This window comes from Aquipuribacter aurantiacus, assembly GCF_051216895.1.
Taxonomy (GTDB): domain Bacteria; phylum Actinomycetota; class Actinomycetes; order Actinomycetales; family JBBAYJ01; genus Aquipuribacter.
The window spans coordinates 1-112,714 of the sequence record NZ_JBPKAO010000001.1 but is presented as its reverse complement, the minus strand read 5'-3'; the positions used below and the strand labels follow the sequence as shown (position 1 = coordinate 112,714).

Annotated in this window: 113 protein-coding genes and 3 tRNA genes (1 of these 116 cut by a window edge); 49 read left to right on the top strand and 67 right to left on the bottom strand. The window is 73.8% G+C overall.

Annotation, left to right across the window (positions count from 1 at the left end; translation table 11 throughout):
* On the top strand, positions 1-1,460 hold the 3' portion of the coding sequence (locus ACR80Q_RS00580) for a DNA glycosylase AlkZ-like family protein (protein ID WP_435375588.1). The gene continues 181 nt to the left of window position 1, outside the view; 1,460 of the gene's 1,641 nt are visible here — the last part of the coding sequence; the start codon falls outside the window, past its left edge; it ends in the stop codon at positions 1,458-1,460.
* Between the two features lie 24 nt (positions 1,461-1,484).
* On the opposite strand, the gene ACR80Q_RS00575 is transcribed toward ACR80Q_RS00580, so the two are convergent.
* Both ACR80Q_RS00575 and ligD read right to left on the bottom strand, forming a co-directional pair.
* Entirely contained in the window at positions 1,485-1,709 is a 225-nt protein-coding gene (locus tag ACR80Q_RS00575; RefSeq protein ID WP_435375587.1) for a hypothetical protein, read from the bottom strand.
* Between the two features lie 91 nt (positions 1,710-1,800).
* Positions 1,801-2,781 carry a non-homologous end-joining DNA ligase gene (gene ligD / locus ACR80Q_RS00570; protein ID WP_435375586.1) on the bottom strand — a complete coding sequence of 327 codons (981 nt, stop codon included), beginning with the start codon at positions 2,779-2,781 and terminating at the stop codon, positions 1,801-1,803.
* A gap of 80 nt (positions 2,782-2,861) precedes the next feature.
* On the opposite strand from ligD, the gene ACR80Q_RS00565 reads away from it, so the two are divergent.
* Entirely contained in the window at positions 2,862-3,326 is a 465-nt protein-coding gene (locus ACR80Q_RS00565) for an SRPBCC family protein (protein WP_435375585.1), read from the top strand.
* 1 nt (position 3,327) lies between these two features.
* Here the strand turns inward: ACR80Q_RS00565 and ACR80Q_RS00560 are convergent, their stop codons facing one another.
* A complete protein-coding gene (locus tag ACR80Q_RS00560; protein ID WP_435375584.1) occupies positions 3,328-4,521 on the bottom strand; it encodes a GGDEF domain-containing protein in 1,194 nt (397 codons plus the stop codon).
* A 96-nt stretch (positions 4,522-4,617) separates the two neighbouring features.
* Positions 4,618-4,701, bottom strand: a tRNA-Leu gene (locus ACR80Q_RS00555).
* 156 nt (positions 4,702-4,857) lie between these two features.
* Between ACR80Q_RS00555 and ACR80Q_RS00550 the strand changes: the two genes are divergently transcribed.
* From ACR80Q_RS00550 to pknB, 7 genes are read left to right on the top strand one after another with little or no spacing between them, the layout of a single operon-like run.
* Positions 4,858-5,556: an FHA domain-containing protein gene (locus ACR80Q_RS00550; RefSeq protein WP_435375583.1), complete on the top strand. Its 699-nt coding sequence runs from the start codon at positions 4,858-4,860 to the stop codon at positions 5,554-5,556.
* A complete protein-coding gene (locus tag ACR80Q_RS00545) occupies positions 5,553-6,080 on the top strand; it encodes an FHA domain-containing protein FhaB/FipA (RefSeq protein WP_435375582.1) in 528 nt (175 codons plus the stop codon). The genes ACR80Q_RS00550 and ACR80Q_RS00545 overlap by 4 nt, the downstream gene beginning before the upstream one ends.
* Positions 6,080-7,297, top strand: a complete 1,218-nt coding sequence (locus tag ACR80Q_RS00540; protein WP_435375581.1) for a PP2C family protein-serine/threonine phosphatase — start codon at positions 6,080-6,082, stop codon at positions 7,295-7,297. The genes ACR80Q_RS00545 and ACR80Q_RS00540 overlap by 1 nt, the downstream gene beginning before the upstream one ends.
* Positions 7,298-7,301: 4 nt before the next feature.
* A complete protein-coding gene (locus ACR80Q_RS00535) occupies positions 7,302-8,699 on the top strand; it encodes an FtsW/RodA/SpoVE family cell cycle protein (protein ID WP_435375580.1) in 1,398 nt (465 codons plus the stop codon).
* Positions 8,696-10,150, top strand: coding sequence for a peptidoglycan D,D-transpeptidase FtsI family protein (locus ACR80Q_RS00530; RefSeq protein WP_435375579.1), 1,455 nt, complete (start codon positions 8,696-8,698; stop codon positions 10,148-10,150). The genes ACR80Q_RS00535 and ACR80Q_RS00530 overlap by 4 nt, the downstream gene beginning before the upstream one ends.
* Positions 10,147-11,418: a protein kinase domain-containing protein gene (locus ACR80Q_RS00525; RefSeq protein WP_435375578.1), complete on the top strand. Its 1,272-nt coding sequence runs from the start codon at positions 10,147-10,149 to the stop codon at positions 11,416-11,418. The genes ACR80Q_RS00530 and ACR80Q_RS00525 overlap by 4 nt, the downstream gene beginning before the upstream one ends.
* The gene (gene pknB, locus ACR80Q_RS00520; RefSeq protein ID WP_435375577.1) at positions 11,415-13,265 is read left to right on the top strand and encodes a Stk1 family PASTA domain-containing Ser/Thr kinase; all 1,851 of its coding nucleotides are present in this window, start codon (positions 11,415-11,417) and stop codon (positions 13,263-13,265) included. The genes ACR80Q_RS00525 and pknB overlap by 4 nt, the downstream gene beginning before the upstream one ends.
* Before the next feature lie 34 nt (positions 13,266-13,299).
* Here the strand turns inward: pknB and ACR80Q_RS00515 are convergent, their stop codons facing one another.
* Genes ACR80Q_RS00515 through ACR80Q_RS00500 form a run of 4 tightly spaced genes read right to left on the bottom strand, consistent with a single transcriptional unit; the run spans position 13,300 to position 15,767 of the window.
* A complete protein-coding gene (locus ACR80Q_RS00515) occupies positions 13,300-13,971 on the bottom strand; it encodes an aminodeoxychorismate/anthranilate synthase component II (RefSeq protein WP_435376032.1) in 672 nt (223 codons plus the stop codon).
* 8 nt (positions 13,972-13,979) lie between these two features.
* Positions 13,980-14,147, bottom strand: coding sequence for a hypothetical protein (locus ACR80Q_RS00510; RefSeq protein ID WP_435375576.1), 168 nt, complete (start codon positions 14,145-14,147; stop codon positions 13,980-13,982).
* Positions 14,147-14,839, bottom strand: a complete 693-nt coding sequence (locus ACR80Q_RS00505) for a class E sortase (protein ID WP_435375575.1) — start codon at positions 14,837-14,839, stop codon at positions 14,147-14,149. Before ACR80Q_RS00505 ends, ACR80Q_RS00510 begins: the two co-directional genes overlap by 1 nt.
* Positions 14,840-14,852: 13 nt before the next feature.
* Positions 14,853-15,767, bottom strand: coding sequence for a DUF881 domain-containing protein (locus ACR80Q_RS00500; protein WP_435375574.1), 915 nt, complete (start codon positions 15,765-15,767; stop codon positions 14,853-14,855).
* Between the two features lie 115 nt (positions 15,768-15,882).
* Between ACR80Q_RS00500 and ACR80Q_RS00495 the strand changes: the two genes are divergently transcribed.
* Positions 15,883-16,137, top strand: a complete 255-nt coding sequence (locus ACR80Q_RS00495; protein WP_435375573.1) for a cell division protein CrgA — start codon at positions 15,883-15,885, stop codon at positions 16,135-16,137.
* Between the two features lie 71 nt (positions 16,138-16,208).
* Here ACR80Q_RS00495 and ACR80Q_RS00490 read toward each other — a convergent pair whose 3' ends face one another.
* Positions 16,209-17,006 (bottom strand): rhomboid family intramembrane serine protease, encoded by a 798-nt coding sequence (locus tag ACR80Q_RS00490; protein WP_435375572.1) that lies wholly within the window; start codon positions 17,004-17,006, stop codon positions 16,209-16,211.
* 88 nt (positions 17,007-17,094) lie between these two features.
* On the bottom strand, positions 17,095-17,625 hold the full coding sequence (locus ACR80Q_RS00485) for a peptidylprolyl isomerase (RefSeq protein ID WP_435375571.1): 531 nt from the start codon (positions 17,623-17,625) through the stop codon (positions 17,095-17,097).
* 108 nt (positions 17,626-17,733) lie between these two features.
* On the opposite strand from ACR80Q_RS00485, the gene ACR80Q_RS00480 reads away from it, so the two are divergent.
* Positions 17,734-18,549 carry a hypothetical protein gene (locus ACR80Q_RS00480; protein WP_435375570.1) on the top strand — a complete coding sequence of 272 codons (816 nt, stop codon included), beginning with the start codon at positions 17,734-17,736 and terminating at the stop codon, positions 18,547-18,549.
* A 92-nt stretch (positions 18,550-18,641) separates the two neighbouring features.
* Here the strand turns inward: ACR80Q_RS00480 and ACR80Q_RS00475 are convergent, their stop codons facing one another.
* From ACR80Q_RS00475 to dnaA, 13 genes are all read right to left on the bottom strand, one after another.
* Complete coding sequence (locus ACR80Q_RS00475) at positions 18,642-19,175, bottom strand: hypothetical protein (RefSeq protein ID WP_435375569.1); 534 nt, start codon at positions 19,173-19,175, stop codon at positions 18,642-18,644.
* Positions 19,176-19,369: 194 nt separating this feature from the next.
* Positions 19,370-19,442, bottom strand: a tRNA-Ala gene (locus ACR80Q_RS00470).
* Positions 19,443-19,472: 30 nt separating this feature from the next.
* Positions 19,473-19,589, bottom strand: a complete 117-nt coding sequence (locus ACR80Q_RS00465; RefSeq protein ID WP_435375568.1) for a DLW-39 family protein — start codon at positions 19,587-19,589, stop codon at positions 19,473-19,475.
* A 101-nt stretch (positions 19,590-19,690) separates the two neighbouring features.
* A complete protein-coding gene (locus ACR80Q_RS00460; protein ID WP_435375567.1) occupies positions 19,691-20,683 on the bottom strand; it encodes a M15 family metallopeptidase in 993 nt (330 codons plus the stop codon).
* 129 nt (positions 20,684-20,812) lie between these two features.
* Positions 20,813-20,886: transfer RNA gene (locus tag ACR80Q_RS00455), tRNA-Ile, on the bottom strand.
* 59 nt (positions 20,887-20,945) lie between these two features.
* Positions 20,946-21,332 carry a DUF3566 domain-containing protein gene (locus ACR80Q_RS00450; protein WP_435375565.1) on the bottom strand — a complete coding sequence of 129 codons (387 nt, stop codon included), beginning with the start codon at positions 21,330-21,332 and terminating at the stop codon, positions 20,946-20,948.
* Positions 21,333-21,754: 422 nt separating this feature from the next.
* Positions 21,755-24,394 (bottom strand): DNA gyrase subunit A, encoded by a 2,640-nt coding sequence (gyrA, locus tag ACR80Q_RS00445; protein WP_435375564.1) that lies wholly within the window; start codon positions 24,392-24,394, stop codon positions 21,755-21,757.
* A 70-nt stretch (positions 24,395-24,464) separates the two neighbouring features.
* Positions 24,465-26,582 carry a DNA topoisomerase (ATP-hydrolyzing) subunit B gene (gene gyrB / locus ACR80Q_RS00440; RefSeq protein ID WP_435375563.1) on the bottom strand — a complete coding sequence of 706 codons (2,118 nt, stop codon included), beginning with the start codon at positions 26,580-26,582 and terminating at the stop codon, positions 24,465-24,467.
* 666 nt (positions 26,583-27,248) lie between these two features.
* Complete coding sequence (locus tag ACR80Q_RS00435; RefSeq protein WP_435375562.1) at positions 27,249-27,824, bottom strand: DciA family protein; 576 nt, start codon at positions 27,822-27,824, stop codon at positions 27,249-27,251.
* The gene (recF, locus tag ACR80Q_RS00430) at positions 27,821-29,173 is read right to left on the bottom strand and encodes a DNA replication/repair protein RecF (protein ID WP_435375561.1); all 1,353 of its coding nucleotides are present in this window, start codon (positions 29,171-29,173) and stop codon (positions 27,821-27,823) included. The genes ACR80Q_RS00435 and recF overlap by 4 nt, the downstream gene beginning before the upstream one ends.
* A gap of 4 nt (positions 29,174-29,177) precedes the next feature.
* Positions 29,178-30,086 (bottom strand): phosphogluconate dehydrogenase (NAD(+)-dependent, decarboxylating), encoded by a 909-nt coding sequence (gnd, locus tag ACR80Q_RS00425; protein ID WP_435375560.1) that lies wholly within the window; start codon positions 30,084-30,086, stop codon positions 29,178-29,180.
* 78 nt (positions 30,087-30,164) lie between these two features.
* Complete coding sequence (dnaN, locus tag ACR80Q_RS00420) at positions 30,165-31,301, bottom strand: DNA polymerase III subunit beta (protein WP_435375559.1); 1,137 nt, start codon at positions 31,299-31,301, stop codon at positions 30,165-30,167.
* A gap of 587 nt (positions 31,302-31,888) precedes the next feature.
* Positions 31,889-33,313, bottom strand: coding sequence for a chromosomal replication initiator protein DnaA (dnaA, locus tag ACR80Q_RS00415; RefSeq protein ID WP_435375558.1), 1,425 nt, complete (start codon positions 33,311-33,313; stop codon positions 31,889-31,891).
* A 463-nt stretch (positions 33,314-33,776) separates the two neighbouring features.
* Between dnaA and rpmH the strand changes: the two genes are divergently transcribed.
* From rpmH to ACR80Q_RS00375, 8 genes are all read left to right on the top strand, one after another.
* On the top strand, positions 33,777-33,914 hold the full coding sequence (rpmH, locus tag ACR80Q_RS00410; RefSeq protein ID WP_380164248.1) for a 50S ribosomal protein L34: 138 nt from the start codon (positions 33,777-33,779) through the stop codon (positions 33,912-33,914).
* A 96-nt stretch (positions 33,915-34,010) separates the two neighbouring features.
* Positions 34,011-34,418, top strand: coding sequence for a ribonuclease P protein component (locus ACR80Q_RS00405; protein ID WP_435375557.1), 408 nt, complete (start codon positions 34,011-34,013; stop codon positions 34,416-34,418).
* A complete protein-coding gene (yidD, locus tag ACR80Q_RS00400; protein WP_435375556.1) occupies positions 34,405-34,740 on the top strand; it encodes a membrane protein insertion efficiency factor YidD in 336 nt (111 codons plus the stop codon). Before ACR80Q_RS00405 ends, yidD begins: the two co-directional genes overlap by 14 nt.
* A 16-nt stretch (positions 34,741-34,756) precedes the next feature.
* On the top strand, positions 34,757-35,734 hold the full coding sequence (gene yidC, locus ACR80Q_RS00395) for a membrane protein insertase YidC (RefSeq protein WP_435375555.1): 978 nt from the start codon (positions 34,757-34,759) through the stop codon (positions 35,732-35,734).
* A 124-nt stretch (positions 35,735-35,858) separates the two neighbouring features.
* Positions 35,859-36,455, top strand: a complete 597-nt coding sequence (locus ACR80Q_RS00390) for a Jag family protein (RefSeq protein WP_435375554.1) — start codon at positions 35,859-35,861, stop codon at positions 36,453-36,455.
* A gap of 2 nt (positions 36,456-36,457) precedes the next feature.
* Entirely contained in the window at positions 36,458-37,081 is a 624-nt protein-coding gene (gene rsmG, locus ACR80Q_RS00385) for a 16S rRNA (guanine(527)-N(7))-methyltransferase RsmG (RefSeq protein WP_435375553.1), read from the top strand.
* A gap of 427 nt (positions 37,082-37,508) precedes the next feature.
* Positions 37,509-38,489, top strand: coding sequence for a ParA family protein (locus tag ACR80Q_RS00380; protein ID WP_435375552.1), 981 nt, complete (start codon positions 37,509-37,511; stop codon positions 38,487-38,489).
* A complete protein-coding gene (locus tag ACR80Q_RS00375; protein WP_435375551.1) occupies positions 38,482-39,762 on the top strand; it encodes a ParB/RepB/Spo0J family partition protein in 1,281 nt (426 codons plus the stop codon). Before ACR80Q_RS00380 ends, ACR80Q_RS00375 begins: the two co-directional genes overlap by 8 nt.
* A gap of 303 nt (positions 39,763-40,065) precedes the next feature.
* Here ACR80Q_RS00375 and ACR80Q_RS00370 read toward each other — a convergent pair whose 3' ends face one another.
* The 11 genes from ACR80Q_RS00370 to ACR80Q_RS00320 all read right to left on the bottom strand — a co-directional run bounded on the left by ACR80Q_RS00370 (position 40,066) and on the right by ACR80Q_RS00320 (position 52,247).
* Complete coding sequence (locus ACR80Q_RS00370; RefSeq protein ID WP_435375550.1) at positions 40,066-41,094, bottom strand: D-alanine--D-alanine ligase family protein; 1,029 nt, start codon at positions 41,092-41,094, stop codon at positions 40,066-40,068.
* Complete coding sequence (locus ACR80Q_RS00365; protein ID WP_435376031.1) at positions 41,091-42,332, bottom strand: aminotransferase-like domain-containing protein; 1,242 nt, start codon at positions 42,330-42,332, stop codon at positions 41,091-41,093. The genes ACR80Q_RS00370 and ACR80Q_RS00365 overlap by 4 nt, the downstream gene beginning before the upstream one ends.
* 183 nt (positions 42,333-42,515) lie before the next feature.
* Positions 42,516-42,839 carry a thioredoxin gene (gene trxA, locus ACR80Q_RS00360; protein ID WP_435375549.1) on the bottom strand — a complete coding sequence of 108 codons (324 nt, stop codon included), beginning with the start codon at positions 42,837-42,839 and terminating at the stop codon, positions 42,516-42,518.
* A gap of 107 nt (positions 42,840-42,946) precedes the next feature.
* Entirely contained in the window at positions 42,947-43,984 is a 1,038-nt protein-coding gene (trxB, locus tag ACR80Q_RS00355) for a thioredoxin-disulfide reductase (protein WP_435375548.1), read from the bottom strand.
* A 96-nt stretch (positions 43,985-44,080) separates the two neighbouring features.
* The gene (locus ACR80Q_RS00350; protein WP_435375547.1) at positions 44,081-45,337 is read right to left on the bottom strand and encodes an RsmA family anti-sigma factor; all 1,257 of its coding nucleotides are present in this window, start codon (positions 45,335-45,337) and stop codon (positions 44,081-44,083) included.
* Entirely contained in the window at positions 45,334-45,963 is a 630-nt protein-coding gene (gene sigM / locus ACR80Q_RS00345; RefSeq protein WP_435375546.1) for an RNA polymerase sigma factor SigM, read from the bottom strand. Before sigM ends, ACR80Q_RS00350 begins: the two co-directional genes overlap by 4 nt.
* Positions 45,960-48,251, bottom strand: a complete 2,292-nt coding sequence (locus ACR80Q_RS00340; protein WP_435375545.1) for a protein kinase family protein — start codon at positions 48,249-48,251, stop codon at positions 45,960-45,962. Before ACR80Q_RS00340 ends, sigM begins: the two co-directional genes overlap by 4 nt.
* Before the next feature lie 117 nt (positions 48,252-48,368).
* Positions 48,369-49,601 carry a C40 family peptidase gene (locus ACR80Q_RS00335; protein ID WP_435375544.1) on the bottom strand — a complete coding sequence of 411 codons (1,233 nt, stop codon included), beginning with the start codon at positions 49,599-49,601 and terminating at the stop codon, positions 48,369-48,371.
* A gap of 41 nt (positions 49,602-49,642) precedes the next feature.
* A complete protein-coding gene (locus ACR80Q_RS00330; protein WP_435375543.1) occupies positions 49,643-50,068 on the bottom strand; it encodes a hypothetical protein in 426 nt (141 codons plus the stop codon).
* Positions 50,069-50,088: 20 nt separating this feature from the next.
* On the bottom strand, positions 50,089-51,774 hold the full coding sequence (gene murJ, locus ACR80Q_RS00325; protein WP_435375542.1) for a murein biosynthesis integral membrane protein MurJ: 1,686 nt from the start codon (positions 51,772-51,774) through the stop codon (positions 50,089-50,091).
* The gene (locus ACR80Q_RS00320) at positions 51,771-52,247 is read right to left on the bottom strand and encodes an NUDIX hydrolase (RefSeq protein ID WP_435375541.1); all 477 of its coding nucleotides are present in this window, start codon (positions 52,245-52,247) and stop codon (positions 51,771-51,773) included. The genes murJ and ACR80Q_RS00320 overlap by 4 nt, the downstream gene beginning before the upstream one ends.
* 50 nt (positions 52,248-52,297) lie before the next feature.
* Here ACR80Q_RS00320 and ACR80Q_RS00315 point away from each other — a divergent pair, with 50 nt between their 5' ends.
* Positions 52,298-53,761, top strand: coding sequence for a CCA tRNA nucleotidyltransferase (locus tag ACR80Q_RS00315; protein ID WP_435375540.1), 1,464 nt, complete (start codon positions 52,298-52,300; stop codon positions 53,759-53,761).
* Between the two features lie 40 nt (positions 53,762-53,801).
* Here the strand turns inward: ACR80Q_RS00315 and ACR80Q_RS00310 are convergent, their stop codons facing one another.
* The 4 genes from ACR80Q_RS00310 to ACR80Q_RS00295 all read right to left on the bottom strand — a co-directional run bounded on the left by ACR80Q_RS00310 (position 53,802) and on the right by ACR80Q_RS00295 (position 57,394).
* Positions 53,802-55,175: an MFS transporter gene (locus ACR80Q_RS00310; protein WP_435375538.1), complete on the bottom strand. Its 1,374-nt coding sequence runs from the start codon at positions 55,173-55,175 to the stop codon at positions 53,802-53,804.
* Entirely contained in the window at positions 55,172-55,675 is a 504-nt protein-coding gene (locus tag ACR80Q_RS00305) for a GtrA family protein (RefSeq protein WP_435375537.1), read from the bottom strand. The genes ACR80Q_RS00310 and ACR80Q_RS00305 overlap by 4 nt, the downstream gene beginning before the upstream one ends.
* Entirely contained in the window at positions 55,672-56,742 is a 1,071-nt protein-coding gene (locus ACR80Q_RS00300; protein ID WP_435375536.1) for an inositol-3-phosphate synthase, read from the bottom strand. The genes ACR80Q_RS00305 and ACR80Q_RS00300 overlap by 4 nt, the downstream gene beginning before the upstream one ends.
* 94 nt (positions 56,743-56,836) lie before the next feature.
* Positions 56,837-57,394, bottom strand: a complete 558-nt coding sequence (locus ACR80Q_RS00295; protein ID WP_435375535.1) for a PadR family transcriptional regulator — start codon at positions 57,392-57,394, stop codon at positions 56,837-56,839.
* A gap of 150 nt (positions 57,395-57,544) precedes the next feature.
* On the opposite strand from ACR80Q_RS00295, the gene ACR80Q_RS00290 reads away from it, so the two are divergent.
* The 7 genes from ACR80Q_RS00290 to rplI all read left to right on the top strand — a co-directional run bounded on the left by ACR80Q_RS00290 (position 57,545) and on the right by rplI (position 63,923).
* Entirely contained in the window at positions 57,545-60,472 is a 2,928-nt protein-coding gene (locus ACR80Q_RS00290; RefSeq protein ID WP_435375534.1) for a transglycosylase domain-containing protein, read from the top strand.
* On the top strand, positions 60,469-60,699 hold the full coding sequence (locus ACR80Q_RS00285; protein WP_435375533.1) for a hypothetical protein: 231 nt from the start codon (positions 60,469-60,471) through the stop codon (positions 60,697-60,699). Before ACR80Q_RS00290 ends, ACR80Q_RS00285 begins: the two co-directional genes overlap by 4 nt.
* On the top strand, positions 60,696-62,129 hold the full coding sequence (locus ACR80Q_RS00280; RefSeq protein WP_435375532.1) for a glycosyltransferase family protein: 1,434 nt from the start codon (positions 60,696-60,698) through the stop codon (positions 62,127-62,129). Before ACR80Q_RS00285 ends, ACR80Q_RS00280 begins: the two co-directional genes overlap by 4 nt.
* A 123-nt stretch (positions 62,130-62,252) precedes the next feature.
* Positions 62,253-62,543: a 30S ribosomal protein S6 gene (rpsF, locus tag ACR80Q_RS00275; RefSeq protein WP_380164193.1), complete on the top strand. Its 291-nt coding sequence runs from the start codon at positions 62,253-62,255 to the stop codon at positions 62,541-62,543.
* A gap of 14 nt (positions 62,544-62,557) precedes the next feature.
* Positions 62,558-63,133: a single-stranded DNA-binding protein gene (locus tag ACR80Q_RS00270; protein WP_435375531.1), complete on the top strand. Its 576-nt coding sequence runs from the start codon at positions 62,558-62,560 to the stop codon at positions 63,131-63,133.
* Positions 63,134-63,216: 83 nt separating this feature from the next.
* The gene (gene rpsR, locus ACR80Q_RS00265) at positions 63,217-63,462 is read left to right on the top strand and encodes a 30S ribosomal protein S18 (protein ID WP_340293148.1); all 246 of its coding nucleotides are present in this window, start codon (positions 63,217-63,219) and stop codon (positions 63,460-63,462) included.
* Between the two features lie 14 nt (positions 63,463-63,476).
* Positions 63,477-63,923, top strand: coding sequence for a 50S ribosomal protein L9 (gene rplI / locus ACR80Q_RS00260; protein ID WP_435375530.1), 447 nt, complete (start codon positions 63,477-63,479; stop codon positions 63,921-63,923).
* A 108-nt stretch (positions 63,924-64,031) separates the two neighbouring features.
* Here rplI and ACR80Q_RS00255 read toward each other — a convergent pair whose 3' ends face one another.
* On the bottom strand, positions 64,032-65,369 hold the full coding sequence (locus ACR80Q_RS00255; protein ID WP_435375529.1) for an MATE family efflux transporter: 1,338 nt from the start codon (positions 65,367-65,369) through the stop codon (positions 64,032-64,034).
* Between the two features lie 560 nt (positions 65,370-65,929).
* Here ACR80Q_RS00255 and dnaB point away from each other — a divergent pair.
* A complete protein-coding gene (gene dnaB / locus ACR80Q_RS00250; protein WP_435376030.1) occupies positions 65,930-68,200 on the top strand; it encodes a replicative DNA helicase in 2,271 nt (756 codons plus the stop codon).
* Positions 68,201-68,344: 144 nt separating this feature from the next.
* Here the strand turns inward: dnaB and ACR80Q_RS00245 are convergent, their stop codons facing one another.
* The 6 genes from ACR80Q_RS00245 to sqr all read right to left on the bottom strand — a co-directional run bounded on the left by ACR80Q_RS00245 (position 68,345) and on the right by sqr (position 73,503).
* Entirely contained in the window at positions 68,345-68,614 is a 270-nt protein-coding gene (locus ACR80Q_RS00245) for a GlsB/YeaQ/YmgE family stress response membrane protein (RefSeq protein ID WP_435375528.1), read from the bottom strand.
* A 136-nt stretch (positions 68,615-68,750) separates the two neighbouring features.
* Positions 68,751-69,983, bottom strand: coding sequence for a DUF418 domain-containing protein (locus ACR80Q_RS00240; protein ID WP_435375527.1), 1,233 nt, complete (start codon positions 69,981-69,983; stop codon positions 68,751-68,753).
* A 24-nt stretch (positions 69,984-70,007) separates the two neighbouring features.
* Positions 70,008-71,315, bottom strand: a complete 1,308-nt coding sequence (locus ACR80Q_RS00235; protein WP_435375526.1) for a cytochrome P450 — start codon at positions 71,313-71,315, stop codon at positions 70,008-70,010.
* Between the two features lie 75 nt (positions 71,316-71,390).
* Positions 71,391-71,903, bottom strand: coding sequence for a DsrE/DsrF/DrsH-like family protein (locus ACR80Q_RS00230; protein ID WP_435375525.1), 513 nt, complete (start codon positions 71,901-71,903; stop codon positions 71,391-71,393).
* Positions 71,904-71,942: 39 nt separating this feature from the next.
* A complete protein-coding gene (locus tag ACR80Q_RS00225; RefSeq protein ID WP_435375524.1) occupies positions 71,943-72,257 on the bottom strand; it encodes a TusE/DsrC/DsvC family sulfur relay protein in 315 nt (104 codons plus the stop codon).
* Position 72,258: 1 nt separating this feature from the next.
* Positions 72,259-73,503, bottom strand: a complete 1,245-nt coding sequence (sqr, locus tag ACR80Q_RS00220) for a type III sulfide quinone reductase, selenoprotein subtype (protein ID WP_435375523.1) — start codon at positions 73,501-73,503, stop codon at positions 72,259-72,261.
* 248 nt (positions 73,504-73,751) lie between these two features.
* On the opposite strand from sqr, the gene ACR80Q_RS00215 reads away from it, so the two are divergent.
* From ACR80Q_RS00215 to ACR80Q_RS00205, 3 genes are all read left to right on the top strand, one after another.
* Positions 73,752-75,275: a CehA/McbA family metallohydrolase domain-containing protein gene (locus tag ACR80Q_RS00215; protein ID WP_435375522.1), complete on the top strand. Its 1,524-nt coding sequence runs from the start codon at positions 73,752-73,754 to the stop codon at positions 75,273-75,275.
* 86 nt (positions 75,276-75,361) lie between these two features.
* On the top strand, positions 75,362-76,339 hold the full coding sequence (locus ACR80Q_RS00210; protein ID WP_435375521.1) for a YihY/virulence factor BrkB family protein: 978 nt from the start codon (positions 75,362-75,364) through the stop codon (positions 76,337-76,339).
* A 152-nt stretch (positions 76,340-76,491) separates the two neighbouring features.
* Entirely contained in the window at positions 76,492-77,133 is a 642-nt protein-coding gene (locus ACR80Q_RS00205) for an ATP-dependent Clp protease proteolytic subunit (RefSeq protein ID WP_435375520.1), read from the top strand.
* Between the two features lie 42 nt (positions 77,134-77,175).
* Here ACR80Q_RS00205 and ACR80Q_RS00200 read toward each other — a convergent pair whose 3' ends face one another.
* Complete coding sequence (locus ACR80Q_RS00200) at positions 77,176-77,541, bottom strand: helix-turn-helix domain-containing protein (protein WP_435375519.1); 366 nt, start codon at positions 77,539-77,541, stop codon at positions 77,176-77,178.
* 9 nt (positions 77,542-77,550) lie between these two features.
* Entirely contained in the window at positions 77,551-78,156 is a 606-nt protein-coding gene (locus ACR80Q_RS00195) for a hypothetical protein (protein ID WP_435375518.1), read from the bottom strand.
* A 115-nt stretch (positions 78,157-78,271) separates the two neighbouring features.
* Between ACR80Q_RS00195 and ACR80Q_RS00190 the strand changes: the two genes are divergently transcribed.
* Positions 78,272-79,909 (top strand): multicopper oxidase family protein, encoded by a 1,638-nt coding sequence (locus ACR80Q_RS00190; RefSeq protein WP_435375517.1) that lies wholly within the window; start codon positions 78,272-78,274, stop codon positions 79,907-79,909.
* Between the two features lie 55 nt (positions 79,910-79,964).
* Complete coding sequence (locus ACR80Q_RS00185; RefSeq protein ID WP_435375516.1) at positions 79,965-80,654, top strand: Pr6Pr family membrane protein; 690 nt, start codon at positions 79,965-79,967, stop codon at positions 80,652-80,654.
* Positions 80,655-80,665: 11 nt separating this feature from the next.
* Here ACR80Q_RS00185 and ACR80Q_RS00180 read toward each other — a convergent pair whose 3' ends face one another.
* The 4 genes from ACR80Q_RS00180 to ACR80Q_RS00165 all read right to left on the bottom strand — a co-directional run bounded on the left by ACR80Q_RS00180 (position 80,666) and on the right by ACR80Q_RS00165 (position 83,479).
* Complete coding sequence (locus ACR80Q_RS00180) at positions 80,666-81,025, bottom strand: GntR family transcriptional regulator (RefSeq protein WP_435375515.1); 360 nt, start codon at positions 81,023-81,025, stop codon at positions 80,666-80,668.
* 8 nt (positions 81,026-81,033) lie between these two features.
* On the bottom strand, positions 81,034-81,945 hold the full coding sequence (locus ACR80Q_RS00175) for a hypothetical protein (RefSeq protein WP_435375514.1): 912 nt from the start codon (positions 81,943-81,945) through the stop codon (positions 81,034-81,036).
* Positions 81,946-82,094: 149 nt separating this feature from the next.
* A complete protein-coding gene (locus ACR80Q_RS00170) occupies positions 82,095-83,177 on the bottom strand; it encodes an alkene reductase (protein ID WP_435375513.1) in 1,083 nt (360 codons plus the stop codon).
* Between the two features lie 74 nt (positions 83,178-83,251).
* A complete protein-coding gene (locus tag ACR80Q_RS00165; protein WP_435375512.1) occupies positions 83,252-83,479 on the bottom strand; it encodes a PLDc N-terminal domain-containing protein in 228 nt (75 codons plus the stop codon).
* A 197-nt stretch (positions 83,480-83,676) separates the two neighbouring features.
* Here ACR80Q_RS00165 and ACR80Q_RS00160 point away from each other — a divergent pair, with 197 nt between their 5' ends.
* A complete protein-coding gene (locus ACR80Q_RS00160; protein WP_435375511.1) occupies positions 83,677-84,963 on the top strand; it encodes a S8 family peptidase in 1,287 nt (428 codons plus the stop codon).
* Positions 84,964-85,077: 114 nt separating this feature from the next.
* Here the strand turns inward: ACR80Q_RS00160 and ACR80Q_RS00155 are convergent, their stop codons facing one another.
* Genes ACR80Q_RS00155 through ACR80Q_RS00145 form a run of 3 tightly spaced genes read right to left on the bottom strand, consistent with a single transcriptional unit; the run spans position 85,078 to position 87,667 of the window.
* Complete coding sequence (locus ACR80Q_RS00155) at positions 85,078-85,626, bottom strand: DUF1697 domain-containing protein (RefSeq protein ID WP_435375510.1); 549 nt, start codon at positions 85,624-85,626, stop codon at positions 85,078-85,080.
* Entirely contained in the window at positions 85,623-86,354 is a 732-nt protein-coding gene (locus tag ACR80Q_RS00150; protein WP_435375509.1) for a response regulator, read from the bottom strand. The genes ACR80Q_RS00155 and ACR80Q_RS00150 overlap by 4 nt, the downstream gene beginning before the upstream one ends.
* Positions 86,336-87,667: a sensor histidine kinase gene (locus ACR80Q_RS00145; protein ID WP_435375508.1), complete on the bottom strand. Its 1,332-nt coding sequence runs from the start codon at positions 87,665-87,667 to the stop codon at positions 86,336-86,338. Before ACR80Q_RS00145 ends, ACR80Q_RS00150 begins: the two co-directional genes overlap by 19 nt.
* 138 nt (positions 87,668-87,805) lie before the next feature.
* Here ACR80Q_RS00145 and ACR80Q_RS00140 point away from each other — a divergent pair, with 138 nt between their 5' ends.
* Both ACR80Q_RS00140 and ACR80Q_RS00135 read left to right on the top strand, forming a co-directional pair.
* Entirely contained in the window at positions 87,806-88,552 is a 747-nt protein-coding gene (locus ACR80Q_RS00140; RefSeq protein WP_435375507.1) for an ABC transporter ATP-binding protein, read from the top strand.
* Positions 88,549-89,340 carry a hypothetical protein gene (locus ACR80Q_RS00135; RefSeq protein WP_435375506.1) on the top strand — a complete coding sequence of 264 codons (792 nt, stop codon included), beginning with the start codon at positions 88,549-88,551 and terminating at the stop codon, positions 89,338-89,340. The genes ACR80Q_RS00140 and ACR80Q_RS00135 overlap by 4 nt, the downstream gene beginning before the upstream one ends.
* 69 nt (positions 89,341-89,409) lie before the next feature.
* On the opposite strand, the gene ddaH is transcribed toward ACR80Q_RS00135, so the two are convergent.
* A complete protein-coding gene (gene ddaH, locus ACR80Q_RS00130) occupies positions 89,410-90,267 on the bottom strand; it encodes a dimethylargininase (protein ID WP_435375505.1) in 858 nt (285 codons plus the stop codon).
* 104 nt (positions 90,268-90,371) lie between these two features.
* Between ddaH and ACR80Q_RS00125 the strand changes: the two genes are divergently transcribed.
* Together ACR80Q_RS00125 and ACR80Q_RS00120 are read left to right on the top strand one after the other, a co-directional pair.
* Entirely contained in the window at positions 90,372-90,809 is a 438-nt protein-coding gene (locus tag ACR80Q_RS00125) for an Lrp/AsnC family transcriptional regulator (protein ID WP_435375504.1), read from the top strand.
* A 69-nt stretch (positions 90,810-90,878) separates the two neighbouring features.
* Positions 90,879-91,199, top strand: a complete 321-nt coding sequence (locus tag ACR80Q_RS00120) for a tetratricopeptide repeat protein (RefSeq protein ID WP_435375503.1) — start codon at positions 90,879-90,881, stop codon at positions 91,197-91,199.
* 138 nt (positions 91,200-91,337) lie between these two features.
* Here the strand turns inward: ACR80Q_RS00120 and ACR80Q_RS00115 are convergent, their stop codons facing one another.
* From ACR80Q_RS00115 to ACR80Q_RS00100, 4 genes are all read right to left on the bottom strand, one after another.
* Positions 91,338-91,985: a GNAT family N-acetyltransferase gene (locus ACR80Q_RS00115; RefSeq protein ID WP_435375502.1), complete on the bottom strand. Its 648-nt coding sequence runs from the start codon at positions 91,983-91,985 to the stop codon at positions 91,338-91,340.
* Positions 91,982-92,212, bottom strand: coding sequence for a hypothetical protein (locus ACR80Q_RS00110; protein ID WP_435375501.1), 231 nt, complete (start codon positions 92,210-92,212; stop codon positions 91,982-91,984). Before ACR80Q_RS00110 ends, ACR80Q_RS00115 begins: the two co-directional genes overlap by 4 nt.
* A 110-nt stretch (positions 92,213-92,322) precedes the next feature.
* Entirely contained in the window at positions 92,323-93,702 is a 1,380-nt protein-coding gene (locus tag ACR80Q_RS00105; protein WP_435375500.1) for an NAD(P)/FAD-dependent oxidoreductase, read from the bottom strand.
* 163 nt (positions 93,703-93,865) lie between these two features.
* Positions 93,866-94,741, bottom strand: coding sequence for an LLM class flavin-dependent oxidoreductase (locus ACR80Q_RS00100; RefSeq protein ID WP_435375499.1), 876 nt, complete (start codon positions 94,739-94,741; stop codon positions 93,866-93,868).
* A 94-nt stretch (positions 94,742-94,835) separates the two neighbouring features.
* Between ACR80Q_RS00100 and ACR80Q_RS00095 the strand changes: the two genes are divergently transcribed.
* Positions 94,836-95,462 carry a hypothetical protein gene (locus ACR80Q_RS00095; protein WP_435375498.1) on the top strand — a complete coding sequence of 209 codons (627 nt, stop codon included), beginning with the start codon at positions 94,836-94,838 and terminating at the stop codon, positions 95,460-95,462.
* A 10-nt stretch (positions 95,463-95,472) separates the two neighbouring features.
* Here ACR80Q_RS00095 and ACR80Q_RS00090 read toward each other — a convergent pair whose 3' ends face one another.
* Entirely contained in the window at positions 95,473-96,639 is a 1,167-nt protein-coding gene (locus tag ACR80Q_RS00090) for a winged helix DNA-binding domain-containing protein (RefSeq protein WP_435375497.1), read from the bottom strand.
* 89 nt (positions 96,640-96,728) lie between these two features.
* On the opposite strand from ACR80Q_RS00090, the gene ACR80Q_RS00085 reads away from it, so the two are divergent.
* Positions 96,729-97,679, top strand: a complete 951-nt coding sequence (locus tag ACR80Q_RS00085) for a nucleoside hydrolase (protein WP_435375496.1) — start codon at positions 96,729-96,731, stop codon at positions 97,677-97,679.
* Between the two features lie 28 nt (positions 97,680-97,707).
* Here the strand turns inward: ACR80Q_RS00085 and ACR80Q_RS00080 are convergent, their stop codons facing one another.
* From ACR80Q_RS00080 to ACR80Q_RS00070, 3 genes are all read right to left on the bottom strand, one after another.
* Complete coding sequence (locus tag ACR80Q_RS00080; protein ID WP_435375495.1) at positions 97,708-98,583, bottom strand: Gfo/Idh/MocA family protein; 876 nt, start codon at positions 98,581-98,583, stop codon at positions 97,708-97,710.
* Positions 98,584-98,680: 97 nt separating this feature from the next.
* On the bottom strand, positions 98,681-99,085 hold the full coding sequence (locus tag ACR80Q_RS00075; protein ID WP_435375494.1) for a hypothetical protein: 405 nt from the start codon (positions 99,083-99,085) through the stop codon (positions 98,681-98,683).
* Entirely contained in the window at positions 99,082-100,386 is a 1,305-nt protein-coding gene (locus ACR80Q_RS00070; protein ID WP_435375493.1) for a PspC domain-containing protein, read from the bottom strand. The genes ACR80Q_RS00075 and ACR80Q_RS00070 overlap by 4 nt, the downstream gene beginning before the upstream one ends.
* A gap of 141 nt (positions 100,387-100,527) precedes the next feature.
* On the opposite strand from ACR80Q_RS00070, the gene ACR80Q_RS00065 reads away from it, so the two are divergent.
* Genes ACR80Q_RS00065 through ACR80Q_RS00055 form a run of 3 tightly spaced genes read left to right on the top strand, consistent with a single transcriptional unit; the run spans position 100,528 to position 103,327 of the window.
* Positions 100,528-101,796, top strand: a complete 1,269-nt coding sequence (locus ACR80Q_RS00065) for an ATP-binding protein (protein ID WP_435375492.1) — start codon at positions 100,528-100,530, stop codon at positions 101,794-101,796.
* Positions 101,793-102,461: a response regulator gene (locus tag ACR80Q_RS00060; protein ID WP_435375491.1), complete on the top strand. Its 669-nt coding sequence runs from the start codon at positions 101,793-101,795 to the stop codon at positions 102,459-102,461. Before ACR80Q_RS00065 ends, ACR80Q_RS00060 begins: the two co-directional genes overlap by 4 nt.
* Positions 102,462-102,499: 38 nt before the next feature.
* Positions 102,500-103,327 carry a class I SAM-dependent methyltransferase gene (locus tag ACR80Q_RS00055; protein WP_435375490.1) on the top strand — a complete coding sequence of 276 codons (828 nt, stop codon included), beginning with the start codon at positions 102,500-102,502 and terminating at the stop codon, positions 103,325-103,327.
* A gap of 47 nt (positions 103,328-103,374) precedes the next feature.
* Here ACR80Q_RS00055 and ACR80Q_RS00050 read toward each other — a convergent pair whose 3' ends face one another.
* Both ACR80Q_RS00050 and ACR80Q_RS00045 read right to left on the bottom strand, forming a co-directional pair.
* Positions 103,375-104,262, bottom strand: a complete 888-nt coding sequence (locus ACR80Q_RS00050; RefSeq protein ID WP_435375489.1) for an aldo/keto reductase — start codon at positions 104,260-104,262, stop codon at positions 103,375-103,377.
* A 13-nt stretch (positions 104,263-104,275) separates the two neighbouring features.
* Positions 104,276-105,088 carry a DsbA family oxidoreductase gene (locus ACR80Q_RS00045; RefSeq protein ID WP_435375488.1) on the bottom strand — a complete coding sequence of 271 codons (813 nt, stop codon included), beginning with the start codon at positions 105,086-105,088 and terminating at the stop codon, positions 104,276-104,278.
* Between the two features lie 59 nt (positions 105,089-105,147).
* Between ACR80Q_RS00045 and ACR80Q_RS00040 the strand changes: the two genes are divergently transcribed.
* Entirely contained in the window at positions 105,148-105,657 is a 510-nt protein-coding gene (locus tag ACR80Q_RS00040) for a hemerythrin domain-containing protein (protein ID WP_435375487.1), read from the top strand.
* 23 nt (positions 105,658-105,680) lie between these two features.
* Here the strand turns inward: ACR80Q_RS00040 and ACR80Q_RS00035 are convergent, their stop codons facing one another.
* Complete coding sequence (locus ACR80Q_RS00035; protein WP_435375486.1) at positions 105,681-107,057, bottom strand: alpha-amylase family glycosyl hydrolase; 1,377 nt, start codon at positions 107,055-107,057, stop codon at positions 105,681-105,683.
* Between the two features lie 157 nt (positions 107,058-107,214).
* On the opposite strand from ACR80Q_RS00035, the gene ACR80Q_RS00030 reads away from it, so the two are divergent.
* On the top strand, positions 107,215-108,300 hold the full coding sequence (locus ACR80Q_RS00030; RefSeq protein WP_435375485.1) for an S-(hydroxymethyl)mycothiol dehydrogenase: 1,086 nt from the start codon (positions 107,215-107,217) through the stop codon (positions 108,298-108,300).
* Positions 108,300-108,908: an MBL fold metallo-hydrolase gene (locus ACR80Q_RS00025; protein WP_435375484.1), complete on the top strand. Its 609-nt coding sequence runs from the start codon at positions 108,300-108,302 to the stop codon at positions 108,906-108,908. Before ACR80Q_RS00030 ends, ACR80Q_RS00025 begins: the two co-directional genes overlap by 1 nt.
* A 19-nt stretch (positions 108,909-108,927) precedes the next feature.
* On the opposite strand, the gene ACR80Q_RS00020 is transcribed toward ACR80Q_RS00025, so the two are convergent.
* Positions 108,928-110,469, bottom strand: a complete 1,542-nt coding sequence (locus tag ACR80Q_RS00020; protein ID WP_435375483.1) for a GGDEF domain-containing protein — start codon at positions 110,467-110,469, stop codon at positions 108,928-108,930.
* Positions 110,470-110,707: 238 nt separating this feature from the next.
* Between ACR80Q_RS00020 and ACR80Q_RS00015 the strand changes: the two genes are divergently transcribed.
* The 3 genes from ACR80Q_RS00015 to ACR80Q_RS00005 all read left to right on the top strand — a co-directional run bounded on the left by ACR80Q_RS00015 (position 110,708) and on the right by ACR80Q_RS00005 (position 112,604).
* On the top strand, positions 110,708-111,337 hold the full coding sequence (locus ACR80Q_RS00015) for a hypothetical protein (RefSeq protein ID WP_435375482.1): 630 nt from the start codon (positions 110,708-110,710) through the stop codon (positions 111,335-111,337).
* Positions 111,220-111,780, top strand: a complete 561-nt coding sequence (locus ACR80Q_RS00010; protein ID WP_435375481.1) for a phosphatase domain-containing protein — start codon at positions 111,220-111,222, stop codon at positions 111,778-111,780. Before ACR80Q_RS00015 ends, ACR80Q_RS00010 begins: the two co-directional genes overlap by 118 nt.
* A 137-nt stretch (positions 111,781-111,917) precedes the next feature.
* Positions 111,918-112,604 (top strand): hypothetical protein, encoded by a 687-nt coding sequence (locus ACR80Q_RS00005; RefSeq protein ID WP_435375480.1) that lies wholly within the window; start codon positions 111,918-111,920, stop codon positions 112,602-112,604.
* Positions 112,605-112,714: the final 110 nt, after the last annotated feature.

Sequence of the window (112,714 nt, the reverse complement as noted above, 5' to 3'; positions counted from 1 at the left end):
AGACGCTTCCGCACCGGGTGGCCGCTCTGATCCAGAACTCCACCGAGCCGTCCCTGGCCGTCAGCGTCCGCATCGACGTGGTCCAAGGGCTCGACGTCCTGAGGGTGGACATCCCGGCCGCTGACCCTGCGCCGGTCGCGACCAAGGACGGGGTGTTCACCAAGCGCGTCCTCGACCCCCACGGCCTGCCTCAGTGCGTACCCATGACTCCCCACGAGATCGTGAGCATGGGGATGGTCACGCGTGGCATGGACTACGCCGCGTCGGTGGCCCGCGAGGCGACCGACGCCCATCTGGACCCTCGGGAGTTCGACCGCTTCCGCCGGCTCTGCCGCAGCAGTGGTGACCAGAGCATGGCCTCGTTGTCGGACGGTGACATCCTCAGGGCGCTCGGCCTTCGGCCAGCTCCTCAACAAGTCAGCCTCGGCGCCGTACTGCTCTTCGGCACCGAGAACGCCGTCGCTCGATGGATTCCTGCGGCGGAGGTCCTGTTCCAGGACCTCCGCGAAGACCATCTCCTGGACCTTCGCCTGACGGGGCCCCTCCTGAAGGTCGCCGAAGAGGTGCGCCGCATCCTCGACGCGCGTGACTCCGTAACCGAACTCAGCGCCGGGCTCTTGCGCGTCGAGGTACCTCTCATCCCCTCGGTGACCAGGCGGGAGACCGTCGCCAATGCTCTCGTCCACCGGGACTACTCCGAGCTCGGCCCCATCCGGATACAGATCTCCCGTCACGAGTTCACCGTCGCAAGTGCTGGCGGGTTCCCACCAGGGGTCACTGTGGCGAACCTGCTGGACCAGTCCCGGCCGCGGAGCCCCATCATCGCCGACGCCTTCAAGCGCGCAGGTCTCGTCGACCGGCGCGGCAAAGGTGTGAACGACATGTTCGAACAGCAACTGCGAGCCGGCCGCGATGAGCCCGACTACTCCCGGACAACCTCCGACTCCGTGGTGGTGGGCGTGGCGCTCGGCACTGCCGACCTCGACCTGGTCCGTTTCCTGCTCACCTTCGAGAACGAGACCCAGCGCACGCTCGGCCTCGACGAAATCCGACTTCTGCATGAGGTCAAGGCCTCTGGGTCAGCTACCGGGACCGAGCTAGCGGAAGCGACCAACATGCTGCCGGCGACGACGCGGGTGATCACGACGCGATTGGTCGAGGCTGGCTTGCTGGAGGCCCGCGGCAGTGGCAGGAGCCGGCGGTTCCATCTGACGGCACGCTTCTACGACCTGGCTCAGGACCGCAACGCCTACGTGCGGGTCAAGGGTGCCGACCCGCTGCAGCAGCAGCGGATGGTCCTCGACTACGTGAGCGCGTACGGCTCTGTCACGCGAGGGCAGGCTGCCCAACTGTGTCAGACGTCCCCTGCGCAGGCCCGGGTGATCCTCAAGAGACTCGTGGAGGGCGGACAGCTTCGGCTAGTGGGTGAGCGGCGTGGCTCGCACTACGTCCTGCCGTAACCATCCCTCGGGGGCAGACCGACCTCAGCCTTCGGGGAACCCCAGGTTCTCCTCGGGCACCGCGTCGGTGACCGGGGTGTCGTCGAACGCCTCCGGCGGCGGGGTCGGGGTCGACGACGCCTCGTCCTCGGTCCCGCGCCGACCCTCCTCCGTGCCCGCCTCGCCCAGCGCGGCCGACCCCGGGTCGTCGTCGCCCTCGGCCGTGCTGGACATCGGGTCCTGGCCCGTCATGTCCCGGTCTCCGCCCATGGTGTGCGCTCCTCGGCTTGCGGTCCGCTGGTGCTGTCGTGGCCGGACTACCCGGCCCCCCGCGCCCGAAACCCGCCCGGTGGCGGGCGCCTCAGTCCGCCGCGTCGGCGGGCTCGGCCGGCGGCTCGGCGCCGGCCGCCTCGTCCCGCTCGGCCCACACCAGCAGCGGGGCGAGGTCGAACACGTGCTCGTCGATGTCGGCGTGCAGGTCACCGAGCCGGGCGAACCGCTCGGGCACCGTCGCGATGGTGAGGTCGCCCGGTTCGGCGTCGTCCACCTCGTCCCAGCGGATCGGCGTGGACACCGTGGCCTCGGGGTTGCCCCGCACCGAGTAGGCCGCCGCGATCGTGTGGTCACGGGCGTTCTGGTTGTAGTCGACGAACAGGGCGTGCGGGTCGCGGTCCTTGCGCCACCAGGTCGTGGTCACGTCGTCGGGGGCCCGGCGCTCGACCTCGCGCGCGAACGCGAGCGCCGCCCGACGGACGTCGGTGAAGGAGTGCGTGGGCGGGACCCGGACGTAGACGTGCATCCCCGAGCCGCCGGAGGTCTTGGGGAACCCGACCGCACCGAGCTCGTCGAGCACCTCGTGGACGACGTGGGCCACGCGACGGACCTGGGCGTAGTCCGACAGCGGTCCGGGGTCCAGGTCGATGCGCCACTCGTCCGGGGACTCCGTGTCGGCGCGGCGGCTGTTCCAGGGGTGGAACTCCACCGTGGACATCTGCACCGCCCACGCCACCTGCGCCAGGTGGGTGACGCACAGCTCGTCAGCGGTCCGGTTCCAGCGGGGGAAGTGCAGCCGTACGGTCTCCACCCACGGCGGTGCCCCGGCGGGGACCCGCTTCTGGTGGACCTTGTCGCCGGCCACGCCCTTGGGGAAGCGGTGCAGCATGCACGGGCGCTCGCGCAGGGCGTTGACGATCCCGTCGCCCACGCTCAGGTAGTAGCGCAACAGGTCCAGCTTGGTCTCACCGCGGGCCGGGAAGTAGACCCGGTCGGGACTCGACAGGCGCACGGGCAGCCCGTCGACGTCGATCTCGAGCGCCGGTGCCTTGGACGACGCGCTGGCCACGAAACCACGGTAGCCGCGACCGGGTCGGCGGGCCCCACGGCTCTGCGACCCTGGGCCGTCCCCTTCCCCGGAGGTTCACCGTGCAGACCTTCCGCGCCACCCGTCACGCCGCGGCCCCCGCCGCCCGCGTCTGGGCCGTCGCCACCGACCTGGCGAACGCCCCCGACGTCATCACCGACATCGACGCCGTCGAGGTGCTCACCCCCGGCCCGTTCGGCGTGGGCACCCGCTGGCGCGAGACCCGCACGATGTTCGGCAGGAGCGCCAGCGAGGAGATGGCCGTCACGGCCGTCGACCCCGGGCGTTCGTACACCGCCGAGGCGGACAGCCGCCGCACCCACTACGTGTCGACGTTCACGTTCGTGCCCGTGGCGGGCGGCACGGACGTCACCATGACCTTCGCCGGTGAGCCCTCCGGGACCCTGGCCCGGGCGCTCACCAGGGTCACGGCGCCCCTGACCCGACGAGCCGTGGAGAGGACGCTGCGCGCGGACCTGGACGACATCGCCGCCGCGGCCGAGCAGGACCGGCCCGCAGGACCCTGACCTAGGACGCCTCGGACAGGGCCGGCTGCAGGCCGACCTGGTCGCGGCCGGCCCGTTTGGCGCGGTACAGGGCGTGGTCGGCGGCGGCGTACAGCGCCCGGACGTCCGTCGCGTGGTCGGGGGCGTGCGCCACCCCCGCGCTGACGGTGAGGTGCACCTGCGTGCCCTCCACGGTGTCGACCGGTCGGGACCGCACCCGCTCCACCACGGCGACGGCCCGCGCCACCGCCCGGTCGTAGGGGCAGGCGGGCAGCAGCAGGGCCAGCTCGTCACCCCCCATCCGGGCCACGACGTCACCGGGGCGCGACACCTCGCGGAGCAACCGACCCAGCAGCTCCAGCGCGTCGTCGCCGACCGGGTGGCCGTAGGCGTCGTTGACGTCCTTGACCCGGTCGACGTCCACGATGATCCGCGAGGTCCCCTCCGTGGCCACGACGTCACCGGGGCGCGACACCTCGCGGAGCAGCCGACCCAGCAGCTCCAGCGCGTCGTCGCCGACCGGGTGGCCGTAGGTGTCGTTGACGTCCTTGAACCGGTCGACGTCCACGATGATCAGCGAGGTCCCCTCCGTGGCGGCGGCGCTGCTGAGGGCCACGCCCAGGGCGTCGTCCAGGACGCGCCGGGTGACCAGACCGGTGAGCGGGTCGATCGCCGCCTGCCGCTGCAGCCGCACCACCAGGGCACGCTGCCGCTCCCCGGCCCGCACCAGGAGCACGGTGGTCGTCACCAGCACCACGCCCAGGTAGACGAAGTCGGCGACGGCCTCCCCGGGCGGCAGCAGCGACCCGACCACGGTCCCGTGGCCCAGGACGGCGGCCCCCAGGACCGTCACCGCGCCCGCGCGCCGCAGCTGGGACGCCCCGAACAGCACGGGGAGGAAGAAGAACACGACGGCGGCCAGCGAGGTGTCTCGGGTCAGCAGGTCCAGGGCGGTGATCCCCGCGACCCCGACCAGCGGGATCAGCAGGCACAGGGCCGCCGCGACCCGCGCCGGCGCCAGCAGGACACCCGCGGCGAGCCCCGTCATGAGCAGGACGACGGTGAACGAGACCTCCGGCAGCGACGAGGACTCCGGCACCAGCACGGTGAACCCCAGCAGCACCGCCGCCGACACCACCGACAGCGCAGCCACCGTCCGGCGGGCCGTGGCCAGGTCGTGGGGGCCGAGGTCGGCCGGCGTCCGGTGCTCGTCCACCTCATCGGGATCGGCAGCGGTGGCCCCGGCCTGAAGCGGTCCGGGGCAGCAGAAGAGCCCCCGACCTGCTGGTCGGGGGCTCTTCGTCGTGCTGCGTGCGCGAGGGGGGAGTTGAACCCCCACGTCCTTTCGGACACACGGACCTGAACCGTGCGCGTCTGCCTATTCCGCCACTCGCGCGCAGCGGGAAGCGTACTACGACTGCAGCGGCCTCCCGAACCGCGCGTTCCACGATCCACCTCCCCCGCCGGTACATTGCGAGCAGGCCGGGCACGTCTCGGGGTGCGGTCGTGCCCTCGCGTGCCCTCCGGGAGTCGGAGAGGAGGTGGTCCTGCCATGGGGCTGTTCGACAAGTTCGAGAAGGGCGTCGAGCGCACGATCAACGGTGTGTTCGCCCGCACGTTCAAGTCCCGCGTCCAGCCGGTGGAGATCGCCTCCGCCCTGCGCCGTGAGCTGGACGACCGCGCCGCCGTGCTCGGCCGCAGCCGCACCCTGGTGCCGAACCACTTCACGGTGACCCTGAGCCCGGACGACCACGACCGCCTGGCCGAGTGGGAGGACGCGCTGGCCGACGAGCTCGCCGCGTCCGCCATGGAGCACGCCGACAAGCAGCGCTACGCCTTCGTCGGGCCCGTCACCGTCACCCTCGACCGGGACGAGGACCTCGAGGTCGGGATGTTCGACGTGGCCAGCCAGACGGTCAAGGGCGCCGTCGCGCCGGCCACCAGCCGGACGGCGACCGCCGGACGTCCGGTCATCGAGGTCGACGGACGCGCCTACGTCCTGACGGGCCCCGTCACCACGCTGGGGCGCGGCTCCGACGCCGACATCGTGCTCGACGACAACGGCGTCTCCCGCCGTCACGCCGAGCTGCGGGTGGACGGCTCGTCCGGGCGGACCGTGCTGTCCGTGCTGGACCTGGGCTCGACCAACGGCACCTTCGTCGGGGAGCGGCAGATCGACCACCAGGCGCTGCAGGCCGGTGACGTCGTGTCGCTCGGGCACACGCGCATCGTGGTGCGGGACGCCGGATGAGCGAGCTGACCCTCACCGTCCTGCAGCTGGGGCTGCTCGTGCTGCTGTGGCTGTTCGTGCTCGGCGTCGTCGGGGTGCTGCGCGGCGACCTGTACGGCACCAGGGTCGCCGTCCGGCAGGCGCCGAAGGCGCCCAAGGCCGCACCGACGCCCAAGCAGCCGACGCCCAAGCCCCAGCCGGCCCCACGACGGGACGCGGGGGCACGGCAGCCGCCGGAGCCCCGCCCGCCGGCCCTGCCCCGGCAGCTCGTCGTCACCGAGGGCTCGCTGCAGGGCACCACGATCACCCTCGGCACCTCGGCCATCACGATCGGCCGGGCCGCGGACTGCACCCTCGTCATCGACGACGAGTTCGCCTCCGGGCGGCACGCGCGCATCTCGCGCCAGGAAGGCCAGTGGGTGCTGGAGGACCTGGGCTCGACCAACGGCACCTACCTGCGCAAGGAGCAGGTCCAGGGACCGGTCGCGCTGCAGGTCAAGGTCCCGATCCGGATCGGGCGCACCGTGCTGGAGCTGAGGGCCTAGTGTCCATCGCCCTGCGCTACGCCGCCCGCAGCGACGTGGGCCTGGTCCGGACCAAGAACGAGGACTCCGGCTACGCCGGGCCCCACCTGCTCGTCGTGGCCGACGGCATGGGCGGGCACGCCGGCGGCGACGTCGCGAGCTCGCTGGCCGTGGGGGAGCTGGCGAGCCTGGACGGGGAGGCGCTCGGCAGCACCGAGGCCCAGACCCGCCTCGGGGAGCGGATCCGCCGGACCAACACGACGCTGCAGGACCGGGTCAAGGCCCAGCCGGAGCTCGCAGGCATGGGGACCACCGTCACGGCCCTGATGCGGGCCGGGTCGCGGCTGATCCTCGCCCACATCGGCGACTCCCGCGCCTACCTGCTGCGTGGCGGCGAGCTGGTCAAGGTCACGACCGACCACACCTACGTGCAGAGCCTGGTCGAGGCCGGGCGGATCACGGAGGAGGAGGCCGAGAACCACCCGCAGCGCAACGTCGTCATGCGGGTGCTGACCGGCGAGCACGGGGACGAGGCCGACCTGTCCGTGCGCGAGGGCCGCGCCGGCGACCGCTGGCTGCTGTGCTCCGACGGCCTGTCGGGCTTCGTCAGCCACGACACCCTGCACGACACCCTCGCCGCCGGGGACGACCCGGGCACTACCGCCGAGAACCTCGTCCGCCTCGCGCTGCGCTCCGGCGCCCCGGACAACGTCACGGTCATCGTGGCCGACGTCGTCGACCTGGACTCCCCGCCCTCCACGGCCCCGCAGGTCGTGGGGGCGGCGGCCGCCCGCACCAAGAAGGGCACCAGCCCGGCCCCCCCGAAGGACGACAGCCCGGCCGCCCGCGCGGCGTCGCTGGGCCGCGAGGACCGACCGGAGGAGGACCACGACGACGACTCCCCGGGCGACCGCCGCTGGGTGGCCTGGCTCGTGGTGCTCGCGGTGCTGGCCGGGCTGGGCGGCTCGGTGTGGCTGGCGTGGAGCTGGTCGCAGGACCAGTACTTCGTCGGGGCGGCCGAGAGCGGCTCCGGCCAGGAGATGGTGGCGGTGTACCGCGGCCTGAGCCAGGACATCGGGCCGATCCGGTTGTCCACGGTCGACGAGCTCACCGACGTCGCGGTCGAGGACCTGCCGTCCTTCCAGCAGGGCATCGTCGCGGAGGGCATCCAGGCGGACGACCGGACGGAGGCCAGCCGCATCGTGTCCGACCTGCGCGACCAGCTGGGCGCCGGGTGAGGCGATGACCACCGTCGTCACGGCCCTCGCCCCGGGGACCCGTCGCGGGTTCGAGCTGCTGCTGATCCTGGTGTCGGTCGGCATCTCCACCGTCGCCTACGCCCTGGTCGGCCTCACCGTCGAGGGTGTGCTGCCCGTGCGGCTGCTCGCCGTGGGCGCGGGCCTGCTCGGGCTCGGACTGGCCCTGCACGTCGTCGTCCGGGTGGTCGCGCCGTACGCGGACCCCGTCCTCATCCCCATCGCGCTGCTGATCAACGGCATCGGGCTGGTGATGACCCACCGCCTGGACCTGGCCGAGGACACCTCCCTGGCCGTGCGGCAGCTGGGGGCGACCGCCATCTCCGTGGTCGCCGCGGCCGTGGTGCTCGTGGTCCTGCGCGACCACCGCCGGCTGCGGGCGCGCACCTACACGGCCATGGTGGTCGGGCTGGGCCTGCTGCTGCTGCCGCTGGTGCCCGGCATCGGGAGCACCGTCAACGGCGCCACGATCTGGATCGACCTGGGGATCACGACGTTCCAGCCGGCCGAGCTCGGCAAGATCGCGATCATCATCTTCTTCGCCGGCTACCTGGTCGTCGCGCGGGACACCCTGTCGCTGGTCGGGCCCAAGATCCTGTGGCTGCGCCTGCCCCGCCCCCGCGACCTGGGCCCCATCCTCGTGGCCTGGCTCGCGTCGGTCGGCATCCTGGTGTTCGAGCGGGACCTGGGCACCTCGCTGCTGTTCTTCGGCATCTTCGTGGCGATGCTCTACGTCGCGACCGAGCGGGTCAGCTGGATCGTCATCGGCATGGCCCTGTTCGCCGGCGGCTGCGTCCTGGCCTGGCAGCTGTTCGGCCACGTCCAGAACCGGGTGGCCGTCTGGCTGGACCCGTTCGACCCCCGCCTGATCGAGGCGACCGGCGGGTCGTACCAGGTGGTCCAGGGCCTGTACGGGATGGCCGACGGCGGGCTGCTCGGGACCGGGCTGGGTCGCGGCCGGCCCCAGATCGTGCCGTTCGCCGAGAGCGACTTCATCGTGGCGTCGCTGGGCGAGGAGCTGGGCCTGGCCGGGCTGTTCGCGATCCTCGTCCTGTACGGGATCCTCGTGCAGCGGGGCATCCGCACCGCCATCGGCGTCCGTGACGGCTTCGGCAAGCTGCTGGCCTGCGGTCTGGCGTTCTCCATCGCGCTGCAGGTGTTCGTCGTGGCCGGCGGTGTCACCCGGGTGATCCCGCTCACGGGGCTGACGATGCCGTTCCTGGCCTACGGCGGGTCCTCCCTGCTGGGCAGCTGGATCATCATCGCGCTGCTGCTGCGGGTCTCCGACCTGGCCCGCCGCCCCGACCTGCCCGAGCCGCCCCGCGGCCAGACGCCGGCCACCCCGGCCGACGACGCCCGCACCCAGGTGGTGAGGCTGCCGTGAACACCCCGCTGCGCCGCCTGGCCGTCGTGGTCACGCTGCTGTTCGCCAGCCTGCTGCTGTCGACGTCGTGGATCCAGTTCGTCGGCGCGTCGTCGGTGGCCGCCGGGCAGGGCAACGTCCGCGAGGTCTACCGCGAGTTCGGCCGCGAGCGCGGGCCGATCGTGGTGGCCGGCGACCCGGTGGCCACCAGCACCGAGGTGGGCGGGGACTACCAGTACCTGCGCGAGTACCCCGGCGGGGAGCTGTACGCCCACTCCACCGGCTTCTTCTCCATCGTCTACGGCACCACGGCCACCGAGGACGCCGAGAACGACGTGCTGGCCGGCACGGCCGACTCGTTGTTCTACAGCCGGATCGGCCAGGTCCTCACCGGCCAGGACCCGACGGGCGGCTCGGTCGAGCTGACGCTGGACCCGGCGGCGCAGCAGGCTGCGTGGGACGCCCTGGGCGACCAGCGCGGGGCCGTGGTCGCCGTCGAGCCCAGCACGGGCCGCATCCTGGCCATGGTGAGCAAGCCGTCCTACGACCCCGCGTCGCTGGCCTCCCACGACCTGGCCGCCGTGCGGGAGGCGTGGGACAGCCTCAACGCCGACCCGGACCGCCCGCTGGAGAACCGGGCCATCGCCAGCCAGACCTACCCGCCGGGGTCGGTGTTCAAGATCGTGACGGCGGCCGCCGCCCTGGAGAGCGGCAGCTACACCGCGCAGTCGCAGCTGCCCGGCCCGGCCGCGCTGGACCTGCCCGGCACCACGGCGGTGCTGCCCAACTACGACGACCGCCCGTGCGGCCCCGGTGACCTGACGACGCTGGCCGAGGCCATGCGGATCAGCTGCAACAGCGCGTTCGGTCAGCTCGGGATCGACCTGGGTGGGGACGCGCTGCGCGAGCAGGCCGAGCGCTTCGGCTACGAGGACGACCTGGCCATCCCGCTGACCGTCACGCCGTCGCGGGTCCCGGAGGGGCTCAACGCCCCCCAGAGCGCGCAGGCGGCCGTCGGGCAGTTCGACGTCAGGGTCACCCCGCTGCAGGTGGCCATGACCAGCGCCGCGGTCGCCAACGACGGGGTCCTGATGCGACCGCAGCTGGTCAGGACCGTGCGCGGCCCGGACCTGCAGGTCGTCGAGCAGGTCGAGCCGGAGGTGATGGCCGACCCGGTCGAGCCGGCCACCGCTGATGCCATCACCGCCATGATGGTCGACGTCGTCGAGAACGGGACCGGCACGGCGGCGCAGATCTCCGGGGTCCAGGTCGCCGGCAAGACCGGGACCGCGCAGACCGGGAACGACCAGGCCCCGCACGCCTGGTTCACGTCCTTCGCCCCCGCCGACGACCCCCAGGTCGCCGTGGCCGTGGTCGTGGAGAACGGCGGCAGCGCCGGCAGCGAGACCAGCGGCGGCCGGGTCGCGGCACCGATCGCGCGCGCCGTGATGGAAGCGGTGCTGGCGCGATGACGCAGGCGGGAGCGGGGCTCGTGCTCGCCGGTCGCTACCGGCTGCTGGACCAGGTCGCGGTCGGGGCGATGGGCGAGGTGTGGCGCGCGCACGACGACCGGCTGGACCGGGACGTCGCCGTCAAGGTGCTGCGCCCGGAGCTCGCCGACGACGACGGGTTCCTCGACCGGTTCCGGACCGAGGCGCGTCACGCGGCGTCGGTGCGCCACCCGCACGTCGCCGCGGTGCACGACTACGGCGAGGACCCCGCGGTCCTCACCGGCGGGACCGCGACCGCGTACCTGGTGATGGACCTGCTGCAGGGTCGCCCGCTCAACGCGGTGCTGGCCGAGAGCGGCCCGCTGCCGGCCCAGGAGGTCGCCGGCCTGCTCGCACAGGTGGCCGACGCGCTCGCCGCCGCGCACCGGATCGGCCTGGTCCACCGCGACGTCAAGCCCGCCAACCTCGTGGTGTCGCGACACCCCAGCCAGGAGCAGACAGGCCCCGGGCAGCCGGGCGCCGGGGCCACGGAGGCCGGGCGCCGCCCCGACGACGTCACCGTCACCGACTTCGGCATCGCCCGGGCCGCGGACGCCGTCCCGGTCACGCGCACCGGGCTCGTGATGGGCACGGCGGAGTACCTGTCTCCGGAGCAGGCCCGGGGCGAGCGGGCGACCACCGCGTCCGACGTCTACTCCCTGGGGGTCGTGGCCTACGAGCTGCTGACCGGGCAGCCGCCGTTCACCGGGGACAACCCGGCCGAGGTGGCCCGCGCCCACGTCCAGGACCCGCTCCCGCCCCTGCCGGGCACGGTGCCCGACGCGATGCGCACCACCGTGTCCCGCTGCCTGGCCAAGTCGCCCGGCGCCCGGCCGGACGTCGAGACCCTCGCCACCCGGCTGCGGGCGATCGCCGAGGGCGTCGAGCCCGCGGCCGACCTGCCCGCCCCCGAGGCGGAGGCCGCCGGCGTCGCCGCGCCCACGGGCGGCGGACCGAGGCCGTCGGCCCCGGCCGTGCCCCGGACGAGGGAGATCCCCGTCGTCGGCCACCCGACGGCCCAGGACGCACGACCGAGGGCACGACCTGCGGCGACGCGGGTCACCCCCTCCCGGCGACGACGGCCGCTGCGTGCGCCGCTCGTCGCCCTGCTCGCGCTGGTGGCCCTGCTGCTGCTGGCGACCCTGCTCCAGGCGTTCGGCCTGGTGGGCGGCGGGGACGACACGTCCGCGGCGGGTCTGGAGCATGTGCCAGGCTCCCCGTGGACCACGATCGACAAGGACGGACGATGACGGATCAGACGACAGGCGAGCCTCGGCTCGTGGGCGGCCGCTACCAGCTGACCGAGGAGATCGGGCGCGGGGGGATGGCCGAGGTCTGGTCGGCGCACGACCGACGGCTCGGTCGGTCCGTCGCCGTCAAGCTGCTGCGCACGGACCTGGCGCGCGACCCGTCGTTCCAGGCCCGGTTCAAGCGGGAGGCGCAGTCGTCGGCCTCGCTGAACCACCCCGCCATCGTGTCGGTGTACGACACCGGCGAGGACACCGCGCTCGACCCCTACGGCTCGCCCGCGCCGCAGCCCTACATCGTCATGGAGCAGGTCCACGGTCGGACCATCAAGCAGATCCTGCAGGAGTCGTCGCCGCTGGACCTCGACGACGCCCTGCGCATCACCGCCGGGGTCCTGGACGCCCTGCAGTACAGCCACCGCGCGGGGATCATCCACCGCGACATCAAGCCCGGCAACGTCATGGTCAACGACGCGGGCGAGGTCAAGGTCATGGACTTCGGCATCGCCCGGGCGATGGCGGACACCTCGGCCACGATGACCGGCACCAACGCCGTCATGGGCACCGCGCAGTACCTGTCGCCGGAGCAGGCCCGCGGGGAGTCCGTGGACGCCCGGTCCGACCTGTACTCCGCCGGCTGCCTGCTCTACGAGCTGCTCACCGGTCGGCCGCCGTTCGTCGGGGAGAACGCCCTGGCGCTGGCCTACCAGCACGTCGGCGAGACGCCCGCCGCCCCCAGCACCCTCAACCCCGACGTCCCGGTCGACCTGGACAACGTCGTGCTGCACTCCCTGGCCAAGGCCCGGGAGGACCGGTACCAGGACGCCGAGGCGTTCCTCGCGGACCTGGACCGGGTGGCCACGGGGCTGCCCGTGCTCGCCCCGGCCGCGGCCTTCGCCGACACCGGCGCCATGACCCAGCGCATGCCCGCCGCCGTCCCGCCCCCGGTGTGGGCCGAGGACGAGGTCGACGAGCTGCCCGGGGAGGACGAGGAGGACGAGCAGCCCAGGCGACGCGTCTGGCTGTACGCCCTGCTGGTCCTGCTCGCGCTGGCGCTCATCGGGGGCGTGGTGTGGTTCCTGGCCTCCGGCGGCGAGGAGCCCGTGGACGAGGTGCGGATGCCGGAGCTGGTCGGCCTGCAGCAGGCCGACGCGGAGGCGCAGCTGACCGAGCTGGGCTTCACCGACGTCACGGTCGAGCAGGACGAGGAGGCCGACGCCGAGGCCGGAGTGGTCACCGAGCAGGACCCGCTGCCCTCGGACACCCTCACCCTGTACCCGCTGGACACCGCCGTCACGCTGACGGTCGCCGTCGGCCCCGGAGAGGTGGCCGTCCCGCAGCTGGAGGGCCTCACGCAGGCGGAGGCCCGTGACGCGCTGCTGGCGGCCGGGTTGGAGTTCGGCGGCACGAGCGAGGCCGACGACCCCGACGTCGAGGCCGGGCTGGTGCTGTCCAGCGAGCCCGCCACCGGCGAGACGGTCGAGGAGGGGACCGCGGTCACGCTGGTCCTGGCCAGCGGGCAGAACACCGTCCCGTCGGTCATCGGCCTGCAGCAGACCGAGGCCATCCAGCGCCTGCAGGCTGCCGGGTTCGGCGTGACGACGGAGAACCAGGAGACGGCCGAGGAGGAGCCGGGCACCGTCCTGGCCCAGGACGGCACCGAGGACCGTCGCCTGGACATCGGGGAGCAGGTCGCGCTGACCATCGCCGTGGCCCCGCCGCCGGAGCCGTCCGTCGTCACGGTCACGCCGACGCCGCCCCCGGCGCCCGAGCCCGAGCCGGAGCCCGAGCCGGAGCCCGAGCCCGAGCCGAGCGGCGAGCCCACCGCCGAGCCCACCGCCGAGCCCTGAGGCCTCGGCCCCCTCGGCCCTGCGGCCGAGGGGGTCAGCGGGTGACGAGGGGGCTGAGGCCCGCGGCGCGGGCGGGGGCGCCGGTGTCGCCCAGCACCGCGAGCCAGTTGGCCAGCAGCAGGTGCCCGCCCTCGGTGAGGACGGACTCGGGGTGGAACTGCACCCCGAACAGCGGCAGCGACTCGTGCTGCAGCGCCATCACGACGCCGCCCTGCGTGCGCCCGGTGACCTGGAGCTCGCCCGGGATGGTCTCGTCGACGACGGCGAGCGAGTGGTACCGGGTGGCGGTGAAGGGCGACGACAGCCCGGCCAGCACCCCGTCGCCGCCGTGCAGCACGGGGCTGGTCTTGCCGTGCAGCAGCTCGGGGGCGTGGGTCACGGTGGCGCCGAACGCCTCCGCGAGGGCCTGGTGGCCCAGGCACACCCCGAGCAGCGGCTGACCCCGCTCGGCGGCACGACGCACGGTGGCCACGCAGATGCCGGCCTCCCCGGGTGTCCCGGGGCCCGGCGACAGCAGGACGCCGTCGTAGTCGTCCGCGTGCTCCGGGGTGACCTCGTCGTTTCGGACGACGTCGACCTCCGCGCCCAGCTGGCGCAGGTAGCCGACCAGGGTGAAGACGAACGAGTCGTAGTTGTCGACGACGAGCACCCGCACCGGCGGGCCGGCGGACGGTGCCGTCCCGGACGGGTCGTCGACCTGGTCCATGGGGTCGTTCACGGCGTGGGCTCCTCGACGGTCTGCTGGTTGAAGGGCACGTACGGCTCGAGCACCGGGAACAGCCACAGGAAGCACACGGCCACCGCGGCGGCCAGCAGCAGGACCACCAGGACCAGCCGGACCGCGAGCGGTCCGGGCAGCACCCGCCAGATCGCGCCGTACATCAACCCACCTCCGCGGCCTGCAGCGCCGCCGGCGGCCCGTCGCCGCGAGGCGTGGAGGACTCCAGCAGCGCGTGGACGACGTAGCGCTCCCGGGCGCTGAACATCGGGTGGCACGACGTCATCGTCAGCCAGGCCTCGCTCGGCGTCTCGCCCGGCTGCGACGGGACGGGCGCGATGACCCGGACGTCGGTGGGGAGCACGATCTCCGTGACCTCCACCCGGTAGACGTGGAACGTGTCCGGCGTCTCGACGACCACCGCGTCCCCGGTGACCAGGTCCGCGATGGGGTTGAACGGTGCCCCCCAGGTGGTGCGGTGCCCCGCGACCGCGAAGTTGCCGACCTCGCCGGGCAGGGCGGCGCCGTCGTAGTGACCGACCCCGTCCTGCAGGACGAGGTCGTCCGTGCCCGCCAGCACCGGGGCGACGTAGTCCTCGCCGAACCGGGGCACGCGCAGCATCGCCACCACGTCCGACGGCAGGTCGGCCAGCACCGGGTCGACGGCGGGAGCGGCGGCCCCCTCGACCGGTGCGGCGGCGGTGTCCCACTGCTGCTCCAGGGCGGCGGCGGTCTGCTGCTGGGCGCGGTCGCCGACCACGTCGGTCCACCACAGCTGGTAGGCCAGGAACAGCAGGACCAGGGCGCCCCCGGTCACCATCAGCTCACCGAACGCCCGGACGAGGGCGCGGATCACGCGAGCACCCGGGTCATGCGTCGCGGACCTGCGCGAACCGCAGCTCCAGCGGCCCGCTGTACGCGGGCAGCTCCGTCTCGCCGATGTCCTCCGCCTCGTACCCCAGGCCGAAGGCCTCGACGTAGCGGCGGTACTCGTCCACGTTCTCCGAGTCCTCCAGCGCGGCCAGCAGCGCCTCGACGTAGCGGCGGTACTCGTCCACGTTCTCCGCGTCCTCCCGCGCGGCCAGCAGCGCCTCGACGTAGCGGCGGTACGCGTCCACGTTCTCCGAGTCCGCCAGCGCGGCCAGCAGCGCCTCGGGATCGCCGACGGCGGTGATGACGTACGGCGGGGAGTAGGGCTGGCCCTGCAGGCTCAGCGTGTTCCCCACGCAGCGCACGGCGCTGGTGGAGATGACGCGCTGGTCCATCAGCATCATCGCCTCGGCCCCACCGAGCCACAGCGCGTTCACCACGGCCTGGACGTCCTGCTGGTGCACGACCAGGTCGTCGGGGGACCCCGCCTGGGCGGCGCGACGGCTGGTGAAGTCGGCGTCGTCGAGCACCACACGCACCGCGGGGCCGGTGACGGCCTGCATGCCGGCCGCCTCGCCCATGGCGGCGAGGGCACCGTCGAGCTCGGGGTCGGCGCCGGCCGTGCGGCCCTCGAGCTCGGCCACCTCGGCCCGCAGCGACTCCACGAGCGTGGTCGTGCCCTCGGCCGCGTCACGCTCCTGGCCGACCAGCGAGGCCAGGTCCACGGAGTCGTCCCGCAGGTCCGTGCCCTGCGCCGTGCTGCCGGAGGCGGCGAACAGCAGACCGGCGGCGCCCAGCACCACGGCCACACCGGCGCCGGGGCCCTGCCGCAGCGCACGCAGCAGCCCCTCGCGCCCGCGCCGACGGGGACCGTCGCCGGGGCCCGGGACCCGGGGCTCGCTGTCGATGTCCATCGGTCCCATTGTGACCTGCCGAGGAGGCTGCCCGTCGCCGTACCCTGTGCGGAGCACCCGATGGCCTCGAGCCACGGGACCACGACCTCACCACCGACCCCTCCGAGGAGCAGACGTGCCCGAGTCCAGCCGACGCAAGAAGCCGGCGTCCCCCGCACCCGTCACGACGGGGCCGCCCGCGCCCCCCAAGCCCAACCCCCGCTGGTGGGTCCCGGTGATGGTCGGGCTCATGGTCCTCGGCCTGGTCTGGATCGTCGTCTTCTACATCACGCAGCAGGCCTACCCGATCCCGGGCATCGGCCTGTGGAACCTGGGTGTCGGCTTCGGGCTGGCCATGGCGGGGTTCCTGATGACCACCAGGTGGCGCTGACCTGCGGAACTACACCGGTGTGAGTTGTCCCCAGCGGTTGTCCACAGTGTGCATAACCTGCTCCGGGGACCTCACGCCAGCACCCCCGGACCCACCACGAGCCACCGGACGACGGTGAGCACCACGAGCAGGACGATGACGGCGACGAGGCCGCCGACCTGCCACCGGGTGCGGTTGGTCCGGGGGGCCAGCACCAGCACGCCGCCCACGAGCAGGCCCCCGATCAGACCGCCGACGTGGCCCTGCCAGGAGATGCTGGGCAGCAGCAGGCCGGCGGCGGCCAGCACCAGCAGCACCAGCACCTGGCGCACGACGGGCTCGCCCCGGCGGCCGTTGAGGGCCACGGCCGCCCCGAGCAGCCCGAACACGGCCCCCGACGCGCCGACGGTCAGGCCGAACCAGCCGTCGGAGGTGGTCGGGGTCAGCCAGAGGACGCCCACGGCCGAGGCGATCGTCGACAGCACCAGCAGCGTCAGGTAGCGCCACCGGCCGAGCTGGACCTCGATCTCACGCCCGATCACCCACAGCGCGAAGCCGTTGAGGAGCAGGTGCAGCGGCAGCCCGGGGGAGTGCACGAGCCCGAGGGTGAGGAACCGCCAGGGCTCGGCCATCGACAGCACCGGGGCGAACGCCAGCGCGCGCGTGACCCCCGGCAGCACGGCCTGGGCCAGCCAGACCACGACGAGGACGCCGATCAGGGTCTGGGTGACGACCGGTCGGCCGTCGCCCAGGGGGGCCCCGGCCACGGTGCGGGCGGTGACGGCCGGCTGGGCCCGGACGCAGTCCACGCAGTGGACACCGACGGCGGCCGGGCGCTGGCAGTCCGGGCAGGCCGGACGCTCGCAGCGCTGGCATCGCACGTAGGCCACCCGGTCGAGGTGGCGCGGGCAGACCGGCTGCGCCGACGGCTGCCCGTCGGGCCGGCCGGGACCCTCGGTCCCGGCCGGCCCAGGGTGGTCAGGAGAGCTCGACACCGCTGATGGAGATGTCCTCGCGGGGACGGTCACGGTTGTCGGTGGGCGCCGCGGCGATGGCGTCGACGACGGCCTGGGACTCGGCGTCGGCGACCTTGCCGAAGATGGTGTGCTTGCCCTGCAGGTGGGGGGTCGGCACGACCGTGACGAAGAACTGCGAGCCGTTGGTGCCCTGGCCACCGCGCTTGCCGGCGTTGGCCATGGCCAGCAGGTACGGCTCGCCGAAGGACAGCTCGGGGTGGATCTCGTCGTCGAAGGTGTAGCCGGGACCGCCGGTGCCGGTGCCCAGCGGGCAGCCGCCCTGCACCATGAAGCCGGAGATCACGCGGTGGAACGCGAGCCCGTCGAAGAACGGGTCCTTGCGGGTGGCGCCCGTGGTCGGGTCGGTCCACTCCTTCTCGCCCGTGGCGAGGCCGGTGAAGTTGGCCACCGTCTTGGGCGCGTGGTTGCCGTACAGCTCCACTCGGATGTCGCCCTTGGTGGTCTTGATGGTCGCGGTCTGGGTCGCAAGCATGTCCTCAGTGTCTCAGGCGTGACGCGCCCGTGCGTCCGCGGCCTGATCACGGCAGGATGGCCCTCGGGGCACGGTGTCCCGTGAACCACAACGACCTCGGGAGGAACCATGTCGAGGACGACGACGAAGGCGCGCAAGGCCGAGAAGAAGGCCAACCGCGCCGCCGAGCGTGCGGTCGCCAGCGCCGGCGAGGCCGTCGCGGCCGAGAAGGCCGCCGCCAAGCTGCGGATCGACTCGGCCCGCGAGTGGGCGGAGCCCAAGGTCAAGAACGCGCGCGACTGGGCCGAGCCCAGGGTGAAGACCGCCAACGACTGGGCCGAGCCCCGGGTGAAGCACGCCGCTGACTGGGCCGAGCCCCGGCTGCGCCACGCCAAGGACGCGACCGTGCAGTACGCGGCCCCCAAGGTCGAGGCGGCAGCCGGGAAGATCGCGCCGGCGGTGGACTCCGCCCGCGACACGATCGTGGACGGCTGGCTGCCCAAGGTCGTCGACACGGCGACGGCGGCGGCCGCCGCCGCGGCCGCGGCGGGTGCGACGGCCAACGAGCGGGGCTCGGGCGCGGTGCACGTCCTCAAGGGCGACGCCGTCGCCACCACCAAGAAGACGAAGGGCCGCAAGGGCCGCAAGCTCCTGCTCGTCCTGGGCGTCTTCGCGGCGATCGGCGGGGCCGTCGCGTTCCTGCTGCGCAAGCAGGACGACGCGACCGACCCGTGGGCTCAGCCCTACCCGACCTACCCGCCGGCCCCGGTCCAGCCGACGTCCGCGCCGGTCACGCCCGCGACCGAGGGCGGGTCGGACGACGAGACGGAGAAGTCGGACGGGGACGAGGACGAGGACGAGCAGCGTCCCGAGACCGACATCGCCGACATCGCCCCCGGGGCGCACTCGGTGACCGACGACGGCAAGGACGAGAACAGGTCCTGACGTCGCGCACCTGCACCTGACGAGGGCGCTCCCGCTGCAGCGGGGGCGCCCTCCGCTGCGTCAGGGGGGCGTGTGCGCCCCGGGGAGCCGGCTCAGTCGCCGGTGTTGCCCTCGCCGTAGCGCACCACCTTGGAGTCGGTGATGGCGAGCAGCTCCTCGTCACGGTCGCCGGAGGTGTAGACCACGCGGGCGCTGACCCCGATCTCGCGCACCCGGGACTGCACGACGGCCCGCCCCTCGTCGAAGGTCAGCTCCGGGTTGGGCGTGGAGTTGACGGCGGTGATCTCCGACGGCAGGTCCCGGGACCCGAAGTCCACGGTGTAGTCCGGCGGGATCACCATGGTCGACGTCCCCACCGGTGAGGAGTTGTCGCTGAACCCCCGGTACCAGCTGACCGTGACGGTGGTCGGGAAGTCCGACTGGTTCGTGACGCTCACCAGCGTGGCCGAGCGCACCCGCCCGCCGGTCTGGGAGTTCATGTAGGTGACGAGGTAGCGGGGCCGGCTCGGGAACGCCAGCCCCCCGATCTCGTCGAGCGTCCCGGCCTCGAGGTGGCGGCGCAGCGTCGTCGCCGCCCGCTCCTCGACCGGGACGTTCGGGGCCTTCTCGTTGACTCTGATCGGCATGACTGGTCCTCCTGTCGTGACGGGACGCTGGGCGCGTCCCGTGCGCCTCGATGGCGCAGACAGAGGAGGTGGAGTCGGTTTGGGGTGATACGCCGGAGTTGTCCCGGCTGAGGGGCTCGACGTGGCTGCACGTCGCTGCGATCAGAACAGACCGGAGACCCTTCGCGGCGAGACGAGAGGGCCTCCGGCCTGAGTGGAGGCGAGGGGACTCGAACCCCTAACCCCCTGCTTGCAAAGCAGGTGCGCTACCAATTGCGCCACGCCCCCGGAGCCGTCCGGGTCGAGCAGGTGCTGCGGTCAGACCGGGTCGGTCGCCTCGGCCCAGAGCTGGGCCTCGTGCCGACGGTCCGTCCACCTGCGCCACGCGGCGAACGCCGCGAGGCCTGCGAACGCCAGGACGAGGACTCGCTTCACGGGCTTCTCCTCGATCGCGGGCGGACGACGTGCGTGCCAACTGTAGAGCAGCCGGGCAGACGGGGCGACGCGCCTGTCCTCGGCCCACCACCGCCGGGGTCTCAGCCGCCGCTCGCCGAGAAGTGCTGCCAGTCCGCGAGCGTGCGGTAGTCACCGCCCCAGGTCCAGCCCTCGTCCCGGAAGGCCCGCACCACGGCCGAGTCGTCCAGCAGCATCCCCGGCAGCCGGCGGTCCCGGTCGGTGTATGCGGTCGCCAGCTCGGGGATGACGACCCGGTCCTCGCCGGTCCCCCGGTCGTACGGGTTGTGGAACGGGTTGACGTCCAGCGCCCGGCCGTGGGCGTGCTCGGACCAGCCGCCGCCCCCGGTCGTCGGTCGGCACACGAACGCCGACGTCACGTTGCCGTCGCCGGTCGGGGCCAGGTCCAGCTCCTCGCGGGCCACCACCCGCACCTCCTCCAGGGGGAACCGGTCGGCGTGCATCGCGGCGAACGCCGCCACCACGGCGTCCGCGGCGTCACGGTGCAGCAGCACCTCACCGGTGTGGGGCCGGCCGTCGAACCCCCAGAACGCGACCAGGACGTAGCGCAGGTCGTCGGCGGCGACCGGGCACGCGGGTTCCCAGGTGGAGCGCGCCAGCACGTCGTCGGGGACGCTGCCGACCGACGAGGTGAACTGCCCGTCGACCGGCGGCTGCAGCACGTCCACGGTGAGGATGCGACGGTCCAGCAGCTCCGGAGGGGTGGTCTGCGGGGGGACGGGCCCGCTCCCGGCCGGGCCCAGGGCGCGGGTCCCCACCCACTCCGGGGCCGGTGTCGCCCGCGGGTCGGGGGTGCCGCCGAGCACCGGCCTGGACGGCTCCGCCGTGACCGTCGGACTCGTCGGCGTCGTGACCGCCGACGGACCGTGCGAGGCCGGGCTCGGGGGACCCACGTCGGCGCCGGACGTGGGCGGCCCGAGCACCGGGCCGGTGCGGACACCGGCGGCCCCGCTCGCCGCCGCCGTCGCGGCGCTCGCCGACGTCGAGGTACCGCCGTCGGCCGGTGCTCCCGCGGGGGCGCAGCCGCTCAGGACGGCCACCAGCAGGACGGCCACGACCAGGCGCGCACGGCTGACCGTCGAGGCGCCGTCCCGGGTACACCCTGACCGCCTGGGACGCGAGACGCCGGCCACCGGTGCCTGGCGGGCAGGCGCCGGGACCGGCGTGGGGCTCGTACGGGTGGGTGGGCCTAGGTGGACTTGAACCACCGACCTCTTCCTTATCAGGGAAGCGCTCTGACCGACTGAGCTATAGGCCCGTGCGCTCGCGCGCCTGCCGAGGGTACCCGAGGTGGGCACCCTCGCTGAAATCAGCGGCTCACTCGTCGGTGAGCGTGACGTGCAGACCGCCGACGAGCCCGGAGCTGATGTTGTAGACGAACGCGAACAGGGTGGCCAGCGCAGTCAGGATGACGACGTTGGCGACCGAGACGACGACGGACAGGGACAGCATCCGCTCGAAGCCGACGTAGGCGTAGATGTCGAACAGCGCGTCGCCCTGCACCTGGCCCACGATCTCGTTGATGTCGGTGAAGACACCCATGCCGTCGATGACGTTCCACACCACGGCGGTCACGACGACGCCGATGATGCCGAGGGCCACGGACAGCAGGAACGACAGCTTGAGGACCGACCACGGGTCGAGCCGGGCCAGCGACAGACGGGCCTTGCGGGGGCCACGACGAACCGCAGCCGCCGGCCGCACCCCGGGGCGGGGCTGACCGGGACGCGGCTGACCCGGGCGGGGCTGACCCGCACGGGGCTGACCGCCGCTCGGCTGGCCCGGACGCGCCTGGCCCGGACCGGGCTGACCGGGACGGGGCTGACCCGGTCGCGGCTGGCCCCCCCGGACCGGCTGACCCGGCTGGGTGGGCTGACCCGGACGCTCACCCGTGCGCAGGGGCTGGCCCTGCCGGGGCTGGGTGCCGGTCGCCCGACGCTGCGGCCCGCCCGGACGGGTCTGCCCGGGCTGCGGCGGCGCCGTCGTGGTGCGGACCGGTGCCGTCCCCCGCGGGCCGTCGACCGGGCGAGGACGCTCGGACTGCGGACGTGCGCCCGACGGTGCCTCAGCACCGCCCGGACGGGACCCCACCGCGGTGGGCGAGTTGGGACCGGACTCGGTCGTGCTCACCCGTCACCTCCCGTTACCTCGCGGGTCGAGCCGTCAGGCTCGTCATCGGACGACGGTACCTCGTCAGCCACGGTCACGGGCACTTCACCCGGGTTCGTGACCCCGTCGTCACCCACGACCGGATCCCCGGCCGTGCCCTCGGTCGGCACCGCCTCCGCCTCGTCGTCGATCCTGACCTCGCTGTTCAGCGCGGCCCCGATCACGGCGTCGTCCTTGCCGGGCTTGGTGAGGATGACCCCGTAGGTGTCCCGCCCGCTGGAACGGATGTCGGCCACGCGGCTGCGCATCACCCGGCCCGAGGACATGATCACCATCATCTCGTCGCCGTCGCCGGCGATCAGGGACGCGACCAGGTCGCCGCGCTCGTCGCTGGCCTTGGCCACCTTGATGCCGTAGCCGTTGCGGCCCTGCACCCGGTAGTCGCTGACCGGGGTCCGCTTGGTGTAGCCGTTCTCGGTCACCACCAGGACGTCACCGGTCGAGCCGGCCGGCACCACGGACGCGTTGAGCAGGTCGTCGTCGGCCCGGAACCGCATCCCGGTCACGCCGGAGGTGTCGCGGCCCATCGGGCGCAGCTGCTCGTCGTCGGCGGTGAACCGGATGCTCATGCCCTTGCGGGACACCAGCAGCAGGTCGTCGCCGGAGTCCACCAGCCGGGCCGCGACCAGCTCGTCGCCGTCGCGGAGCTTGACCGCGATCAGCCCGCCGGAGCGCGGGGAGTCGTAGTCGGTCAGCCGCGACTTCTTGACCAGGCCCTGCCGGGTGGCCAGGACCAGGTACGGCATCTCGTCGTAACCGGACAGGTCGACGACCTGGGCGATCCGCTCGTCGGGCTGGAACGCCAGCAGGTTGGCGACGTGCTGGCCCTTCGCGTCACGCGCGCCCTCGGGCAGCTCGTAGGCCTTGGCCCGGTACACCCGACCCAGGTTGGTAAAGAACAGCAGCCAGTGGTGGGTGCTCGTGGTGAAGAAGTGCTCCACCACGTCGTCCCCGCGCAGCGCCGCCCCGCGGATCCCCCGACCGCCGCGCCGCTGGGCGCGGTAGGAGTCGGCCCGGGTGCGCTTGGCGTAGCCGCCCCGGGTGATGGTGACGACGACCTCCTCCTCGGGGATCAGGTCCTCCATCGACACCTCGCCGGCGGAGGGGACGATCTTCGAGCGGCGGTCGTCGCCGTACTTGTCGACGATGGTCTGCAGCTCGGTCGACACGATCTGCCGCTGCCGGGTCGGCGTGGCCAGGATGTCCTCGTAGTCGGTGATCTGCGCCGTGAGCTCGGCGTACTCGTCGGCGATCTTCTGCCGCTCCAGCGACGCCAGCTGGCGCAGCTGCATGGCGAGGATGGCGCGCGCCTGGACCTCGTCGATCTCGAGCAGCTCCATCAGCCCGTTGCGAGCGTCCTCGACCGTGGCCGAGCGACGGATCAGCGCGATGACGTCGTCGAGGTTCTCCAGCGCCTTGAGGTAGCCGATGAGCAGGTGCTGGCGCTCCTTGGCCTGCCGCAACCGGTACGCGGTGCGGCGCTGGATGACCTCGAGCTGGTGGGCGATCCAGTGGGTGATGAACCCGTCCAGGCTGAGCGTGCGGGGCACGCCGTCGACCAGGGCCAGCATGTTCGCGCTGAAGTTGTACTGCAGCTGGGTGTGCTTGTAGAGGTTGTTGAGGACGACCTTGGCCACGGCGTCGCGGCGCAGCACGATGACCAGGCGCTGGCCGGTCCGCCCGGACGTCTCGTCGCGGATGTCGGCGATGCCGGACAGCTTGCCGTCCTTGACCATCTCGGCGATCTTCTCGGCGAGGTTGTCGGGGTTGACCTGGTACGGCAGCTCGGACACGACCAGGCAGGTGCGGCCCTGGATCTCCTCGACCTCGACGACGGCCCGCATGGTGATGGAGCCGCGGCCGGTCCGGTAGGTGTCCTCGATGCCCTGCTTGCCCATGATGACGCCGTGGGTGGGGAAGTCCGGGCCCTGGACCCGCTCCATCAGCGCGTCCAGCAGCTCCGGGCCGCTCGCGTCGGGGTGGTCCAGCGCGTACTGCACCGCGGCCGAGACCTCGCGCAGGTTGTGCGGCGGGATGTTGGTCGCCATCCCGACGGCGATGCCGGCGGACCCGTTGACCAGCAGGTTCGGGAACCGCGAGGGCAGGACCAGCGGCTCCTGGGTCCGCCCGTCGTAGTTCTCGCCGAAGTCGACGGTCTCCTCGCCGATGTCACGGACCATCTCCATGGCGATGGTCTGCAGCCGGCACTCGGTGTACCGGGGAGCGGCCGCGCCCTGGTTGCCGCGGGAGCCGAAGTTGCCCTGCCCGTCGATCAGCGGGTAGCGCATCACCCAGTGCTGGACCAGGCGGACGAGGGTGTCGTAGATCGCCGTGTCCGAGTGCGGGTGGTACTGCCCCATGACGTCACCGACGATGCGGGTGCACTTGGAGTGCTGCCGGTCGGGTCGGTACCCACCGTCGTACATCGCGTAGAGCACGCGCCGGTGGACGCGCTTGAGCCCGTCGCGGAAGTCCGGCCGCGCGCGGCTGACGATGACGCTCATCGCGTAGTCCAGGTAGGAGCGTTGCATCTCCAGCTGGATGTCGATCGGTTCGATCCGGTCCCCGGTGGGGAAGTCGGTGGTCTGGTCGGTCACGCTGCGGTGCCTCCGTCAGGGGTGTGGCTGTCGGCCTCGGGCGTGGGGCCGTGGCCCCGGGTGGCGCTCCTCAGATGTCGAGGAAGCGGACGTCCTTGGCGTTGCGCTGGATGAAGGAGCGGCGGGACTCGACGTCGTCGCCCATGAGCACGCTGAACATGGCGTCGGCGGCCGCCGCGTCGTCGAGGGTGACGCGCAGGAGGGTGCGGGTGGCGGGGTTCATCGTCGTCTCCCACAGCTCCTCGTAGTTCATCTCGCCGAGGTCCTTGTAGCACCGGATCGCCTGGTCCTTGTAGCGCTGGATCGCCTGGTCCTTGGGCAGCCGCTTGCCCGAGGACAGGCCCGCCTCGGTCAGCACCTCGCGCTCGCGGTCGGTGAAGACGTACTCGTGCTCCGCGTTGGTCCACTTGATCCGGTACAGCGGGGGCTGGGCCAGGAACACGTGACCGGCCTCGACCAGGCCGCGCATGTAGCGGAACAGCAGCGTCAGCAGCAGGGTCCGGATGTGCTGGCCGTCGACGTCGGCGTCGGCCATCAGGACGATCTTGTGGTAGCGGAGCTTGTCGACGTCGAAGTCCTCACCGATGCCGCTGCCCAGCGCCGTGATGAGCGCCTGGATGGCCTCGCTGCCCAGGGCCCGGTCCAGCCGGGCCTTCTCGACGTTCAGGATCTTGCCCCGCAGCGGAAGGATCGCCTGGGTCTCCGGGTCGCGACCGTCGATCGCCGAGCCGCCGGCCGAGTCGCCCTCGACGATGTAGATCTCGCAGCGCGCCGGGTCGTTGGACTGGCAGTCCTTGAGCTTGCCGGGCATCGAGTTCGACTCCAGCAGGCCCTTGCGGCGGGTCGCCTCGCGGGCGCGACGGGCGGCGACGCGCGCGGCCGCCGCCTGCTGGGCCTTGCGGATGATGTCGCGGGCCTCGCGCGGGTGGGCCGCGAACCAGTTGCCGAGCTCGTCGCCGAGTACCTTCTGCACGTAGCTCTTGGCCTCGGTGTTGCCCAGCTTGGTCTTGGTCTGGCCCTCGAACTGCGGCTCGGCCAGCTTGACGCTGATGACGGCGGTCAGGCCCTCACGGATGTCGTCGCCCGTGATCTGCTCGTCCTTCTTGAGCATGTTGTTGTCACGCGCGTACCGGCCCACCAGCGAGGTCAGCGCGGCCCGGAAGCCCTCCTCGTGCGTGCCGCCCTCGTGGGTGTTGATGGTGTTGGCGTAGGTGTGGACCGACTCGCTGTAGGCCAGGGTCCACTGCATCGCGATCTCGACGCTGATGTGCTTGTCCTCGGCCTCGGCCTCGAAGCTGAGGATCTCGTCGTGCACCGGGTCGCTCTTCTTCGAGGAGTTGAGGTGCTTGACGTAGTCGACGAGCCCGCCGTCGTACTTGTACGTCGTGCGCATCTCGCGCGTGGCGTCGCTGCGGTCCCCGCCGTCGACGACGTCCTCGCCGTCGGTCACGTGCGCGGTGCGCTCGTCGACGATCGTCAGCTGCAGCCCCTTGTTGAGGAAGGCCATCTGCTGGAACCGGCTGCGCAGGGTCTCCGCGTCGTACTCGACCGTCTCGAAGGTCTCCTCGCTGGCCCAGAACGTCACCGACGTGCCGGTGGTGTCCGTCGGCTCGCCCCGCTCCAGCGGCCCGGTCGGCACACCGTCCACGAACGACATGCGCCAGTGGTACCCCTGCCGGCGGACCTCGACGTCGAGCCGCTTGGACAGGGCGTTGACGACGCTGACGCCGACGCCGTGCAGGCCGCCGGACACCGCGTACCCGCCGCCGCCGAACTTGCCGCCCGCGTGCAGGACGGTCAGCACGACCTCCAGCGCCGGCTTCTTCTCCACCGGGTGCATGTCGACCGGGATGCCGCGGCCGTCGTCGACGACGCGGACGCCGCCGTTGTCCAGCAGCGTGATCTCGATGGCGTCGCAGTGCCCGGCCAGGGCCTCGTCCACGGAGTTGTCGACCACCTCGTAGACCAGGTGGTGCAGGCCCCGGGGACCGGTGGACCCGATGTACATGCCGGGACGCTTGCGCACGGCCTCGAGCCCCTCGAGGACCGAGATGTTGCTCGCGTCGTAACCGGAGGCCGAACCCACGGCGGCCTGGTCGGGTGCAGCGGCGACGGTCTTCTCGCCATCGGGTGCGCTGCTGTCGGGAGTGCTGGGGGAGGACTCGGAAGTCGGGTTCCCGTCGGTCACGCGGCAAGGCTCCTCAGATGGCGGACAACCCTCCTAGTCTACCTCGGGAGAGGTGCTCGACCCGACCGTCCACACCGGTGATCCGCGTTCTGCGGCCCTGCACGGGCTCTCTCGGCCGCGAGACCCCCGTTCGCGTGGGGACCCCCACGGGGCGCCCGACGGGTGCGACGGCGCCAGGATCGCGGCGGGCGCACCGCGGTGCACGGCGCGGGCCGGCGGGGGCGGCGGGGGGCTGGGGGCTGGGCGGCGGGTCGGGCGGGCCGGGCGGCGGGACCGGCGGCGGGGCGGGTGGGCCGGGCGGCCGGCCGGGCGGCGGGGCCGGCGGCGGGGCGGGCGGGCCGGGCGGCGGGTCGGGCGGGCCGGGCAGCAGGACCGGCGGCGGGGCGGGCGGGCCGGGCGGCGGGTCGGGCGGGCCGGGCAGCAGGACCGGCGGCGGGGCGGGCGGGCCGGGCGGCGGGTCGGGCGGGCCGGGCAGCAGGACCGGCGGCGGGGCGGGCGGGCCGGGCGGCGGGTCGGGCGGGCCGGGCAGCAGGACCGGCGGCGGGGCGGCGTACCGACCAGCGACACCGGACCCGTCGCGGGGTCGAGCTGACCGTCCAGCACGCGTGTCGTGTCGCTGGTCGGTACGGCGGCCTCGATATCCGACGGGGCTCCCGCGCCCGCCGGTCAGCCGTAGGTGTCGCGCGCGCCGCGGCCGCGGACGCTGAGCCGGCCCCGCTTCCACGACGGTGCGTCGGGCGCCAGCACCTCGATGTGGGTGACCACGCCCTCGCCGACGACCTGGTCCAGTCGCCGGCGGACGTCCGGGACGAGCAGGCGGAGCTGGGTGGCCCAGGCCGTGGTGGCGGCCCGCACCGTGAGCGTGCCGTCACGGAAGCCGGTCGGGACGCAGTGCTCGGAGACGTCCGGCCCGACGACCTCGGGCCAACGGCCCATGACGCCGCCCACGGCGACGGCGTCGGTCCAGCCCGCCGCGGCGACCAGGCTGCCGGTCACGTCCCCGATACCGGCCGGGTCGCGGCCGTCCTTGCCCGGTCCGGACAGCGTGACCTCCTGACCGGCCCGCCAGCGTCCGGCCGTGCGCGCCCGGCCGCCGAGCGCACCACCCGGCATGCCCGGGCGCAGCCCCCGGGCCCGCGCGGCGGCCAGCGCGCGCTGCCAGGCCAGGCTCACGGCGTCGGGCTCCGCGCCCTCCGGCGTGTCGCCGGCCGAGCCGTCGGTGGTGCCGCCCGGCGTGGTCACCCGGGCTCCGCCACGTGCGGTTCCGGATGCGGTCCCGTCGGGTCGACGGGCAGCTCCGCCCGGTCCGGTGCGTCCGGCTCCGGGAGCCGCTCCGGGAGTCGCTCCGGCACGTCGCCGAGCGGACCGACCGCAGCAACCGGACCGACCGAGCCGTCCGCCGCCCCGCCGCCCCGTACCTCGATCGTGCTGATCCCCGTCTGCTGGTCACGACGGACCTCGAGCACCCGACCAACCAGCTCCGCGGGGACGTCCTCGGCGACGGCGGCGGTGACGACGACCTGCTCCGCCTCCAGCGCCCGCGCGGCGAGGTGGCGACGGCGACGGGCGTCCAGCTCCGCGAACACGTCGTCCAGGACCAGCACCGGCTCGCCGTCGTCACCGCCGGTGTCGCGCAGCAGGTCGAACGACCCCACCCGCAGCGCGAGCGCGGTCGACCAGGACTCGCCGTGACTGGCGTACCCGCGGGCCGGGAGCCCGTTGACGACGAGGTCGACGTCGTCGCGGTGCGGCCCGACCAGGGTGGTGCCGCGGTCCAGCTCGACGGTCCGGGCCTGCTGCACCGCGACCAGGAGCATGTCGCGTAGCTGTTCGCGGTCGGTCGGCGGCAACGGCAGGGACGCGGTGTCGGTCGACCGGACCCCCGGGTGCAGTCCGCGGGCGCGGTAGGCGGTCGTCAGCGCGCCGGGGACGCCGGACACGTCGGCGTAGGCCTGCTCGGCGTAGGGCGACAGCTGCTCCAGCGTCCGGAGCCGGGCGTGCAGCAGGTCCGCCCCCGTCTGCGCCAGGTGGCTGTCCCACACCTCGAGCGTCGCGAGCAGGCCGTCGCGGGCCTCCCCGCGCAGGCCACGGCCGTTCTTGAGCAGCGTGCTGCGCTGGCGGACGATGCGCTCGTAGTCCGACCGGATGCCGGCGAACCGGGGGCTGAGCGCCACCAGCAGGTCGTCGACGAACCGTCGTCGCTGGTCAGGCTCGCCCTTGACGACAGCCAGGTCCTCCGGCGCGAACACCACGGTCCGCAGCAGCCCGAGGACCTCCCGGGGGCGGGTGGGTGACTTGTTGACCCGGGCCCGGTTGGCCTTGCCCGGGGTGATCTCGAGCTCCAGCAGCGCCGCCCGACCGCCGCGGCGCAGCCGGCCCCGCACGACCGCCCGCTCGGCCCCGGAACGAACGAGCGCCGCGTCGGTCGCGACGCGGTGGCTGCCCAGGGTGGCCAGGTAGGCCAGGGCCTCGACCACGTTGGTCTTGCCCTGCCCGTTGTCTCCGACGAGCGTGGTGACCCCGGGGCCGAGGGCGACCTCGGCCTCCGGGTAGGACCGGAAGTCGGTCAGCGACAGGTGCTCGACGTGCACGGGTTCACGCCGGGCCCGTGGGCTCGTCGGCCGTGGCCGTCCGGACGGCGTGGCCGCCGAACTGGTTGCGCAGCGCCGCGATCGCCTTCATGGCGGGGCTGTCCTCCTGCCGGGAGACGAACCGGGCGTACAGCGCGGCCGCGATGGTGGGGGTCGGCACCGCGTTCTCGATGCCCTCCATCACGGTCCAGCGTCCCTCGCCGGAGTCCTCGGCGTACCCGCTGACCTTGTCGAGCTTGGGGTCGTCCTCCAGCGCGGCGACCATGAGGTCCAGCAGCCAGGAGCGGACGACGGTGCCGCGCCGCCAGCCCTCGAAGATGGCCGGGACGTCGTCGACGGCGTCGCTGGCCTCGAGCAGCTCGTACCCCTCGGCGAAGGCTTGCATGATCGCGTACTCGACACCGTTGTGGACCATCTTGGCGTAGTGCCCGGCGCCCACCGGCCCGGCGTGGGAGAAGCCCTCCTGGCGCGGACCTTCCGGCCGGAGGGCGTCGAAGACCGGCATGGCGCGCTCGACGTCGGCGGGGTCGCCGCCGACCATCAGCCCGTAGCCCTCGGTGACGCCCCAGATCCCACCGGAGACCCCGACGTCCAGGTAGCTGATGCCCTTGTCGGCCAGCTCGTGGGCGTGGACCCGGTCGTCGACGAAGCGGGAGTTGCCCCCCTCGATGACCATGTCGCCGTCCTCGAGCAGCTCACGCAGCTCGTCGACGGTCCCGCGGGTGATGTCCCCGCTCGGCACCATGACCCACACGATCCGCGGCGCGGGGACCGCCGCCACCAGGTCGGCCAGGCTGGCCACGTCGGTCGTCGACGGGTCGGGGGCGTAGCCCGTCACCTCGATGCCCGCGGCCCGCAGCCGCGTCCGCATGTTGCCGCCCATCTTGCCGAGACCCACCAGGCCGATGTGCACGATTGAGCTCCTGTCGTTCGTCGGGTCCGTCGGTCCGGGGCGAGGGGCGCCCGGGCCGTCACCCCAGGCTGGCGCGGGTCAGCCGTCGGCGCGACCGGCCACCCGGGTCGGCATGAGCAGGTAGGTGTAGCCGCGGGAGTCCGAGGCGTCCGGTGTGTCGTGCCCGGACAGCAGCACCGGCTTGGAGGGCTGGGTGAACGCCAGGCGGACGTACTTGGCGCCGGTGGCGCCCAGCCCGTCGATGAGGTAGCCGGTGTTGAAGCCGATCGACAGGCCGGGACCGTCGACCGCCTCGACCGCGAGGGCGTCGCTGGCCTGGGCGTCCTCGCCCGTGCCGGCGTCCAGCACGATCTCGTTCTCGGTCACCGTCAGCCGGACCGGGGCCCGGTCGCCGATCAGGGCCATCCGGCGCACGCCGTCGACCAGCAGCGCCGTCTCCACCACGACCGTGGTGTCGGAGGACTCCGGGAACAGCCGCCGCACGGGCGGGTACGCACCGTCCATCAGCGGCACGGTGGTGCGGCGACCACCGGCGGAGACGCCCAGCAGCTCGCCCGGGCCGGTGGACAGGCCGATCTCGACGTCGGTCCCGCTGCCGAGGCTCTTGGCGATCTCGTTGAGGGTGCGGGCGCGGACCAGGAACGCCCGCTCCCCGCTGGTGTCGTCGGTGTGCCACTCGACCTCGCGCAGCGCGAGCCGGTACCGGTCGGTGGCGACCAGGCTCAACGAGCTGCCTTCGATCTCGACGCGCACCGCCGTCAGCACCGGCGGGGTCTCGTCCCGGGCGGCGGCGATGGCCACCTGGTTGACGGCGGCCGCGAACACCTCGCCCTTGACGGTGCCGACACGCTCCGGGGGGGGCGGTAGCTGCGGGTACTCGTCGACCGGCATCAGCGGCAGGGCGAACCGGCTGCTTCCGGCCTCGACCCGCAGCTTGGACCCGTCGAGGAACAGGGTCACCGGCTTGCTGGGCAGGGTGCGGGCGATGTCGGCCAGCAGCCGGCCCTGGACCAGGACCCGGCCCTCCTCCTGAACCTGCGCCGTCGCCGTCATCCTCGCCGACACCTCGTAGTCGAAGGCCGACAGCTGCAGGCCGTCGGGGACGGCGACCAGGAGGACACCCGTCAGCACCGGGACCGGAGGACGGGCGGGGAGGACGCGTGTCGTCCAGGCGACGGCCTCCGCGAGCACGTCACGGTCGATCTGCAGTCGCACGGAGCCTCCAGGGGCGCGTCGGATGTGCAGCGCTGCACGAGTCAGAGCTGGGACAGGTCTGGGTCAGAACTGCCGGGACCTCGGTCAAGGATGTGGTGCGGAATGCCGAGACTAGTCGGAAGCGCCGACCTCGGTGCAGCACCTCTCGGCCGTCCACAGTGGTGTGCGTCGGGGCGTCGTCTCCATGAAGAGTGTCGTAGTCATCGTCATAGGCCCTGTGGATCCTGTGGACGAGCCACTTCTGCCGACGCGCCACGCCGCCTCCACCTGCAGAGGTCACGCGGCGGACGACGCCGGGCGTCGGTGGACGGGCTGGGGACGGACGGTGCCGCGACGACCTCGAGCTGTGGACGGGGTCGGGCGGAGCGGAGGACCTGTGGTTCACGGTCGACGCCGAAGGGGTCCGAGCCCACAGGGAACGGACGTCGTGCACATGTTGTCCACAGGAGCTGTGGACAACACGGTGGAAGGGGTCGTCCGCCCCGTCGACGGCCCCACCGACGGTGCGTCGAGGGTCACCTCGTGTGCGCACAGCCTGTGGACGATGCTGTGGACAGAGCTCTCCCCCGGGACGACGGGGAGGCGGGTCAGCGGTTGCCGGACTGGCGCTTGAGCCGGCTGGTGAGCTCGGTGACCTGGTTGTACACGGCCATCCGTTCGCTCATCAGGCCGCGGATCTTGCGCTCCGCGTGCATGACCGTCGTGTGGTCCCGCCCACCGAAGGCCTGACCGATCTTGGGCAGGGAGAGCTCGGTGAGCTCCCGGCACAGGTACATGGCGATCTGGCGGGCGTTGACGAGCACCCGGGACCGGGAGCTGCCGTGCAGGTCCTCGACCGTGACCCCGAAGAACGTGGCCGTCTCGGCCATGATCTGCGGCGCCGTGATGGCCGGCTGGTCCGCCATGGGGATGAGGTCCTTGAGCACGACGTCGGCCAGCTGGGTCGTCAGCGGCTGCCGGTGCAGGCTGGCGAAGGCCGTGACGCGGATCAGCGCGCCCTCGAGCTCGCGGATGTTCGTGGAGATCCGGCTGGCGATGTACTCCATGATCTCGTCGGGCACGTTGAGGGAGTCGACGATCGCCTTCTTGCGCAGGATCGCGATGCGGGTCTCGAGGTCGGGCGGCTGGACGTCGGTCAGCAGCCCCCACTCGAAGCGGCTGCGCATCCGGTCCTCGAAGCCCTGCAGCTGCTTGGGCGGCACGTCGCTGGTGATGACGACCTGCTTGTTGGCGTTGTGCAGCGCGTTGAAGGTGTGGAAGAACTCCTCCTGCGTCTGCACCTTGTTCTGCAGGAACTGGATGTCGTCGATCAGCAGCACGTCGACCTCGCGGTAGCGGCTGTGGAACGCAGCGGCCCGGTCGTCGCGGATGGAGTTGATGAAGTCGTTGGTGAACTCCTCGGAGTTCACGTACCGCACGCGCATCCCGCCGTACAGGCTCTGCACGTAGTGCCCGATGGCGTGCAGCAGGTGGGTCTTGCCCAGCCCCGAGTCGCCGTAGACGAACAGCGGGTTGTAGGCCTTGGCCGGCGCCTCGGCCACGGCCACCGCCGCGGCGTGCGCGAACCGGTTGGACGCCCCGATGACGAACGTCTCGAACACGTAGCGGGGGTTGAGGCGGGCCTCGGCCTCCTCCGCGAGGGTGCGGCGTCGGGTCGGTACGCCCCGCAGGCCGTTGCGACGGTCGGCGTGCCTGCCGCGCATGGCGTCCAGGTCCGGGTCGTCGTGGTCCATGTCGTCGTCGCGGCCGGTGAGGTCGACGACGTGCTGGTCGACGTGCAGCACGTGCTCCCCGTCCAGGGCCCCCAGGCGGGGGTCGACCACGACAGCCAGGCGCCAGGACGAGCCGGTGGTGGCGCTCAATGCGTCGACCACGGTGTCGAGGAGCTTCGTCTCGATGAGCTGCCGGTCGAAGGACGAGGCCACGGCCACCTGAGCGGTGTCACCGTCCAGGGCGATCAGCCGGGCCGAGCGGAGCTGGCCCCGGTGCAACGGGGACAGGTCGGACGGCATCGCCTGGATGCTTGCGGCCCACGTGGCGGCGAGCGTCTCCGACGGCGATGCCGGCCCTGCATCCGTCACTGGCTTCCTCCGGCTCGTCGGTCGTCCACACCTCTGTCCACAGGTGTGGATCACGACGGTAGAAGCGCACGGAACGTAACGGCCTGGGCGCTCGGCTCGCAAGTCACCTGGTCGACATCGGGCTGATCTCCAACCGGCCCTCACCGCGCGCCTCACCCCTTCGTCGCCGGCGCTCTGCGACTGTAGACGGTTGGTCGCGGCCGCGCAGCCATCCTCCGGACCTGATCTGCCAGGGGTGGCCGGCCGCAGCGCGCCTCGTGGCCGAGCCGCTACCCTACGTTCCGACCGACCTGCGGGTTTGACCCCGTCGTCGCAGGTCACGTACCTTTGTGCGGTTGTCTGCCCCGGTCTCCGCGGGTGGAGCGCAGTCCCCGAGGATCGGTGAGAGGTTCCAGTGAGCAAGCGTACTTTCCAGCCCAGCAACCGGCGGCGTGCCCGCACCCATGGCTTCCGGGCCCGCATGTCGACCCGTGCTGGCCGCGCGATCCTCGCTGCCCGCCGCGCCAAGGGTCGCAGCGAGCTCTCGGCCTGAACGGTCGGCGATCGCGTCGACCCGACCACGACCCCAGCACCCCTGCTCGGATGCGCCCCACGGCGACATCGGCGCAGGGGTGCTCTCGTCGGTGCCGTGGCCCTGCCGGCTGAGCGTCGGCTGCGACGCGGGGTGGACATCACCGCCGCGGTCCGTCGGGGTCGGCGCGCGCGCAGCGGTGGTCTGGTCGTCCACGGCCGTGCGCGCGAGCAGGACGGCGAGCAGGGTCTCGGGGGCGTGAACGGTCCTCCCGTGCGGCCGACCGGGCCCCGGATCGCGTTCGTCGCCCCCCGCACCGTGGGCAACGCCGTGGTCCGCAACCGGACCCGGCGCCGGCTCCAGGCGCACCTCACCGACCTGGTCCGCTGCGGGGCGTTGACCGACGACGTGGACCTGGTGTTGCGGCTGCTGCCCGCGAGCGCCGCCGCGGACCAGCCGGAGCTGGGCCGGCAGCTGCGCAGCGCGCTGCGTCGTCTGGGGGTGCTCGCCGATGAGCGGTCCTGAGCCCGGGCACCGTAGGTCGAGCTCGTGGACCGCGGCCAGGGTCGGTCGGCTGGTGTGGCACCTGCCCCGCGAGGCGGTCGTCCTGCTGCTGCGCGTCTACCAGCTGACGCTGTCCCCGCTGCTGGGTCCCGTCTGTCGGTTCGCGCCCTCCTGCTCGTCGTACGCTGTGACGGCGGTCCGCCGGTACGGGGTGCTGCACGGCAGCTGGCTCACGACACGCCGGTTGCTGCGGTGCCACCCCTGGAACGACGGGGGCTGGGACCCGGTACCCGAACGTCCCGACAGGAACCACGCCACGCACGAACGCACGACGACGTCCTGAGGAGGACCCGGACCGCATGGGCGATTTCTTCGCGAGCCTCCTGTTCCCGCTGGAGTGGGTGGTCGCCTGGATCATGGTGACGGCCCACGACCTGCTGACGGCCCTGGGCCTGCCCTCGGACGGCGGCCTCACGTGGGTGCTGTCGATCGTCGCGCTCGTGCTGGTCATCCGGACCGCCCTGATCCCGCTGTTCGTGCGCCAGATCAAGGCGTCGCGGCAGATGCAGATCATCCAGCCGGAGCTCAAGAAGGTCCAGGACAAGTACAAGGGCAAGACGGACCAGGCCTCCCGCGAGGCGATGACCAAGGAGACGATGGAGCTCTACAAGAGCTCCAAGACGAACCCGTTCGCGTCGTGCCTGCCGATCCTGCTCCAGATGCCGATCTTCTTCGCGCTCTTCCGGGTCCTCAACGGCATCCGGTCGGGGCGGAGCATCGGACCCTTCGGGCCGACCGAGGTGGAAGAGGCCCAGGCCGCCCGCATCTTCGGCTCCGAGCTGTCGGCCACGTTCCTCGACCCCACCGGGGCCGGCACCTACGTGTTGGCGGCCCTGCTCGTCATCGTCATGTCGGCCTCGCAGTTCTACGTCCAGCGGATGCTGATGACCAAGAACATGAGCCAGGCCGCGCTGGACAGCCCGTTCTTCAAGCAGCAGAAGATGCTGCTCTACATCCTCCCCGTCGTGTTCGCGGTGTCCGGTGTCGCGTTCCCCATCGGTGTCCTCATCTACTGGTGCGTGACCAACCTGTACTCCGCGGTGCAGCAGTCCATCGTCATCCGCTCCCTCCCGGCCCCCGGATCACCGGCCGAGAAGGAGCTGGAGGAACGCCGCCTCAAGAAGGCCGAGCGGAAGTCCGCTCGCACCGGCAAGCCCGTCCACGAGATCCTCGGCCAGCCCGAGCCGCAGGTGGTCACCCCGCCGCCGCCCGTCGTCCGGCAGCAGCCCAAGCGCAAGCCGAAGAGCAAGCGCACGACCCGTACCGGCCCCGCCTGAGACCCACGGCCGCCCGGGGCACCCGTCCCCCGGCCGGCCGCGCACCTCGTCGAGACGGGCACCGACAACGCCGATCGATCCCGACGGCCAGGCACCGCCCACCAGGGCGTTCGTAGGAGGCACCGTGGACACCACGGCCGACAGCACCGCAGGCGCCGCTGCTCCCGAGGCGGTCCTCCCCGAGGACGAGACGACGGAGGCCCCCGCGACGACGCGGGAGCGGTCCGACAGCCCCGAGCCGTCCAACAAGCAGAAGCTCCTCGACCAGGAGGGGGACGCCGCCGCCGACTACCTCGAGGAGCTGCTGGACATCGCCGACCTCGACGGCGACATCGACATCTTCGTGGAGAACGGGCGTGCGAGCGTCGCGGTGCTGGCTGACAAGGACGACGCCGACGGGCTGGCCGTGCTGGTCGGCCCGGAGGGCGAGGTCCTGGACGCGCTGCAGGAGCTGACTCGGCTCGCCGCCCAGGCTCGCACCGGTGAGCGCAGCCGCCTGCTCCTCGACATCGCGGGCTGGCGCGAGGGACGACGGACGACCGCGGCCGCCATCGCCAAGGAGGCCATCGACCGGGTGCGCAGCCAGGGCGAGAGCATCGAGCTGGAGCCCATGCCCGCGTACCAGCGCAAGGCTGTCCACGACGCCGTGGCCGACGCCGGTCTCCGCAGTGACTCCGACGGGGTAGAGCCCCGACGCTTCGTCGTCATCCACCCGGCCTGAGCGTGAGGGCCGCTCCCGCGGCGGCGGCCGAGGTGTTCGGCGAGCGTCTTCCGCTTGCCGAACGGTACGTGTCGCTCCTGGCGGGGTCGGGGACCGAGCGGGGTCTCATCGGGCCTCGTGAGGGCGACCGGCTGTGGGAGCGGCACCTTCTCAACTCCGCCGTGATCCAGGAGCTCGTCCCGCCCGGCGCGTCGGTCGTCGACGTGGGCAGCGGGGCCGGGTTGCCCGGTATCCCCCTGGCCCTGGCCCGTCCCGACGTGACCGTCGAGCTGGTGGAGCCGTTGCTGCGGCGCACCACCTGGTTGGAGGAGGTACTCACCGAGCTCGGACTCGCGCCCCAGGTCAGGGTGACGCGAGGCAAGGTGGCCGTCATCGGCCCCCGGCAGGTCGATGTCGTCACGGCCCGTGCGGTGGCGCCGTTGGAGCGTCTGCTGCCGATGTGCGTCCCGCTCGTCCGGCCGGGAGGACTCGTGCTGGCCCTGAAGGGCGAGCAGGCTGTGGCCGAGGTCGCGGCCGTCCACGACCAGGCCTCGAGGTGGAAGGTCGTCGCTCTCGACGTGGCACGATGCGGGAGTGGGGTTTCTGCAGAAGAGACGACGGTCGTCGTTGCGCGGCGCGCTGGCTGAGGCCCTGCCGGTCGGTCGGCTGGAGGACGTCTCCATCGCTGTTTCACGTGAAACAGGCGGCACCAGTGTCCCTGCGCTCCGCGGCAGTCCGCGGCGTACCACCGACGACCTCGGACGTCCGCTCGCGAGCAACGTTTCACGTGAAACAGGCGGCACCAGTGGCCCTGCGCTCCGCGGGAGTCCGCGGCGTACCACCGGCGACCTCGGACGTCCGCGCGCGAGCAACGTTTCACATGAAGCGCTGCTCGCCGACGACGCGGCGGGCGTGGACCCGGCGACACGTGCCGGCGGGGCGTCCGCTGCAGACAGCGAGCTCCATGACGGTGGTACGAGCGCCGCTGCGGCTACCCAGGTGTCGTCGTCACTGCCGTCCGCGCCCGCGCCAGTTCTGCCGACCGACGACGTCGATCCTTCTGAGGTGCATGAGATGACCGCTCCCGTTTCACGTGAAACGGAGCACCAGCCCGCGGCCCCGGAGCGAGACGGCGACGAGTGGCGGGATGCGGTTGCCTCAGCGCTGCCCAGCACCGACGACGAGACGCCGCTGGCCCAGGAACTGGCCTCGGACGCCCGTCGTCGTCTCCGTCTGCACGGTCGGGTGTTCGACCGGCCGGAGACGACCCGGATCCTGACGGTGGCCAACCAGAAGGGCGGCGTGGGCAAGACCACCACTGCGGTCAACATCGCCGCCGCCCTGGCCCAGGGCGGCCTCCGGGTGCTTGTGGTCGACGCCGACCCGCAGGGCAACGCCAGCACCGCGCTGGGCGTGGAGCACCACGGTGACGTGGCCGGCATCTACGACGTCCTGATGGACGAGATGGACCTCGCGGACGTGATCCAGGAGTGCGCGGAGGTACCGGGGGTGACCTGTGCTCCGGCCACGCTGGACCTGTCGGGAGCCGAAATCGAGCTGGTGCCCGTGGTCGCCCGGGAGTACCGGCTGCGTCGCGCGATCGACCGGTTCGTGGCCGGCGCGGCCGAACCGCCGCACTACGTCATCATCGACAGTCCCCCCAGCCTGGGGCTGCTCACCCTCAACACGCTTGTGGCAGCCCGCGAGGTGTTCATCCCCATCCAGTGCGAGTACTACGCGTTGGAGGGGGTGACGCAGCTGATGCGGACCGTGGAGCTCGTCAAGCAGAACCTGAACCCCGACCTGGACGTGAGCACCGTGCTGCTCACGATGTTCGACGGGCGCACCCGACTGGCGGCCGACGTCGCCGCCCAGGTGCGAGAGGTGTTCGGGGCCAAGGTGCTGAGCGCCAGCATCCCGCGCTCGGTCCGCGTGAGCGAGGCCCCTAGCCACCTGCAGACCGTGATGACGTACGACCCGACGTCCAGCGGCGCCCTCTCCTACCTCGAGGCCGCCCAGGAGATCGCCAACCGAGGAGTGCCCGGACATGAGTGAGAAGCGACGCGGACTCGGCCGCGGGATCGGCGCCCTCATCCCGCCGGCCACCCAGGCGCCACCACCGGACGGCCCCTGGGGTCGCCAGCGACCGGTCGACGTCTTCTTCCCGCAGGGCCCGGGTGGTCGCCCCGTTCCTGTTTCACGTGAAACGGTCGACGAGAACGGGAACGCGCTGCCAGCCGACAACATGCCGGGCGACACGGCAGCCGACGCGGACACGGCCCCGACGCTGAACGCTCAGGCGTCGAACGAGCTGCCGTCGGACCACGAGACTGCAGGCGACGGGACGGTCGATATCGCGCACGACACGGGCACCGAGCTGGTCGACGTGCCCGGCGCCCAGTTCGCCGAGATACCGGTGACGCAGATCCGTGCCAACAGCCGGCAGCCCCGCCAGGTGTTCGAGCAGGACGCCATGAGCGAGCTGGTGCACAGCGTCCGCGAGATCGGCGTGCTCCAGCCGGTCGTCGTGCGCCCGCTCCTCGAGCCGGACGCCGACGGCGCGCGGTACGAGCTCATCATGGGAGAGCGTCGGTGGAGGGCCAGCACCCAGGCCGGCCTGACGACCGTGCCGGCCATCATCCGCGCGACGGACGACGACGTCATGCTGCGCGACGCGTTGCTGGAGAACCTCCACCGCGCCGAGCTCAACCCGCTGGAAGAGGCGGCGGCCTACCAACAGCTGCTCGAGGACTTCGGGTGCACGCAGGACGAGCTGTCGCGACGCATCGGTCGGTCCCGTCCCCAGATCTCCAACACGATCCGGCTCCTCAAGCTCCCCCCGGCCGTGCAACGACGGGTGGCGGCCGGAGTCCTGTCCGCCGGACACGCGCGGGCGCTGCTGGCGCTGGAGGACCCGTCCGAGGCGGAGAAGCTCGCCCACCGGGTCGTCACCGAGGGCCTGTCAGTCCGGGCCGTCGAAGAGATCGTGGCCTCTCGTGGACCTCGACCGACCCGGCAACCGGCTCCCAGGGCCGGACGACACCTCCCCTTGCTCGACGACGTCGCCTCGCGCCTGTCGGACCGCCTCGACACCCGGGTCAAGGTGGCGCTGGGCAAGACGCGCGGTCGACTGACTGTCGAGTTCGCCTCGGTCGACGACCTGGACCGCATCCTCGCGGTCATGGATCCGGGCGGTCCCGGGGTGACACGGGCCGGCCCAAGCGAGGGGCCGACCGGGCTTCCTACCGCGTCCGAGCGGTCCGAGCCGTCCGACCCGGCGTGGGCCGTGCAGCCCGCGACACCGGTGGTTCTCGACCGGGACGTCTGACGACCTCAATGAGGACGGCTGCCGCGGCCTGAGACCGTCGGCAGCGGGTCCGCACCTGGTCGAGGCGGTCGCAGGCGCCCGGCTATTCGTCGGTCGCTTCCTCACGTGGGCTGGTCTGCCCGTGTGCCCGGGCGATCCCGCGCGGGCGTAGCAGGCCCTGACCAGACGGCTGCGGAGTTTCACGTGAAACGGTGCTGCTCAGAGTGAAGACGCTCCGCCCCGACGCGCCTGGAGGGTGAGTACTTGGGGGCGTGCCGTTTCACGTGAAACCGTGGGGCCGGGCGCACCAGCCCGGGACGGGGCTCAGTCGGCGTAGACCGCCGCCGCGGCGGCCGCCAGCGCCCGGTACAGCTCGGGCAGGGACTCCCCGGCCGCCACCACGGCCTGGGGCAGCAGGCTCGTCCCCGTCATCCCCGGAGACGTGTTGACCTCGAGGAACCACGGCTCGCCCTCCGCGTCCACGATCCAGTCACTGCGGCTGAGCCGGGACAGACCCAGCTCGCGGTGCACCGCGACCGAGTCCTGCTGCACCCGAGCCAGGACGTCACCCGGCAGCCGCGCCGGGCAGTGGAACTCCGTGGCCCCCGGGGTGTAGCGCGCCTCGTAGTCGTAGGAGCCGGAGTCGGGGGCGATCTCCACCGGCGGCAGCGCCCGCGGACCGCTCCCGTCGTCGACCACGGCGACCGCGACCTCCACCCCGCTGACGAGCTGTTCCACCCGGCAGGAGGTGTCGTGCCCGAGAGCCGCCATCATGGCGCGGGCGAGCTCGGCCTCCTCCCGGACCACCCCCACCCCCAGGGCGGACCCACCGTGGACCGGCTTGACCACCACGGGCAGCGGCAGCAGCCGGCTGATGTGCGGCAGGATCCCGGCCGCCCCCAGGTCTCGCAGCACCGTGTGGGTCAGGGTCACCGAACGGGGGACGCGGATACCGGTCCGACCCACCACGGTGGCGGCGGTGGTCTTGTCCCAGGCGGTCCGAGAGGGGCCGGGAGCAGAGCCCACCACCGGCAACCCGACGAGCTCCAGCACCTGGGCGAGGGAGCCGTCCTCACCACCGGCTCCGTGCAGCACCGGCCAGATGACGTCCGGTCGCCGTCGCTGCAGCACGTCGAGGAGGTCGGCACCTACGTCCACGGCCTCGGAGTGGACGCCGGCCTCGTGCAGCGCCGCCACGACACGTCGACCCGAGGCGAGGGACACCTCACGCTCAGCCGACAGCCCGCCGGCGAGCACCAGGACGTCCAGGTCGGTCGCGGCGCGGGTGCCCGCGGGCTCGGCGCCGCGGGCGGTCGCGGCGCGGTCGGTGCCGGTGGTGACCGGGGCGCTCATGCGGTGTCCGAGGCGGGCCGGGCGTAGTCGCCCTGGGCCGGGGTCGAGGCGGCGCCGAGCGAGGGGCCGAAGGTGCGGTGCAGCTCCTGCTCCGCGCGGACGACGCCGGCCAGGCGGCGTACCCCCTCGACGATCCGTTCGGGGGTCGGGAAGCAGAACGACAGCCGGACGTGCTGCCCTCCCCGGCCGTCCGCGTGGAACGCCGTGCCCGGGACGTAGGCGACCCGGGCGGCCACGGCCCGAGGCAGCATCGCGCTGGCGTCCAGGTCCCCCGGCAGCCGGACCCACGTGAAGAAGCCACCGTCCGGTCGGGTGAAGGTGGCGTCCGGCAGCTGCGTCTCCAGCGCTCCCAGCAACGCGTCGCGGCGCTCCCGGTAGACACCCCGCAGCATCTTGACGTGCGCCCGCCAGTCGCTGCCGGCGAGGTAGGTGGCGACGACCCGCTGGGAGAACATCGACGGGCAGAGCACGGACGCCTCGGCGGCCAGCACCAGCTTGGCCTTGATGGCCGGCGGGGCGACCGCCCAGCCGACGCGCAGCCCGGGGGCGAACGTCTTGGAGAAGGAACCCAGGTAGACGACGCCCTCAGGGTCCAGCGACCGCATCGAGGGAAGGGGTTCGGCGTCGAAGCCGAGAAGGGCGTACGGGTCGTCCTCGATGACGAGCACCCCGTCACGGCGGCACTGCTCGACCAGGGCCCGGCGTCGCTCCGGGCTCGTCGTGGCACCGCTCGGGTTGTGGTGGTGCGGGACCAGGTACACCGCCTTCACGGCACGCCCCTCGGCCCGGGCCAGGCGGATGTGGTCGGCCACCGACTCCGGGACGGCACCCTCCGCGTCGGTCTCGACGTGGCGGATGTCGGCCTCGTAGCTGCGCAGCACCCCGAGCGCCCCGACGTAGCTGGGGGACTCGACCAGCACGACGTCACCGGGGTCCACGAGGATGCGGACCAGCAGGTCGAGGGCGTGCTGAGAGCCCGTGGTGACGACGACGTCGTCCGGGTCGCACACCGTCCCGACCGTGGTCATGACGTCGACGATCTGCTCCCGCGCAAGTACGTCGCCTTGCCCGGAGCCGTACTGGAGGGCCACGGCGGTCTGCTCGACCGCACACCGGCGTACGATCTCCGAGATCTCCGGCAGCGGCAGCGCGTCCAGCGTGGGCATGCCGCCCGCCAGGCTGACGACCTCCGGCCGGCTGGCGACGGCGAAGAGGGCGCGGATCTCCGAAGCGGTCATGCCCGCGGCCCGCCGGCTGTACGACGAGTGCCAGCGGTCCAGCCTGGTTCCTGTCACGGCACACACCCTCCCGACGGCCGCTCGGCCGGTCCTGAGTCTGTCACGCGACCGGCACGAAGCAGCCGCCCCACCCGGAGGGCGGGACGGCTGGGTCGTCGGGGCTGGTGCGTGCGGTCGGCTCGCTCAGCCGATGTAGTCCTCGAGCTCCTTCACCAGGCGGGGCTTGGGGTGCGCGCCCACGAGGCTCTTGACCAGCTCGCCGTTCTTGTACACGTTGAGGGTCGGGATGCTGACGACGCCGTACGCGGCGGCGGTACGGGGGTTCTCGTCGGTGTTGACCTTGACGACCGTGATCTTGTCCGCGTACTGCTCGGACAGCTCCTCCAGGATGGGTCCGACCTGGCGGCACGGGCCGCACCAGGGGGCCCAGAAGTCGACGAGGACCGGCTTGTCGGACTGCAGGACGTCCTTGTCGAAGTCGGCGTCGGTCGTGGCGGTGGTGGCCATGCGGAGGTCTCCCGTTTCTGTGTTCGGTCAGGGTCGGTCAGGTCTGTGGTCGGTGGGGTCCGTGCTGGTGCGGTCGGTACGTCAGGCGCGGCCGGGGGTCGGCGCGGTCAGTCGACGGTGGCCAGGCTGGGCGTGGGGTGCTCCTCGGTGGCCTCGGGGAACGCCTCGGCGGCGGCCTCCATGGTGTCGTGGGTGTCCGACAGCGCCGCGAGGAAGCGCTCGGCGTCCAGGGCCGCCGCGCACCCGGACCCGGCCGCGGTGATCGCCTGCATGTACTCGTGGTCCAGCACGTCGCCGGCGGCGAACACCCCGGGCAGCGAGGTCCGGCCCGAGCGGCCGTCGACCTTGATGAAGCCGTTCTCGTCCAGCGCGACCTGGCCCTTGACCAGGTCGGTCCGGGGGTCGTGCCCGATGGCGACGAACAGCCCGCTGGTCTCCAGCTCGGACTCCTCGCCGGTCACGGTGTCGCGCAGCCGCACACCCGTCACGGCGTTCTCGCCCAGGACATCGACGACCTCGCTGTTCCAGCGGAACCGCATCTTGGGGTCGTCGAAGGCGCGTCGCTGCATGATCTTGCTGGCGCGCAGCTCGTCACGGCGGTGGACCAGGGTCACGGTGCGGGCGAAGCGGGTGAGGAAGGTGGCCTCCTCGAGCGCGGAGTCGCCGCCGCCGACCACGACGATGTCCTTCTCCTTGAAGAAGAAGCCGTCGCAGGTGGCGCACCAGCTGACGCCGCGCCCGGACAGGCGGTCCTCGTTGGGGGCGCCGATCTTCCGGTAGGCGCTGCCGGTGGCCAGGATGACGGTCAGCGCGCGCACCGTCTCGCCGGAGCCCGTCACGAGCTCCTTGACGTCGGAGTCCAGACGCATCTCGACGATGTCGTCGGTGACCAGCTCCGCGCCGAAGCGCTCGGCCTGCGCCCTCAGCTGGTCCATCAGGTCCGGGCCCATGACGCCGGTGGGGAAGCCGGGGTAGTTCTCGACGTCGGTCGTGTTCATCAGGGCCCCGCCGGCCTCGACGGACGACTCGTAGACCAGTGGCGACAGCTCGGCGCGCGCGGCGTAGATGGCAGCGGTGTACCCGGCAGGTCCGGAGCCGACGATGACGACCTGACGGACGGCGTCGGGCGTGGGGGTGGAGCTCATGAACATGTCCTCCTCGTGTGGTCCGCTCCCGTCAACGGGGTTGCGGCCTACGTTGTTCCGGTCGGCGTCCCGTCCAGGACGCCGACCCGGTGCCGGTCACGGTGCGACGGTGAAGAACTGGAACTGGCTGTCCAGCCCGGTGCAGTCAGGACCCACGACGTAGACGAACAGGTTCGCGCCGGCGGGGTCGGGGACCACGACCAGGGTGGACTCGACCCCGTCCACCAGCGCGAGGTCGACGGCCGCGGCGTCCTCGTCGGTGCCGTCGGTCACGGTCTCCACGCACTCCCGCAGCGCGGCGGCGTCGGCCAGCGGGTTGGCGGCGGCCGAGGCGCGGGCCGCGGACGGGTCCACCCGGGCGGGCGAGGACAGGGCCTCCGCGCTCGGCTCGGCCGGCGCCGCCGCACCGGCCCCCGCCGAGGAGTCCTCCTCGACCGGTGCCCCCGTGCCCTCGGTGCCGGTGGCGGTCAGCGCCACCAGGTCGCGCACCTGCTGCTCGAAGGCAGGGGCGTCGGCGGTCGTGTACTCGGTACCCGTCGCCACCAGCGACCGCGGGGCGACCGAGTCGGCCACGTCGGCGGCCGCGACCTCCTCCGCCGTGTCCGCCGTGGTGTCGCTGTCGCCCCCGAGGACGTTGACCGCGGCCGCGCCGGCGGCCCCGAGCACCAGCACCCCGGCCGCCACCGGCACCCAGCGGGTGAGGAGTCGCCGGCGGCGCTCACCCTGGTCGTCGGCCCGCTGCTCGCGGCGGGGGGTGCCGAAGGTGCGGCCCTCGCGGGTGCGGGACAGCGCCGCAGCCTCGTCCGGCCCGCTGCCAGGCGTGCGGCCGGCGTCGCCGTCGGTCCCGGCACGCAGCGGGGCGGCCCCGGCCCCTGCGCCTGCCGCGGGCGGCACGACCGCAGGGGCGGGGACGCTGCCCGAGGCCGGCCTGTCGGCCGGGGACGCCGAGGACGGTCCGGGCGACGACTCGCCGGGGGGCGATCCGGTGGGTGACGAGCCGGTGGGTGACGCGCCACCGGCCGCCTCGGTGGCCGACGGTGCGGTGGCCGACGGTGCGGTGGCCGACGGTGCGGTGGGCGGCTCCGTGGGTGCGGTGCCCGGCTGCTCGGCCGCCACGCCGGTCGAGGCCGTGGTGACCGGCACCCCGTCCTCGACGACCCCACCCGTGGTCGGCCCGGCGGCGGTCGGTGCGTCGCCTGCGCTGGTCGGCTCGTCGGCCGGGGCCGCCGTGGGCCCGGGCCCGGCGTCGGCCAGGTGACGGCGCAGGCCCTGCTCCAGCCGCTCCGCCACGTCCTCCGGCATCGTCGGCCGCTCGGCCTCCGCGAGCAGGCGTGCCACCCAGTCGTCGCTCACGCGGGCTCACCCGCCCTTCTGCTCGTCGTGGTGCCCGGTCCGCTCGTACCCGTGTCTTCGACGTGCGGCGGGTCCCCGGGGTTCCCGGGACCGAGCAGCTGCGCCAGCTGCGCCCGCCCCCGGGAGCAGCGCGACTTGACCGTGCCCTCGGGCAGGTCCAGGACCTCGGCCGCCTCGGCGACGGACATGCCCTCGACGTGGACGAGCACCACGGCCGCCCGCTGTCCCGGGCTGAGCTGCTGCAGCGCGGACAGCACGTCCAGGCGGTCGGCGACCCGGGCTGCGTCGTCCACGGGGTGGGCGGGGTCGTGACCCTCCAGCGAGGTGCTGGGGCGGGCGGCGTTGCGGCGCAGCCGGTCCAGGGACGCGTTCACCACGATCCGGTACAGCCACGTCCTCACCGCGGACCGACGCTCGAACCGCTCGACCGAGCGCAGCGCGGAGATCAGGGCCTCCTGCAGCGCGTCCTCGGCGTCCGAGGGGTTGCCGGTGGTCCGCAGCGCCACGGCCCACAGGACGTCCCGGTGCCGGCGCACCAGCTCTCCGAAGGCGTCCGGGTCGCCGGCCAGGTGCGCGTCGAGCAGACCCGCGTCGCTCGCACCCGTGCCGCCAGGACCCGCGGTCACTGGACCTCCACCTGCAGCTCGTTGACGACACCCCGCCAGTCGCCGTCCACGTCCGGCAGCGACGTGAACCACACCAGGAGGAACTGGGTGGTGACGGGCGCCTCGGGGACGATCTCGGCCGTGCCGTCACCGGTCTCGCCCGTGGCCACGACGGTCGAGCCGTCGAAACCCGGTCCGTTCGCCGTGCGGATCTCGTAGGTGCCGTCGTCACCGGGCGCGTCCAGGAGCACCCGGGTGACGACCCGGGGCTCGCCCAGGTCGAAGACCAGACCGAGGCCGTCCTTGAGCCCGCCGAAGTCCTGGCTGTTGTAGCGCTGGGTGTTCCAGCCCGACCCGGGGTCGCCGTCGATCGCCCGCGGGGCGTCCTGGTCGTTCTCCTCCCCGTCGCCCTGGGGGTCGAGGGCCTGGACCCCGGCCGGGCTGAGCACCTCGACCACGCCGGCGGTGGGTTCGGGCTCGACGGACGGCTCGGGCGCGACGGACGGCTCGGGCGAGGGGGCCACGGTCTCCGTCACGACGGGGACGGGCGCGGCGACGTCGTCGGCGTCCTGGAACCGCTCCAGCGCCCAGACCAGACCCCCGACGACGAAGGCCCCCATGAGCAGCACCACGACCACGCCCGTACCCGCGCCGGCGGGTCGTCGTCGTCCGGTCCCACGGCCTGCGGGAACCACCGGGACGGTGCTCTCACGGGCGGAGGCGGGGCCGGGCCAGGCGGTGTCGGGGTCGTACGGCTCGGCGTCCCAGGGCTGGGGCTCGCCCCAGACGGCGTCGTCGTCGCCCGCGTAGTCCTCGTCGTACCGGGTGTCCCACTGCTGGTCCCACTCGTCCTCGACCGGGAGCAGGTCCCAGCCGTCGTCCTCCTGAGCGGGTGGGGCCACGGGGCCCGGACGTGCCGAGGTGGGGGCAGCGGCGGCCCGCACCTCGCCCGCCGGGGCGCCGGGCGCGGGGCGCGGGGCGGAGGGGGCCGGAGGCGAGGACGCGGCCCGGGCGCCGCTGCGGGCCGCGGCCCGGCCCGGCCCGGCCGCGGTTCCCGCGCCGGCCGCTGCGCCGCCCGCCGCACCTGCGGCTGCACCTGCGGCGGTCGAACCGGCTGCCGACGGCGCTACGGCGGACGGGCCGGCCGCCGCGACCCCGGCCGCTGCCGCCGCGACCCCACCGGCGGCGGCGCCGGCGGCTGCACCGGCGACCGCACCCGCGCCTGACGCCGCGACCCCACCGGGGGCGGCACCGTCACTCGCGCCGGGTGCGCCCCCACCGGCGGCACCGGCCGGACCGGTGGCCGAGACCGCACCGTGGGCCGCGGGGGCAGGGGCGGGCGTGGAGGCAGGTGCGGGCGCAGGGTCGGGCACCGGCGTCGGGGTGGACGTCGGTGCCGCCCCCGAGGCGGTGGCGGGGACCGGTGCGAGGACGTCGGTGTCGTCACCGCTGGGCGCGGTGCTCCCGCCTCGCCCACCGGCGGGCCCGGCGCCGGCCACCCCGGCCCCGGCGGCCAGGCCGGCCACCCCGGCCGCGGCTGCAGCTGCGCCCGGCGCTGCCTGGATCGCGGCGCGGGTGCCGTGCAGCTGGTCGACCAGGGCGGTCAGGGTCTCCGCCCCGCTACCGGCGAGGGTGTCCTCCAGCAGCCGGCCCAGCGGTGCGCTGACGTCGTCCCGCAGCTGGCCGACGGGGACCGGGCGTCCCTTCTCGGTCGGCGCGGCCTCGAGCCCGCCGACGCTCCCGAACGGCCAACGACCGGACACCAGGGCGTACAGCACCGCGCCCAGGTCACGGACGTCGCGCGCCTCGGGCCGGGCGGCGGCCGCCGGGGTGGCCTGCCCCGCGGCGGCCACGTCGATCGCGGTGCCCAGGACTCGCACGGACCCGTCGGAGGCCCGCACCACGTGGCGGGGGGCCAGGCGGCCGTGGTGCAGCGAGCGGGTGGCGGCCGTGCGCAACGCCTCGGCGGCCTCGGTGACGACCCGGACGGCCTCCTGCTCGGACACCGTGCCGGCGAGCGCGGCCACGTCCTGCCCGGTCACCCACTCCAGCACGACGTAGCCGCTGCTGCCCTCCAGGCCCACGCCGAGCACCCGCTGCAGCCGTCGGTCGTCGACCAGGGCGGCACGGCGTGCGGCGTCCAGGGTGCTCTGCACGCGCGCGTGCTCGGCGGCCAGCACCGTGACGGCCACCGGCCGCTCCAGCGTCACGTCCTCGGCGCGCCAGGCGGACCCGGACCCGTCGTCGTGCGTGCGTTCGGCCAGGCGGTAACGGCCAGCCAGCAGCGTCCCCGGTCCGATCCGGTCCACCAGCCGCCTCCATCACAGGTCCGTCGCGCGCACGAGTGGCAGCACCGCGACCGTCGAGACGACGCCGGCACCGCCGTCGGACCACTGTAGGGCGAAGCGAGCGGTGCCGAGGCTCGGTCAGTCCGTCGGGCGGACGGCACCGTAGATCGGCTTGCGCCACACGGCGCTGATCTTGACCACGTCGCCCTTGCGGGGCGCCTGGATCATCAGCCCGTCGCCCAGGTACATCGCGACGTGGTGGATGGAGGAGGGTGCGGCACCGCTGGCGTAGAACACCAGGTCGCCGGGGAGGAGCTCGTCCACGCCGACCGTGGGCAGCCCCGCGTACTGCTGCCGCGAGGTCCGGGGGATCGCGAGCCCCGCCTGGCGGTAGGACCACATGGTCAGACCGGAGCAGTCGAAGGTCCCCGGCCCGGTGGCACCCCAGACGTACGGCATCCCCAACCTGGTCGCCGCCGCCCGGATGGCGGCCGCGGCGGTGGCGTTGGGGGCGGCCTCGGCCGCGGCCTCGACGACTGCGCCCTGGTCGACGTCACCGCCGACGAACCCCGCCGGGACCGTGCCACCGGAAGGACCGGCGACGGCGCCGGAGGACGTGGTGGACGCGTCCTCCTCGGTCGTGGACCTGGCCGTCTCGCGCGCCCGGGCCTCCGCCTGGGCCAGCGCGTAGGCGACGGCCTCACGCTCCACCTCCTGCCGCTCGCGCTCGACCGCCTCGACCAGGTCCTCGTCGGTGCCGGCGAGCAGCGCCTCGTGGGCGGCCAGGGCGGTCTCGGTGTCCTGTCGGAGCTGCTCGGCCTCCGCCTCCAGGGCCATCCGGTCGCGGCGCAGCCGTTGCACCTCGGTCGAGGACGCCACGGCGGCGTCGACGTCGCGACCCGCACGCTCGACGGCGACGGCGTCGGAGTCCAGCACCACGCGAGCGGTCCGGTAGGTCGTCGCCGCGTCGGCGAACCCGGCGCCGTGCAGCGCGGTCCAGGCCAGCTCCATGGTGCCGCCGCTGCGGTACAGCGCGCGGATCCGCCGGGTGGCCGCCCCCTGGTCGGCGTCCAACGTCCGGCCGGCGTCGTCGAGGCTGACCTGGGCGTCGACCTCCTGCTGCAGCAGGGCGTCGAGCTCGGCGCGGGCAGTGTTCCAGTCCTCGGCGGCGACCTCGACGGCCACCTCCAGGGTCTCGACCTGGGCGGTCAGCTCGGCCACCTGCGCGCGCAGGTCGTCGGCACCGGGCGGCGGGTCGGTCGGGGCGGCCTGGGCCGGCAGCCCGGTCAGCAGGACGAGCACGGTCGTCAGCAGGGTCGTCAGGGCGGCCAGGAGCGGTGCCGGCCAGGACCGGGGCGGTCGACGGCTCACGGGCGGCCCAGGGCGAGCCGGGCGGCCGGTCACGGGGCTGCTCATCCTGCGGTGTGGCGGGCGGTGGCCTCGGCCACCAACCAGCCGTCGGTGCCGGGGATGTGGTGCAGCACCATGGTCGGGGCGGTTCGGCGCACCAGGAGGCTCACGCTCTTGTCCGCGGCGACCACGAACTCCTCGACCGGGACCTCGTTGAGGCCGTCGTCCTGCGAGGCCGCCGACTGCGCAGCCACGTAGGCCTGCTGGGCGGTGGCGCCGGACCCGAGCTCGAGCCCGGCGGCCCGGGCCGCGGCGACGGCGGTGTCGGTGACCGCGAGCTCGGCGGCGCCGACCGACACCCCGTCGAAGGCGAGGACGCCCACGACCGAGAACACCGCGACGAGCCTGACCAGCCAGCCGACCACGACGTCGCCGGCGTCGCCGGCGTCGCCGGTACCGCGGGGGCGGATCGCCCGGGGGTTCTGCATGTCCGGGACGTCGGCGGGGTTCAGGGCGTGCTTGAGGTCCTGCCACCCGCTCGGCCGAACCGCGCGGTCAGGGTGCGGAGCAGCTCGGTGGTCTCGCCCACCTGCAGCAGGCGGGTACCCAGCAGGTAGCCGACGATCAGGACGGACCCGCCGACGACCACGCTGAGCAGCGCCTCGAGCTGTGTCCCGGTCCCGCCGACCGCGTCCGCGGCCAGCACCGCGAGCGGTCCGACGACGGCCAGCACGAGCGCCAGCCGGAGCAGGACCCAGAGGAACCCCTTGACCCCGAGGCCGCCGATCCGGCGGTGCAGCAGCCAGACGGCCACCACCAGCCCGGCGACCTCGCCCAGGCTCATCGACGCCGCCACCCCGGCCACCCACAGGGAGGGCGGCAGGAGCAGGGGGGAGGCGATCGTGCCGGCCGCCCACACGCCGGCCGTCGCGAGCGTGACCACGAACGGCGTGCGCCCGTCCTCGTAGGCGTAGAAGACCCGCCGCACCAGGTAGAGGACGCTGAAGAACGGCAGCCCGAGCGCCATGGCCATGATGACGGTGCCCACCACGTACGCCTGGTCGTCCAGCTGCTGGAACAGCAGGGCCGTGATCTCCGGGCCCAGCAGGACGAGCCCGGCGGCCGGCAGGGTCATGCCCACGAGCAGCACCCGCATCATCGTCCGCGTGGTGGTGGCCACCCCCTCGGTGTCCCCGGCCTGCGCCGCGCCGCTGACCCGGGTGAACACGGCGGTGACCAGGCTGACCGCGAGCAGGCCGTGCGGCAGCATGTAGAGCAGGAACGCGAACGTCCACGCGGCGTTCGAGGCCGTCACCGCGGCCTCGGCGGTGCCCCGGGTCTCGGCGAGCGCGCCGGCACCCACCCGCGACACCAGGACGAACACCAGCTGGCTGACGACGATCCCGGCGAAGGTCCAGGCCGCCACGACCCCGGCGCTGCGGAAGCCGACCCCCCGCAGCCCCCAGCGAGGCCGCCACGAGAACCCGATCCGGCGCAGCGGCCAGACGAGGATCGCGGCCTGCGCGGCGACGCCCAGGGTCGCCGACCCCGCGAGCAGGGCGATCATCCCCGGCGTCCACGACCGCGGGTCGCTGGTGTCCTGCGGGCCGAACAGGCCCCAGAAGACGAGCAGCCCGGTGATGGCGACGACGTTGTTGACCACCGGGGCCCACATGTACGGACCGAACGACCCGCGGGCGTTGAGCAGCTGGCCGAACAGCGTGTAGACGCCGTAGAAGAACAGCTGCGGCAGGCACCAGAGCGCGAACAGCACGGCCAGGTCGAACTCCGGCGCGGCCCAGCCGCCCCCGGTGTAGAGGCTGACCAGCGGGGCGGCGAGCAGCGTGAGCAGGACCGTGAGCAGCAGCAGGCCCGCCGTGGCCATGGTGAACAGCCGGTCCAGGAACTCCCGGCCCCGCGGCCCGTCCCGGTCGGCCCGCACGATCTGCGGGACCAGGACCGCGTTGAGGGCACCGCCGGCGACCAGGGCGTAGATCAGGTTGGGCAGCTTGTTGGCCACGTCGAAGGAGTTGGCGGCCAGGTTGATGGCGGCCGTGCCGAGCAGCGCCGCCAGCAGCGCCTTGCTGACGAGCCCCAGCAGGCGGGACACCAACGTCCCCGCCGCCATGACGGCGGTCGCGCGGGCGAGCCCCTGGCGAGGACCCGTGGCGGCGTCCTGACCCGTGGCGGTCACCCGCTGCCGTCCGCGCGACGGGCGTCGGAGCGGTCGAGCAGCGCGAGCGCGGCCCGGACGGCCTTGCGCTCGTTGGGGAACGCCAGCCGCTCCTCGAGCACGTCCAGACCGACCCAGGCGGCGTCGATCGCCTCCTGGTCCGGGTCGTTGTCCACCGTGATCCGACCGCCGGTGGCCTGGAGCAGGAACAGGTGGACGGTCTTGTGGATGCGGTGGCCGTCGGCGAAGAACCAGTAGTCGATGGCCCCCAACGAGTCCAGGACGCGGCCGTCGATGCCGGTCTCCTCGGCGATCTCGCGGACCGCGGCCTCCTCGGGGGTCTCCACGCCCTCGAGGTGGCCCTTCGGCAGGCACCACTCCAGGCGGCCCGACCGGTTGCGGCGGCAGATCACGGCGACGCGCATCGGGTCGGACGCCATGTCGACCACCAGCCCACCGGAGGACACCTCGGTCCTGGTGGGGGGCGGGGTCATCGCACCAGGGTACGGCGAGCACCTCCGTGGCCGTGGCACCCTTGACCGTCGTGCCCGAAGACCGTTCCGCCGCCCTGCGCCGCGCCACCAAGGCGCTGTCGGGTCTCGCCCCGCTGACCGACGAGCTCGGTCGCCGCTTCGTCGACGCCGGCCACGAGCTGGCGCTGGTGGGGGGCCCCGTCCGCGACGCGTTCCTCGGCCGGGTCTCACCGGACCTGGACTTCACCACCGACGCCCGCCCCGAGCAGATCGAGGCGGCGCTCGCCGGCTGGGCCGACGCGACCTGGGACATGGGCCGTGACTTCGGCACGATCGGCGCCCGCAAGGGCGAGCAGGTCGTCGAGATCACGACGTACCGCACCGACGCCTACGACGGGGAGACCCGCAAGCCCGTCGTGGTGTTCGGGCGGTCCCTGGTCGACGACCTGGAGCGTCGGGACTTCACCGTCAACGCCATGGCCGTCCGGCTGCCGGAGCTGCATTTCGTCGACCCGTTCGGCGGCACCGACGACCTGGTGGCCCGACGGCTGCGCACCCCCGGCACCAGCGCCCGCAGCTTCGGCGACGACCCGCTGCGGATGATGCGGGCCGCCCGGTTCGCCTCGCAGCTGGGGATGTCGCCGGACGAGGCCGCCCTGGCCGCGATGCGCGACATGGCCGCCAGCATCTCGATCGTGTCCGCCGAGCGGGTGCGGGACGAGCTGGTGAAGCTGCTGCTCGGCCGTGACCCCCGCGCCGGCCTGCGGCTGCTGGTGGACACCGGTCTGGCCGACCACGTCCTGCCCGAGCTGCCGGCGCTGCGCCTGGAGGTCGACGAGCACCACCGGCACAAGGACGTCTACGAGCACACGCTGACCGTCCTGGAGCAGGCGATCGCCCTGGAGGACGACCACCGCGACCCGGACGCCGCCGTTCCCGGCCCGGACCTGGTGCTGCGGCTGGCCGCCCTGATGCACGACGTGGGCAAGCCGGCCACGCGGCGTTTCGAGCCCGGCGGCGGCGTGAGCTTCCACCACCACGAGGTGGTGGGGGCCAAGCTGACCTCCAAGCGGCTCAAGGCCCTGCGCTTCGACCGGCAGACCGTCAAGGACGTGGCGCGGCTCGTGGAGCTGCACCTGCGCTTCCACGGCTACGGCGAGGGCGCGTGGACGGACTCCGCGGTGCGCCGCTACGTCACCGACGCCGGTCCGCTGCTGTCGCGGCTGCACCGGCTGACGCGGTCGGACTCCACGACCCGCAACGCCCGCAAGGCGCAACGGCTGCGGTTGGCCTACGACGACCTGGAGCGGCGGATCGACGTCATCCAGGAGCAGGAGCAGCTCCAGGCGGTGCGGCCGGACCTGGACGGGACGGCGATCATGGCGCTGCTCGGCCTGGCGCCGGGACCGGTCGTCGGGCGCGCCTACCGGCACATGCTGGCGGTCCGGCTGGACACCGGTCCGCTGGACGCCGACGCCGCCGAGGCGGAGCTGCGGCGCTGGTGGGCCGAGCAGCCGGAGTCGTCGACCGGGTGAACCGGGCCCTGCCGGGTCAGCCCTGCCGGGTCAGCCCGGGTCAGCCCTGCCGGGCGACGCGCCGGGGCGCCCCGTCGGGGTCCGGGGCAGCGCGGCGGGACGAGCGGACGTAGGCCAGGCCGGTGGCCAGGTAGAGCACGGCGATGAACGCGTAGAGGGGTCTGGAGTACCCGTCGTCGGGGATGACGAGGGCCCCGAGCGCCGCCGCCAGGATGAACGCGGCGTTGAAGACCACGTCGTAGAACGCGAACGCGCGCCCGCGGACGGACTCCAGGACCGCGGTCTGGACGTGGGTGTCCGCCGCGATCTTGACGACCTGCCCGCACAGGCCGAGGACCAGCGCGCCGGCGGTCAGCGACCAGACGGCCACCCCCAGCGTGAAGAGGGCCTCGACCGCGAACGCGACGAGCAGGGCCAGCGCGACCCACGCGTCCAGCCCGCGCAGGCCCAGGCGGTGCGGGTCGGGCAGCGCAGCCAGCCGGGCCGCCACGGTCGGCGTGATCGCGGCGGCGAGCAGCGCACCGACCGCGGCTGCCCCGCCGGCGAGGCCGAGGATGCCCAGACCCACGTCGACGTCGTCGGACAGGTAGCCGCGAGCCAGCAGGAACGTCGCGATCGTCGACAGCCCGAACGCGAACCGGTGGGCACCGATGACCCCGATCGCGTTACGGGCGGCCGGCTGCCGCCACACGTGCACCGCGCCCTCGCGCAGCCCGTGCAGGACGGCGACCACGGCCTGGGCGGTGCTCGCGGCCGTGCGCTCGTCCGGGCCCAGGGCGCGGTGGGCGATCCGCAGCGTCAGCAGGGCCGCGGTCAGGAACAGGCCCCCGGCCAGCAGCAGGATCGCCGCGTCGGTGCCGGCCCCCGGCCCCGCCAGCAGGCGCAGCAGCAGGCCGAGGCCGAACCCGGTGCCGAACGCGCCCGTGCCCAGGGTCGGGGTGATGGCGTTGGCCGGCACCAGCAACCGGGCCTCGACGGTCTTGGGCAGCGACGCGCCCAGCCCCGCCAGCAGGAACCGGTTGACCGTGAGGGTCGCCAGGACCAGCACGTACAGGGCGACCAGGACCCCCCCGTCCAGCCGGCCGCCGCCGACCAGGACGACCGCGGCGACCAGCGCGACCAGGACCACCCGGACCAGGTTGCTGACCAGCAGCACCCGTTGGCGCGACCACCGGTCCAGCAGCACGCCCGCGAACGGGCCGACGACCGTGAAGGGCAGCACGGCCACCGACAACGCCCCGGCCACCAGCGGCGCGGTGGGGGCGTCGGTCGGGTTGAACAGGACGAAGCTGGCCAGACCGGCCTGGAACGCGCCGTCGCCGAGCTGGCTGGCCAGCCGCACGGACAGCAGCCGTCGGTAGCGCGCGGAGCGCAGGACCTCGGTGAAGCCACCCGTACGGGCCGGTCGGCTCACGCCGAGGACGTCCGCTGCTGGTCGTGCTCGTGCTCGTCGTGGTGGCCGCGGCCGGGCACCCCGCCGCCCGCCCCGCCGTCGCGGAAGGTCCACCAGCGGTAGGCGCAGTAGTTGAGGACGGCGTTGGTGAACGCCGACAGCACCCGTGCCGGCAGCAGCGGCACCCCGAGCTCGACGAGCAGCGTGACGCCGAACACGACCAGGAGGTAGTCGGCGGTGACCTGCGGCAGGAACCGCCCCAGCTGCCCGGCGACCCGACCGTGGGCGGCGTCGAAGGCGAACCAGCGGTTGAGCACGAAGTTGAGCGCGTACGTCAGGACGAAGGCGATGGTCACGCTGGCCTGGTACGGCAGCGACGTGAACCGGTCGAGCAGCAGGAGCACGGTCAGGTCGAAGGTCAGACCGACCGCGCTGAAGGCCAGGAACCGGGTCAGCGAGTGCTCGTAGACCCGGGACAGCCGGGAGCCCGTGCGGGGCTCCCGGCCGACCGGAGGTGTCACTCGCCGCGGATGAACGCCTCGAGCATGGTGCGCCCGATGTCGTCGGGGTTCTGCTCGGGCGGGGACTTCATGAAGTACGTGCTGGCCGCGATGACGGGCCCGCCCTGGCCGCGGTCGGCGGCGATCTTGGCCGCACGGACGGCGTCGATGATCACGCCCGCCGAGTTCGGCGAGTCCCAGACCTCGAGCTTGTACTCCAGGTTCAGGGGCACGTCGCCGAAGGCGCGGCCCTCGAGCCGGACGTAGGCCCACTTGCGGTCGTCGAGCCACTGCACGTAGTCGCTCGGCCCGATGTGGACGTTGCGCGCACCCAGGTCGTGGTCGACGTTGCTGGTGACGGCCTGCGTCTTGGAGACCTTCTTGGAGTACAGCCGGTCCCGCTCGAGCATGTTCTTGAAGTCCATGTTGCCGCCCACGTTGAGCTGGTAGGTGCGGTCCAGCACCACGCCGCGCTCCTGGAACAGCCGCGCCAGGACCCGGTGGGTGATGGTGGCGCCCACCTGGCTCTTGATGTCGTCGCCCACGACCGGGACGCCGGCCTCGGTGAACTTCGCGGCCCAGACCGGGTCGGAGGCGATGAACACCGGCAGCGCGTTGACGAAGGCCACGCCGGCGTCGATGGCGCACTGGGCGTAGAACTTCGCGGCGTCCTCGGACCCGACGGGCAGGTAGCAGACCAGGACGTCGGCCTTGGCCGCGCGCAGGGCGGCGACCACGTCGACCGGCTCGGCGTCGGACTCCTCGATGGTCTCCCGGTAGTACTTGCCGAGGCCGTCCAGGGTCGGGCCGCGCTGCACGGCGACGCCGAGCGGCGGCACGTCGCAGATGGTGATGGTGTTGTTCTCACTGGCCTTGATGGCCTCGGACAGGTCGAAGCCGACCTTCTTGGCGTCGACGTCGAAGGCGGCGACGAACTCGATGTCGCGCACGTGGTACTGGCCGAACTCGACGTGCATCAGGCCGGGGACCTCGGTGTCCGGCGTGGCGTCCGCGTAGTAGTGGACGCCCTGGACGAGCGAGGCGGCGCAGTTGCCGACGCCGACGACGGCGAGACGGATGGAACCCATGCGTTGTCTCCTGTTCGTGACCGGACGGCCCGGTCGTGGGGATGGTGCGCGTGCTGGTGCGGTTCGGGTGGTGCGGTTGCGGTGGTGCTGGCTGCTACCCCGTGGAGGGGCTGTCCACGCCCGACCGCTCGGCGGCCAGGCGGGCGTCGGTCCAGTGCAGCTCGGCCTCGACCGAGGCCACGCCCCGCTGCGCCCAGGCGCGGCGGTAGGGGTCACGGGACTCCGCGGGGTCCGCGCAGTCCCGCCCCTGGGCGTGGTCGAGCCGATCGAGCAGCCGGGCGCGGCGCTGCTCGAGCACCCGCACCCGGTCCGCCGGGGCCAGCCGCGCGAAGAACGCGAACCGGACGCCGAACGCGTCGTCGTCGGACAGGGCCGCCCCCGGGTGGGCCAGCAGCTCCCGGAACCGGGCCCGGCCGTCCTCGGTCACCTGGTAGACGACCTTGGTCGTCGAGGCCACCGGAGCGCCCTCGGCGCGGACGAAGCCACCCGACTGCAACCGACGCAACGTCGGGTAGAGCGTGCCGAAGCTCAAGGCGGCGCGCCACGGCCCCAGCAGGGCCGTCACGTGCTTGCGCAGGTGGTAGCCGTGCATCGGGGCGTCCTCGAGGACGCCGAGGACGGCGAGCTCGATGACGTCGGTACGTCGGGGCACCGGTCTCCGTCCTCGGGCTGTGGTGTTCCTGCGGCCGTCCCTGCGTCGAGCGGGGTGGCGTCACGATGTATCGGCTCGATACGTCGTTCCGCTGCACAGTAGGTGCTCGTCGTCACGACCGCCAACTCCACGAGGTCATACTGGTCGGCGATGTCTGGACCCGATCGCCCCGTCTTCCCCGACCCCTCCCAGCCCGGTGCCGGGCGGCGGGCTCGTCCTGCCGCCCGACCGGTGGGCTCCGGCGGGGCGGGGTCGGCGGCCCGTGGCGAGGCCTCGCCCTTCCCCTCTGCCGGCTCCGGGGCCGGCGGCAAGGGCCCGAACGGCAAGGGCCCGAACGGCAAGGGCCCGAACGGCAAGGGTGGGCCCGCGAAGCCCCGGCGCCGCTGGCTGAGGCGGACGTTCCTGGTGCTGGGGGTGACCGCCCTGGTGCTCGTGCTGGCCGGGGTCGCGGTCGCGGCCTTCGCCTCCGTCCGCACCGAGATCCGCGACCCCAACGACGCAGCGTTCGCCCCGACGTCCACCATCTCCTACTCCGACGGCGAGCCCGAGCTGGGCCGGTTCGTGGCCCAGGGCCGGGCCATCGTCGAGTCGGCGGACGTCAACGACACCATCCGTGGCGCCGGCGTCGCGGCCGAGGACCGGACCATCGTCGAGTCGGCGGACATCAACGACACCATCCGTGACGCCGTCGTCGCGGCCGAGGACCGGACGTTCTACGAGAACCCGGGTATCAGCCCGACCGGTATCGCCCGGGCGGCCTGGGGCATCGTGATCGGCGAGCCGGCCGGCGGCGGGTCGACCATCACCCAGCAGTACGTCAAGAACTACTTCCTGACCGCGGACCAGACGGTCGAGCGCAAGGTGACCGAGATCCTCATCTCGCTCAAGGTCGAGCGCCGCCTCGACAAGGACCAGATCCTCACCGACTACCTCAACACGGTGTTCTTCGGCCGCGGCTCCTACGGCATCCAGGCCGCGTCCCAGAACTACTTCGGGGTCGACGCCGCCGACCTCACGACCGAGCAGGCCGCCATGCTGGCGGGGCTGCTCCCGGCGCCGAACCGCTACGACCCGGCCGTGGACCCCGAGGCCGCCCAGGAGCGCTTCGACTACGTGCTGGACGGGCTCGTGGTCACCGAGGCCGCGACCCAGGCCGAGGTCGACGCCATGCAGCTGCCCGAGACGGTCGAGGCCGAGGTGGGCGACCTGTACGCCGGGCCCCGGGGCTACCTGCTGCAGGCCGCCCGCCAGGAGCTCGTCGAGCTCGGGTACGACGACGTCGACATCGACACCGGCGGGCTGCAGGTCGTCACCACCTACGACGTGGCGGTGCAGGACGCCGTCGAGGCCGGGGTCGCGGAGGAGATGCCCGACGAGGAGGACACCGGCGGCGAGGCCCTGTCCCCGGGGCTGCGCGTGGGCGCGGTGACGATCGACCCGACGACCGGGGCGGTCCGTGGCATGTACGGCGGGGAGGACCTCACCGAGCAGCAGAACTCGGTCACGGCCGGGATCGCCGAGGCCGGGTCCACGTTCAAGCCGTACACGCTGGTCGCGGCGCTGGAGGCGGGGATCCCGCTGACGGAGACGTTCAACGGCAACAGCGGTCGCCGGTTCGACGGCTACGGCGACACCCCGGTCCGCAACTTCGGCGGCACGGACTACGGGACGGTCGACCTGGTGGAGGCCACGGCCAACTCGGTCAATACCGCGTACGTCGAGCTGAACGAGGAGGTGGGTGCGGAGGCCACGCGCGACGTCGCCGTCCGCGCCGGGTTGCCCGACAACACCGTGGGCCTGGAGGACTTCGTGTCCAACGTGCTCGGGTCGGCGTCCCCGCGCGTCATCGACCAGGCGCAGGCGTTCTCCACCTTCGCGGCGCAGGGGGTGCGTCGGGAGTGGCACGTCGTGGCCTCCGTCACCGCTCCCAACGGCTCGGTGCTCTTCGAGCCCGACACCACGGGGGCCGAGGTGTTCGACGCCGACGTCATGGCCAACGCCACCTACGCGATGACCCAGGTCGTCGAGCAGGGCTCCGGCCGCGAGGCCCGGGCCCTGGACCGGCCCGTCGCGGGCAAGACCGGGACCAGCAGCAACGCGCGCTCCGCCTGGTTCATCGGCTACACCCCGCAGCTGGTGTCCGCCGTCGCGCTGTACCAGACCGGTGAGGACGGCGAGGCGGAGACGATCGAGATCCCCGGCACCCGGACCGTCACCGGGGGGTCCTACCCGGCCCGGATCTGGACCGCCATCATGGCGGGCGCCCTCGACGGCCAGGAGGTGCTCGAGTTCCCCGACCAGGTGGACATGGAGCCCCGTGAGCGGTCCCCGGAGCCGGTGCCCCAGCAGACGGAGCAGGAGGCGGAGCCGGAGCCCGAGCCTCCTGTGGTCACCGTGGCCGCGGAGCCCGAGCCGGCCCTGACCCCGATGCCGACCCCGGCGGAGCCGGAGCCTGAGCCTCCTGTGGTCACCGTGGCCGCGGAGCCCGAGCCGGCCCTGACCCCGATGCCGACCCCGGCGGAGCCGGAGCCCGAGCCTCCTGTGGTCACCGTGACCGCGGAGCCCGAGCCGGCCCCGACCCCGACGCCGACCCCGGCGGAGCCGGAGCCCGAGCCTCCTGTGGTCACCGGGACCGCGGAGCCCGAGCCGGCGCCGACCCCGACGCCGACCCCGGCGGAGCCGGAGCCCGAGCCTCCTGTGGTCACCGGGACCGCGGAGCCCGAGCCGGCGCCGACCCCGACGCCGACCCCGGCGGAGCCGGAGCCCGAGCCTCCTGTGGTCACCGGGACCGCGGAGCCCGAGCCGGCGCCGACCCCGACGCCGACCCCGGAGGGGCCGGAGCCCGAGCCGGAGCCGACGGTGGCACCGGAGCCCGACNCGGCACCCGGACCGTCACCGGGGGGTCCTACCCGGCCCGGATCTGGACCGCCATCATGGCGGGCGCCCTCGACGGCCAGGAGGTGCTCGAGTTCCCCGACCAGGTGGACATGGAGCCCCGTGAGCGGTCCCCGGAGCCGGTGCCCCAGCAGACGGAGCAGGAGGCGGAGCCGGAGCCCGAGCCTCCTGTGGTCACCGTGACCGCGGAGCCCGAGCCGGCCCCGACCCCGACGCCGACCCCGACGCCGACCCCGGAGGAGCCGGAGCCCGAGCCGGAGCCGACGGTGGCACCGGAGCCCGACCCGGAGCCCGAGCCGGAGCCCGAACCCGAGCCGGAGCCCGAGCCGGAGCCCGAGCCGACGCAGGACGTCGGCGGAGCCGGGGGTGACGCCCGACCGGCGCCGCGCCCCAGCCTCACCGTGCCGTGACCCCTCCCGGGGTGGTCGCCCCCACCCGGCAGGACCGCTTCGCCCGCTGGGCCAGCCCGCTGCTGGGGGGCCCGGCGGGGCGGCGGGTCGCCGTGCCCGGGCACCCGTGGTGGAGCCCGGCGCGGGTGCTCGTCGTCGTCGCCCTGGCGACGACCCTGCTGGCCGTGCTCCGTTCCCAGCACTGCCGCGCGCAGGGCTGGACCACGCCGGGGCAGTTCGTCCACACCTGCTACTCCGACGTCGCGGTGCTGTTCGGCACGCTGGGTGGCACGCCCGGGTCCCTGCTGGGCCTGGACGCCGCCGCCCCGGACGGCCTGGCCCAGCCGGCGCTGACCGCGTACGTGGCCGCGCTGCTCGCCGTGCTGGTGGGCCCGCTGCAGGGGGTGTCGGAGCTGCTCGTCTCCGGCGGCGGCGACGTGGTCGTCGACGCCGGTCCCCGGGTCTACTTCGACCTGTTCGCGGTGGTCGCGGCCGGCTCCCTGGTGGTGGCCGTGCTCGCCGTGGTGTCGTTGTCGGGCCGCCGGCCGTGGGACGCCACCCTCCTGGCCCTCAGCCCGGTGGTGGTGCTGTCCGGCCTGGTGTCCTTCGACCTGCTCGGCGTGGCCCTGGGGGTCCTGGCCGTCGCCGTCTGGGCCCGCGGACGCCCGTTGCTGGCGGGCGTCGTGCTGGGCCTGGCGGTGTCGGCGCGGTTCCACGTCGTGCTGGTCGTGCTGGCGCTGGTGCTGCTGGCCGTGCGTGGTGGTCGCGCCCGCGAGGTCGCGGTGGCCGGGTCGGCCGCGGCCTTCACCTGGGCGGCGGTCAACCTGCCGCTGGCCCTGCTGTCGCCCCAGGCCTGGACGGCACCGGCCCGCACCTGGTGGGCGGCCGAGCCCGGCTACGGCTCGTGGCTGCTGGTCCCCCGGTTGCTGGCCGACGAGCAGGTCAGCGGCGTCCGGGCCCTGACGGGGCCGGAGTCGTCGGTCGCCTCGCTCGTGCTGACGCTGCTGGTGCTGGTGGGGGTCTCGGTGTGGGCGCTGTCCACCCCGCGGGCCCCGCGGCTGCCGGTGCTGGTGCTGCTGCTGCTGGTCGCGACGTTCGTGGTGTCGAAGACCGTGCCGGTGCAGGCGTCCCTGTGGCTGCTGCCGTGGGCGGCGCTGGCCCTGCCGCGCTGGCGCGAGCACCTGTGGTGGTGGGCGGCCGAGGCGTTGTACGTCGTGGCGGTCTGGCAGTACCTCGTGGGCCTGAGCGAGGCCAACCGGGCACTGCCCGCCGGGTTCTACGCCGTGCTGATGGTCGGGCGGCTGGCGGCGATGGCCTGGCTCGGTTGGCAGGCCTTCCAGCTGGGCCGGCACCCCGAGACCGACGAGGTGAGGCTGGACGGGGACGGCCAGGACCCGGCCGCCGGTCCGTTGTGGGGCGCGGAGGACCGCGTCGTCGTCCGGTTCGGCTGAGTCGCGGTACCCTCGACGACTGTGCCTGCCCGGCCCCCGATGGGCCACCAGCCGGTACCGACGTACAACCCTCCTGCCACGGACCGACCGTGGCCGACAGACCACAGGAGGTGGGTTAGCACGATGCGTCAGTACGAACTCATGATCATCCTGGACTCGGACCTCGAGGAGCGCACCGTCGCCCCGAGCCTCGAGCGCTACCTGACCGTCATCAAGGACAACGGCGGCACGGTGGACAACATCGACATCTGGGGCCGTCGCCGCATGGCGTACCCGATCAACAAGAAGAACGAGGGCATCTACGCGGTGGTCACCATGTCCACCGAGCCCGCCCCGGCTCTCGAGCTGGACCGTCAGCTCAACCTCAACGAGTCGGTCGTGCGGACCAAGCTGATCCGCCCCGACTCGCGCTGAGCTGAGGAGCTGACATGGCCGGAGAGACCATCATCACGCTGGTCGGCAACCTGACCGGTGACCCGGAGCTGCGGTTCACGCCGTCCGGTTCGGCGGTCGCCAACTTCACCGTCGCCAGCACCCCTCGCACGCTGGACCGCCAGTCCAACGAGTGGAAGGACGGCGAGACGCTGTTCATGCGCTGCTCGATCTGGCGCGAGGCGGCCGAGAACGTCGCGGAGTCCCTCACCAAGGGCACCAGGGTCGTGGTCACCGGGCGCATGAAGTCGCGCTCGTTCCAGACCAAGGAGGGCGAGAACCGTACCGTCATCGAGCTGGAGGCCGACGAGGTCGGCCCGTCGTTGCGGTACGCGACCGCCAAGGTCAACCGCACGCAGCGTTCCGGCGGTCCTGGTGGCCCCGGTGGTGGCGGCGGTTTCGGCGGCGGTCAGCCCGCCCAGCAGCAGGGTGGTCAGGGTGGTGGCGGTGGCTGGTCCAACGCCCCCGCGGCCGCACCTGCCGGTGGGAACCAGGGCGGCTACGCCGACCCGTGGGCGACCGGTCCGGCGGCTGGTGGCTACTCCGGCGGCGACGACGAGCCGCCCTTCTGAGGTCGAGAACCTCGTTCTTCATGTTCGTGACACCCGTCCGTCCGGCCAGCTGGCCGTACGGCACCTGACGTAGAGGAGACACCGTGGCTGCCGCCAAGAAGCCGGTGCTGCGCAAGCCCAAGAAGAAGCTCAACCCCCTCAAGACCGCCGGGGTCGAGTACATCGACTACAAGGACACCGCCCTGCTGCGGAAGTTCATCTCCGACCGGGGCAAGATCCGCGCCCGCCGGGTCACCGGGGTGACCGTCCAGCAGCAGCGTCAGATCGCCCAGGCGATCAAGAACGCCCGCGAGATGGCCCTGCTGCCCTACTCCAGCGCCGGCCGCTGAGGAGAGGAACACACATGAAGCTGATCCTCACCCAGGAGGTCACCGGGCTCGGCGAGCCCGGCGACGTGATCGACGTCAAGGACGGCTACGGCCGCAACTTCCTGCTGCCCCGTCGCCTGGCCACCCCGTGGACCAAGGGCGTCGAGGCGCAGGTCACGTCGATCCGCACGGCCCGCAAGGCCCGTGAGATCGCGACGATCGAGGAGGCGCAGCAGGTCCGCGCCACCCTCCAGCAGCGCCCCGTCACGCTCACCGCTCGCGCGGGTGACTCGGGTCGTCTGTTCGGCGCCATCACCCCGGGCGACATCGCCGAGGCGCTCGTCGCCTCCGGCGGTCCGTCCATCGACCGCCGCAAGGTGATCATCCCCCAGCCGATCAAGTCGCTGGGGACCTACACGGTCACCGTCAAGCTCCACACGGACGTCACCGCCTCGATCGACGTGGACGTCGTCGCGGCCTGACCGTCTCCTGCACCACCTGAACGCCCCGACGGGCGGTCCCGGAGCGATCCGGGACCGCCCGTTCGGCTGTTGGTGGGAGCGGCCCGAGACGTCAACCCCGTGGCACGCTCAGCTCGACCCGAGCACGAGCCAGCGGCCCGAGCGCTCCCGCAGCCCGAGGGTCAGGGCGCGGGCGGCCATGAAGCCGCCCGCGAACGCGACCCACAGGACCACCAGGCCCGTGGTTCCGACCAGCCCGGTCAGCGGGACCACCGCCACCAGCGGCAGGTACCCCAGCAGGGCCCACAGCCCCGCGACCGCGAGGTAGCGGCCGTCGCCGGCCCCGATCAGGACGCCGTCCAGCACGAACACGTAGCCGGCCAGGGGTGCGGTGAGGCTCACGACCAGCAGCCCGGCGGTGATCCCGGCCCGGACGGTGGCGTCGTCGGAGAACAGCACGGGCAGCCACGGGGACGCGGCGGCGAGCAGGCCCCCGAACACCACCCCCCCGCCGAGGCCCCAGCGCACCATGCGTCGGGTGGTGGCGCGGGCGCCGGCGGCGTCGCCGGCGCCCAGGTTGCGTCCCGTCAGGGCCTGCGCGGCGATGGCCAGCGCGTCCAGGGCGAAGGACCCGAAGGTCCAGACCGTGAAGACGACCTGGTGGGCGGCCAGAGACTCCGCTCCCGTGCCGGCCGCGGCCCAGGTGGTCACCAGGAGCGCCAGCCGGAGGGTGACGGTCCGCAGCAGCAACGGCACCCCGGCGACGGCGGCCGACCGGATGCCCCGGACGTGGGGGCGCAACGGGACCTCGAAGCGCCGGGCCCCCCGGACGACCAGCGCGACCAACCAGGTCGCCATCAGGAGCTGGGCGACGACGGTGCCCCACGCGGAGCCCGCGATCCCGAGCGCCGGCAGCGGGCCGGGACCGTGGGTGAGCACGTACGACAGGACCGCGTTGCACGTGAAACCGACGGTGGCCACCAGCAGGGGCGTGCGGGTGTCCTGGAGCCCCCGCAGCACGCCGGTGGCGGCCAGCACGACGAGCATGGCCGGGATGCCCAGGAACGAGACGCCGAGGTAGACGGCAGCCTCCGCCGTCGCGCCGGGTGCGGCCCCGAACACCGTCGCCACCGTCGGGGCCGACGCGGCCCCCACGACGGCCACCGCCAGACCGACCCCCAGGGCGAGCCAGGTCCCGTCCAGCCCCACCCCGATCGCGCCGGCCCGGTCGCCGGCGCCCAGGCGACGGGCCACGGACGCCGTCGTCCCGTAGGCGAGGACGACGAAGAGCCCCACCAGGGTCGCCAGGACGGCCGAGGCGAGCCCGAGCCCGGCCAGGCTGTCGGTGCCCAGCGCACCGACGATCGCGGTGTCCGTGAGCAGGAACAACGGCTCGACGACGAGGGCGCCCAGGGCCGGGACGGCCAGGGCCAGGATCTCGCGGGCCTGGGTGTCGGGCCTCCTCACCGCTCGCCCCCGCCGTCATCAACTTTCACCGTCAACAATGTGGACAACCTTGTGGACAACACGTCGACCGTGCAGGTCGGACCCGGTTCGGGGTGGGGGCGCACCGGGTCCGTCACCTCGTCCCGCCATCTGGTCGTTCGGGGCTGTTCATAAGGCCGTAACCCTCCACGAGTTGTTCTCCACACCCTCCCGGAGGACAACACCGCAGGTCAGCGGTGGTTCACCGGCTGAGACGAGGTGTATCCCGGGCGAGTCGTCCACAGCTGTGTCCACAGCCGTGGACAGCGTGTCCTGCGGTTGCTCATGATCGTCGGGAGTCTGTCCCCACACTGTCCACAGGACCTGTGGACAACCGCGGTCGACGGGCTTGGCGTGTCGGCCCTCCGGGGCCTAGCGTCCGGCTCTGTCCGGGGTCCTCGCTACACCTCGGTACTCACCCGGGAACCGCTCCGGGTGCATGCCAGGGAGTGGGTGGAGCGTTGAGCATCGCGGAGTCGTCGACCGACCTCGAGCTGTCGGGGAGGGGTCTGGCCCAGGGCGGACCCAGCGGGTTCGAGCGGATGCCGCCGCAGGACGTGCTCGCCGAGCAGTGCGCCCTCGGGGCGATGCTGCTGTCCAAGGACGCCGTCGCCGACGTCAGCGAGAACCTCAAGGGCGCCGACTTCTACCGGCCCGCCCACGAGATGATCTACGACGCCGTCCTCGACCTGTTCGGTCGTGGCGAGCCCGCCGACCCCGTGACGGTGGCCGACGTCCTGGGCCGCCGCGGCGAGCTCAACCGGGTCGGCGGCGCGCCCTACCTGCACACCCTGGTGGCCACGGTGCCGACCGCGGCCAGCGCCGCGTACTACGCGCGCATCGTGCGGGACAAGGCCATCCTCCGCCGCCTGGTCGAGGCCGGCACCAAGATCGCGACCCTCGGCTACGCCGGCGAGGGCGGGGACGTCGACGAGATCGTCAACCTCGCCCAGGCCGAGGTCTACTCCGTCACCGACCGCCAGGCCCGTGACGACTACCGGCCCCTGTCGGAGGTCATGCAGGACACCGTCACCGAGCTGGAGGAGATGGAGGCCCGCCCCGAGGGCATGAACGGCGTGCCCACCGGCTTCCGCGAGCTCGACCAGCTCACCAACGGCCTGCACCCCGGCCAGATGATCGTCATCGCCGCCAGGCCCGCCATGGGCAAGGCCCTCGGCCTGGACACGCCCCTGCCCACGCCGACCGGCTGGACCACCATGGGTGAGGTCCGCGTCGGGGACGACCTGCTGGACGCCGACGGCTGCCCCACCCGCGTCGTCGCCGCGACGGAGGTGCTGACGGGCCGCCCCTGCTACGAGGTCGTCTTCGACGACGGCACGACCGTGGTCGCAGACGCGCTGCACCAGTGGCGGACCGACACGCGCGCCTCTCGGCGCGGCCACGGGGCGGCCGCCGTCCGCACCACCCAGGAGATCGCCGGCACCCTCAACCACCCTGCCGGCACCCCCCGGGCCAACCACTCGGTGGACACCGCGGCGGCACTGGTCCTCCCGGACGCCGACCTCCCCGTCGACCCGTACGTCCTGGGGGTGTGGCTCGGTGCCGGGCACGCCGCAGGAGCCCGCATCAGCACCGCGGACCCCGAGATCGTCATGCGCCTCGAAGGGGCCGGCCTCCCCGACCACGACACCTTCACCGCTCTGCTGCGGCGCATCGGCGTCCTGGGGGACAAGCACGTGCCGACGGCGTACCTCCGGGCGAGCGAGGCCCAGCGCCGGGCTCTCCTCGCCGGTCTGCTGGACTCCGACGGGACGGTCACGGACAGGGGCAGCGTGCAGCTCGCCGTGACCGACCCGCGGCTCGCCGAGTCGTTCCGTGAGCTGGTCGTCAGCCTGGGCTACCGGTGCGGGGTGACGGCCAGGCGGGTCGCCGGCCGCGCCGAGGCCACCTCCACCTGCTGGATCGTCAGCTTCACCCCCTCGGACGACGTCTTCGTCCTGATGCGCAAGCAGCTGGTGCACAAGGAGCGTCGCAGCGTCGGCACCCCCCGGCTGCGCCGGCGGTACGTCGTCCAGGTCCGGCCCGTGGCCAGCGTCCCCGTCCGGTGCGTCGAGGTCGACAACGACGACCACCTGTACCTGGCGACCCGGTCCATGGTGCCCACCCACAACTCGACGGTCGGGCTGGACATCGCCCGCTCGGCCGCGATCCACAACAACATGTCGACGGTGATCTTCTCGCTGGAGATGAGCCGGTCGGAGATCTCGACGCGCCTCATCTCCGCCGAGGCCGGTATCAAGCTGCAGGCCCTGCGCACGGGCAAGCTGCAGGACAACGACTGGCAGAAGATCGCCCGGGTCCTGGGGCAGACCAACGACGCCCCGTTGTTCATCGACGACTCGCCCAACATGACGATGCCGGAGATCCGGGCCAAGTGCCGCCGGCTCAAGCAGCAGACCGACCTCAAGCTCGTCGTGCTCGACTACCTGCAGCTGATGAGCTCGGGCAAGCGTGTGGAGTCCCGCCAGCAGGAGGTCAGCGAGTTCTCGCGTGCCCTCAAGCTGTTGGCCAAAGAGCTCGAGGTGCCGGTCATCGCGATCTCGCAGCTCAACCGTGGACCGGAGCAGCGGACCGACAAGAAGCCGCAGATGTCCGACCTGCGTGAGTCCGGCGCCATCGAGCAGGACGCCGACATGATCATGCTGCTGCACCGCGAGGACGCCTACGACAAGGACAACCGTCCCGGCGAGGCCGACTTCATCATCGCCAAGCACCGCAACGGTCCCACCGACACCATCACCGTGGTGTTCCAGGGCCACTACTCGCGTTTCGGGGACATGGCCCACGGCTGAGGAGGCGCCCGGTGGGCGGCCCTGCGGCACCACCGCTCGCCTCCACCTCGACGGTGCTCACCTCCGTCGGTCCGGAGGGACCGGACCCCGGGTACGACGAAGCCCCGGCAACCGTGAGGTCGCCGGGGCTTCGAGGTACGTCGGTCAGGCGCGAGCCTTGCGGCCGGTGACGAGACGGTAGATGAAGAGGAGGATCAGCGCGCCGACGATGGCGGCGACCCAGGTGCCCAGGTCGAAGAAGCCGTCGTTGACGGAGACGCCGAAGATGGCGGAAGCGAGGAAGCCACCGAGCAGCGCACCGACGATGCCGATGATGATCGTGACGATGATGCCACCCGGGTCCTTGCCGGGCATGATCGCCTTGGCGATGAGGCCGGCGATGAGGCCGAGGATGATCCAACCGATGATGCCCATGTGCGTCTCCTTGCTGAGATGTCCCCAGCCGCAGCGGGACGGCGGGGTGGCCCTGGGGCCGAACTCGGAGTACCCCGCCCCTCAGAAGTGAAACCTTCTGCCCGCCTCGTGCGTTATGGCACCCGCGGGTGGGACGTCAGACCGGGGCCGGCTGGGTGGGCTGGGCCGCCGCGGGACGGGGCGAGCGGTAGACCAGTCGACGGAGCAGGAGCTCCGCGGGACCGGGCCGGCCGGCCCGGTCCAGGCCGACGGCGACCAGCAGCGTCACCAGGTACACGCCGACCGCGACGGCGGAGACGAGGGCCGTGCCCGCACCCTCGCCGAGCCCCAGCGCCCACGGCGACAGCAGCGGGACCAGCAGCACCGACTGCAGCAGGTAGCAGGTCAGGGACCGCTCGCCCACCGCCGCCAGGGCGCCGACCGGCCCGCCGGGACGGGCCGGGAGGGTGGTCCCCGTCCGGGCGGCGCGCTGCTGGCGGGCCCCCACGAACCACCCGACGAGGCCGATGAAGGCGACCGCCCCCAGCAACCCGGTGCCGCCGTGCAGCATCCCGGCCAGCGCGGAGGTGACCCAGCCGTACTCGATCACCTGGGTCGCCATCAGGACCAGCGGCAGCGCCCCCAGCACGCTGACGACGAGGCCGGCCGACATCCGACGCAGCAGCGGCAGGTGCTCGGCCGGGTTCTCGAGCACCCCGCGGCGGGCCAGCAGGACGCCGACCACGGCCGGCGGCGCGAACGCCAGGACGTACATGGGCGCCCCGACCACGGTGCTGAACAGGGTGAGGACCCGCAGCAGCAGGCCGCCGAGGAACGTCTCGGACGTGGGCTGGCCGCCGAACGACGACAGCATGCCCCCCAGCCCGTCCAACGCCCCCAGGCCCACGAAGACGACCAGCGTCGACCAGCCGACCAGCGTCAGGACCCGGTCGCTCCAGCGCAGCGCGAACACCAACGCGATCCCGAGGATGCCGTAGCTCAGCAGGATGTCGCCGAAGAAGAGCAGCAGCATGTGCACCGCCCCGAACGCCGCGAGCCACGCCGAGCGGCGCAGCAGGACGTTGCGGGCCTGGGCCCACGGCACCCCGGCCGCGGCCTGACGACGGAGGATCATGACGAACCCGTAGGCGAACAGCATGGTGAACATCGGGAACGCACGGTTGTCCACGAACAGGCCGACCACGGTGTCCACCGCCCGGTCGGCGCTCGACCCGTCCACCGGCCGCATCAGCGGGCCGATCTCGCGGCCCCAGATGTAGACCACGCAGTTGGCCAGCGCGATCCCCAGCAGCGCGAGCCCTCGGGCCAGGTCAGGGGCGAGCACGCGCTCGCGGGTGCGGACGGGTCCGGAGGTAGTGGTCTGGTGCACCGGCCAACCCTGGCACAGGGCCGCCTACGTGACGGTGAGCACCATCGCGCCGCGGGGGCGGGGGATGGGGACAGGTTGCATGATCACCCCGGCGCCCGGGTCGGCCACCAGACGACGTGTCGCCAGCAGCCGTGCGACGACCGTGGTGACCACGAGCTCGGCCACGTGGTTGCCGATGCACAGGTGCGCCCCGCCCCCGAAGGGGACGAACAGGTGCGAGTGCTGCGCGTGCTCGGCCCGTCCCGGCGCGAACCGGTCGGGGTCGAAGCGCAACGGGTCGCTCCACCAGTCGGGGTGACGGTGCAGCGTCATGCTGGCCGGCGTGAGGGCGACACCGGCGGGGATGGGGACGCCGTCGATGACGACGTCCCGGGTCGCGACCCGCGGTGAGAACGGGACGGGCGGGCTGAGCCGCAACGACTCCTGCATGGCCCGCCTGGTCTGCACCAGCGACGCGTGGTTGGCCAGCGTGACCGGTTCCCCGCCCAGCGCCTGCACCTCCTCCACGACCCGGTCCTGCCGGTCCGGGTGCAGCGCGAGCTGCCAGAGCAGCACCGCCAGCGTCGACGTGGTCGTGTCGTGCGCGGCGAGCATGAGGAAGATCATGTGGTCGACGACCTCGTCGACGTCCAGCACCGTGCCGGACTCCGTGGTGGCGTGCGACAGCCGCGACAGCAGGTCAGGTCGAGGTTCCTCCTTCCGCCGCTGCACGACCAGGTCGCGGAACACCCGCTGCAACGACTCCCGCCCGCGCATCCCGCGGTGGAACGCCGTACCGGGGACCCGGAACCGGAAAGGTGTCAGGGCGGCCCCCATCGCGTCGACGAACCCGCGGTTGACCGCGCCGGCCTGCTCCCCGAGCGAGGCACCGACGAACACCTCGGCGGCGACGTCGAGGGTGAGGCGCTTCATGAGCAGGTAGACGTCGAACTCGCCCGGCGGCAGCGCGTCCAGGTGCCGGTCGGTGATGCTGTGGATCGCCTCGACGTAGCCGCTGATCGCCGTGCGGCTGAAGGCCTGACGCATCACCTGCCGGTGCACACGGTGGTCGTCGAAGTCCCTCAGCATCAGCCCCCGGCGGAACAGGGGGCCGATGCTGGTCGACCAGCCGCCCTCGCTGGACAGCACCTGGTCGGGGTCCAGGTAGATCTCGCGCGTGGCCTGCGGGGTGAGGAACACGACCACGGTGCGGCCGAGCAGCTCGGTCCGGAAGACGTCGCCGTAGCGGGCCCGCCGGGAGTCCATCAGCCGGTGGCAGTCGCGCAGGAACTGCAACGAGTGGCCGACGACGGGGGGCGCACCGGCGCCCGGCACGTGCGCGAGCGGGTCCACGGCACCACCTCCAGGGCGCAGGAGCAGGGACGGCGGGCGGCGATACACCCGCCGGTCCTCCCGGGGCGCGCGGGTCTAGATGAAGAGCAGCTGGGCGCCCGCGGTCTTCTCGATGAAGTCCGAGGCGCTGATGATGGCCTCGACCCCGTCGTAGAGGTCCTCCTCCGTGAGGTGGTTCATGTCCGCCGACAGCCGGCAGGCCCACAGGTGGCCGCCGGAGTCGCGGATCTGCTCGAGGAACTCCGGCACCTCGGGGACGCCGACCTCGGCGATGGACCGCTTCATCTTCCGCGTCGCCATCGCGGTCATGCCGGGCAACCCGCCCAGACCCTGCGGCAGGTGGGTCGCCACGTTGCCCAGCATCGTGAACTGCAGGTCGCCCATCGTCTTCTTGGTGATCAGGTCGAAGCCCCAGAACGTGAAGAACAGGTGGGTCTGGACGCCCTCGCCCAGGGCGGCGTTGGCGAGGATCAGCCCGGGGTAGGCCATGTCGAGCGAGCCCTTGGAGCAGATGATGGCGAGCGTGCGGTCCCCGTCGTCCTCGTCGTCGAACGAGGGGACGAGCGGGGCGGCCTGGGTGACGGTCATCGGGGGTCCTTCCGGGCGTGGGTGGGTGGTGGGGCCGGCTCAGACGCAGCCCTTGGGCTTGGGCAGCCCGGCGACGTAGGCCATCTTCTTGGCGGGCTTCTTGGGGAACAGCACGAACAGCTGCTTGGTCGGGAAGCCGCCCACGGTCGAGACCCGGCGCAAGGTCGGCGTCTCGTCCTTGGTCAGGAAGTCCCGGCGGAGGAAGTCGACGACCGCGAGGTGCTCGTCGGTCAGCTCCAGGCCGATGGCACCGGCGAGCGCGCGGGCCAGCTCGGGGCTCCACTCGTCGTAGGAGGTGAGGAACCCCTCCTCGTCGACGTGGACCTCGCGGTCGGCGATCGTGGTCACGGGCATGTCAGACCTCCTGGGTCTCGAGGTGCTTGCCGGCCATCGACATGTGGGCCGGCAGCGGGATGGGGCGCCCGGGCAGCAGCAGGTTCCAGTACATGTGCCGGAAGGCGAGCTTGCCGAGGTGGTTGGCGCGGGTCTGCTCGAGCAGGTGGAACGGGCCCAGGTGGGGCACCGGGAACGTGCCGGTCAGCGGCTCGGTCTCGTAGTTGAAGTCGATGAGCATCGCCTTGCCGTGACCGGACTCGATGTAGCAGTTGGCGTGCCCGTCGAAGCTGCCCGTCATGGGTCGGCCCGCGACGTGGTCCACGAAGTTGTCGACGAACACCTCGACCGAGAAGTGGGCGACGGAGCCGGCCTTGGAGGCCGGGATGTCCGAGGCGTCGCCGAGGGCGAAGACGTCGGGCCAGGTGGTGGACTGCATCGTGTGCTTGTCCACGGGCACGTAGTTGAGCTCGTCACCCATGCCGGAGCGGGCCACGTAGTCCGCGCCCATGTTGAGCGGCACGGTGACCAGCAGGTCGAACGGGACCCGTCGCTCGTCGTAGGACACCAGCGCACGGTTCTCGGCGTCGACGCTCTCCACGACGAAGTCCGTCTCCAGGCCGATCTGCTTCTGCTCCAGGACGTCGCCCAGGCGGCGTGCCGACACCGGTTTGGTGAACGCGGCCGACAGCGGTGTCACGTAGGTGAGCTCGACGGCGTCGCGGATGCCGCGCTCGCGGAAGTAGGCGTCGGCGAGGAAGGCGAACTCCAGCGGTGCGACCGGGCACTTGATCGGCATCTCCACGACGTGCACCAGGACCGTGCCGCCGGTGAACCGTTCCAGGGCGGCGCGCAGCGCCTGCGCGCCGTCGAAGGTGAAGAACTCGTGGATGCTCCGGTGCCACTCCCCGCCGTCGAGCATCCCGGGCGTCTGGTCCGGTCGCGGGCTGGTGCCGGTGGCGATCACCAGCTGGTCGTAGGCGAGCCGCCGACCGTCGGCGAGCAGCACCGCGTGCTCCTCCGGGAGGACCCGGTCGACCTCGCCCCGGACCAGGTCGATGCCCTTGTGGATCAGCGACGCGGTCGGGCGGGTGACCTGCCGCGGGGTGTAGGTGCCGAACGGGAGGAACAGGTACCCGGGTTGGTAGTAGTGGGTCCCGGACTGCTCCACCACCATGATGCGCCAGTCGTCGCCGAGCCGTCGGCGCAGCTTGTTCACGACCATCGTCCCCGCGGTCCCTGCCCCCAGCACCAGCAGCTGCTTCATCGTGGCCTCCGTCGACGTCGTCCTCCGACGCTAGGCGGCTCGGCACCCCCCGGCACTGGACCTTGGTCCCGCCTCGGGCATGACCCGCGCCACAGCGACGCGCTGCCCCGGCCCCGGCCCCGGCCCCGGCGCCGGCGCCGACCGCCACCGCGATGTCATCCGGTGCTCGCCCGCCGTACACCTGGGCAGGCGAGCATGCGCCCGGCCGCACGTCCGCGCGGTCCCCCACCCGTCCGGAGGAACCGACGATGAGCCTCGCCCCGTCCCGACGCACCGTCCTGCACGGCGGCGTCGCCGCCTCGGCCCTGGTGGCCGCCGCCCCGGCCCACGCGCTCGCCGCCCCGCTCGGCCCGCGGGCCGAGTTCGAGACCTCGCGGCAGTCGCGCGTCACCCGCGGCACCCGCCTGGTCCACGCCGACCTGCACAACCACTCGCTGCAGTCCGACGCCGCCGGGCTGCCCGAGGAGGCCTACGGGTCGATGCGCGACGCCGGCCTGGACGTCGCGGCGCTCACCGACCACAGCGTCGCCGCGTACTCCGTGCCCGGTGACGCCTGCGCCCTGTTCCCCCCGCCGGCGCCGGGCGGACGCAACGAGTGCCGGTCGCTGCTCGGCCTGGACGAGGCCGGGTTCCAGAACACCCGGGCGCTGGCCGACGCGCACGACGTGCCAGGCTCGTTCACCGCCGTCTCCGGGTTCGAGTGGTCCAGCCCGGCGCTGGGCCACATGAACGTCTGGTTCACCAGCCGCTGGATCGACGCGCTGCTCACCGACGGGATCACGGAGGCTCAGCTGGTCGGCATCGGGCTGTCGGTGCCGCTGCTGGCCGGCGCCCTGGCGCAGCTCGGCCTCAGCCCGGTGCAGGTCGCCGCCGTCATCGCCGGGGTGCGGGCCAGCCGCGACAACGGCATGGAGAGCCTGTACGACTGGCTGCGGGCCGACCCGGCGGCCCAGGGCCTGGGGGGCGGGGCCGACGGCATCGCCGGGTTCAACCACCCCAACCGCGAGCCGCTGGTCTTCGACGACTTCGCCTACGACGAGCGGGTCCGTGAGCGCGTCGTGAGCATGGAGATCATGAACCGGGAGGAGGACTACCTGTTCAAGGAGTTCTCCGCCGGGTTCCCGTCGCCCCTGACGGCCTGCCTCAACGCCGGCTGGGACGTCGGGCTGCTGGGCGTCACCGACGAGCACGGCACGAGCTGGGGCGAGCCGGACGGCAAGGGCCGGGCCGGGCTCTACGTGCGCGAGCTGACCCGGGCCGGCGTCAGGGAGGCCATGCAGGCGCGGCGGTTCTTCGCGACCAACCTGCGCGGCCTGCGGCTGGACGCGACGGCGAACGGGGTGCAGATGGGCGGCCGGCTCCAGCGGACCCGTCCCGGGCAGCCGGTCCGCTTCGTCGTGGACCTGGACCGGGGGGACGCCTTCGCGGGGACCCCGGTGCAGATCCAGGTGCTGCGACCCGGCACCGACGTCCCCGAGGTCGTGCACGTGGAGGACGTCCGGATGCCCGGCGGGCGGGACGACCGGCTGGTTCGGTTCGCGGTCCGGCTCGACGCCGCGGACGGCGACTGGGTGGTGCTGCGGGTCGCGGACCCGACGCGGCCCAACAACCAGCCCGGACCGGTGGGGCACCCCTGCAACAACCTGGCGCTGGCCTACACGTCGCCGTGGCGGTTCGGCACCGGACCGGACGTGCGCCCCGGACCCGGTCGCAGCCGGGGCGACCGGGTGATGAGCAACGGTTCGGGCTGGCCCCACGACCACTCGCACTGAGCAGAAGAACATCCGGGCCACCTCCTGCCCGGGGCGCAGGAGGTGGTCGGTCGCATGACGGGTCGCGACGTGGGTACCGGTCGGGCATGAGCCGCGACACCTCCCGCACGACGACCGATGACCGCCCCGGCAACGACCTGCCGGGCGGCGACGCGACGAAGCCCAGCGAGATCCCCGCCGCCGGGTGGAAGCAGATCGTCACCCGCGCGTTCGCGGAGGCCAAGGCCGACAACGTGCCGATGCTGGCGGGCGGTGTGGCGTTCTTCGCGTTCCTGGCGCTGTTCCCGGCCATGATCGCCCTGATCAGCGTGTGGGGTCTGGTGGTGGACGACCCGAGCGCGCAGGCCGCGAGCCTCACCGAGGGCATGCCGGCCGAGGCGAGCGAGATCATCACCACCCAGATGGAGAACGTGGCCGGCCAGGACTCCGGCCTCGGCGTCGCGCTGGTCATCTCGGTGCTGCTGGCCCTGTGGTCCGCCTCCGGCGGTACCGCCAACCTCGTCAAGGCCGTCAACGTGGCCTACGACGAGGAGGAGAGCCGCGGGTTCATCACAATCCGTCTGCTCGCCCTGGCCCTGACCCTCGGCGCGATCCTGTTCCTCATCGTGTCCGTCGGCCTGGTCGCCGTGGTCCCGCCGGTCCTGGACGGGCTGGGCCTCGGCGTCGTCGGCACGGTCCTCGCCCAGGTCGCCCGCTGGGTCCTGCTGGTCGCGCTGGTGGCCGCCGCGCTCGCGGTCGTCTACCGGTTCGCGCCGGACCGCGACGACCCCAAGCTGCGCTGGGCCAGCCTCGGCGCCGTCGTCGCGACCGTCCTCTGGGTGCTCGGGAGCATCGCGTTCAGCCTGTACGTGTCGAACTTCGGCAGCTACGGCGAGACCTACGGCGCCATCGCCGGGGTCGCGATCCTCATGCTGTGGCTCTTCCTGACCGCCTACGTCGTCCTGCTGGGTGCGGAGATCAACGCCGAGATGGAGAAGCAGACCACCCGCGACACCACCAAGGGCCCCGAGCAGCCCATGGGCGAGCGTGACGCGGTCGCGGCGGACGAGCTGCCGCGGCGCTGAGGGAGGTCGGTCCGGCTCGGGCAGGCGCAGCGGGGACGACCCGCGGCCGCCCGTCCCGAGCCGGTGGGCGGAGGAGGGTGCTGCTGCCGTGGGCAGAGCCGCCCGCAGCAGAACGCCGTGACCGTGCGCACCGCGGCGAGCACCGTCGAGGTATGACAGCCACCCTCTCCACCGACCCGGTCCTGGAACGCCTGCTGCGTGAGCGCATCGTGGTGCTCGGCACGCAGGTCGACGACGCCACCGCCAACGCCGTCTGCGCCCAGCTCCTGCTGCTGTCCGCCGACGACCCCGACCGCGACATCCACCTGTACGTCAACTCCCCCGGCGGCTCGATCACGGCCGGCATGGCGGTCTACGACACGATGCAGTTCGTCCCCAACGACGTCGCCACCGTGGTGATGGGGCTGGCCGCGTCGATGGGGCAGTTCCTGCTCTGCGCCGGCACCCCGGGCAAGCGGTACGCCCTGCCGCACGCCCGCGTGCTCATGCACCAGCCGTCCGGCGGGATCGGCGGCACCGCCAGCGACATCGCCATCCAGGCCGAGAACCTGCGCCACACCCGGGCGGTGACGGCCGAGCGGATCGCGTTCCACACCGGTCGCACGCTGGAGGAGGTGCTCCGTGACTCCGACCGCGACCGCTGGTTCACCGCGCAGGAGGCGAAGGACTACGGGTTCGTGGACCACGTGGTGAGCGGAGCCGACGGCATGCCCGGGGCGACGGTCGGGCCGTCGGACCGGGGGCAGCCGGGGTTCGCCCCCGCCTCGTCCGGGGTGCGCCGGGCGCACGGGTGAGGCGGAGGCCGGGCCGGACGTCCCCGACGTCCGCCCCCGGGGTCAGGCGGCGCGCAGCTGCGGCTGCGAGCGGGGTCCCGGGCCGGCGACCCGCTGGTGCGACGGGAGCGCCACGACGCGAGCCCCCACCACGGTGGTCGAGCTGCGCAGCACGAGCACGTCGTCGCGGACCTCGCCCAGCAGGTCGGCCAGGTCCAGGTGGAGGGAGCGGCACAGCGCGGCCAGCACCTCGGAGCTCGCCTCCTTGCGGCCGCGCTCCAGCTCCGACAGGTACTGCGTGGACACCTGGGCGTCGCGGGCGACGTCGGCCAGGGTGCGGCGCTGGGTCGTGCGGTGCCGGCGCAGCACGTGGCCGAGCAGGACGCGCAACGGCGGGGTGGCTCGGGTGGTGCCGGCGGTGGCCGTCATGGTGCGAGGCTACGCCGGGGCGAGCCGGCGCTCCAGGGTCATCAGGTCGATGACCACCTTGGCGGCGTCGAACAACCGGTCGCTCAGGGCGCTCGCGCCCGGGCTGAGCACCGTGACGGGGCCCCGGTCGGCCAGCTCGGCGAAGATCCCGTCGTTGCTGAGCACCACCACCTGGCGACTCCGCGCGACCACGGCCTGCGCCCCCTCGAGCAGGACGAAGTCGGCCAGGTCCGCGCCGTCCGGCACGGGCTGCGCCACGGAGCCGAACTCGGCCAGGTGGGGCAGGCCGCGGTCCACCGCGGCGTGCTGGCCGGAGATCACGACGTGGTCGGCCGAGCGGGCCAGCGCCACCACGAGCTCCATCCGGGCCCGCCAGCGGACGGCACCGGCGCGCAGGTTGTCCAGGTCGACCAGCAGCACCCGGTCACCCGCCCCGTCGTGCCAGACGGGGTTGGAGCGGACCCAGCCCTTGAGCGCCTCGCCGAGCATCCCGGCGGTGGCGTCGTCCTCCTCGAGGACGGCGACGGCCGCGCGGCGTGGTCGGGGCGCGGGCAGGTCCGCAAGACGGAACCACTCGTAGTCGTCCCACTCGCCTCGTTGGTTGCCCAGTGCCACGGGTGCATGGTGTCAGGTGTCGGGTCTGCCGTGGTCGGACGCGGGGGCAAACCCCCGTCCCGTGGGGTCGTGAACCCCATTCCGGGGCGCGACGGCAGCGCGGAGGCTGGCCGTCATGACCTCCCCAGCCGTCCAGGCGCACCACCCGACGCCCCCTGCGCCGGGGCGCCGCGGTCGCGGTGCGGTCGTGCTGGCGGTCGTCGTCTCGGTGACCGTGCCGGTGATGATCGCCGTCGTGGGGGCCGTGGCCCTGTGGTGGAACGGGCGGACCGACACGGTCGGGGCGGTGACCTTCGAGCGACCGCTGCGCATCCCGGCCCTCGCGGCCTCGACCGTGGACGCCGGGGGGACGCGGGTCTTCGACCTGACGATGCAGACCGGTCGGACCGACCTGACCGGCCGCGGCGACACCGAGACGTGGGGAGTCGACGGCGCCCACCTCGCCCCGACGGTCCGCGTGCAGCGTGGCGAACGGGTCCGCGTCGACGTCCGCAACGAGCTGCCCGAGACGTCCACGCTGCACTGGCACGGGCTCCACGTGCCCGCCGCGTCCGACGGGGGACCCCACCGGCTGGTCCGGCCCGGTGGGTCCTGGTCGCCGTCGTGGCGGGTCGACCAGCCGGCCACGTCGGGCTGGTACCACCCGCACGCGCACGGCACGACCGCCGAGCACGTCCGCCGAGGGGTCTACGGGATGTTCCTGGTGGACGATCCCGCCGCCGCGCCGGGCGGGCTGCCCGACGGCTACGGCGTGGACGACGTCCCCGTCATGGTCCAGGACGTGAGGCTGGGGGGCGACGGCTCGCTCGCGCGGGGCAACGGGTTCCTGGAGGTCACCGGCCCGCTGGGCGACACGCTGCTGGTCAACGGCACGGTGGGGCCGTTCCTCGACGTGACGACCGAGGCCGTGCGGCTGCGCCTGCTCAACGCCTCGGCGGCCCGGGTCTACGACTTCGTGCTCGACGACGGCCGGCCGATGGACCTGGTCGCGACCGACGGCGGGCTGCTCCCGGCGCCGGTGAGCACCGGGTCGGTGATGCTGTCGCCGGGCGAGCGGGCCGAGGTCGTGGTCCGGGTCGGGCCGGGCGAGCGGGTCGTGCTGCAGAGCCGACCACCGGACCTCGGTGTCGCCGGGGTCATGGCGCGGATGTCCGGGGCGGGTGACCGGTTCGACGTGCTCGAGCTGCGGGCGGCCGAGCGGCTCCGGGCGAGCCCGCCGCTGGCGGGGACGCTGGCCCCGGCGCCGGACCTGGCGGTGCAGGACGCCACCGTGACCCGGACGTTCGACCTGGCGGGCGGGAACGCGATCAACGGCCTGCGGATGGACATGTCGCGCGTCGACGAGGTGGCCGAGACCGGCACGACCGAGGAGTGGGCGGTCCGCAACCTCGACGGCATGCCCCACAACTTCCACCTGCACGGCACCTCGTTCGTCGTGGCCGAGCTGGACGGGTCGCCGCCGCCGGCCCACCTGACCGGGTGGAAGGACACCGTCCTGCTGCCGCCCGGCGGCGTGGCCCGGCTCGTCGTGCGCCACGACGGACCGCCCGACCCGGACGCCCCGTACCTCTACCACTGCCACCTGCTGGCCCACCACGACCAGGGGATGATGGGGCAGCTGGTGCTCGTGGGGCCCGGCGGCGAGGCGGGCGACGTCCACGATGCGTCCCACGAGGTCGCGACGCCGTCGACGGACCGGCAGGCCGACGGGGCGGCCAGGCTGTTCCCCGGCGCGGCGGGGCACGAGCACTGAGACCGTCGCGGTCGGCTGCGTTGTCCCGCGGACGGCGGTGTGCGACCGTTCGCGCGTGATCGCCCCCGTGCGCAACGAGCCGCTCGCCCGTGCCTGGTTCCTGCTGACGGCGGCCGTCGTGGTGGTGGCCGTGGCCGTCCAGGTCCCGCTCTCGGCGGCGGTGGAGACCGGGTACTTCAGCACCCCGCTGGCCCGCGGTCTCAACGTCTTCGCGTTCTTCACCATCCAGTCCAACCTGCTGGTGGCGGCGTCGGCCCTGCTGACGGCGCTGGACCCCGACCGCGACACCCGGCTGCGCCGGGTGCTCCGCCTGACGTCGCTGGTCGCGATCACGGTCACGGGCGTCGTCTACCACTCGGTCCTGGCCGGGCTGGTCGAGCTGAGCGGGTGGGGCTACGTCGCCGACGTGGCCGTCCACACGGTCGTGCCGGTCCTGGCCGTCCTGGGCTGGGTGCTGTTCGGGCCCCGTGGCCGCACCACCTGGGGGGTCGTGGCGCTGAGCGCGGTGTTCCCCGTGCTCTGGCTCACCTTCACGCTCGTGCGCGGACCCCTGGTCGGTGGCTTCTGGCCGTACCCCTTCGTCGACGTCGACGAGCTCGGCTGGGCGCAGGTCCTGCTGAACTGCGGCGGGGTCGCCGTCCTCCTGCTGGGCCTGGCCGCGGTGGCGCACGGGGCCGACCGGCTGCTGCGGCGCGGCACCGGGGGCGAGCGGACGCCGGTCGGCGATCAGGCCCGGGCCGGCTAGGACCGCCGGGGTCAGGTGGGGCGGGTGCGGCCGTCGCCGACCTGGCGCAGCAGCCGGACCGCGTCGTCGGCGCCGAGGCCCAGCCGCTGCAGCGCGGACAGGTAGACCAGCGTGGCCTCCTGAGCCCGCTGCTCGGTGACGTCGCCGGTGGCGGCCACCACCGTGCCGTTGCGGCCCCGGGTGACCACGACACCGGCCGCCTCCAGCTCGCGGTAGGCGCGGGCGACGGTCCCCGACGCCAGGCCCAGGTCCCCGGCCAGTCGACGCACCGGGGGCAGCCGGTCGCCGGGGCGGAGCAGCCCCGCGTCGACCTGGGCGACGACCTGGCTGCGGACCTGCTCGTAGGGCGGGACGGCCGAGCGGGGGTCCACCTGGAGAATCACGGCCGGGCCCCGGCCCGGGCGACGGCGGGCGGGACGGGCCACAGCCGGAGCCGGAAGTGCCGGGCGGGGCGGCTGGCGAGCATCACGACCAGCAGGACCAGCAGGACCCCGAGCGCGAGCATGACCCACAACCCGGTAAGGCCGACGGCGATGCGCTCGTCGGGGACCGCGCGGGCGACCTCGAGACCCAGCCCCAGCGTGGCGACGAGCCCGGCGTACATGGGCATGCTGACGATGTCGCGCAGGGCCTGCGACCGCAGGGCGTCGTCCCAGGCGAGCTCCTCCGGGCTGGACACGGTGCGGCGGGCGTTCAGCACCACCCCGCCGGCGGCCAGTGACAGCACGAGCAGGGCGGGCGGCACGAGGGCCAGCAGGCCGATCCTGAGCGGGTCGACCCCGGCGACGGCGGGGTCGGCCAGCAGGACCGCGAGGACGAGGCCGACGGCGGTGGGGACCAGGCAGGCGACGACCGTGCTCCACCGCTCGAGGCCGTTGACGTAGTCACCGAGGCGGACCTCACGGGTGCGCGCGACACGCGGCGCGTCGGAGTCGGGGGCACGGCGCACCGCGAGGAGCGCGTACGCGGCCGCGGCGAGCGCCATGCCGACGAACCCGGCCCCCATGGCCAGCGGGATGGCGTCGGGGACCACGAGCTCCTCCCCCGGCGCGGGGTCGGGCGGCACGACGACGGCCGCCACCCAGAGACCGAGCAGGAGGCCCGACGTCGCCGCGGTGGTCCGCTCCTGCAGACGACGGACGACCTGCCCGCGGTCGTGGACGGGCGGGGCGAGGTCGGCCCGCCGGGCCGTGCCGCGCAGCAGCAGCCGCCCCCCGAGCGGTGTCCAGGTGCAGGCCAGGACGACGGCGGCGACGGCGGTCGCCGCGACCGCCAGGACTAGCGGTGTCATGCGTCTCTCCCTCTGTTTGTATCGAACGTCGTATCAACGTATCGGTACAAACCCCGGAGGGCAAACGGCGAGGGCGGGGCCGTCGCGGGCGCGCGTGCGCCGCGTCGACGACCCCGCCCTCGCAGGTGGGTCCGGTGGTGCTGGGTGGTTCAGGCGGCGTCGGGCAGCGCCGGGTAGTCGGTGTAGCCCTCGGGGCCCTCGCCGTAGAAGGTCGACGAGTCGGCCTCGGCCAGCTCGGCGCCGACCCGGTGCCGCTCGGGCAGGTCGGGGTTGCTGATGAACGCCCGTCCGAAGGCGACGGCGTCGGCGCGGCCCTCGGCGACGGCGGCCTCCGCCGTCTCGGGGGTGAAGCCCTGCGCCAGGACGAGCGGGCCACGCCAGGTGCGCCGGAGGGTCTCCGTCAGCGCGACCTGACGCTCGCCGTCCACGACGGGCTCGATGTAGTGCACGTAGGCCAGCCCACGACGGTCGAGCTCGGCGCCCAGGTAGGTCAGCACGCCCTGCACGTCGGTGTCGGTCGTGCCGGCGGTGCCGTTGCCCAGCGACAGCCGGATGCCCACGGTGGCCGGGTCGCCGGTCGCCTCGACGACCGCGTCCACGACCTCCAGCGTCAGCCGGGCCCGGTTCTCGACGTCGCCGCCGTAGGAGTCGGTCCGGTCGTTGACGCCGTCGGCGAGGAACTGCTCGAGCAGGTAGCCGTTGGCGGCGTGGACCTCGACGCCGTCGAAACCGGCGGCCAGGGCGCGGACGGTGGCGCGGCGGTAGTCCTCGACCACGCGGGGCAGCTCGTCGGAGGTCAGCCGGCGCGGGGTGGAGGTGGCCTCGTAGCCCTGGGCGGTGAACGACATGGCGCCCTCGGCCGCCCGGTCGGTCGACGACACGGGCGGCTGCCCGTCGTGGAACGAGCTGTGGCTGATCCGGCCGACGTGCCAGAGCTGGGCGACGATCCGGCCGTCGGCGGCGTGGACGGCGTCGGTGACGGTGCGCCAACCGGCGACCTGGTCGTCGTTCCACAGGCCCGGGGTCCACTTGTAGCCGACGGCCTCGGGGGTGATGGCGGCGGCCTCGGACACGATCAGGCCGGCGCCGGCGCGCTGGCGGTAGTACTCGGCGTTGAGGTCGCCGGGCACGCGCTGCTCACCCGTGCGGGTGCGGGTGAGCGGGGCCATGACGAACCGGTTGGGCAGGTCGAACGCACCGAGGCGGACCGGGCTGAGCAGGGACGTCGTCACTTCGTGGATCTCCTCGCGGTCTGGTCGCGGCACCGGTGGGTGCCACTGCCGGACAACGCGCCGGACCCGGAGGCTCATCCCGAGGAGGCGGGTGCCGTCCCGAACCGGGCGCGCAGGACGAACCACAGCACCGCTCCCACCAGCGGGAGGACCAGGACCACGATCACCCAGGTGAGCCTCGTCACGCCGTCGATCCCCGGCCGACGGAGGATGTCGACGAGCGCCGACACGAACAGGACGAACGGGATGACGACCAGGAACAGCAGGAGCAGCGTCGGCTGGTCCAGCAGGTTGCGTGTCATCGGTCCCCCCAGCGACCCGGACCGTGGCGGTCAGGGTGGGTCGACCCTATCCGTCCTGCTCGCGGCCTGACCCGGGGACCGCCCGACCACGACTCATGACATGACATTGCACAAGGTCTTACATCTGTCATGACTCCGAGGTAGCGTCCGGTCCGCCGGGTGTCGCCCGGCGCCGGACCACACCCGAGGAGCTATCCATGGACCACACCCCCCGCCCCGCGTCGCGTCGCGCCCCCCTGCGGGCCGCGGCCGCGATCGGGATGGCGAGCCTCGTCATCACCTCCCTCGGCGGTGTCGCGCAGGCCGCCACGGGCGACGAGCTCGCCCCGCTCCGACTGGCCGACACCGCCGAGGCGATCGACGGCCGCTACGTCGTCGTCCTCGACCAGGCCCCGGCGACCGCGACGAAGGCGTCCGCGGCCCGGGGCACCGTCGACCTGCGGCGGGGCTCGGCCCACGCCCGGGCGGGGAGCAGCCTGGCCAGGGCCGTCGCGCGCGCCGAGGCGGTCGGCGGGGACGTCACCTACACCTACGGCGCCGCCATCGCGGGCTACGCCGCCGAGCTGACCCCGTCAGAGCTGGCCGCCGTCCGCAAGGACCCGGCCGTGGCCTACGTGGAGGCCGACCAGACGGTCTCGGTGTCCGCGACGCAGAGCAACGCCACCTGGGGCCTGGACCGCATCGACCAGCGCAACCGACCGCTGAACCGCACCTACACCTACGGCCCGACCGGCGCCGGCGTGGACACCTACGTCATCGACACCGGGGTGCTGGCCACCCACCGGGAGTTCACCGGCCGGATGGGCGTCGGCGCGACCGCGATCAACGACGGTCGCGGCACCAGCGACTGCAACGGCCACGGCACGCACGTCGCCGGCACGGTCGCCGGCACCACCTACGGCGTGGCCAAGGGCGCGACCGTGATCCCGGTCCGCGTGCTCGGCTGCAACGGCTCGGGCAGCAACTCCGGCGTCATCGCCGGCATCGACTGGGTGACGGCCAACGCCAGCGGCCCGTCGGTGGCCAACATGAGCCTCGGCGGCGGCGCCTCGACCGCGACCGACGCCGCGGTCCAGCGGGCCGTGAGCGCCGGCGTGACCATGGTGGTCGCGGCCGGCAACGAGAACCAGAACGCCTGCAACGTCTCCCCCGCCCGCGCGGTCAACGCCATCACGGTGGCCAGCACCACCAGCACCGACGCCCGGTCGAGCTTCTCCAACTTCGGCAGCTGCGTCGACATCTTCGCGCCCGGCTCCAGCATCACCTCGGCCTGGTTCCAGTCGACCACCCAGACCCGGACCATCAGCGGCACCTCGATGGCCGCGCCCCACGTCGCCGGCGCCGCGGCGCTGTTCCTGCAGCGCAACCCGTCCGCGTCGCCCGCGGCGGTGACCAGCTCGCTGGTCGCCAACAGCACGCCCAACGTCGTGTCCGGCGCCAACGGCTCGCCGAACCGGCTGCTGTTCACCGGTTACATCAGCTGACCCGCCGGACGGACGGGGGGCGGAGCCCCGTTCGTCCCGTGGGAGGGGAGACGCAGGCCCGGTGGCTTCTCGCGCCGGGCCTGCGTCATGCCCCGGCCCCCGTCACGACGCACCTCACCGGGGTGTGAGCATGCGCTGCAGCGCCAGCACCGTGCGCCAGCTGCGCGCGGACACCACCCCCGTCACGAGCCGGCTGACGGCCTGGGGCAGCCGGGCGTTGCGCGTGCCGTCGGGGTGCCACAGGTGGATGTCACGGTCGACGACGGCGAACCGCTCGGGCAGGTAGGCCGCCGCGTCCAGCGCCGCGACCGCGTCCGGGTCCGGCGGTGCGGAGCAGAACGTCACCGAGTGGCGGGACGGGTCGGCTGCCACCCCGGGGAAGGTCCCGAGCGGGTCGGCGTCCACGGTGGCATCGACCTCGTCCCGCAACCGCGTGAGGCAGGGCGTGTCGACGCCGAACCGGTCCGCGACGAGCGCGCGGAACCGGTCCGCCACCTCCTGCGGCGCCTCGCCGCCCCGCTCCACGACGACGTTGCCGCTGGCCAGGTAGGTCTGCACGCCGGTGAAGCCGGCGGCGGTCATGGCCTCCCGCAGCGCCGGCATGGACACCTTGTTCCGGGCGCCGAGGTTGATGCCGCGGGGCAGCAGGGCGATCCGCGTCACCGCTGCGCCCCGGCGTCGTGGACCAGAAGGGCCACCTGCACCCGGTTGTCCAGGCCGAGCCGGGCCAGCAGGCGTGACACGTAGGCCTTGACGGTCGCCGGGCTCATGTACAGCGCCTCGGCGATCTGCGCGTTGGGCAGGCCCTGCGCCACGGCCACGGCGACCTCCCGCTCGCGGTCGGTCAGGCCCTCCAGAGCCTGCTTGGCCGCCCGCTGCCGCTCGTCGGCGGGCTGCTCCGCGTCCAGGGCCGAGACGTGGCGCAGCAGTCCGCGGGTCACCGTCGGGGACAGCACGGCCTCCCCGGCCGCGACCCGGCGCACCGCGTCGACGATGTCGGCCGGTGGCGTGTCCTTGAGCAGGAACCCGCCCGCCCCGGCCCGCACCGCGCGCACCACCTGCTCGTCCGCGTCGAACGTCGTGAGCACCACCACCTCGGGCGCCCCGGGCCGACGTCGCAGCGCGGCCGTGGCGGTGAGCCCGTCCACCCGCGGCATCCGGATGTCCATCAGCACCACGTCGGGGCGGTGGCGGGCCACCGCGTCGCTCACCTCGTCGCCGTCCCCGGCCTCCCCGACCAGCTCCACCCCGGCCGCGCCGCGGAGCACGAACGACAGGGCGCTGCGGACCAGCGGGTCGTCGTCGACGACGAGCACCCGGACCACGTCGGCCCCGCCCTGGGGACCGTCGACCGGCCCGGCCCCACCCGTGCTCACCCCCACGGCAGCCACACCCTCAGCATGAACGCGTCCCCCTCGACCCCGTGCTCCATCCGGCCGCCGGCCAGCATGGTCCGTTCGGCCAGACCCACCAGTCCTCGCCCGGCCCCGGGCACCTGCCCCGTCGGAACCGTCCCGGACCCCGGTGCGCCGTGCGCGGGCCGCAGCGCGTTGCTGACCTCGACGCTCACGCCCTCCCCGGGACGCCCGGCCACGCGGACCCGCACCACGCCGCCGCGACCGTGCTTGCGGGCGTTGGTCAGGCCCTCCTGCAGGACCCGGTAGGCCGTCCGGCTGGTCGTCAGCGGCAGGTCCGCGGTGCCGTCCTCGGGCAGGTCGACCTCGGACTGCACGGTCGCGCCGGTCCCGCGGGTCTCGGCCAGCAGCGCCTCCAGCGCGTCCAGCGACGGCTGGGGCCGCGACCCGGAGTCGGTGTCGGTGGCGTCGGGCAGGGCGGGGTCCGAGCGCAGGACGCCGATCACCTCGCGCAGGTCCTCCAGGGCCAGGTGGGCGTTGTGCCGGATGATCCCCGCGGCCACGGCCACCTCGTCGGGCTCCGCGTCGGGCCGGAACTCCAGGGCCCCGGCGTGCATGCTGACCAGGGAGATGCGGTGGGCGAGCACGTCGTGCATCTCCCGCGCGATCCGGGTGCGCTCGCCCAGCCGGGCGGCCTGGGCCGAGCGGGCCTGCTCCGCCTCGGCCCGCTCGGCGCGCTCGCGCAGCGAGGCCATCAGCTGGCGACGGGCCCGCACGAACATCCCGAGGGCGACGACCGCGGCGAGCATGGCCACGCCGGCGAAGACGAAGGTCAGGCCGACGAGCCAGCCCAGGCTGCCGTCGGTCCAGGCCAGCCAGTAGGCGAGGGACGCCACGACCTGGGCCGCGATCACGGGCACCGTCCACACCCAGCGGCGGTGCAGGGCCACGGTGAACACCAGCGCCATCACGGCGAACACCGACGACGTCGACACCACCGACACCGCCGTCGTCAGCAGGGTCAGCGTCACCGGGTACCGCCGCCGCCACCACAGCGACAGGCACGCCAGCGCCCCGAGCGCGACGTCCGCCGTCGCGGTCAACGGCGTGAAGGGCACGACCCCGGCGTCCTCGACGGGGGTGCTGGCGATCACGAGCATGAGCAGCCCGCCGAGCACGGCGAGGACGAAGACCAGGGAGTCGACCACCCAGTCGCGGCGGCTCCGGCGTCGGCGGACCTCACCCGTGGGTGAGGTCCACTGCCCGACGCCGGACGCGCGGGACCCGGTCCCGACCGGCGTGGCGTCGTCGGAGGTCCTGCCCACGACCTGCACCGTCCCCGCTCCCACCGGTCCAGGCTAGGACCGTGGGGCGACAGGCGGCACCGCCATAGGTCGATGGTCGCCGGTCTGGACGTCGACCTTCGGACCGTCGGCGCAGACCCACGGCCGCTGCCGGCGGGGGGTTCCGACGGCGAAGGTCGAGCCATGATCGAAGCGAGCAACCTGACCAAGCACTTCGGGTCGACGACCGTGGTGCACGACGTGTCCTTCTCCTGCCCGCCCGGCACGGTGACGGGGTTCCTGGGGCCCAACGGCGCGGGCAAGACCACCACGCTGCGCATGCTGACCGGTCTCAGCCCGATCGACTCCGGCACCGCGACGGTCGCGGGTGTCCCGTTCCGTCGCCTGCCCAACCCGGGACGCGTCGTCGGGGTGATGCTCGACGCGTCCGCGCAGCACAGCGGCCGGACCGGTCGAGAGACGCTGCGCCTGGGCGCACAGGTCCTGGGCGTGCCCGCGGGCCGCGCCGACGAGCTGCTCGAGCTGGTCGGGCTGGCCGGCCCCGCCTCCCGCAAGCGGGTGGGGAAGTACTCCCTGGGCATGCGGCAGCGGCTCGGCCTGGCCTACGCCCTGCTCGGCGACCCCGACGTCCTCGTCCTGGACGAGCCGGCCAACGGCCTCGACCCGCAGGGCATCCGCTGGATGCGAGGCCTGGTGCGGCAGTTCGCCGACGGCGGCGGCACGGTGCTGCTGTCCTCGCACCTGCTGGGCGAGGTGGCGGCCGTCGCCGACCGCCTCGTCGTCATCGGCGGCGGCCGCATCGTCGCCGCCGGCCCCACGGCCCAGCTGCTCGAGGGCCAGGACGACCTGGAGGAGTACTTCTTCCGGCTCACCGACCCGACCAGCCCGAACCCCAGCAGCCCCACCAGCCCCGAAGGAGCCCACCGATGAGCACCGCTCTCAACCCCGACCCCGCGGTCGACCTCGCCCCGCTGGAGATCAAGGGTCCGGGCCCCGGGACCCTCGTCGCCGTCGAGCTCCGCAAGTCGGTCGACACCCTGACCGGGCGCTGGATCCTCGGCGTCACCGTCGCCCTGGTCGTCGGTGCCCTGGCGCTGGCCCTCGGCTTCGTGGCCGAGGCGCAGTGGTCGCTGTCGACGTTCGCGGCCTACGCCGCGCTGCCGCTGTCGCTGCTGCTGCCCGTGCTCGGGGTGCTGCTGGTCAGCGGCGAGTTCTCCCAGCGCACCACGTTGACCACGTTCGCGCTGGTCCCCTCCCGGCACCGGTTCGTGCTGGCCAAGACCGCGGCGGCGCTCGTCCTGGCGGTCCTGGGCGCGCTGGTGGCCCTGCTGCTGTCGTTGGTCGCGACCGGCGTCGCCACGGCGATCGAGCCCGGCACCTCGTGGGCGGTCGACTGGCCCGTGCTCGCCCAGCTGCTCGTCGCGCAGCTGGTGTTCGTGCTCGTGGGCGTGGGGTTCGGTCTGCTCGCCCAGAACACGCCGCTGGGTGTGGTCGCCTACCTGCTGCTGCCGAGCCTGCTGTCGCCGGTGATCCTCCTCGTGCCGTCCCTGGCGGACATCGGTGTCTGGATCGACCTCGGCACCGCGTCGTTCCCGCTGCTGGCGCCGGAGGCCATGGACGCCGGGGAGTGGGCCCGCGTGGGCACAACGACCGCGCTGTGGGCGGGGGTCCCCTTCGTCCTGGGCTGGTTGCGGCTGCTGCGTCGCGAGATCGCCTGAGCCACCGCTGCCGGACCCCACCACCCGGGGAGGCCGGACGACGGGGCGGCGGAGCGCGGGGCGGCGGACCTAGCGGCGCAGCTCCGACGTGCAGCACTTGGGCCCGCCGCCGCCCTTGAGCAGCTCGCCCAGCTCGACCGGGACGGGTACGAAGCCCCGCTCGGACAGCTGGTCGGCGAGCCCGGTGGCCGCGGCCGGCATCACGACGTGGCGGCCGTCGCTCACCGAGTTCAGCCCCAGCACCAGGGCGTCGTCCTCGTTCGCCTCGACGGAGTCGGGGAACAGCCGCCGCAGCACCGACCGCGAACCGGGCGAGAACGCACCCGGGAACCACGCGACCGTGGTGTCGTCGAGCGGGAACAGCGCGGTGTCCAGGTGGTAGAACCGCGGGTCGACCAGCTCCAGCCCGATCACCGGGCGGCCCGTCCGCTCCTGGATCTCCGCGTGCGCGCCGCGCTGGGTGCGGAAACCCGTCCCGGCCAGCACCAGGTCGCCGACGACGGTCAGGTCGCCCTCGCCCTCGTGGACGTCCTGGGTGGGGTGCACCTCGCCGAAGCCGTTGGCCTGGAGCCAGGTCGCGTGGGCCGGGGCCTCACCGGCCCGCTCGGGGTGGGCGAACCGGGCGCCCACGGCGACGCCGTCCACGACGAAGGCCCCGTTGGCGGCGAACACCATGTCGGGCAGCCCGGGGACGGGGTCGAGCTCGTGGACGGTGTGGCCCAGGTCGCGGTAGGCGTCCCGCAGGCCCTCCCACTGCCGGACGGCCAGGTCGGTGTCGACGTCCACGCCCGGGGTCATCCAGGCGTTGATGGCGTACTCGACCGCGAAGTGGACGGGCCGGCACATGAGGAAGGTCCGGCGGACCGCGACGCGGTCACCGGGCAGGGGCTCGGGGGCGAGACGCTCCCCGGGAAGCACAGCGGTCACGGCATGACGGTACGGGCGCCGAGGCGCACCGGTCAGGGGGTGAACGTGCGTGGTGGCGCTCGATCGTTGCGCCTTATCGGACACGAGGGGTGCATCATTGCGTGATGCGCCTCGACGACATCGACGAGCGGATCCTGGCCCTGCTCCGCGACGACGGTCGGGCGTCGTTCGCCGCCGTCGGAGGGCGCGTCGGGCTGTCGGCCTCCGCGGTCAAGCGACGGGTCGACCGGATGCTCGACGCCGGGGTGATCACGGGGTTCTCGGCCGTCGTGGACCCCGAGGCGCTGGGCTGGACCACCGAGGCCTACGTCGAGCTGTGGTGCGCACCCAGCACGACACCGGCGGCCGTGATGGCGGTGGCCGCACGGCACCCGCAGGTGGTGTCCGCGGCCACGATCTCGGGCGAGGCCGACGCGCTCGTGCACGTCCGGGCGACCAGCGTCCACGACTTCGAGCGGGTGCTGGAGCGGATCGGAGCGGACCCCGCGGTGGTCCGCACCAAGTCCGCCATCGTCCTCAGCCGCGGCGTGCTGCGGACTTGAGACCGGTCTTGAGCGCACCCTGCTCAACCTGGCGGGAACAGACCCCCCGACCTGCGTGTTGAGACCGGCATGACAACCCCGACCGACCTCTACGACGTCGTCACCAGGGGCAGGATGTTCCTGGCCGCCGGTGACCCGACGACGGCGGCCGGCATGCTCGGCCACGCCGCAGCCCTCGCGCCCACCGACCGGGCCGTCCACACGGACCTGGCCCGCGCCTGCTTCGACTCCGCCCAGCTGACCAAGGCCGAGGCGGCGTTCAGCACCCTCGTCGAGCTCGACCCCACCGACGTCTGGGCCCGCCGTGGCCTGGCGCGGACCCTGCGCCGGCAGTCCCGTCGCGACGAGGCCGCGGCCCAGGACCGCATCGCCGACGCGATGGACGCCTGAGGCGGACGACCCCGACCCGGGCCGACCCACCCGGGCCGACCCACCCGTACCGACCAGCGACACGACACGCACCCTCGACGGTCACCACCGCAGGTGCGGGCCTCGGCCGTCGCTGGTCGGTACGCCCTCGTCGACAGCTCAGGGCAGCGGACGGCCCAGGACCAGCGCCTCGTCCGTCCGCTCGACCAGGTGGAAGCCCAGCCGCGCGTAGAAGGCGATCGCCCGGTCGTTGCCCGCGCTCACCCCCACGTGCACCCCGCCCGCGCCCGCGCCGGCTGCGGCGACGAAGAACCGCTCCAGCAGCCGTCGGCCCCAGCCCTCGCCCTGCACGGATGGCAGCAGGTCGACGTGCAGGTGGGCGGGGTAGCGGTCGGTGATCGACCGGGGGGTGCTCACGCCCTGCTGCACGAGGCGGGAGAGCCGCTCGTCGGCCGACCCGGGCGCCTGCTGCTCCACCGGGTACCGGCGTCGGGCCTCCGGCCACCACGCCCGGTCGCACCACTGCTCGAACGCGACGGTGTCGCTGGTGCCCAGGACGTAGCCCGCCACCCGACCCGCGCGGGTGCCGTCGTCGAGCACCAGGCACAGGTCCGGCTCGAACCGCACGTACGGGATCGCGTACACCGCGCCGGGCAGTGCCGGTTCGGCGTGGTCGCCGCTCGCGTCGTCGCCGTCGGCCGCCGTACGCAGGCAGACCTCCGCCAGGCCGGCGTCGTCGGAGCGGCGGTAGGGGCGGATGGAGCCGCCGCGACCGCGGCGTCGGCGCGCGGGGACCGGCTCGCTCATGCGGCCCGGTCCAGCAGCCCCGCGAGGACCAGGTCGACGTGCTCGTCCGGGGGCGGCCACGGGTAGGCCCCGGCGACGACGCCCGTCGCGGTCACGCCCGCCCCGCGCGCCACCCCGCGCGGGGTCACCGCGCCCGGGTCGGACTCCAGCAGGCGGGTGGCGGCGCCCACCAGCTGCAGGCGCAGTCGTCGACCCTCGCCCCAGGGGGTGCGCACCCGTGCCGCCACGCTGCCTCCCGTCCGTCGCCGAGCCCTCCGGAACCGTACACACCGGACCGACCGCCCGACGGATGTGCGGCCGACCGGCACGACGCGGTCCGGTGGTGGTCCCCGGCCCCTCAGGCGGCCGTGGTGCCCGCCGGGTCGTGCTCCCGGTCCTCGCCGGCGCGCCTCTCCTCGCGGTCGATGACGGTCCGGGCGACGATCTGCTGCTTGGTCACCGCGCGCTGGGTGCGGCCACGGCCGACGAAGCTGATGGCCCAGTGCAGCAGCGTCGTCACGCGGTTCTTGAACCCGATCAGGTACAGCAGGTGGACGAACAGCCACGCCACCCAGGCGACGAACCCGGTGAGGCGGATCCGGCCGATCTCGGTGACGGCGGCGAAGCGGCTGATGGTCGCCATCGAGCCCTTGTCCTTGTAGCGGAACGCGCCGGGCTCATCGGTGCCGTTCACCCTCGCCATGATCGTCCGGGCGGCGTGCTGGCCGGACTGGATGGCCACCTGGGCCACGCCGGGCAGGCGGTCCAGGCTCATCAGGTCCCCGACGACGAAGATCTCGGGGTGGCCGGGCACGGTGGTGTCGGGCTCGACCAGCACGCGGCCGGCGCGGTCGGTCTGGGCCCCGGCGCGCTCGGCCACCAGGCGACCCAGCGGGTTGCCCTCGACACCGGCGGCCCACATGGTCGTCTCGGCGGCGATGCGACGCTCGGAGCCGTCCTTGGTGACCACGGTCAGCCCGCTGGCGTTCACGTCGGTGACGCGGGTGCTGAGGCGGACGTCCACGCCCATCCGGCGCAGCCGGTCCTGGGTGTCGCTCGACAGCTTCTCGTGGAACGACGGCAGCACCCGGTCCGCGGCGTCGAGCAGCACGATGCGGCTGGTCGACGGGGCGATGCTCCGGAACTCCCCGCGCAGGGTGCGGTGGGCGAGCTCGGCGATCTGCCCGGCCATCTCGACCCCGGTGGGGCCGGCGCCGACGACCACGAAGGTGAGGGCCCGGGCCTGCTCCTCGGGGGTGGTGGCGAGCTCGGCGCGCTCGAACGCGGTGAAGATGCGGCCGCGCAGCTCGAGCGCGTCGTCGACGGTCTTCATGCCGGGCGCGAACTCGGCGAAGTGGCCGTTGCCGAAGTAGGACTGCCCGGCGCCGGCGGCGATCACCAGGCTGTCGTAGGGCAGCGTCGTGGTGGTGCCCTCGCCCGCGAAGGTCAGCGACCGGGCGTCCACGTCGACGTCGAGGACGTCGCCCAGCAGGACGCGGACGTTGCCCTGGTCGCGCAGGATCTCGCGCGTGGCCGGGGCGATCTCGCCCTCGGACAGGATCCCCGTCGCCACCTGGTAGAGCAGCGGCTGGAAGAGGTGGTGGACGGTCCGCGAGACCAGCGTGACGTCGACGTCGGCCTTCTTGAGCTTCTTGGCGGCGAAGAGCCCGCCGAAACCGGACCCGACGATGACGACGCGGTGACGCGGGGTGGCGGTCGTGCTGGTGGTGGAGCCCATGCGTGAGTCCTTCCGAGCCGGGTGGAGCCCCGGCCGCAGTGGTGGCGGTCGGAGCAACGTTGCTCGGGAGTGCTTGTGAAGCCGTGCACAAGGTATAACGCCGACCCCCGGGTCCGCCTTCCCGGATCCGGGTGCTGGACCGCCACCGGCGGCCCGGCCGCGCTCAGCCGCGCAGCGAGGGCAGGCGCGCGGCCACCGCGTCGAGCACCGACTCGTGGCCCGCGTACACGCCCCGGGCGCGGGGCCAGTGCGTGACGACGTCGGTGAAACCCAGCCCGGCGGCCCGGTCGACCGTGCGGAGGAAGTGGTCCAACGAGCTCAGCGCGTAGTCGCCGGCGTCGACGCTGAGGTAGCGGTGGACGTCACCGGGCGCACGGCCCGCGGCCTCCAGCGTCTCCGCGAACCGGACCGAGGCCTCAGCCACCCCGTCCCACCACCGCTCGACCGGCTCGCCCCCGGCCGGCCCGGTGGTGGCCCAGCCCTGGCCGAACCGGGCGGCCAGGGCCATGCCCCGTGGTCCGTTGGCGGCGACCACGAACGGCAGGCGGGGCCGGCTGGGGCCCCCGGGCAGCATCCGGGCGTCGTCGGCGGCGTAGTGCTCGCCGCGCCAGGTGGTCGACGTCTCGCGCAGCAGGTGGTCCAGCAGCTCCACGAACTCCGCGAACCGGGCCGTCCGGGCCCGCAGCGGCAGCGGTGCGTCGCCCAGCACGGTGGCGTCCGCCCCGGCGCCCCCGGACCCGACCCCGAGCACGAACCGGCCGCCGCTGATGTCGTCCAGGCTCATCAGCTCCTTGGCGAACGGCACGGGATGGCGGAAGTTGGGGCTGGCCACCCAGGTGCCGAGCCCGATGCGGGAGGTGACGGTGGCCGCGGCCACCAGGGTGGGCACGGTCGCGTACCAGGGCTCGTCGCGCAGGGTCCGCCACGACAGGTGGTCGTAGGTCCAGGCGTGGTCGAAGCCCAGCTCCTCGGCGCGACGCCACATCCCGGCGGCGTCGACCCAGCGCTGCTGCGGGAGGATGACCACGCCGACACGCACCCGTGGAGCCTAGGTGAGCCCTACGCTGCGACGGACGGGGCGGTCCCGGGTCAGGTCACCGCCCGGGTGCAGCGCGACGACGCAGGAGGCGGCCGTGCCACGTTCGAGCAGGGCCGCGGTGGGTGGGGTCGTGGTCCTCGTCCTGCTGCTGGTCGCGGCCGTGTCGGGGCTCGTGGCCGCGGTGGCCGCCGCGCAGGTGAGGGGCGGGGGCCCGTCCGCCTCCGAGGCCCAGCCCGCGGAGGAGTGGTTCACCGACCCCGTGACGGTCGAGGCCGAGGTGCTCGACGTGGACGGGGACCGGGCCGGCGGCTGGGCGTCGGTCGACGTCGCCTTCGACACCGAGGTCGGGCGGAAGGTGTCGGTCGTGGACCTGGGCGAGCAGGACGGGAGCAGCCCGCCGCTGCCCGAGGTGGGTGACACCGTGACCGTCGTCCACGAGCGCAGCGACCCGTCGTACGTGCTGCGGGCCGACGACCCGGTGCTGACCGGCGAGGTGGTCGACGACGTCCCGGGCGTGACGGCGGAGGAGGCCCGCGCGACCGGGCAGGCCCTGGTGGGCCGGACCCGCGCCCTGGCGCTCGGCAGCCTGGCGCTGGCGGTGGTGGTCGCCGTCGTCACGGTCGTCGCGGTGCGTCGCGCGCCGCCCGCGCGAGGCTGGGCGGAGCCGCCTCCGCCCGGGACCGCCGAGGCCCGGACCCCGGCCGACACCCCCGGCCGCTGAGGCCACCGGGCTACGGCAGCCGCGCGTGGGCCTCGGTGGCCGCGGCCTCCACCCCGGCCGAGAGCGGGGTGAAGGGCTCGACCAGCACCCCCGCCGCGGGGCCGCGGTGGCCGGACCCGGCGCGCCGCCAGGTGCCCACCACCCGACCGGCGTCCACCACGGTGGGCCGGAACACCCCGTTGCGGCCGGGCACGACGCGCTCGGCGTGCTCCGGGGCCAGGACGGCGCTGCGGTCGGCGTAGCCCAGCAGGTACTCGTCGAAGCCGGGCAGCAGCAGGACCTGCTCCGCCTCGTCGCGGCAGCCCGCCAGCCGGTCCGGCACGGCCGGGTCGAGCCAGTGCTGCACGCCGTCCACCTCGACCGGGGTCAACGAGGCGGCGGCCGCCGCCAGCCCGGTGCGGGCCTGCCCGGCGGTGATCCCGGCCCACCGGGCCAGGTCGGCCGCCGTCGCCGGCCCGTGGCCGAGGAAGTAGCGCCGGGCCAGCTCGGCCAGCGCCTCGTCGCCGTCCACGGCCAGGCCCGGGCCGACCCAGTCGGCCACTCGCACGAACGACTGCTCGCACCGCGGCTGCGACCCCGGCCCGGACCGTGACGTCGGCCCCAGGCACAGCAGGCCGGTCAGGGCCAGGTGCACGACGAGGTGGTAGCCGCGCTGCCCGCTGGTGGTGATCCCCGCGTCCTCCCACGCCCCCATCAGCTCGGCCCGCGTCACCCCGGGTCCGGCGCGGTCGGCCGTGTCGGCCGTGTCGGCCGGGCGGCGTCCGGGTGAGGCGTGGTGAGCGGTCGCCAGCAGCGCGTCGGCCAGCGCGGTCGCCCGTCCCAGGGTCGCGGTGTCGATCCCCAGCTCCGCCTGCCGGGCGGCGAACCGGCTCAGGCTCCGGACGGCGGTGGTGCGCAGCAGCCAGCCCAGGTCGTCGGCCGCGACCAGGTGCAGCGTGCCGCGCATCGGCCAGGTCCGGACCACGCTCCCGCCGTCGAGCGCCGCGACGACGTCGTCCCGTGCCCTGGACGACGTCCTCAGCGCCACCGACGTCAGCGCGCCCGGCAGGTCCTGCGCCTGCACCGCCGTCAGCCGGCGGACCACGTCCAGCGCCCCGGTCCCCGGCACCACGCCGACCAGCCCCTGCGCGACCAGCCGCAGCAGACCCACCTCGCGGGGCGTCACCGTCGTCACCATGCAGCCCACTGTGTCGAGCCGGTCGGACAGTCGACCCGCCGCGGCAGGGCCGTCCGCGCAGGAGCTGCCCCGTCCGCGACCATGGGGTGGTGCCCGACCTGCCTGATGCACCCGTCCCCGTCGTGCTGGACTGCGACCCCGGCCACGACGACGCCCTCGCCCTGCTGGTCGCCCACGCCGACCCCCGCCTGGACCTGCTGGCCGTGACGGTGGTCCACGGCAACCAGACCGTCGACAAGTGCCTGCGCAACACCCTCGCGCTGTGCACGTTGGCGGGCATCACCGACGTGCCCGTCGCCCGCGGCGCGGACCGTCCGCTGGTCCGCGCCCTGCGCGTCGCCCCCGACATCCACGGCGAGACCGGCCTGGACGGTCCGCTGCTGCCGGAGCCCACGGTGACCGCCGACGCCCGCGACGCCGTCACCCTGCTGCACGACGTGCTGATCGCGGCCCCCGCGCCGGTCACCGTGCTGGCCACGGGGGCGCTGACCAACATCGCCCTGCTGCTGCGCGCCCACCCCGACCTGCGCGCACGGGTCCACGAGGTCGTCTGGATGGGCGGGTCGACCAGGGGCGGCAACATCACCCCGTTCGCGGAGGCCAACGCCGCCAACGACCCCGAGGCCGTCGAGGAGGTGCTGGCCTCGGGGGTGCCGTTCACCATGGTCGGCCTGGACGTCACCCACCAGGCGCTCGTCACGCCGGACGTGCTGGAACGGCTCCGGCGGCTCGACACCCCGGTCGCGCAGGCCTGCGTCGAGCTGATGACGTTCTTCGCGAGCACCTACGACCGGCAGTTCGGCATGCCGGACCCGCCGCTGCACGACCCCGTCGCCGTGGCCCGGGTCCTCGACCCCTCGCTGGTCCACGTGGTGCGGACCAACCTGGTCGTGGAGACGGAGGGCCGCTGGACCGCCGGGGCGACCGTGGCGGACCTGAGCGGCTACTCCGGGCGGACGCCGAACGCCGACGTCGCCGTGGGGCTCGACCGGGACCGCTTCTTCGAGCTGCTCGTCGCGGCGGTCGCGACCTACCGCTGAGCCCGGCGGCCGGGGAACGACGGGCGCCTCAGCGGTCCAGCTGCTCCTGGGCGGCGGCCAGCACCCGCACCACCTCGGCCCCGAAGCGCGCGTCGCACGGGTGCCCCGGCGCACCGCCCGCGGCGGCGACCAGCGAACGGACCGCCTCCGACAGCGCGTCCACCGCCTCGACGTCACCGTGGTCGGCGGGTACCGACGCCCAGCCGTGCTCGCCGTACACGTCGAAGCGCAACGTCGAGGCCGCCGCCGGCACGGTGTGGCTGAGCGTGGCCACGCTGGATGCGTGCTCACCGTGGCGCAGGACCAGGTGCACGGTGTCGGCGGGACCGCGGGCCGCCGTCACGCCGGTCACCGGCCCCAGCACGGGCACCAGCAGCGACAGGGCGTGCGGTCCGACGTCCCACAGCGCCCCGTGCTCGTGGCGCCAGGGCGAGGCGTCGAACGGGCTGCCCGCGATCCGACCGACGAGGTGCGTGCTCGCCCCGCTCCACCCGCCCTGCGCGACCAGGCCGTCCAGCCACGACCGCAGCGGTGCCTTGTGCCGCAGCGTGAAGAACACCGTCGTGCTGACCCCGGCCTCGACGGCGGCCGCCGTCACCGCGTCGGCCTCCTGGACCGTCAGCGCCGTCGGCTTCTCCAGCAGCAGGTGGCACCCGGCGCGGGCGGCCTGCACCGCCAGCGGGGCCTGGACCGACGGCGGGACGGCGAACGTGACGGCGTCGACGTCGGCGAACAGCGACGCGGGGTCCTCGTGGGCCCGCAGGTCGAACCGCCGGGCCAGGGCGGACGCCTTGTCGGGGTCGCGGCCCCACACCCCGACCAGCTCGACGCCCTCGACGGCGGCGACGCCCGCGGCGTGCACCTCTGCCGCCCAGAACCCGGTCCCGACCAGCCCCACCCGCACGACGTCCTCCTCCGGCGACGACCACGGTCGGGTCGACGCCGCGGGCCAGGGTGCCACGCGGGACGGGGCGGGCCGGTGCTCGTGGCGCGACGCCCGGTCAGCGACGGCGGATGCCCGTGAGGACGGCGCCGACGACCAGGAGCAGGCCCAGGGCCACCATCCCGAGGGGCAGCGCGTAGGACAGGTCGACAACCAGGTCGGTGACCTCGCGGGCCAGCAGCACGCCGGCCACGGCCAGGACGACCAGGCCCCACGCCAGGGTGCCGACGGCCGGGCCGGTCAGCTCCACCTGGTCGTGGCGGGCGTCCCACGCCGTGGCGGGCGGCTCCGTCGGGCCCGGGCTGCCGGGCTCCTCGGGTGCGGGTGCGGGTGCGGTGCTGCTCATGCTGTCCTCCGTCCGGGCCACGAAGACGCGACCGTGGGGCTCGTTCCCGACATGGGGTGCGACGGGCTGGGCGATCGGTGGGGTGCGGCGGCCCTCGGGGCCCTCAGGGGCGCTCATGGCTGCGGCACCGTGACGAGCTCGACGTCCCCGACGAGCACGCGGGCGTCCACGACGACCTGGGGGTCCTGCTCCTCGCCCGTGGTCCACGCGAGCATCAGCCCGTCCCGGCCGCCTGGGTACTCCCTGTCGTCCGGGCTCATCCGCGCGGTGCGGACCGCCGTCGCGGCCTCGACGACCACGTCCATGTCCTCCGGCACGAGCACCTGCAGCGACCCGACGCCCACGCGGACGGGGACCTCGACCTCGGCCCCGCGGGGCAGGTCGGACAACCCCCTCAGGTCGAGCACCGCCTCGCCGGCCCCGAGCGAGCCGCCGCGTTCTGCGGCCCTCTCGGTGACCGGGGCCCAGGTGACGTCGCCGGCCACCTGGGCGGTCCGCCAGCTGGGCACCAGCAGGACGGCGGCGGTCAGCACGAGCGCGCCGAACGCGGCCCCGCCGACGGACCCGTCGCGGCGACCGGCCAGACCGAGACCGACCAGGCCCAGCCCGAGCACGGTGAGTACGGCGCAGGCGGCCAGCAGCCACGGTCGACCGAGCAGCAGGCCCTGGTCCGCGGCCAGCCAGACGGCACCGCCGGCCAGCAGCGCCGCGCCGGTGACGGCCGACGCGACGGCGGGGCCGGGGCCTCGGCGCCGGGGGCGGACGACGGGCGTGGGCCGCGGTGACGGCACCGGTGCCGCGACGTAGGGGTGGCCGGGACCGTCTGCGGGTGCGGTCGAGCCGCCACCCGTCGGGGCCTCGGTGCCGGGCGGGCCCGTCGGGCCCGACAGCCCGGCGGTACCGCGCTCCACGGCCTCGCGCATCCGGGGCAGGTAGGCCAGCGCCACCACCAGCAGCGTGCCGACCAGCAGCGCCCAGACCAGCTCGCCGCCGTCCACCAGGGCCCCACCGCGCCACAGGTCCCACGGACCCGGCACGACCATGGCCAGCAGCAGCAGCGCCACGGCCCCCACGGTCGTCCCGGTCAGGTCGCCGTAGCTGGCCCGCTCGAGCTCGATGCTGCCGTCGTGGTCCGGCAGCAGGACGAGCGCGACGGCGTACACGGCCACGCCCGCCCCGCCGAGCAGGGTGAGGGCGACGACCCCGACCCTGACCAGCACGGGGTCGACCCCCAGGCGGTGGGCGGTGCCGGAGCACACCCCCCCGACCCAGCGGTCGTCCGCCGGACGGCGGACGCCGGAACGTCGCAGGGCGTCCCAGAAGGGCTGCAGGCCGCGGGGCGGCCCGGCCGGCGGGGGAGTCCCGGTCGTCGGAGGAGTCTGGTCGGTCGGCGTGCTCGTGCTGTCGGTCGGTTCCATGGCTCGATCGTGGCTCGCGGTGACGCCCGCGGGTATGGGGGACGACCCTGGGACGACCCTGGTCCCCTCCTCGGCCGCCCAGGGGTGGGACGGGGGTCCGCCCCGGGTCCGCACCCGCACGACCGGGGGCAGGATGGGGTGATGGACGGACCGCAGCGCCCCCCGCTGCGCCGCAGGACCGACGGCCGGGTCGTGGCCGGGGTCGCGAACGGGCTGGCGCAGCACCTGGGCATGCCGGTCCCGGCGGCGCGGATCGGCTTCGTCGCGACCACCACCGTGATGGGCGTCGGGGCCCTGGCCTACCTGCTGCTGTGGCTCGCGGTCCCGACCGACGAGGCCGGCCGCGCCCGGGAGGGTGCGGCCGACGGCGCCCGGACCGGAGGGACCCGCCCGCGCTGGCGGCTCGGGGGTCGCTTCGTGGCCGACACCGAGACCGGGTCCTGGCTGCTGTGGGGGGCGGCGATCCTCGCGGTCGGGCTGGTCTCGCTGGCCGACCGGGCCGGGGTGGGGCTGCCCGTCGTCACGGCCGTCCCCGCGGCGCTGGTGCTCGCGGGCGCGGTCATCGTGTGGACCCACCTCGACGACACGGTGCGCAGCCGCTGGGTCGAGGGCGCGACGGGGGGCACGCCGCGTGGCGGGCTGCGGCTGGTCGCCGGGCTCGCGCTCGCCGTCACGGGGATGCTGCTGCTGGCCCTGACCGGCACGGACGCCGCCGCGGTCGGGCCCGCGGCGGTGGCAACCGTGGCCGTGCTGCTGGGGGTCGGCCTGCTGCTGGCCCCCTGGGCGCTGCGGCTGTGGCGCAACCTGGAGACCGAGCGGGCCGCCCGCGTCCGGGAGACCGAGCGCGCCGACATCGCGGCCCACCTGCACGACTCCGTGCTGCAGACGCTCGCCCTGATCCAGCGGCGCAGCGAGGACCCGGTGGAGGTGGCCCGGCTCGCCCGGGCCCAGGAGCGCGAGCTGCGGGGCTGGTTGTACGGCTCCGGGTCCACCTCCGCCGCGGAGTCCCTGAGGGCGGCCGTGGAGCAGGTCGTGGCCCAGGTGGAGGACGACCACGCCGTCCCCGTCGAGGTGGTCGTCGTCGGTGACCGCCCGCTCGACCCGGCGGCCGAGGCCCTGGTCCAGGCGGTCCGCGAGGCCACCCTCAACGCCGTCCGTCACGGTCGCCCGCCGGTCAGGGTGTACGTCGAGGTGGCCGACGACGCCGTGCAGGTGTTCGTGTCGGACCGCGGCGACGGCTTCGACCCCGACGACGTCCCGTCGGACCGGTTGGGCGTGCGGGAGTCGATCGTGGGCAGGATGTCCCGGGCCGGCGGGTCCGCCCGGGTCCGCCCGGCCCCCGCCGGGGGCACCGAGGTGGTGCTCGAGCTGCCGGTCCGGCAGGGCGCAGGTCACGAGGAGGTCCGATGAGCAACCCGGTCACGCTCGTCCTGGTCGACGACCACCGCATGGTCCGCAGCGGCGTCCGCGCCGAGCTCGAGGCCGACCTGCACGTCCTCGCCGAGGCGGGCGACGTCGACGAGGCGGTCGCGCAGGTCACGACGCACCGCCCCGACGTGGTCCTGCTCGACGTGCACCTGCCCGGGGGCGCGGGCGGCGGCGGGGCCGAGGTGCTGACCCGCTGCGCCGGGCTGACGACGGCGGCCGGCCACCCCGTCCGGTTCCTCGCGCTCAGCGTGTCCGACGCCGCCCAGGACGTCATCTCGGTCATCCGGGCCGGGGCGCGCGGCTACGTCACCAAGACCGTCGACGGCCGCGAGCTGTCCGACGCCGTGCGCACGGTGGCCGAGGGCGACGCGGTGTTCTCGCCCCGGTTGGCCGGGTTCGTCCTGGACGCGTTCGGCACCGGCGCGGCGGACCTGGCGGCGGTGGACGACGAGCTGGACCGGTTGACTGCCCGCGAGCGGGAGGTGATGCGCCTGATCGCGCGGGGCTACGCCTACCGCGAGGTCGGCAAGGAGCTGTTCATCAGCGTCAAGACGGTCGAGACCCACGTGTCGTCGGTGCTTCGCAAGCTGCAGCTGTCCAGCCGGCACGAGCTGACCCGCTGGGCCGTGGACCGGAGGCTGATCTGAGCGCGCTCGCCGACGTCGTCGCGTCGCTGCGCTGCCCGGTGTGCGCGGGCCCGGTGGTCCTGCTCGTGCCCGACGTCGGGCCGTCGGTGCTGGCCTGCGCGGACGGGCACCGGTTCGACGTCGCCAGGCAGGGGCACGTCGTGCTGCTCAGCGGGGGGACGAAGCTGCGCGCCGACACCGCCGACATGGTCGCGGCGCGTGGTCGGGTGCTGGGTTCCGGCGCGTTCGACGCCGTGAGCGACGCGCTGGTGGTGGCGGCCACGGGTGGAGCGGCGGTGGACGGAGCAGGGCTCGTGGTCGACCTGGGCGCCGGCCCGGGGACGTACACCGCGGCCCTGCTGGACGTCCTGCCCGCGCACCTCGGGGTCGCGCTGGAGCTGTCGACGCCCGCGCTGCGCGTGGCCGCCCGGGCCCACCCCCGCCTGGCTGCGGTCGGCGCCGACCTCGGTCGCCCGCTGCCGCTGGTGGACGGGGCCGTCGGGGGCTCGGGGGTCCTCGTGGCCGTGTTCGCGCCGCTGCCCACCGCCGACGAGCTGCGCCGCGTGAGCGCCCCGGGCGCCCGGTTGGTCGTCGTCACCCCGACCCCGGAGCACCTGGCCGCCCTGCGGCAGCGGCTGGACCTGCTGGGCGTCCCCGCCGGCAAGCCCGACCGGCTCGGCGCCCGCCTCGGTGACGGCTGGGCCGAGACCGCCCGGACCGACGTCGTGACCCAGGTGTCGTTCGCCCCCCAGCAGGCCGCCGACGTCGTGGCCATGGGCCCCAACGCCTGGCACACCGACGACACCCGCCGCAGCGCCCTGGCCGCCCTGCCCGGGCACCTCGACGACACCGTCGCCGTCACCCTGACGACGTTCACCCGCACCTGACGCCCCTCCCGACGAGATCCGTCGGGCGGTCCCTGGTCGGGCGGGTGTCAGTCGGCGGGCGGCGGCTCCGTCGCGTCGAGGCGCGCGACCTCGTCCGCGGTCAGCGCGAGGCCGACGGCCTCGGCCGACGCGCGGGCCGTCTCCGGCCGCGACGAGCCGGGGATCGGGATGACGTGCGGCGACTTCGCCAGCAGCCAGGCGATCGTCACCTGCTGCGGGGTCACGCCGTGGGCCTGCGCGACGTCGGCGAACGGGGCCAGGCCGGGGGTGAGGTCGGCGGCCTTGGTGATCCCGCCGAGCGGGCTCCACGGCAGGAACGCCAGAGCGAGCTCGTCGCACAGGCGCAGCTCGGGCTCGCTGCTGCGGAACGACGGGCTGAACTGGTTCTGCACGCTCACCAGCCGCCCGCCCAGGACCTCCTGGGCCTCGCGGATCTGGTCGGGGTCGGCGTTGCTGATGCCCGCCATCTGGATCACGCCCTCGTCGAGCAGCTCCGCGAGCGCGCCCACGGACTCCGCGTAGGGCACGTCGGGGTCGGGGCGGTGGAACTGGTGCAGCCCGATCGACTCGACGCCGAGCCGGGTGGCCGACGCCTTGGCCGCGGCCTTGAGGTACTCGGGCCGACCGTCCTGGGTCCAGGACCCGTCGCCGGGACGCTTGTGGCCGGACTTGGTCGCGACGAGGACGGTGTCGGCGTCGCCGCCCCAGGACCGCAGCGCCTGGGCGATCAGCGTCTCGTTGTGCCCGATGTCGTCGGCGTGCAGGTGGTAGGCGTCCGCGGTGTCGATGAACGTGACGCCCGCGTCGAGCGAGGCGTGGATGGTCGCCACCGCCCGGTCCCGGTCGGGGCGGCCCTCGATCGACATCGGCATGCCGCCGAGGCCGATCGCGGACACGGTGCGGTCACCGATGGTGCGGGTGCTGAGGGTGCTCATGCGGTGGTGCTCCTCACTGCTGGGGGACTGCGCAGCCGTCGGGCCCGCAGGCCTCGGCGTCCTCGACAGGGGTACCCGCGGTGCCGGGGCCCGAACCGTCGGCGGACGCGACGCCGCCGACCTGGACCAGGGCCGGGGTCCGCTCCGCCCGGGCCCGTCGCAGCGCCTCCGCGAACACCTCGACCGGCTGCGCGCCCGACACCCCGTACTTGCCGCCGACCACGGTGAACGGCACCCCGGTCGCGCCGTAGGCCTGGGCCTGCGCCTGGTCGGCGGCCACGTCGCGGGCGAAGGCGACGCTGCTGAGCACGTCGTCGACCTGCTGGGCGGGCAGCCCGGCGTCGACGGCGAGGTCACGCAGCACCTCGGGCCGGGACACGTCGTGGCCGTCGGTGAAGTAGGCCCGCAGGAAGCGCTCCTTGACCCGGTCCTGCAGCCCGTTCGCGCCGTCCGGGTCGAGCGAGGACGCCAGGTGGATCAACCGGTGGGCGTCGGTGGTGCTGCCGCGGACGGCGGCCTCCAGGTGGAAGTCCAGGCCGTCACCGGCGGCGACCTCGCTCACCCGGGCGTTCATCTGCAGCCCGGCCTCGCGCCCGCCACCGTACTTCTCGCCCAGGTAGGTGGCCACGTCGGTGCCGTGACCCGGCTCGCCCGGCCGGGGCGAGGTCGGGTCCAGCTGGAACGAGCGCCAGACCACGCGGACCTCGTCCGCGCCGAGCTGGGCGATGGCCGCCTCGAGCCGGCGCTTGCCGATGTAGCACCAGGGGCACACGACGTCGGACCAGACCTCGACGGTCAGGGGGGCGGTGGGGGTCTGCAGGCTCACGACGGTGCCAACCGGGACCACTGCCGTGGTGTTCCGGACGCCCGGGCACGATGGTCGGCATGAGCACCGTGACCCCCGAGCCCGGCGGCTCCGGCGAGATGCTGGTCGCCATCCACGACCACCTGCGTCACGAGCTGGTCGAGCTGCGCAGCGCCGCGACCGCGCTGGCGCAGGGGCGGCTGCCGCTCGGCGAGGTCCGCGAGCAGGTCCGCGACTCGCAGCTGCGCCGGACGTTCGCCCAGCTCGGCGCGTTCTGCCAGATGTTCTGCCGGTTCGTCCACGGCCACCACGGGATCGAGGACGCCCGGATGTACCCGGACCTGCTGGCGGCCGACCCGTCGCTGCGCCCGGTCCTCGACGAGCTGGCCGCCGACCACGTCCGCATCGGCGGCCTGCTGCGCACGGTCGACGACGAGCTGGCCCGCACCTACGGCGCCGAGGACACCGTGGCGGCGGCCCGGCGGGTGTCCACCGCCCTCGAGGCGCTCGCCGACGCCCTCGTCGAGCACCTGCGGGTGGAGGAGGAGCAGCTGGTGCCTGCGCTCGACCGGCTCCGGCTCCTGATCTGAGCGGCGGGGCCGTCGGGACGGTGCTAGCCGGCGAGCACGGCCCAGCCGCCGGCCGCCAGGTCGACCCGCGCCCCGGCGGTGCCCGGGTCGGTGAGCGAGCCGCCCCCGGCCAGCACCTCGGTGGCCCCCGGGACCCGCACCGCGACCGTCGAGGCCGACGTGGACAGCGCGACGAGCAGCCGCTGCTCGCCGTCGGTGCTGACGTAGCCCAGGTGCTCGTCGGCGACGTCGAGCACCTCGGTCCGGGCCGCGTGCAGCCAGGCGTGCCGACGCCGCAGCCCGAGCAGCTCCTGGTGGTGGTGGAAGACCGGCAGCCCGACCGGGGACAGCTCCTCGGGGGTGCCGGGGAACCGGGGCCGCACCGCGTCGTCCCCGCCGACCCGGTCCTCCTTCACACCGGTGAACCCGTGCTCGTCCCCGGCGTAGACCGCGGGTGTCCCGCCGACCGTGGCCAGGACGACGACGGCGTGCGCCAGGTGGGCGGGGTCGGTCAGCCGGCTGGCGATCCGCGTGACGTCGTGGTTGCCGACGAAGGTGAACGGGGTGAACGCCTGCAGGAACTCGTCGTGACGGCCCAGGGCGTGGGCCAGCTCGTGGAAGTTGTGGTCGTTGAGGCTGCTCCAGACCGCCTTCCACAGCTCGTACTGGGTCACCGCGTCCAGGCCGCCGTCGCGCACCACCGCGGCGTAGTCGCCGTGGATCACCTCGCCCACCAGGTAGGCGTCCGGGTGGTGCTCGCGGACCCGGCCGCTCACCTGGGCCCAGAACGACGTGGGCACGGCGTAGGCGGCGTCCAGGCGCCAGCCCGCGACCCCCCGGTCCAGCCAGTGGGTCATCACGTCGACGACGAGGTCGACGACGGCGGGCTCGTCGTGGTTCAGGGCGACGAGGTGGTGGTGGCCCTCGAAGTCGTCGTGGTCGGGCTCGACCCCGGGACGCCACGCCTCGACGCCGTCCGGCCAGCGCAGCCGGAACCAGGACGCCGTGGGGGCGCTCGGCCCGTGCTCCAGCACCGACCGGAACGCCGGATGGCCGCGGCCGACGTGGTTGAACACCCCGTCGAGCAGCACGCGCACCCCGCGCTCGCGGGCGGCGGCCAGGAACGCGTCCAGGTCGGCGTCGTCACCGAGCCTCGGGTCGACGCGCAGGTGGTCGACGGTGTCGTAGCCGTGGGTCTCGGAGGCGAACACCGGGCCCAGCTGCACGCCCGAGGCGCCCAGGGCGACGACGTGGTCCAGCCAGGCCTGCAGGTGGGGCAGCCGGTGCCGGGGGCCGTCGACGAGGTCCGCGAGCTCGGCCTCGGCACCGGTGAAACCGAGCGGGTAGACGTGCCAGAACAGGGCGTGGCGCACCCAGTCCGGGCCGTCGACCCGTGAGCCGGTGGTGTCGGGGTGGTCCATCAGCGACTCCTCGGGTGCGGGTGGTGTGCGTTCCGCTCATCGTCGCGCACCGGGTGCCCGGTCCCGTCGATCGCGCCTCCCGGTGCGACCTGTAGGAGGATGCGCACGACCGCACGAGTGGTCGGTTGCCCCACCCGCACCGTCTGAGGAGACACGCATGCCGTACGAGGTCCAGGGAGTCGTCACCCGCGCCAAGGGCGAGCCGGTGACGCTGGAGACCATCGTCGTCCCCGACCCGGGGCCCGGTGAGGTGGTCGTCGACGTGCAGGCCTGCGGGGTCTGCCACACCGACCTGCACTACCGCGAGGGCGGGATCGGCGACGACTTCCCGTACCTGCTCGGCCACGAGGCGGCCGGGGTCGTGGCCGTCCTGGGCGAGGGCGTCACCAACGTCCAGGTCGGTGACTTCGTCGTGCTCAACTGGCGCGCCGTCTGCGGTCAGTGCCGCGCCTGTCGCCGGGGCCGTCCCTGGTACTGCTTCGACACCCACAACGCCGCTCAGCCCATGACCCTGACCGACGGCACCGTGCTGTCGAACGCGCTGGGCATCGGGGCGTTCCAGGCGAAGACGCTGGTGCACTCCGGTCAGTGCACCAAGGTCGACCCGGAGGCCCCGGCGACCGCCGCCGGCCTGCTCGGGTGCGGCGTGATGGCGGGCTTCGGCGCCGCGGTCAACACCGGTGGGGTGCAGCGCGGCGACTCGGTCGCGGTCATCGGCTGCGGCGGTGTGGGTGCGGCCGCGGTGGCCGGTGCGGCCGTCGCCGGGGCGACCACCGTCATCGCCGTCGACCTGGACCCGCGCAAGCTCGAGTGGGCCCGGGGCTTCGGCGCGACCCACACCGTGGACCCCGCCGACGGCGACGTAGTCGAGGCGATCCGCGCCCTGACCGGTGGTTTCGGGGCCGACGTCGTCATCGACGCGGTCGGCCGTCCGGAGACCTACGTGCAGGCGTTCAACGCCCGGGACCTGGCCGGCACCGTGGTGCTGGTGGGCGTCCCGACGCCCGACATGACGCTGGAGCTGCCCCTGCTGGACGTGTTCGGCCGCGGCGGCTCGCTCAAGTCGTCCTGGTACGGCGACTGCCTGCCCGACCGCGACTTCCCCATGCTGATCGACCTGTACCGGCAGGGCCGCTTCGACCTGGACGCCTTCGTCACCGAGACGATCGGCATCGGCGACGTCGAGGCCGCGTTCGACAAGATGCACCGCGGCGAGGTCCTCCGCTCGGTCGTGGTGCTCTGATGCTGCGCGTCGACCACGTCGAGACCTCCGGCACGTTCAGCCTGGACGGCGAGACCCACCAGGTCGACAACAACGTCTGGGTCCTGGGCGACGACCAGGAGTGCCTGGTCGTGGACCCCGCCCACGACCTGGGCGCCGTCGCCGGCCTGGTCGGCGACCGTCGTGTGGTCGCGGTCGTGCTCACCCACGCCCACGACGACCACTGCCGCGAGGCCCTGGCGGCGGGGGCCCGGTTCTCCGCGCCCGTCCTGCTGCACCCCGACGACGCCCCGGTCTGGGAGCTGACCCACGGCGACGCGCGCTGGGACGCCGACCTGTCCGACGGGCAGGTCCTGACCGTCGCCGGGGCCGAGGTCCACGTCCTGCACACCCCGGGCCACAGCCCGGGCGCGGTCTGCCTGCACGTGCCCGACCTGCACACCGTGCTGACCGGGGACACCCTGTTCCAGGGCGGCCCCGGGGCCACCGGGCGGTCGTTCAGCGACCGGGACGTCATCGAGGCGTCGATCCGGTCGAGGCTGTTCGTGCTGCCGGACGACACCGTGGTGCGGACCGGTCACGGTGGCGCCACGTCGATCGGCGCGGAGGCCGCCGCGCTGGGTCGGTAGTCCCCGACGACGAGACGGGTCAGCGGGTCCGGTGCGGCCGCGCCGGTTCACGTCGGCCGGACCGCTTGTCGTCGTACATGCGCTGGTCGGCCCGTTCGAGCAGGGCCTCGGCCAGGTCGGCCGGGTCGGTGGTGGCGACGGTCCGCAGCTCGGCGACCCCGGCGACCCCGATGCTCAGGCCCACCCGGAGGTCCTGACCGCCGCTGCGGAGCGGGGGCTCCATCGCCCGCAGGACCGTGGACCGAAGCTCCTCGGTGCGGCCGGGGTCGGTGCGGGGGAGCACGACGATGAACTCGTCGCCACCCACCCGCCCCACGGTGCCGTGCTCGCCGACGACCTCCTGCAGCGTCCGGGCCACGGTGACCAGCACCTGGTCGCCGACCCGGTGCCCGAAGGTGTCGTTCACGGACTTGAAGTGGTCCACGTCGCAGAACAGGACCGCGGAGTCGGTCGTCACCGTCCGCTCGAGCAGGGACATCACCGCCCCGCGGTTGAGGACACCGGTCAGCGCGTCGCGCTCGGCGACCGCCCGCACCCGCTCCATCGCCCCGACCCGGGCCAGGGCCTGCTCGGCGAGCGCGGCCAGGGTGGCCAGCGCCGCCTCGTCGTCCCGGCCGAAGGCGTGCCGGTTGCGGCGCGGACCGACGACCAGCCACCGCCGGACGCCCTCGTCGTCCAGGGCCACGCCGACCTGGTCGTCGTCCGGACCGGTGTCCCGCAGGGACGCCGGGGCCACGGCCGCGTCCTCCGCCGCCGCGCAGATCGCCTCGACGACGTCGTCGTGCGTGGTCGCGGCCTGGCAGCCCACGGCCCCGCGGTACAGGGCCCTGGCCCGGGCGTGCTCGCTCATGACGGCCGTCGACGTGTGGGTCGCGTGGACCAGGGCGATCGCGACCGGCAGCAGCAGCAGGAGGCCCCACGGGGCCACCGCGAGCAGGACCGCGGCCAGCACGGCGGTCGCGTTGACCGCGAGGACGGTGCCGGCGGCCACGAGGCCGGCGGGGTCGGCGAGCACCTCGCGGATCCGACCTCCCTCGACCCGGGCCACGTAGAGCGCGCTCAGCAGCAGGTCGACGCCCACGTACGCACCGCTGGCGAGGACGACGGCGACCAGGTCCCAGACCCCGACGTCGCTCGGGGAGTAGACGTCGACGACCAGGCGGGCCACCCCGGCCCGCACCGACAGCGCCACGGCCACGAACACCAGTCCCGCGAGCGCGGAGAGCAGGATGTTGTAGGCCCGGACGGCGGCACGCCGCTGGTGCGCCGCGGCCTCGGCCAGCACGTAGCCGAGCAGCCACGGCAGCCACGCCGCCCCTGCGATCGGGACGAGGGCACCACCGCCGGGGGCATCGAGCTGGCCGCTGGCCGCCGCGGTGGTCATGGTCGTCCACAGCAGCAGCCCCAGCACCGCGGAGTCCAGCGAGTAGACCATCGCCCCGCCGAAGCCGACGAGCCGCAGCGGTCGCCGGCTGAGCAGGGCGGTGAGCGGGACCGCGAGGCCGGCGACGAGCAGCAGGGGGACGCCGGGGGCGACGGGCAGCGAGAGCACCTCGATCATCGCGCCGCACACCACCCCTCCGGCCCCGGACCATTCGCGCGGCTACCGGTCATAGTGTCGGCCCGACGGCGCCGCCGCCCCGGTCCTGGTCCAGGATCCCCCGTCGGCGGCCGCGGCGTCACCCGCTCGGGGGCAGGCGGCGGACCCGGCGCTGCGGTAGCGAGCCGGTGGGTGGTGAGCCGGCAGGTGGTGCGCACCGTCATGACATCGGGGCGGACCTCTGGCACCGTCACCGTGCATGACCTCCACCGACGGGCTGCTCGCCCGTGCCCGCGCCGTCGTCGTCCGTGCGGTCTTCCGGGCCGAGGTGGGGGCCACGGCGCTGGCCTCCCGGCTGGCGCTGCGCCGGGGGTGGAGCGAGGCGGTGCTGCCCTACACGGGCATCGGGGCGCCGGACCACGTCCGCGTCCTGGCCCGGGTGGTCCTCGCGGCACCGGGGGCGGAGCCGTCGCAGGTCGTGGGGGTCGCGGGCTGGCGGCGGCTGCTGACCCTGGAACGTCCGGGCGCCCGCGTCGACGTCGAGGTGGGTGGCCGGCGGCACGAGCTGACCAGCGGGCAGGGCGGGTTCGTGGACGCGGACCTGGCGCAGCAGCTGCCGCCCGGCTGGTCCGACGTGCTGTTCCACGTCACCGGCCGCAAGCAGGTGCCGGGGCTGGTCCAGGTGGCGTCCCCCGAGGCCGGGGTCGGGGTCGTCTGCGACATCGACGACACCGCGTGGGTGACGGGTCTGCGGCACCCGCTCCGTGCGGCGTGGCTGACCCTGGCCCGGGTCTGCGGCACCCGCTCCGCGCGGCGTGGCGGACCCTGGCCCGGGGCAGCGAGGGACGCGCGGCCGTCCCCGGTACCGCCGCCCTGCTGCGCGCGGTGATCGGTTCGCAGGAGCACCCGGCGGTCGTCTACCTGAGCAACGGTCCCTGGAACCTGGCCGGACCCGTGGCCCGGTTCCTGGCGCGCAACGGGTTCCCGCGGGGGTCGCTGCTGATGACCGACTGGGGTCCGCGGCCCGACCGGTTCTTCCGCGACGGCCAGGCCCACAAGCGGGGCTCGCTGGAGCGGCTCGCCCGCGACCTGCCGTGGGTTCGCTGGGTCCTGGTGGGCGACGACGGGGAGCACGACCCCGACATCTACGCCGACTTCATCCGCAGCCACCCGGGACGGGTCCTGGCCGTGGCGATGCGTCAGGTGAGGATCGTCGAGGAGCACCCCGCGCGCACCGAGCTGGTCGAAGGGGTGCCGTTCGTCCACGCGCCGGACGGTGAGCAGCTGCGGTCCAGGCTCGCCGACGTGCTGGCCGGCCTGCCCGGGCGCTGACGGCGGCCCCACGGCGTCAGGCGGGCAGCGACAAGCCTTGCCCGACTCCACTCCTCGGATTACCGTTTGTTGGTCTTGGCCCGCACGACGCCGTTTCTTGTGTTCGACCACTGCCACGGGGGATGCGCATGTCGTGGGTGAACAAGAGCGTACAAGCCGTTGTGGACGCATTCATCGGTGCCATCAAGACGATGAACCCCAACTACGACGCCATCTACGAGCAGACGGATGGAGTGTCGCTCCGTGGTTGGCGGACCAGGCAGCTCAGCTTGTCGGGGGCGACAGGGACCCTGGCTGCCGTTCCGGGCCTCAACCTCGCGCTGATGGCGATCGACGTAGCCGTGCTCGTCGACCGCATCGGGGTCGCGTCCTACGGCATCGGCGCCATCCTCGGACGGGAGGCCGGGCTCGGGAACATCCTGGAGGACGGTGACGTCGATGCCGTGATCGTGCACTGGGCCGGCGATGAGGGGGTCATCGACCTGCTGAGTCCGGCCGGCTCGGGCAAGTTCGCGGCAGAGCTCGGTGCCAAGTTCGGCGTCAAGCCTGGGTCGAAGATCTTCACCAAAGGATTCGTCAAGGGCATGACCAAGGTCCTGCTGAAATCATCGGGCAGCCTTGTCGGGGGCCAGCTGGGGACCAAGGTCATGGCCAAGGTGGGATCCAAGCTCGCCTCGAAGCTCGCCGGAAAGATATCCGCGACCGCGGTGCCGTTGCTCGGTGGGGCCGTGAATGCGGGCGTCAACGTCTGGTTGGTCGGCTCGATCATGAAAGCGTCCCGCGAGTTCTACGAGGCGAAGATCGACTTCATTCAGAACCAGTGACTGCTGCTGGTCGCACGTCCACGCACCTGGGCTCGTCTGCCCTCGGAACCGAACGCGTGCGGTGGGCTGGCGGCGGAGCCGGGCGCGACCCGCCCCCCCTCTGATCGCGG

Bases quoted from the DNA above. Each gene is read 5' to 3' on its own strand.
- ACR80Q_RS00510 (WP_435375576.1), bottom strand. From the start codon at position 14,147: ATGTACGGCGCGATCTGGCGGGTGCTGCCCGGACCGCTCGCGGTCCGG.
- ACR80Q_RS00330 (WP_435375543.1), bottom strand. From the start codon at position 50,068: ATGCAGAACCCCCGGGCGATCCGCCCCCGCGGTACCGGCGACGCCGGC.
- ACR80Q_RS00135 (WP_435375506.1), top strand. From the start codon at position 88,549: ATGAGCACCGCTCTCAACCCCGACCCCGCGGTCGACCTCGCCCCGCTG.
- ACR80Q_RS00035 (WP_435375486.1), bottom strand. From the start codon at position 107,057: ATGGACCACCCCGACACCACCGGCTCACGGGTCGACGGCCCGGACTGG.
- ACR80Q_RS00050 (WP_435375489.1), bottom strand. From the start codon at position 104,262: ATGAGCACCCTCAGCACCCGCACCATCGGTGACCGCACCGTGTCCGCG.
- ACR80Q_RS00105 (WP_435375500.1), bottom strand. From the start codon at position 93,702: ATGGGCTCCACCACCAGCACGACCGCCACCCCGCGTCACCGCGTCGTC.
- ACR80Q_RS00200 (WP_435375519.1), bottom strand. From the start codon at position 77,541: ATGACGGCCACCGCCGGCACCACCCGAGCCACCCCGCCGTTGCGCGTC.
- ACR80Q_RS00140 (WP_435375507.1), top strand. From the start codon at position 87,806: ATGATCGAAGCGAGCAACCTGACCAAGCACTTCGGGTCGACGACCGTG.
- ACR80Q_RS00125 (WP_435375504.1), top strand. From the start codon at position 90,372: ATGCGCCTCGACGACATCGACGAGCGGATCCTGGCCCTGCTCCGCGAC.
- ACR80Q_RS00575 (WP_435375587.1), bottom strand. From the start codon at position 1,709: ATGGGCGGAGACCGGGACATGACGGGCCAGGACCCGATGTCCAGCACG.
- rpsF (WP_380164193.1), top strand. From the start codon at position 62,253: ATGCGTCAGTACGAACTCATGATCATCCTGGACTCGGACCTCGAGGAG.
- rplI (WP_435375530.1), top strand. From the start codon at position 63,477: ATGAAGCTGATCCTCACCCAGGAGGTCACCGGGCTCGGCGAGCCCGGC.
- ACR80Q_RS00225 (WP_435375524.1), bottom strand. From the start codon at position 72,257: ATGCCCGTGACCACGATCGCCGACCGCGAGGTCCACGTCGACGAGGAG.
- pknB (WP_435375577.1), top strand. From the start codon at position 11,415: ATGACGGATCAGACGACAGGCGAGCCTCGGCTCGTGGGCGGCCGCTAC.
- sqr (WP_435375523.1), bottom strand. From the start codon at position 73,503: ATGAAGCAGCTGCTGGTGCTGGGGGCAGGGACCGCGGGGACGATGGTC.
- ACR80Q_RS00215 (WP_435375522.1), top strand. From the start codon at position 73,752: ATGAGCCTCGCCCCGTCCCGACGCACCGTCCTGCACGGCGGCGTCGCC.
- ACR80Q_RS00370 (WP_435375550.1), bottom strand. From the start codon at position 41,094: ATGAGCGCCCCGGTCACCACCGGCACCGACCGCGCCGCGACCGCCCGC.
- ACR80Q_RS00320 (WP_435375541.1), bottom strand. From the start codon at position 52,247: ATGACCCCGCCCCCCACCAGGACCGAGGTGTCCTCCGGTGGGCTGGTG.
- ACR80Q_RS00300 (WP_435375536.1), bottom strand. From the start codon at position 56,742: ATGGGTTCCATCCGTCTCGCCGTCGTCGGCGTCGGCAACTGCGCCGCC.
- ACR80Q_RS00365 (WP_435376031.1), bottom strand. From the start codon at position 42,332: ATGACCGCTTCGGAGATCCGCGCCCTCTTCGCCGTCGCCAGCCGGCCG.
- ACR80Q_RS00030 (WP_435375485.1), top strand. From the start codon at position 107,215: ATGCCGTACGAGGTCCAGGGAGTCGTCACCCGCGCCAAGGGCGAGCCG.
- ACR80Q_RS00525 (WP_435375578.1), top strand. From the start codon at position 10,147: ATGACGCAGGCGGGAGCGGGGCTCGTGCTCGCCGGTCGCTACCGGCTG.
- ACR80Q_RS00380 (WP_435375552.1), top strand. From the start codon at position 37,509: ATGACCGCTCCCGTTTCACGTGAAACGGAGCACCAGCCCGCGGCCCCG.
- ACR80Q_RS00075 (WP_435375494.1), bottom strand. From the start codon at position 99,085: ATGAGCGCCCCTGAGGGCCCCGAGGGCCGCCGCACCCCACCGATCGCC.
- ACR80Q_RS00165 (WP_435375512.1), bottom strand. From the start codon at position 83,479: ATGACACGCAACCTGCTGGACCAGCCGACGCTGCTCCTGCTGTTCCTG.
- dnaB (WP_435376030.1), top strand. From the start codon at position 65,930: ATGCCGCCGCAGGACGTGCTCGCCGAGCAGTGCGCCCTCGGGGCGATG.
- ACR80Q_RS00115 (WP_435375502.1), bottom strand. From the start codon at position 91,985: ATGAGCGAGCCGGTCCCCGCGCGCCGACGCCGCGGTCGCGGCGGCTCC.
- ACR80Q_RS00160 (WP_435375511.1), top strand. From the start codon at position 83,677: ATGGACCACACCCCCCGCCCCGCGTCGCGTCGCGCCCCCCTGCGGGCC.
- ACR80Q_RS00550 (WP_435375583.1), top strand. From the start codon at position 4,858: ATGGGGCTGTTCGACAAGTTCGAGAAGGGCGTCGAGCGCACGATCAAC.
- ACR80Q_RS00485 (WP_435375571.1), bottom strand. From the start codon at position 17,625: ATGCTTGCGACCCAGACCGCGACCATCAAGACCACCAAGGGCGACATC.
- ACR80Q_RS00500 (WP_435375574.1), bottom strand. From the start codon at position 15,767: ATGGACATCGACAGCGAGCCCCGGGTCCCGGGCCCCGGCGACGGTCCC.
- ACR80Q_RS00060 (WP_435375491.1), top strand. From the start codon at position 101,793: ATGAGCAACCCGGTCACGCTCGTCCTGGTCGACGACCACCGCATGGTC.
- ACR80Q_RS00120 (WP_435375503.1), top strand. From the start codon at position 90,879: ATGACAACCCCGACCGACCTCTACGACGTCGTCACCAGGGGCAGGATG.
- ACR80Q_RS00020 (WP_435375483.1), bottom strand. From the start codon at position 110,469: ATGATCGAGGTGCTCTCGCTGCCCGTCGCCCCCGGCGTCCCCCTGCTG.
- ACR80Q_RS00090 (WP_435375497.1), bottom strand. From the start codon at position 96,639: ATGGTGACGACGGTGACGCCCCGCGAGGTGGGTCTGCTGCGGCTGGTC.
- ACR80Q_RS00210 (WP_435375521.1), top strand. From the start codon at position 75,362: ATGAGCCGCGACACCTCCCGCACGACGACCGATGACCGCCCCGGCAAC.
- ACR80Q_RS00175 (WP_435375514.1), bottom strand. From the start codon at position 81,945: ATGACACCGCTAGTCCTGGCGGTCGCGGCGACCGCCGTCGCCGCCGTC.
- ACR80Q_RS00545 (WP_435375582.1), top strand. From the start codon at position 5,553: ATGAGCGAGCTGACCCTCACCGTCCTGCAGCTGGGGCTGCTCGTGCTG.
- ACR80Q_RS00025 (WP_435375484.1), top strand. From the start codon at position 108,300: ATGCTGCGCGTCGACCACGTCGAGACCTCCGGCACGTTCAGCCTGGAC.
- ACR80Q_RS00270 (WP_435375531.1), top strand. From the start codon at position 62,558: ATGGCCGGAGAGACCATCATCACGCTGGTCGGCAACCTGACCGGTGAC.
- ACR80Q_RS00230 (WP_435375525.1), bottom strand. From the start codon at position 71,903: ATGACCGTCACCCAGGCCGCCCCGCTCGTCCCCTCGTTCGACGACGAG.
- yidC (WP_435375555.1), top strand. From the start codon at position 34,757: ATGGGCGATTTCTTCGCGAGCCTCCTGTTCCCGCTGGAGTGGGTGGTC.
- ACR80Q_RS00515 (WP_435376032.1), bottom strand. From the start codon at position 13,971: ATGGACCAGGTCGACGACCCGTCCGGGACGGCACCGTCCGCCGGCCCG.
- ACR80Q_RS00205 (WP_435375520.1), top strand. From the start codon at position 76,492: ATGACAGCCACCCTCTCCACCGACCCGGTCCTGGAACGCCTGCTGCGT.
- ACR80Q_RS00475 (WP_435375569.1), bottom strand. From the start codon at position 19,175: ATGCCGATCAGAGTCAACGAGAAGGCCCCGAACGTCCCGGTCGAGGAG.
- trxB (WP_435375548.1), bottom strand. From the start codon at position 43,984: ATGAGCTCCACCCCCACGCCCGACGCCGTCCGTCAGGTCGTCATCGTC.
- ACR80Q_RS00535 (WP_435375580.1), top strand. From the start codon at position 7,302: ATGACCACCGTCGTCACGGCCCTCGCCCCGGGGACCCGTCGCGGGTTC.
- ACR80Q_RS00375 (WP_435375551.1), top strand. From the start codon at position 38,482: ATGAGTGAGAAGCGACGCGGACTCGGCCGCGGGATCGGCGCCCTCATC.
- yidD (WP_435375556.1), top strand. From the start codon at position 34,405: ATGAGCGGTCCTGAGCCCGGGCACCGTAGGTCGAGCTCGTGGACCGCG.
- trxA (WP_435375549.1), bottom strand. From the start codon at position 42,839: ATGGCCACCACCGCCACGACCGACGCCGACTTCGACAAGGACGTCCTG.
- ACR80Q_RS00065 (WP_435375492.1), top strand. From the start codon at position 100,528: ATGGACGGACCGCAGCGCCCCCCGCTGCGCCGCAGGACCGACGGCCGG.
- ACR80Q_RS00070 (WP_435375493.1), bottom strand. From the start codon at position 100,386: ATGGAACCGACCGACAGCACGAGCACGCCGACCGACCAGACTCCTCCG.
- ACR80Q_RS00040 (WP_435375487.1), top strand. From the start codon at position 105,148: ATGAGCACCGTGACCCCCGAGCCCGGCGGCTCCGGCGAGATGCTGGTC.
- ACR80Q_RS00480 (WP_435375570.1), top strand. From the start codon at position 17,734: ATGTCGAGGACGACGACGAAGGCGCGCAAGGCCGAGAAGAAGGCCAAC.
- ACR80Q_RS00190 (WP_435375517.1), top strand. From the start codon at position 78,272: ATGACCTCCCCAGCCGTCCAGGCGCACCACCCGACGCCCCCTGCGCCG.
- dnaA (WP_435375558.1), bottom strand. From the start codon at position 33,313: ATGCCGTCCGACCTGTCCCCGTTGCACCGGGGCCAGCTCCGCTCGGCC.
- ACR80Q_RS00245 (WP_435375528.1), bottom strand. From the start codon at position 68,614: ATGGGCATCATCGGTTGGATCATCCTCGGCCTCATCGCCGGCCTCATC.
- ACR80Q_RS00015 (WP_435375482.1), top strand. From the start codon at position 110,708: ATGACCTCCACCGACGGGCTGCTCGCCCGTGCCCGCGCCGTCGTCGTC.